This is a genomic window from Marisediminicola sp. UYEF4 (genome assembly GCF_040546025.1).
GTDB lineage: Bacteria > Actinomycetota > Actinomycetes > Actinomycetales > Microbacteriaceae > Marisediminicola.
The window spans coordinates 166,250-261,807 of the sequence record NZ_JBEPNA010000003.1 but is presented as its reverse complement, the minus strand read 5'-3'; the positions used below and the strand labels follow the sequence as shown (position 1 = coordinate 261,807).

Sequence of the window (95,558 nt, the reverse complement as noted above, 5' to 3'; positions counted from 1 at the left end):
AAACGGGATCCACACACGAGGTTTTTGGCATTTGACATTGTGCACGCTGTTGAGTTCTCAAGGATCGGACGCTCCTGCACCACACCCTCACAGGGGCAGCCTCAGGGCAACTTCACAACCTTACCACCTGGAGCGAGTCTGTCAAGCAGACCCGCCGGGTGGATTTCATCCTATGTTTCCTCGTCACGCCTGAAATCAGGGCGAAGAAGTGAACCGGATCTAGTCCCTCTTGAGGCCGTTCAGCACTGCGGCTTTGCGAACCTTTGGGGTGACAAGTGGAAACATTACGTGGAGGTTACGTGACGCGCAAGCTGGCTATCCGGCCGGGCGTGTCGGCGCTGAGGGTCACTCGACGAACACGCCGGCGAGGGTCTTCTTGCCCCGCCGGAGCACCGCGAATCCCCCCGGCAGCACGGCCCCCTCGAGGGTCGCCGTTTCGCTTTCGACGCGCGTGTTGTTCACGTAAACGCCACCCTGGGCGATCGCGCGCCGGCCCTCCCCCGCACTCGTCGTGAGCCCGGTGTCGAGCAGCAGCTGTGCAACCGGAGTCGACTCGGGGCTGGTCGTGTTGGGAAGCTCGCGCAGGGCGGACTCGAGCGTTCCGGCATCCAACACCGCCAGATCACCCTGGCCGAACAGCGCCGCGGCCGCCGCGATGACCGACTCGGTCGCCTCGGCACCGTGCACGAGTGTCGTGACCTCCCAAGCGAGGGCCCGCTGCGCCTCCCGCTTGAACGGTTCGGTCGCCACCGCCTCGGCGAGCCGTTCGATCTCGGCGCGGTCGAGGAAGGTGAATACCCGCAGCCGGAAGATGACATCGGCATCGTCGGTGTTGAGCCAGAACTGGTAGAAGGCATACGGGCTCGTCATACTCGGCTCGAGCCAGATTGCGTTGCCCTCGCTCTTGCCGAACTTCGTGCCGTCGGAGTTCGTGATGAGCGGCGTGCCGATCGCGTGCACACTCACCCCCTCCGCCTTGTGGATGAGGTCGGTGCCGCTCGTGAGGTTGCCCCACTGGTCCGACCCCCCGGTCTGCAGCACACAGCCGTGGTCGCGGTACAGCTGCAGGTAGTCCAGTCCCTGCAGCACCTGATAGCTGAACTCGGTGTAGCTGATCCCCTCGGCGGAGTTGAGTCGCGCACTCACGGCATCCTTCTTGATCATCGTGCCGATCCGAAAGTATTTGCCGATGTCGCGGAGGAAGTCGATGGCGCTGAGGCCGGCCGTCCAGTCGAGGTTGTTGACCATGCGCAGGGCGTTGTCGCCCTCCCCGCCCAGGAACCGCGACACCTGGGCCTGCAGGTAGCCCACCCACTCGGCGACCGTGTCGCGGGTGTTGAGCACGCGCTCGGCGGTCGGTCGCGGGTCGCCGATGAGCCCGGTCGATCCGCCGACGAGTCCGAGCGGGCGGTGGCCGGCGAGCTGGAGGCGCCGCATGGTGAGCAGCTGCACGAGGTTGCCGAGGTGCAGGCTCGGCGCGGTGGGGTCGAACCCGCAGTAGAAAGTGATGGGCGGTCCGGCGAGGAGCGACTTGAGGGTGGCGGCATCCGTCGACACGTGTACGAGTCCCCGCCAAGTGAGCTCCTCCCAGACGTCGTCGAAGGAGTCGTCATTGCGTTGCGACGACAGGGCGGGCTGGGGCGACGGGGTTTCAGGGTGCGACACGAACAACAGGTTAGCGGAGACCGTCGTCTCCTTTCGGGCTCGAGTCAACATCTCAGACTTGATCATACTGACATCAAGCTACTAAACTTGTCTGAACGGCAAACAGCCCGTGAGGCTTGAGGAGTAGCAATGATCGTGATCACCGCCGACCAGATCGACAGCCGTTCGACACCGGATGCCGCGGCCGGCACCCTCGAGCAGCTCAACTCCGACCCGTCGCTCGGCCTGCTCCTGCCGGCGGACCGCACTGCGGGTGACGAGATCCAGATGCTCGCGGCATCCGGTCACGATGCGCTCGCGATCATCCTGCGACTCACCCGGTCGAGGCGGTGGAGTGTCGGATGCGGCATGGGCGGGGTGCGCGAGCCGCTCCCGGCGAGCGTGCGTGAGTCGACGGGCGACGCCTTCGTCGCCGCGCGTACCGCGGTCGATCGGTCGAAGAAGCGCCCCACGCGGTTCGCTCTCGAGTCGGTTCCCGACCAGGCGCCCGGCAGCGACGCCGAGGCGATCCTCGACCTGCTGCTGGTGATTCGCGACCGGCGCAGCGACGAGGGCTGGGAATTGCACGACCTGCTCCAGGCGGGCTTGACCCAGTCGGATGCCGCGGCGCGGCTCGGCATCAGCCCGCAGGCCGCGAGCAAGCGCGCCCGCGCGGCGGAGCTCCGGGCGGAGGAGTCGGTGCTCGACCCGCTTGCCCGGCTGATCGCGAGAGCAGACACGGCGAGCGCGCGCGAAGTCGACAACCACGGCCGTGAGGTGCAATCGTGAGTGGCATGGTTCTCCTCGTCGTCTGGATTGTCGCCGTTGTGCTCGTCTGGGCCGCGGTCGCCATCGCCTTCTTCGCGGTGCGGCCCGGCCGACACTGGCTGATCGTGCCGGCGACGGTGCCCGTTGCCGCGATCGTCATTGCGGGGATGCTCGGTCCCGTCGCCACGGCGCCGCATCCGGCCCTCGCGCTCGTCGCCGGGCTCGGCCTGACCGTGCTCGGTGTGGTCGGCGGCAGCCCGATCGTCTCGGTGCTGCTGGGAGTCGCGACCCGCGGGAGCGTGCCGCTCGGCAGCCATGGCGGAATCCTCGTGCGCGACGTCCGCTCCCCCGCGCCCGCGCAACGGGAGATCCTGCGCGGCGGAACGACGATCGGCTACCTCGAGCGGTTCGCGCTCATCGGCTCGGTCGTCGCGGGCCAGCCGGGCGCGGTCGCGGTGATCGTTGCGGTGAAGGGCCTCGGCCGCTATTCGGAGCTCGAGAACGAGCTCGCGCGGGAGCGGTTCATCATCGGGTCGCTCGCGAGCCTCACCTGGGCCGGTCTGTGCACCGCCGCGATCGTCATGACGGCGGCCGCCGTCAGCTGAGGACGCGCGTCAGGCGACAGGGCGCGTGCGGCGGCCCGGCGAGTGCGCCTTGTAGGGCGACACGCTCCGCTCGCCCGGAATCCAGAACCGCCACGGGTAGTCGATGCCGCCGCCCGCGCCGGACACCCCGGTTCGCGGTCCCGACAGGTAGTCGGCCACCGGGTCGCCCACTTCGAGCGTGACCGGGCCCGCGGCGAGGTCCGTTCCGCCGTGAGCGAGAGTGATGCCGAGTGCGACCGCGAGCCGTGCCGGTCCGCGGGCCAGGTCGTGGTGCGTCTTCGAGGTCAGGCGCCTCGATCGGGCCAGCGGGATGCCGTCGATCACCTCGCCCGCGCGCAGCAGCACCCCCGACGCGGCCCCGGGAACGCCGCAGACCACATTCGCGCAGGTGTGCATGCCGTAGGTGAAGTAGGTGTAGAGGTGACCGGGCTCCCCGAACATCACGCTGTTGCGTTTGGTCTGGCCGCGGAATGCGTGCGATCCGGGGTCGTCCCCGCCGAGGTACGCCTCGACCTCGGTGAGTCGCACGGCGACGTCGCCGTGCCGCACCACCGCGCCCAGCAGCAGCGGCGCGACGCGCACCGCCGATTCCGCGAGTAGGTTGCGGTCGAAGGGATGCCCGCCGGATCCTGTGCGGCCTGACATGGCGCCCTAGAAGAGCCCGAGGCCGTTGCCGCTGAGGGCGAGCAGGGCGAAAACGAAGCCGAGGGCCAGAAGCACGCCGGCGACGACCGTCGGGATCACCCACGGTTTGAGCGGCTCGCGCTTGGGGCGCGGCCGGTCCCGCTCGAGCGTCACCGGTTCTCCTTCACCGTTTCCGGGTTGAGAACCACGGCGATCGCGCGAACCCGGGCGGTCAGCTCGGCGAGCTGCTCGGCCACCCGGTCGGGGGCGGTGCCGCCGACGCCGGTGCGACTCGCGATCGAGCCGCGAACAGAGAGCACCTCGCGCACGGCGGGTGTGAGAGCGGGCGAGATCGCGGTGAGCTCCTCGTCGGTGGGCTCGTGCAGCGCGATCCCGAGCTTCTCGCAGTGGCTCACGAGCGCGCCGCTGATCTCGTGGGCATCACGGAACGGCACACCCTCACGCACGAGCCATTCGGCCACATCGGTGGCGAGACTGAAGCCCTGGGGTGCGAGCTCGGCCATCCGCGGCGTGTTGAATTTCAGCGACGACACCATGCCGGTAAACGCCGGCAGCAGCACCTCGAGGGTCTGCACAGAGTCGAAGACCGGCTCCTTGTCCTCCTGCAGGTCGCGGTTATAGGCGAGGGGAAGACCCTTGAGCGTTGCGAGGAGCCCCGTGAGGTTGCCGATCAGCCGACCGGATTTGCCACGCGCGAGCTCGGCGATGTCGGGATTCTTCTTCTGAGGCATGATCGACGACCCGGTCGAGTAGCCGTCGTGCAGCGTGACGAAGTCGAACTCGCGGGTGTTCCAGAGGATGATCTCCTCGGAGAACCGCGACAGGTTGATGCCGATGAGCGACGTCACGAACGCGAACTCGGCCACCACGTCGCGGCTCGCGGTCGCGTCGATCGAGTTCTCGGCCGGCCTCGACAGCCCGAGCTCGTCGGCGACGAGCTGCGGGTCGAGCCCGAGAGAGCTGCCCGCGAGGGCGCCGGAGCCGTAGGGCGAGACGGATGCCCGCTGGGACCAGTCCCGCAGCCGTTCAAGGTCGCGCACCAGCGGCCACGCGTGGGCGAGGAGGTGGTGCGAGAGCAGCACCGGCTGGGCGTGCTGCAGGTGGGTGCGCCCGGGCATCGGGGCGCCGAGGTGCTGATCGGCCTGCGCGGCGATCGCGTCGATGAGCCGCACGACGTGGTGCGAGATCGCGTGCGCGTGGTGAAGCAGGTACAGCCGGATGAGCGTGGCGATCTGGTCGTTGCGGCTGCGGCCCGCGCGCAGCTTGCCGCCGAGCTCGGGGCCGGCGATGTCGATGAGGGCGCGCTCGAGGGCGCCGTGCACGTCTTCGTCGCTGTCGAGCGGCGTGACCGTGCCATCGGCGACGGCCGCACCGAGCTGGTCGAGGGCGTGGAGCATCCGGTTCAGCTCGTCCCCGGTCAGATACCCGGCGGCGGCGAGGGCCTTGGCGTGCGCCCTCGAACCGTCGAGGTCATACCCCGCGAGCTGCCAGTCGAAGTGCGTCGAGCGGCTCAGCCGGGCGAGCTCCGGGGACGGACCGGTGCTGAACCGGCCGCCCCAGAGCGCTCCCTCGTTGGTGGATGACCCCTCGCCCTCGATCGCCACGGTGCTTAGCTGCCCGCCAGGTCGCGGCGGGCCGAGATGCGGCTCGGCAGCGACCAGATCTCGATGAAGCCCTTCGACAGCGACTGGTCGAACGTGTCGCCGGTGTCGTAGGTGGCGAGGTCGAAGTCGTAGAGGCTCTGCGCGCTCTTCTGCCCGGTGACCGTCGCGCGGCCGCCCTGCAGCTTGAGGCGGATGTCGCCGCTCACATACTTCTGGGTGTCGTCGATGAACACGTCGAGCGAGCGCTTGAGGCCGGAGAACCACAGTCCGTCGTAGACGAGGTTGGACCATTCGGCCTCGACGCCGCGCTTGTAGCGGGCGAGGTCGCGCTCCAGCGTGAGCGACTCGAGCGCCTCGTGCGCGGCGATCAGGGCGACGGCGGCAGGGGCCTCGTACACCTCGCGGCTCTTGATGCCGATGAGGCGGTCCTCGACCACGTCGATGCGGCCGACGCCATGCTTGCCGGCGAGGGTGTTGAGCTGCTCGACGATTCCGAGCGGGGTGTAGCTCACGCCGTCGATCGCCGTCGGGACGCCGGCGACGAAGGTGATGGTGACCTCGTCGGCGTCGCGCGGCACGGTCGGGTCCTGGGTGTACTCGTAGAGGTCCTCGATCGGGGCGTTCCACGGGTCCTCGAGGAACCCGGTCTCGACCGCACGGCCCCAGACGTTCTTGTCGATCGAGTACGGGTTCTTCGCGCTCTGGCGAATCGGCAGGTTGTGCTTCTCCGCGTAGAGGATCGCCTTGTCGCGGGTGAGGGCGAGGTCGCGAACGGGCGCGATGCTCGTGAGATCGGGAGCGAGGGCGGCGATCGCGGCCTCGAACCGAACCTGGTCGTTGCCCTTGCCGGTGCAGCCGTGCGCGACGCTGTTGGCTCCGAGCTCCTTCGCGACCCGGGCGAGGTGCTTCGAGATGAGCGGGCGGCTGAGGGCAGAGACCAGCGGGTACGTCTTCTGGTACATCGCGTTGGCCTTGAGCGCGGGCATCAGGTAGTCGTTCGCGAACTCCTCCTTGGCGTCGACGACGAGAGACTCGACGGCGCCGCAGTCGAGGGCGCGCTGACGGATGTCATCCATGTTCTCGCCGCCCTGCCCGACGTCGATGGCGAGGGCGACGACCTCTTTGCCCGTCGCATCCTTGAGCCAGCCGATACCGACCGATGTGTCGAGTCCGCCCGAGTAAGCCAGGACAACGCGTTCCGCCATGTGGTGTTTCTCCTTGAGTGTTGTGGTTGAAAAGCTTAGGCGCGGGCCAGCAGCCAGACGAGCAGGGCCTTCTGGGCGTGCAGCCGGTTTTCGGCCTCGTCCCAGACCACGCTCTGCGGGCCGTCGATCACGTCGGCCGTGACCTCGAAGCCGCGGTCGGCGGGGAGGCAGTGCAGGAAGAGCGCGCCGGGCGACGCCGTGCCCATGAGTTCGGCGTCGACGCGGTAGGCGCCGAGGTCGTGAAGCCGCTTCGACTTCTCGTCCTCCTTGCCCATCGACACCCAGGTGTCTGTCACGACGACGTCGGCGCCGGACACGGCCGCGACGGGATCGGTGAACAGCTCGATCGAGCCGCCATTGACGCCCGCGACCCGGCGGGCGTCGTCGACGACGGATGCCGTGGGCGCGAAGGCCGCCGGGGACGCCACGCGCACGTGCATCCCGGCCACCGCACCCGCGAGCAGGTACGACTGGGCCATGTTGCTCGCGCCGTCACCGAGGAACGTGACGGTGCTGCCCGCGAGGGCGCCCCGGTGCTCGCGGATGGTGAGCAGGTCGGCGAGCAGCTGGCACGGGTGGAAGTCGTCGGAGAGACCGTTGACGACGGGAACGGTGGTGCCGGCCGCCATCTCCTCGAGGCCCGACTGGGCGAAGGTGCGCCAGACGATCGCGGCGACCTGCCGTTCGAGCACGCGCGCCGTGTCGGTCGCGGTCTCCTTGCCACCGAGCTGGCTGTTCGCGGTGCTGATGATGAGCGGCACCCCGCCGAGGTCGGCGATGCCGACGGCGAACGACACCCGCGTGCGGGTGGAGGACTTGTCGAAGATCACCGCGACGGTCTGCGGGCCGGCGAGGGGCTTCACCTGGAAGCGGTCCTTCTTGAGCTCGATCGCGAGGTCGAGGATCTCGGACTGCTCGGCCTGGGTGAGGTCGTCGTCGCGCAGGAAGTGCCGGGTCATGGCCGTGCCTTCGGGGTCGCGGCCGCGAGGGCCTGGGTGAACAGCTCACGGAACTCGGCGAGCTCGGCGTCGCCGATGATGAGCGGCGGCGCGAGGCGGATGCTCGAATCGTTGGGCGCGTTGATGATGAGGCCGAGCTCCAGCGCCTTCGCGGCGACCTGGGCGGCGACGGGTTCGGCGAGGCCGACCCCGAGGAGCAGCCCGCGACCGCGGATCTCGGTGACGAGCGGGGAGCCGACCGCGGTGATGATCTCGCGCAGTTCGTTGCCGCGGCGCGCGGCGTTCTCGATCAGCCCCGCGTTCTCGATCTCGGTGAGCACGGCGTTGCCTGCCGCGGTCGCGAGCGGGTTGCCGCCGAAGGTGCTGCCGTGCTGGCCGGCGATAAAGAGGTCGGAGGCATCGCCGAAGGTGACGAGCGCGCCGATCGGCACGCCGCCCGCGACACCCTTTGCGAGCACGATGGCGTCGGGCACGATGCCGTCCTGCTGGAAGCTGAACCAGCTGCCGGTGCGGCCGATGCCGGTCTGGATCTCGTCGAGGATCAGCAGGGCCCCGTGCTGTGTGGTGAGCTCGCGTGCACGCTGGAGGAAGCCCTCCGGCAGGTCGATGACGCCGGCCTCGCCCTTGATGGGCTCGATCACGATCGCCGCGACCGTGTCGTCGATGGCGTGCTCGAGCGCCTCGATGGTGGTGTCGATGTGCTCCACACCGCCGAGCAGCGGCTCGAAGGCCTCGCGCAGCGCCGGCTTGCCGGTGAGCGAGAGCGACCCCATGGTGCGCCCGTGGAACGAATTATGCAGCGCGAGGATGCGGCGCCGTGTGCCGTCTCCCTTGTTGAGCCGCGCGAGCTTGATCGCTGCCTCGATCGCCTCGGCGCCGGAGTTGCCGAAGAATACGCGGCCGCGGTCGCCCGCCCCGCTGATCTGGCAGAGACGCTCGGCGAGCTCGAGCTGCTGGGGCGTGGCGAAGAAGTTCGACACGTGGGCGAGGGTCGCGACCTGCGTGCTGACGGCGGCGACGAGGGCCGGATGCGCGTGGCCGAGGGTGTTGACGGCGATGCCGGCGAGGAAGTCGAGATAGCGTTTGCCGTCGACGTCCCAGACGTGGCAGCCCTCGCCACGGTCGAGCAGCAGTTGCGGGGTCGCGAGCGATCCCATCATCGAGGCCCCGAACCGGGTCTTCCAGGTCGTGTCGGTTGTGCTGGGAAGGGTGCTCACTGCGACTTCCTTTTGGAGTTGGGGATGACTTCGGTGCCGGCGCCACGCTGGGTGAAGACTTCGAGCAGAATCGCGTGGGGGATGCGCCCGTCGATGATCGTCGCGCCGCCGACGCCGCCGACCACGGCATCCAGGCAGGCTGTCATCTTGGGGATCATGCCCGACTCGAGGCTCGGGAGAAGCGCGGTGAGCTCGTCGACCGTGATGAGGTCCACGAGGGAATCGCGGTTGGGCCAGTCGCTGTAGAGGCCGGGCACGTCGGTCAGGACCACGAGCTTGGTGGCCTGCAGGGCGATCGCGAGCGCGCCGGCGGCAGCATCGGCGTTCACGTTGAGCGCCTGGCTGGGGTCGGAATTCTCCGACGCGATCGACGACACGACGGGGATGAGCCCGCGCGCGATGACGTTGAGCGCGCTCGACGGGTCGACGTGGGTGATATCGCCGACGTGGCCGAGGTCGAACCTCTCGCCGTCGACCACGACGCCCTTGCGCTCCCCCGAGAACAGCGACTTGCCGTCGCCGAACACGCCCGCGGCGAGAACCGGATGCCCGGCGTCGGCGTGCGCGTTCATCAGCTCGACGATCTCGCGGTTGACCTCGTCGGCGAGCACACGGCGCACGACGCTGATGGCCTCGGTGCTCGTGACCCGGTAGCCTCCGCGGAACTCGCTCTCGATTCCGCTCTCCTCGAGCGCCGCGGAGATCTGTGGGCCGCCGCCGTGCACGACGACGGGGTGCAGGCCCGCGTAGCGCAGGTAGACCATGTCTTCGGCGAACGCGCGCTTGAGGTCCTCGTTGATCATCGCGTTGCCGCCGAATTTCACGACCACGATCTTGCCGGAGTACTGCTTGAGCCAGGAGAGGGACTCGATGAGGATCGCGGCCTTCTCGGCGGCGAGGTCCTGCTCGATTTCGTCGTTGGTGGCCATCAGCTGGAGTACGCGCTGTTCTCGTGCACGTAATCGTGGGTGAGGTCGTTGGTCCACACGGTGGCCGTGTCGGTGCCCGACTTGAGGTCGATCAGCACGTGCACCGCCCTCGGGGCCAGGTCGACGAGGTCGCGGGACTCCCCCGGCTCGCCCGACCGGCAGACCATGACGCCGTTGATCGACACGTCGATGTCGTACGGATCGAAGGTCGCGCTCGTGGTGCCGACGGCGGCGAGAACCCGGCCCCAGTTCGGGTCGTTGCCGAACACGGCGGCCTTGAAGAGGTTGTTGCGGGCGACCGAGCGGCCGACCATGACGGCGTCGTCCTCGTTCGCGGCGTTCACCGTCTCGATCGAGATGTCGTGGCTCGATCCCTCGGCGTCGGCCTGCAGCTGCAGCGCGAGGTCGAGGCAGATCGCGGTCACAGCGGCGCGGAACTCCGCGACGCCCGGCACGATTCCGGAGGCGCCGCTCGCGAGCAGCGTCACCTGGTCGTTGGTCGACATGCAGCCGTCCGAGTCGAGGCGGTCGAAGCTCACCCGGGTGGCTGCGCGCAGCGCTGCGTCGAGGTCGGATGCGGGCACGTCGGCATCCGTCGTGAGCACCACGAGCATCGTCGCGAGCCCGGGCGCGAGCATCCCGGCCCCCTTCGCCATCCCGCCGATAGACCAGCCGGCGCCGTCGACGACGCTCGTCTTGGGGCGGCTGTCGGTCGTCATGATTGCGAGCGCGGCGTCCGCTCCCCCGTCGGCGGTGAGCTGTGCGGTCTCGATGCCGGCCAGGAGCGGCTCGAGTGGGAGCTGCTCGCCGATGAGCCCGGTCGAGCAGACGAGCACGTCGGTGGTTGAGAGGTCGAGCTTCGCGGCGACGGCCTCGGCGGTGGCGTGGGTCACCTGGAACCCGCGGGAGCCGGTGTAGCAGTTGGCGCCGCCCGAGTTGAGCACGATCGCGGTGGCGATGCCGTCGGCGATGACCTGCTGCGACCAGATGATCGGGTTGGCCTTGGCGCGGTTGCTGGTGAACACGGCGGCCGCGGCGTTGCGCGGGCCGAGGTTGTGCACGAGGGCGAGGTCTTTGCCGCCGCTGTTCTTCAGTCCGATTTCGAGGCCGACGGCGGCGAAGCCCTTGGCGTGGGTGACGCTCACGGGGCGACTCCGTTCAGGTTGAGGCCGAGCGACTCGGGAAGCCCGAGGGCGATGTTGGCCGATTGGATCGCGGCACCGGCGGTGCCCTTGACGAGATTGTCGATCGCGGTGACGGTGATCACGCGGCCGGCGGCCTCATCGACGGCGAGCCCGACGAGCGCGGTGTTCGCTCCCGTGGTGTCTCCGGTGCGCGGGAACTGCCCCTCCGGCAGCAGGTGCACGAAGGGCTCGTCCGCGTACGCGGTCGCCCACGCGGAGCGCACGTCGGCCGCGCGGATGCCGGGGGCGACCTTCGCGGTGGAGGTCGCGAGGATTCCGCGCGACATGGGCACGAGCATCGGGGTGAACGAGACGGTCACGCCGACACCGCCAGCCGCGGTGAGGTTCTGGCGGATCTCGGGTGTGTGCCGGTGGGTGCCGCCAACGGCATATGCCGAGGCCGAGCCGGTCTGCTCGCTGAAGAGCAGCTCGGTCTTGAGGCTCTTGCCTGCGCCCGAGGTGCCGACGGCGAGGACGGCGACGAGGTCGTCGGAGGAGATGACGCCCGCGCGGATGCCGGGAGCCAGGCCCAGGGTGATCGCGGTCACGTTGCATCCGGGCACGGCGATGCGGCGCGCGCCGACGAGGCGGTCGCGCTGGTGGCCGCCGCCGCCGAGCGGAAGTTCGGGCAGCCCGTAGGTCCAGGCGCCGAAGTACTCGCCGCCGTAGAACCCAGCCCAGTCGGCCTCGCTCTCGAGGCGGTGGTCGGCGCCGCAGTCGATGACGAGGGTGCCGGGGTCGAGAGCGGCCGTGATCTCGCCCGACTTGCCGTGTGGCAGGGCGAGGAAGACGATGTCGTGGCCCGCGAGGGTCTCGGGGGTCGTTTCGACGAGGGTGAGGTGCTCGAGCGAGCGCAGATGCGGCTGCACGTCGACGAGCCGTTCGCCGGCGTTCTGGAACGCGGTGACGGTCGTGACGTCGAACTCGGGGTGGGCCGCGAGAATTCTCAGCAGCTCACCGCCGGCGTAGCCGCTTGCACCTGCGACGGCGACTGACAATGACATGGGTCTACCTTATTGAGAGAGGGACGAGGGACTGGTCCGGCGACACTCCACGATGAGCCTCCTCAGCTCAACCAGGAAATGACGCCCCGAGTCGCTCGCAGGTTTCACGACGTCGCACGGAAAGGCGCGGCTGAACGCCGTCCACCTGTGCTCCGAGAAAGTTGCCCACCCCCCGAGCGTAGCGCGTCGGGCATCCGCTCGCCCAATCGCGGGGCTCCCGCAGGGTGAGCGATCCCCTGCCGGCCCGGCAGGTTGAGCAGGTCGCGTCCCGCCGCGATCTCTGCCGGCCGGGCAGGTCGCACAGCGATCATGTCGAAACCGCCCTCTCGTGCAGCCCTCCCGTGCCAAATGAAGGTGGCCGGTGTCGTCAAAGTCGGAAAGTTGCCGCCATGCGCGCCTCCAGATGCCCGACACGCCGGCGGCGCACCGTGGGTTCCGTCGTAAGCGACAGCGCGGGTTTCGACACGCGCGCTGCGGGCCGGCACCCGGTGCCGCTACTCGCGGATCGTCGCCCCGAAACGCTCTGCGGCGACGGCAGCTCCCGCGAGCTTCGCGTCGGTCGCCTCCTTCGCGGTGAGTGTGCGATCGCTCGCCCGGAACCTGAGCGCAAAGGTCAGCGACCTCGCGCCATCCGGAATCCCGGCACCGCGGTAGTCGTCTGACAGCCGGGCATCCTCGAGCAGGGGGCCGGCGCCCTCCACGATCGCCGCGAGCACCTCGCTCGCCGGGAATCCGACGGGCACCACGAGAGACAGGTCCTGCGTCGCCGCCGGAGGGGTTGCGATCGGGGTGGGTGTGATCGACAGCGGTGCGAGCCGGATGAGGGCGTCGAGGTCGACCTCCCAGACGGCGACAACCCGGGGCAGGTCGAGTTCGGCGGCGAGGGTCGGCAGCAGCTCGCCGGCGTGGCCGACGGTGTGCCCGTCGACGAGCAGCTCTGCGGTGCGACCGGGGTGCATGGCCTGGTGGCTGCCCTGGCGCACGTCGATCGTGACCGCGAGGGCGGCGGCGAGCTGGCGCACGGCGGTGAGGGCGTCGGCGACGGATGCCGGGATGGCGGCCTGCCCTGCCTGCTTGGCGACGACGTTGCCGAGGAACAGCCCGCCGGCGTGCCGGGGCTGCGGCGGGATCGACGCGTTCAGGCCTGTGAGCACGTCGACGGAGGGCCGCGCGTTGCCGACCGGCAGCGGGCCGCTGCCATACTCGACGCCCGCCTCCGGCAGGAACACGGTGCCGATCTCGAAGAGCGCGAGGTCGGTCAGCCCGCGGGACAGGTTGCGGCGCGCGACCTCGATGAGCCCGGGGGTGAGCGAGGTGCGCAGCCACGGCACTTCGCCGTCGAGCGGGTTCGCGAGCTTGACCGCGGCAACCGGGCCGGCGGATGCCGCGCCGAAGGTGTCATTGCTGAACTTCGACACGAACGGGTACGCGATGACCTCGGTCGAACCGCCGGCAGCAAGCTGCTGGGCGGCGGAGCGGCGGAGGCGCTGGGCGCGGGTGAGGCCGCGGCCGGGGGGCGCGGTCGGCAGCACGGAGGGGATGCGGTCGTACCCGACGATGCGGGCGACCTCCTCGGCGAGCGTCGCTTTGTCGGTCAGGTCGGGGCGCCAGCTCGGCGGGGTGACGACTAGCCCGGTGTCGGACGGCACGATCGCCCCGCCGATCTCGGCGAGGGAGGAGAGGATCTCCTCGTCGCTGTAGTCGACGCCGACGAGCCCGGAGACGTACCCTGATGGCAGCTCGATGCCGGTGGCGACAGCGTGGTCCGTGTGGTGCGAGCCGAGGGCGTCGGGGGTGCCGCCGGCGAGTTGCTCGAGCAGCTGCACGACCCGGGCGGCGGCCGGTGCGGCGACCGCCGGGTCGACGCCGCGCTCGAAGCGGCGGGATGCCTCGCTCGGCAGCTTGTGCCGGCGGGCGGAGCGCGCGATCGAGATGGGGTCGAAGTTCGCGGCCTCGACGAGCACGTTGACGGTGTCGGTGCCGATCTCGGTGCTCGCGCCGCCCATGACGCCGGCGATCCCGATCGGGCCGGACTCGTCGGCGATGAGCAGGTCCTCCGGGTGGAGCCCCCGCTTCTGGTCGTCGAGGGTGACGATGCTCTCCCCCGGCTCCGCGCGGCGTACGGTGATGCCACCGGTGAGCTTGTCGAGGTCGTAGCCATGGGTGGGCTGGCCGAGCTCGAGCATGACGTAGTTGGTGATGTCGACGACGAGCGAGATCGAGCGGATGCCGGCGAGGGTCAGTCGCGCGACCATCCAAGCGGGGGTGGGCCGGGTGGGGTCGACCCCACGCACGACGCGGGTGACGAACACCGTCGAGCCGATGCGCCCGCGGATGGGCGCGCGGTCGTCGATCGTGACGGGGAAGACGGCCGCGCCCTCGGCACGCTCGTGGGCGGGCACGCCGGCCGCGGGGTCGCGGAAGGCCGCGCCGGTGGCGTGGCTGTACTCGCGGGCGATGCCGCGGATCGAGAAGGCATAGCCGCGGTCGGGGGTCACGTTGACCTCGACGGCCGAGTCGTCCAGGCCGAGCAGCGCGACGGCATCCGTCCCCACCGCCGGGTCGAGCCCGAGGGTCGACAGCACCAGAATGCCGGCGTGCTCCTCGCCGAGGCCGAGCTCCTTGGCCGAGGCGATCATGCCGTCGGAGACGTGGCCATAGGTGGTGCGCGCGGCGATCGGGAACGGGCCGGGCAGCACCGCGCCGGGCAGCGACACGACGACCTTGTCGCCGGCGGCGAAGTTGTGCGCGCCGCAGACGATCCCTCGGGGCACGTTTTCGCCGACGTCGACCTGGCACCAGCGGATGGTCTTGCCGTTGGTCTGCGGCTCGTCGACGAATTCGACCACGGTGCCGACGACGATGGGGCCGCTCAGCTCGAAGCCGTGCACGCCCTCCTCCTCGAGGCCGACCCTGACGAGAGCGGCATGGATGTCGTCGGTGGTGGACCCGGGCACGAGGTCGACGAACTCGGCGAGCCAGCTCAGTGGGACGCGCATCAGAGGACCATTCCAAACTGCTTGCTGAATCGGATGTCGCCCTCGACCATGTCGCGCATGTCGGTGAGGCCGTTCTGGAACATGAGAGTGCGTTCGATGCCCATGCCGAAGGCGAAGCCCTGGTAGACGTCGGGATCGATGCCGGAGGCGAGCAGCACGTTGCGGTTGATCATGCCGCAGCCGCCCCACTCCACCCAGCGCGCGCCGCCCTTGGCGTTCGGCTGCCAGACGTCCATCTCGGCGCTCGGCTCGGTGAAGGGGAAGTAGTTCGGCCGCAGCCGGATCTTGGCCTCGTCGCCGAACATGATGCGGGCGAAGTGCTCGAGGGTGCCGCGCAGGTGCGCCATGGTGAGGCCCTTGTCGACGGCTAGGCCCTCGACCTGGTGGAACACCGGGGTGTGGGTCGCGTCGAGCTCGTCGGTGCGGAAGGTGCGGCCGGGCGCGACGACGTAGATCGGCGGGGTGCGATCGAGCATCGACCGGGTCTGCACCGGGCTCGTGTGGGTGCGCAGCACGAGGTGCTTGTCCTGCGGCTCGACAAAGAAGGTGTCTTGCATGGCGCGGGCGGGGTGGTCCTCGTCGAAGTTCATCGAGTCGAAGTTGAACCACTCGTTCTCGAGCTCCGGGCCCTCCGCGATCTCCCAGCCCATGCCGATGAAGATGTCGCCGATCTGCTCCATGAGGAGGCCCAGCGGATGCCGGGCGCCGGCCGTCCACCGGGATGCGACGGCCGTGACGTCGATGGCCTCCGCGGCGAGGCGGCCTGCCTCCTCCGCGGCCGAGACCTCGGTGACGCGCGCCTCGAAAGCCTGGCTCAGACGTGCCTTCGCCTGGCCGACGAGCTTGCCGGCGCCGGATTTCTGGTCGTTCGGCAGCGACTTGATCGACGCGTTGAACGCCGCAAGCGCTGAATGCTCACCGAGGTGCTCGGCGCGAGCGGCCTTGAGGCTCGATGAGGTCGTCGCCGAGGCGAGGGCGGCAAGGGCAGCATCCACGGCAGCGCCGACGTTCTGCTCGTTCAGGGGAAGGGACTCAGACACAAGAGTCGAGTTTAGTGCGGGCTAGAGCTTGCTGCCTTCGCCGCCGCCCTCGCCCCCCGCATCGCCGCCGAGATTCCCGGCCCCGCCGGGGCCCGCGCCTGCCTCCACCGCGCCGAGCACACCGCGGCCGGGGATCTTGGCGTCGAGCACCGCCTTGCTGCCCGTGCGGCGTGCGACGAATCGCGCGACCCAGGAGAGCGTGAGGTTGATGGCGAGGTAGATCACGAGCACCACGAAGAACAGTGTGAAGAAGTAGCGGTTGCCGTAGAAGTTGGCGAGGTTGTTGACGCCGATGCGCAGCAGCTCCGGGTACCCAACGATGTAGGCGAGCGCTGTGTCCTTGAGCAGCACCACCATCTGGGCGATGATGATCGGCAGCATCTGGCGAAACGCCTGCGGAAACTCGATGAGGAACCGCGTCTTGATCGGGGTCAGCCCGATCGCGAGCCCCGCCTCGGCCTGGCCGCGCGGAAGAGAGGCGATTCCGGCGCGGAGGATCTCGCCGATCAGGGCTCCGTTGTAGACGGCCAGGGCCGCGACGCCGGCGATGTAGGACCCCGATGCGAACACGAGCAGCACGAAGAGCATCATGAGCAGCACGGGCATGCCGCGGAAGAACTCGAGCAGCACGGCGGTGGGCACGCGGATCCAGGCGGTGCGCGCGGTGCGGCCGAAGGAGAAGAGGATGCCGATGACCATCGCGAGCACGGCGGCGACGCCGGCCATCTGCAGGGTGCCCAGCACCCCGCGCCCGATGGCGCGCCAGAAGGCGGCGTCGAGCAGGATGTCCCAGCGGCTCGGGTCGAAGAGTCCGACCTGGGTGGAGCCACCGGCGGTCTCGCGCGGCGCGGCAAGGGTGAAGATCAGCCAGGCGATGCCGAGCGCGATGAGCACGGCAGACACGACCGAGATGATCCTCGACCGGCGGATCGCGCGCGGGCCGGGGGCGTCGTAGAGAACGGACTGGCTCATCGGAGGACCGCCACTCGCTTTTCGATGGCCCCGGCGATGAGGCCGAGGGGCACGGTGATGATGAGATAGAAGGCCGCGACCGCGAGCAGGATCGCGAGCACCTCGTCGCCCCGATCGTTGATGACCCGCCGAGATTGGGCGAACAGTTCGAGGACGAAGAACCCGCCGGCGACGGAGGTGTTCTTCGTGAGGGCGATGAAGACGTTGATGAGCGGCGGGATGACCATACGGATGGCCTGAGGCATCACCACGAACCCGAGCGTCTGCCCGAAGGTGAGCCCGATGCTGCGGGCAGCCTCGGCCTGGCCGACGGAGACCCCGTTGACGCCCGATCGGAGCGCCTCGGCCACGAAAGGCGACGTGTAGACGGTGAGGCCGATGGCTGCGAGGGTGAAGTAGTCGAGCCTCACCCCAAGGTAGGGCAGCACGAAGGCGCAGCCGAACAGCACGAGAGTCAGCGGCGTATTGCGAACGAGCTCGGTGTAGGCCGTGGCGATCAGACGCAGGGACGCGACGGGAGAGATCCGCATGGCCGCGATGAAGATGCCGATGATGAGTGCGCCCACCCCGGCGACGCCGAGCAAGCTCAGCGTGCGCAGGAAGCCGTCGATGAAGAGCGGCAGCCCTTCGATGATCGCGTCCATGAACGGCCCCTGTTTTCTGTGATCGTGGCAGTCGGCCCGTCCGCGGTGCGGACGGGCCGACTCTCACTTGGTGTTAGTAGCGGTCGACGGTCGGCGGCTCGGGCGTGTCGAGCACGACGCCTGCGGTCGCCTCCCAGGCATCCACCCAACGGCCGTCTTCGAACGCTGCCTCGAGCGTGTCGTTGATGAAGTCACGGAACTCCGTGTCCTCCAGCGCGACGCCGATGCCGTAGGGCTCCTCGGTGAACGCGTTGTTCACGACCTCGAACTCGCCGTCGCTTTGGTCGGCGAGACCGGCGAGGATGACGTTGTCGGTCGTGACCGCGGCGGCAGCTCCCGTGCGCAGGGGCTCGAGGCAGTCGGAGTAGCCGTTGGCCGCGATGACGTTGTCGGTGTACTCGCGGATGTTCTTCTCCGAGGTCGAACCGCTGACGGTGCAGACGACCGCGTCGGGGTTCTCCGTGAAGTACTCCGGGCCCTCGATGCCGTCGGGGTTGTCAGCTGCGACGAGAAGGTCCTGGCCGGCGATGTAGTACGGACCGGCGAACGCGACAACTTCCTTGCGGGTGTCGTTGATCGTGTAGGTCGCGACGACGAGGTCGACCTCCCCATTCTGGATGAACGGCTCGCGGTTGGCGGAGATGGCCTCGACCCAGTTGATGTCCTCGGCGGCGATGCCCAGCTCGGCGGCGATGACCTTGCCGATCTCGACGTCGAAGCCAACGGGAACGTTGTCCGGGCCGACGAGCCCGAAGAGGGGCTGGTCGAACTTGGTGCCGATCGTGATCTCGCCGGCCTCGTTGAGCTCGGCCATGGTCGTGCCCGCCTCGAACTCGACCTCCTCCTGAACCTCTGGCTCGGCGGTGGGCGCCTCGGAATCGGTGCAGGCGCTCAGTCCGAGGACCGCGACGGCGGCCATGGCAGAGACCATCAGACCTTTTTTGAGTCTCATAATTCGCTCCTTGTGCTGTGTGTCCTACCCACTGGTTAGTGCGTAAGTATTTTGGAGAGGAAGTCCTTGGCCCGGTCGGTCTTCGGGGCCGTGAAGAACTCCTCTGGGGTGGCCTCCTCGACGATCGCACCCTCCGCCATGAACAGCACGCGGTCGGCGGCCTTGCGCGCGAAGCCCATCTCGTGGGTGACCACGATCATCGTCATTCCGTCTTTGGCGAGGCCGACCATCACGTCGAGAACCTCGTTGATCATCTCGGGGTCGAGCGCCGAGGTGGGCTCGTCGAGCAGCATGAGCTTCGGCTCCATCGCGAGGGCGCGGGCGATCGCCACTCGCTGCTGCTGGCCGCCGGAGAGCTGGGCCGGCATCTTCTTCGCCTGGTTGGCGACACCGACGCGTTCGAGCAGGGCCATGGCCTTCTTCTCGGCATCCGCTTTCGAAAGTCCACGAACCTTGATGGGGCCGAGGGTCACGTTCTCGAGCACCGTCTTGTGCGCGAAGAGGTTGAACGACTGGAATACCATGCCGACGTCGGCGCGCAGCTTTGCGAGGCCGGCGCCCTCCTTCGGCAGCTCGGTGCCGTCGATGGTGATGAGCCCGTCGTCGATGGTCTCGAGCCGGTTGATCGCCCGGCAGAGGGTGGACTTGCCCGACCCGCTGGGTCCGATGACGACGACGACCTCACCGCGGGTTACCGTCGTGGAAATGTCCTTCAGCACGTGAAGGGCACCGTAGTGCTTGTTGACGTGATCGACGACGACCAGGGGTTCACCGCTGCGTGCTTGCACCATGCCACTACCCAACCACACTGTGAGAACGCCCACTAACCCCACGGGCCAGTCGTAACAATCCCGCAATCTGCGGAAGTGACTCGAGATGCGTGGTGTAGTCAGCCGGCGGAACGTTGTGAGAAGGCGCTTTCGTACAGGCAGACGGAGGCGGCGGTGGCGAGGTTCATCGACTCGGCGTGCCCGTAGATGGGCACCGTGAGGGCGAGATCGGTCATCGCGAGGTTCTCGTCGGAGAGCCCTCGCGCCTCATTGCCGAACACCCACGCCGTCGGACGCGCGAGCACGCCATCCTGGCGGGCGGCGAGCAGGTCGTCGCCCTTGACATCAGCGGCGATCACGAACAACCCGGCCTCGTGGGCCCGCTCGAGCACGGTGTCGAAGTCGGCTCCCACCGCCACAGGCACATGGAAGATCGATCCCGTCGACGAGCGCACGACCTTCGGGTTGTAGAGGTCGACACTGCGCCCGGTGAAAATGACGCCGTCGGCCCCAGCGGCATCCGCGGCCCGGATGATCGTGCCGGCGTTGCCCGGGTCCCTCACCTCTTCGAGGATCGCGATCAGCTTGGGGCCGTTGCCCTCGGCATCCGGCTTGAGGATGTCCTTGACCGAGGTCGGGAACTGGTGGCAGACCGCGACGATGCCCTGCGGCGTGACAGTGTCAGCCATCGACTCGAGCACGAGTTCGGTGACAAACTCCACCTCGATCCCCGCGACGGACGCGGCCTGGGCGATGTCGGAATACCGCTCGATTGCCGTCGGCGTCGCGTACAGCTCCACCACGAGTTGCGGCCGGAAAGTGAGTGCTTCTGCGACGGCTTGTGGGCCCTCCAAAAGAAAGAGCCCGGTCTGCGACCGGGCGTCTCTCTTGGCGAGCTTTGCCACCGCGCGAACTCGTGGAGAACGCGGGTTATCGATCATGTCGACAGCTTATTAGTCGAACCTACGCGGCAACTCTCGGCGCGCTGGTGTCGGCCGGAAGTGCTGCCTTCGCGGTCGCAACGATCGCCGCGAAGGTCGCGGGGTCGGTGACGGCCAGGTCGGCGAGGATGCGACGGTCGACCTGGACTCCGGCCAGGTTGAGTCCCTGGATGAAGCGGTTGTAGGTCAGGCCGTTGGCACGCGATGCCGCGTTGATGCGCTGAATCCACAGGCGACGGAAGTCACCCTTGCGCTGGCGACGGTCGCGGTAGGAATAGACGAACGAGTGGATCAGCTGTTCTTTTGCCTTGCGGTACAGGCGCGAACGCTGGCCACGGTAACCCTTGGCGCGTTCGAGGATGACCCGACGCTTCTTGTGGGCGTTGACAGCCCTTTTTACTCTTGCCATGATTTGGTTCCTTGAGGTTGGTGGGTCGGGCTACTTGCCGAGGAGGCGCTTGACGAGCTTGGCGTCGGCCGGGGCCAGCACCTTTTCCTGGTTCAGACGACGAGTGACGACGCTGGACTTGACCTCCAGGTTGTGCCGCATACCGGCCTGCTGCTTCATGACCTTGCCGCTACCGGTGATCTTGAAGCGCTTCTTGGTACCCGAATGGGTCTTCATCTTGGGCATGTGTCTCTCCTCGTATCTGTCGTACTACTTGGCACCGGGCGTGCCCGGCGCTACATCTGCTGGTGCAGCTTTGGGGGGCTGCGGCATTGCCGGAGCCTTGGGAATGGCCGGGGCCTTCGGCGACGGCCTGGGAACCGCACCGCTCGGCTTCGGCGTCGCGGCGGGCTTCGCCGGTGCAGCCGCAGCCGCAGGTGCCGCAGCGGCCGGGGCTTTGGGTGCTGCGGCCGCCGGGGTGGCCTTCGCTGCGGGCTTAGCTTCCGCCGGCTTCACGTCAGCAGCCTTCGCAGCGGGCGCCGCGACCTCGGGCGCTTCCGCTTCGGCGGCCTTGGCCTCGACTGGCTTGGCCTCTGCTTGCTTTTCCTCGACGACCGGGGTCGCCTTCGGTGCGGGCGCAGACCTCGGGGCCTCGGCGGCCTTCTTCACGGCAGGAGCCGCGTCGGCGATCAGGGTCGATGCTGCGGGCGCGCTCGTGGTTCCGGGAGCGGCAGCGGGACGCTCGGCGCGAGCCGGCTTCGACGCCGCGCGCTTGGCCTCGGACTCGGCCTTGGCCTCGGACTTGTTCTTGACCGGCCCGATGACCATGACCATGTTGCGACCGTCGATCATCGGCGTCGACTCGACCGAGCCGAACTCCGCGACATCCTCGGCGAAGCGCTGCAGAAGTCGCACACCCTGCTCGGGGCGCGACTGCTCGCGACCGCGGAACAGGATCATGGCCTTGACCTTGTCGCCGGCCTTCAGGAAGCCCTCGGCGCGCTTGCGCTTGGTCTCGTAGTCGTGCGTGTCGATCTTGAGGCGGAAGCGCACCTCTTTGAGGATCGTGTTCGCCTGGTGGCGGCGTGCTTCTTTCGCCTTCTGGGCGGTTTCGTACTTGAACTTGCCGAAATCCATAATCTTGGCAACGGGAGGCTTGGAATTGGGAGCTACCTCAACCAAATCCAGGTCGGCCTCCTGAGCGAGACGAATAGCGTCTTCAATGCGCACGACACCGACCTGCTCGCCGGCTGGGCCAACGAGTCGGACCTCCGGTACGCGGATTCGGTCATTGGTACGGGGATCGCTGATGCGTTGCTCCTTGGGTTCGCTTTCGTGTGCCTGTTGGGTGCCGGCGGTGCCGGCATCAGACGAAAGGAGGAGCTTCACGCACAGCCGCAGCACTCTCCCCAGAAACGAACTCGGTGGGTTGTGATGCAAACTGGCCCGGCGCCCTGGCTACCTTCGAGCAACCTTCTGCTCGTCGGCGGGGTGCCAACAACCCGGTAACCTGAAGAAGCGGTAACCGCGGGTGGGAGAATCTCCACTTTCGTTCCGAGGCGGTGAAGCCCCGGAGCCGACAGAAGTCTAACAGAGGAACCAGTCATGAGCGATAGCGCGCACATTCACGAGTTTTCCGAAGCGGATGATGCCGAAAGCGCCGCCCGCGACATCGCCGACGTGCCCGCGATCGAGGTCATCAACACGGTCGCCGTGCACCTGCTGAGTGCCGCCGCCGTGAAGTGCGGCCTCGCCGACGACCCCGACTCCCAGCTCGACCTCGATGAGGCGCGCAAGCTCATCAACGCGCTGGCCGGGCTCGTCACCGCTGCCGCGCCCGACCTCGGCGACCAGCACGCGAGGGCTCTGCGCGACGGGCTTCGTTCGGTGCAGCTCGCCTTCCGCGAGGCATCCCCGTTTCCGGACGCACCGGGCAAGGGTGCCGGCGAAAAGTACACCGGGGCGGTCAACTGAGCCGGATCGCCTCCGCGCTGGCCTAAGTTTCCCGGTATGAACGAGTGGCAGAACAGGCATCGGCGCCTCCGGGCACGTCAACGACTCGGTATCGCCGTCGTCGTGATCGCGGTGCTGGCCGGCGGTTGGCTCTGGGCCTCGGCGCCCGGCGGCCGTGCGCTCCGACCCAGTGCGCCCGACGACGCCGTCGTCGACAGGGTGATCGACGGCGACACCGTGGACGTTCTGCTCGGCGGCGCGGTGACGCGCGTGCGGCTGCTCAACATCGACACCCCCGAGACGAAGAAGCAGGACACGCCGATCGAGTGCCTCGGGCCCGAGGCATCCGAATTTCTCACGGCTCTGCTGCCTGTCGGCTCGACCGTCAGCCTCGAGTACGACATCGAGCGCGCCGACCAGTACGGGCGCACCCTCGCAGCCGTGTTCACCTCAGACGGCCAGAACGCGAGTGTCGAACTCGCCGCCCGCGGGCTGGGCTACTCGGTAATGTTCGAGCCGAACGACCGGTACCTCGCCGACGTGGAGAGGGCGGAGATGGATGCCCGGAACGCCGGTCTCGGACTCTTCGACCCGTCGGTCCGCTGCAACTCCGGCTAGCGCCCGCGCACCAGCCGGCAGGCTAGCGCTCCGGCGCCTCGGGAGAATCCGCCGGGCGCAGCCGGACCGCGACGCTGTCGACTCGTGCCGCGATGACCTCCGAGGCGGACCAGCGTTGCTGAAGCCGCGCGACGACGGCCGAGAGCGCGGACTGGTCGAGGCCGGGCGCGAGCTCGAGCGTCACCACGAGCTCGGGTCCCGCCAGTCGCGCACCAGGGTCACCGGCGGCGAGAGAGACCGCGAGCACCTGCTGCTCCGGTCTCACCGAGTTCGCGAATTCCGCCGCAACGTCTCTGTCGAGGTAGCTCGGCACCCACGGGAGCTGCTGCGCGATCGCCCACACCGCCGGTCGCCGGATCACGAACTCGGTCTCCGACATCGGATCGAGAACGACGAGGTCGGTCTGCTCGTTCGCGGCGGCGAGGCCGACGCGCACGGCATCCGCCGGCACGGGCCTGGCCAGAGGCTTCCAGCGGCGCATGCTGTCGACCGAGCTGAAAACGGGCATGACGCCCCGCCCGTCCGGCCCCGCCACCGTGACGATCGAGAGGTCGGCGCTCTTGTCGATCCGCAGACCCGTTGGCCCGACGCCGGCCTCGGCCAGTTCCGCAACGAGCGGGATCAGCAGCCTCGACGCGCGAATGACATCGACGACCGCGCCCGCGTCGACCTCGCCCTCACGGAACCCGCGCAGGATTTCGGTCAATGCCGGCGGCGCGGAGCCGTCATCGTCGGACGGGGCGGCGTCACCGAAGCTCCTGCCCTGCCAGGGTGTGCCGGCCGAGTCGGTTGCCTCGTGTCCGGCGTGCTGCTCGAGCGGCATCAGTCGCTGGCGACGTCCAGCGCCTCGGCGAGGGTGAACGCCTTCGCGTAGAGCGCCTTGCCGACGATCGCGCCCTCGACGCCGTAGCGCACGAGCGAACGCAGGTCGGCGATGTCGTCGAGGCTGGCGATGCCACCGGAGGCGATGACGGGCTTGTCGGTGCGGTCGGCGACCTCCCGCAACAGGGAGAGGTTCGGTCCCTGCAGCGTGCCGTCCTTCGTGACGTCGGTGACGACGTAGCGGGCGCACCCGGCCTGCTCGAGACGGTCGAGCACCTGCCAGAGGTCGCCGCCCTCCTCGGTCCAGCCTCGCGCCGCGAGGGTCGTTCCGCGCACATCGAGGCCGACCGCGATGGCCTCGCCATACTCGGCGATAACGTGGGCGGCCCACTCCGGGTTCTCGAGTGCGGCGGTGCCGAGGTTGATGCGCTTGGCACCCGTCGCGAGGGCGGCCTCAAGGCTCTCGTCGTCGCGGATGCCCCCGGACAGCTCGATCATGACGTTGCCGCGCACCTGGCGAATGACCTTCTTGATCACGCTGTGGTTGTTGCCGCGACCGAATGCGGCGTCGAGGTCGACGAGGTGGATCCACTCGGCGCCCTGGCTGGCCCAGTCGGCCGCCGCGTCGACGGGGTCGCCGTAGTTGGTCTCGCTGCCTGCCGCCCCCTGCGTGAGTCGGACGGCCTTGCCGCCCGCGACATCGACCGCGGGCAAAAGGATGAGGCCGGGGGTCTTGTTGAACTCGCTCATGTGATCTCTCTGAGACTGGGGTTGGGGTGAAGTCAACGAGCCTAGTTCTTGTTGAGGCTCGTGATCCAATTGGCGAGAAGGCGGATGCCCGCGTCGCCGGACTTCTCGGGGTGAAACTGGGTGGCCGTGAGCGGCCCGTTCTCCACGGCGGCGAGGAATCGCGCTCCGTGCTCGGACCAGGTCAGGCGCGGCGGCTCGAACGGGCGGGACGTCTCGAGCGTCCAGTCCTGGGCGGCATAGGAGTGCACGAAGTAGAAGCGTTCGTCCCGGATGCCGTCGAACAGCACGGAGTCAGAAGGAGCCTCGACGGTGTTCCAGCCCATGTGCGGGAGGATCTCAGCCGGCAGCCCGGTCACGGTGCCCGGCCACTCTCCGAGTCCCTCCGATTCGATTCCTCGCTCGACGCCGCGCTCGAACATGATCTGCATGCCGACGCAGATGCCGAGCACGGGGCGTCCGCCGGCGAGCCTGCGGTCGATGAGCTCGGCGCCGTGGACGGTCCCGAGCGCATCCATGACGGCGGAGAATGCACCGACGCCGGGCACGAGCAGCCCATCGGCCTCGGCGACCTTGCGCCGATCGGCGGTCAGCTCGACCTTCGCACCGGCGCGCTCCAGCGCCTTCACCGCGGAGTGCACGTTGCCGGAACCGTAGTCGAGGACGACAACGTTCGGAGTGGTCACGGCTACAGCGCCCCCTTGGTGGAGGGGATCCCCTGCACTCGGGGATCGAGCGCGACCGCCTGGCGGAGGGCACGAGCGAAGGCCTTGAACTCGGCCTCGGCGATGTGGTGGGGGTCGCGTCCGCCCATCACGGTGATGTGCACGGTGATGGCGGCGTGGAAGGTGATGGCTTCGAACACGTGGCGCACCATCGACCCGGTGAAGTGGCCGCCGATCAGGTGGAACTCGAAGCCCGCCGGCTCGCCGGTGTGCACGAGGAACGGACGCCCGGAGACGTCGACGACCGCCTGGACCAGCGCCTCGTCGAGCGGCACGAGGGCGTCGCCGAAGCGCGCGATCCCGGCCTTGTCGCCGAGCGCCTGGCCGATCGCCTTTCCGAGCACGATCCCGATGTCTTCGACGGTGTGGTGCACGTCGATCTCGATGTCGCCCTTGGCCTTGACCGTCAAGTCGATGAGTGAGTGCTTCGCAAACGCCGTGAGCATGTGGTCGAAGAACGGAACGGATGTTGTGATGTCGGTGATTCCCGACCCGTCGAGATTGAGCGTGAGGTCGATGCTCGACTCGCTCGTCTCGCGCTGAATGTGCGCGGTGCGCTGGCTGGTCATCCGTCAATCCTACCGAGCGGGGTGCGGGCGCCCGAGCCCGGCGAGGGCGTCGAGGAACGCCGTGGTCTCGGCCTCGGTGCCCGCGGTCACCCGCAGGTGTCCGGGGATCCCGATGTCGCGGATGATGATGCTCTGGGCGAGGAGCGCCTCGAAGACAGCGTGCGGGTCGTCCACTCCGCCGAAGAGCACGAAGTTCGCGGCGCTCGGCCAGGCGTGGTAGCCCAGAGCGGGAAGCTCGACCAGCAGGCGGTCGCGCTGCCCCTTGATGTCGTCGACCATCGCGAGCATCTCGCTCGAGTGTGCGAGCGCGGCAATCGCGGCCGCCTGGGTGAGGGCCGAGAGGTGGTACGGCAGTCGCACGAGTCGTAGCGCGTCGGCGACCGCGGGGTCGGCGGCGAGGTAGCCGACTCGGGCTCCGGCGAACGCGAACGCCTTGCTCATCGTGCGGGACACGATGAGCCGCTCACGGCCGGCGAGCAGGGTCAGCGCGGTGCGGGAACCGGCCGGCGCGAACTCCGCGTAGGCCTCGTCGACCACGACGATGCCGTCGGTCGCGTCGTAGGCGGCGGCGATGGTCTCGAGCGAGACGGCGGTTCCCGTCGGGTTGTTCGGGGAGCAGAAGAACACGATGTCGGGCCGGTGGTCCCGGATGGCGCGGACAGCGGTCTCGGGGAGAATCTCGAACCCCTCGTCCCGCGTGGCGGCGATCCACCGGGTGCCGGTGCCCGCTGCGATGATCGAGTGCATCGAGTAGGTGGGCGGGAAGCCGAGCAGGCTACGCCCCGGGCCGCCGAACGCCTGAAGGATCTGCTGCAGGACCTCGTTCGATCCGTTGGCCGCCCACACGTTCCCGGCCGTCAGCCCGTGGCCAAGGTAGCGGGCAAGGCTCTCACGCAGCTCCGTGAACTCCCGATCGGGATAGCGGTTGACCGTGAGCACGGCCTCGGCCAGTGCGATGACGATATCCCGGGCGACAGCCTCGGGGATCGGATGCGTGTTCTCGTTGACATTGAGCGCGATGCGCACGCGCTCCTGGGGAGCACCGTAGGGGGTCAGGCCCCGAAGGTCGTCACGGATGGGGAGATCACTGAGCGAAGTCACCCGCCCAGTTTAAGGGTGGTCAGTTGGAGTACTTGGCGGGCAGGGCGAGCTGCTGGCCCGGGTGCACATCGGCGCTGCCGAGCTGGTTGAAGTGCAGCAGGTCGGACACGACGTCGCGCGGGTCGGCGCCGGGGGCGATGGACTCGGCCAGTTGCCAGAGGGACTGACCGCTCGACACCTGCACGTACTCGAAGGTGGTCGATGACGCCGAGTCCGACGCGACCGCCACTCCACCGTTGAGCGCGAAGGCGCCGGCGGCGACCACGAGCGGCAGGGCCGAGAGGGTGGTCAGCACGAGGCGCCCGCGGCGCGTGAGTCGCAGGTGCGAACGACCCGGTGAAGCCAGGGTGTGTGCCGTCAGTGTGTGTGAAGTCATTGCCTTGCCCTTCTGTCGACGAAAGTGATCGAGCTTTCGTATCCGGCACTCGGCCGGGAGTACCGGATACGAAGCTCTGTTCCGAACATACATTCGATTACACCTGCTTTCAAGTTAATCTTCGAATATTCGTGCCATATTTTCTGCGACACAGTCGAAGATAAGTTTGGCGGGAGCCTCAATCGTGGATACAGTTTCGATTGTCTGGACCACACACAACCAGCGGCCACTGACATTGGTGATTCGCTCGGCCCCGACGGCGCCGATACGACCCCGCAATTAGGAGCATTCGTGGACGAGAACCAGCAGGACAGACCAGCGAGCGAGTCGACTGAGCGCGCGGGAACCCGCCGTCGCAAGAGCCTCAGCGAGAAGCAGCTGGCCATCCTCGACGCGATCCAGCGATCCGTCGCCTCCCGGGGCTACCCGCCGAGCATGCGGGAGATCGGCGACGCCGTCGGCCTCTCCTCCCTTTCGAGCGTCACCCACCAGCTCAACCAGCTCGAGCTGAGCGGCTACCTGCGCCGCGACCCCAACCGGCCGCGGGCCCTCGAGGTGCTCATCGACCTCCCCCGCGCAGAGTCGGGCACCGTCTCGGACAGCCCGACCCCTGTCGGCGACGCGGCGATGGTGCCGCTCGTCGGAAGGATCGCGGCCGGCATCCCGATCACGGCGGAGCAGCAGATCGACGAGATCTTCCCGCTCCCCCGCCAGCTCGTCGGCAAGGGCGACCTGTTCATGCTGAAGGTGGCGGGCGACTCGATGATCGACGCGGCGATCTGCGACGGCGACTGGATCGTCGTGCGCCAGCAGAAGACCGCGGAGAATGGCGACATCGTCGCAGCGATGCTCGACGACGAGGCCACCGTGAAGGTATTTCAGCAGCGCGACGGGCACACCTGGCTGCTCCCGCGCAACTCCGCGTTCGCGCCGATCCTCGGCGACTTCGCCGAGGTGCTCGGCAAGGTCGTCGCGGTGCTCCGCGCGGTCTAGCTACGACCCACTGGCCGAGCTGTCCGGGGCGGTTCCGCCGAGCTCAGATGGCCGGGGCCAGCACGAACTCGGCGACGGCCGCCTGCAGCTCCTCGTCGACGAGCACGTGCATACGGGTGCCGTTCTCGTCGTAGCGAGTGTCAAGCACGCGCGCGTGGTCATGCAGCCGGGTGACGACGTCGCCGCGGCTGAACGGGATGAGCAGGTCGAGCTCAATCTGCGGAACGGGCAGCAGCTCCGAAATACGCGTCAGGATCTCGTCGACGCCCTCGCCGCTGCGCGCCGAGGCGAAAATTGCGCTCGGTTCGAGGCCCCGCAGCACGAGACGCTGGTCCTCGTCGATGAGGTCGGACTTGTTGAACACCACGATCTCGGGAAGGTGGCGCGCGTCGACCTCGCCGATCACGTCGCGCACCGTCGTGAGCTGGCTGGCGGGGTCGGGGTGGGAGCCGTCGACGACGTGGACGATGACATCGGCATCCGCGACCTCCTCAAGGGTGGACCGGAATGCCTCGACAAGCTGATGGGGAAGGTTGCGCACGAACCCCACGGTGTCGGTGAGCGTGTAGGCGCGGCCGTCGGGGGTCTCGTTCTTGCGCACGGCGGTGTCGAGGGTTGCGAAGAGGGCGTTCTCGACGAGCGCTCCCGCTCGGGTGATTCGGTTGAGCAGCGACGACTTGCCCGCGTTGGTGTAACCGGCAATCGCGACGGACGGCACCGAGTTGCGCACGCGGTTGGCCCGCTTCGCCTCACGCGACGGCTTGAAGCCCTCGATCTGCTTGCGCAGCCGGGACATGCGGGTGTGGATGCGGCGGCGGTCGAGTTCGATCTTGGTCTCACCCGGGCCTCTCGAGCCCATGCCATTGCCGGCGCCTACCTGGCCACCGGCTTGGCGGGACATCGACTCACCCCACCCGCGCAAGCGTGGGAGCAGGTACTCGAGCTGGGCGAGTTCGACCTGGGCCTTGCCCTCGCGGCTCTTGGCGTGCTGGCTGAAGATGTCGAGGATGACCGCGGTGCGGTCGATGACCTTGACCTTGACGATGTCCTCGAGCGCGCGCCGCTGGCTCGGGGCGAGCTCGCCGTCGACTATCACGGTGTCGGCGCCGGTCGCCGCGACGACGCCGCGCAGTTCCTCGGCCTTGCCCTTGCCGAAGTAGGTGCTGGGGTCGGGGTTCGGACGGCGCTGGAGCAGCCCGTCCAGGACCACGGCGCCGGCGGTCTCGGCGAGCGCGAACAGCTCGCGCATGGAGTTCTCGGCCTCGACGACGTTGCCCTGGCCGTAGATGCCGATGAGCACGACGCGTTCGATGCGCAGCTGGCGGTACTCGACCTCGGTGACGTCTTCGAGCTCGGTGGAGAGCCCGGCTACCCGCCGCAGCGCCTGGCGGTCCTCACGCTCGGACTGGTCGCCGTCGTGCGTGTTCTCGCGGTTCTCGTCGAAGGTGCGCGGCTGGAGGGCCTGTGCGCCCTGTGGCGTGAAGATGGTGTAGCCCGCTGGCTTCGCCGATGAGTTCGACAGCACTCTGTCGATGACGTCGTCGTCTTCGCCGTGCTGGGTGGAATCTGTTTCAATCATTGGGTTAACCCTAGCCTCTCCTCTTTGGGTAGGTTCTGTTAGATGACAAGCGAGCACTACTTCTCAGCGAAGCCCGAGAGTGAGCTCAAGCTTCGGCCGTTCTCGGTGACTCTCGCTGGCCGCGAGGTCGAGCTGACCACCGCCGGTGGCATCTTCAGCCCCGAGCGCATCGACGCCGGCACCCAGGTGCTGCTCGCGAGCATCCCGAAGCCGCCCCCCGGGGGTAACCTGCTCGATCTCGGCTGCGGCTGGGGGCCGATTGCACTCACCCTCGCGCTCGAGTCGCCGAACGCCACCGTGTGGGCCATCGATGTCAACGAGCGTGCTCTCGATCTGGTGCGTCGCAATGCCGCCAAACTGGGCCTGACCAACGTCAACGCCTGCCTGCCCGACGATGTTCCCGCCGACATCGCCTTCATGACAATCTGGTCGAATCCCCCGATCCGAGTCGGCAAGAACGAGCTTCACGGCTTACTCGAGCGCTGGCTGCCGCGGCTCGAGCGCGCTGCCGACGCCTGGCTCGTCGTGCAGCGCAATCTCGGCTCCGACTCGCTGCATCGCTGGCTCGAGGGCTCACTGCCGGAGGATTGCTCGGTCATCCGCTCGTCCACCAGCAAGGGCTATCGGGTGCTGCGGGTGCGGCGCCGCTAGCGTCAGCCCGATCAGCGCTACAGGCTGAGGTCGCCCTCGAAGACGAGCTCTGCTGGACCGCTCAGCGCCACATGCTCGCCGTCCTCCGTCGCGAACATCCGCACGCCGAGCGTGCCTCCGGGAACCTCGACCCTCCACTGGTTCGGTGCGCCGGCACCCGCCCAGTAACGGGTGGCCAGCGCCGCCGCTGCCGCCCCGGTGCCGCAGGAGAGCGTCTCGCCGCTGCCGCGCTCGTGCACCCGCATGCGGATGTGGCCGACTCCATCGGTGACGAGCGGGTCCATCGGAACAACGAACTCGACGTTCGCGCCCTCCGGCGCCTCCGGGTCGAGGATCGGGATGAACGACAGGTCGGCGCTGTCGAGCTCCTCCTCGCTGGCGAGGGCGACGACCACGTGCGGGTTTCCGACGTTGATGCCGAGGCCGGGGCGGGCGACCTGGAGGTTCTTGGCGCGCACGAGGGGCTCACTGCCGTCGAGCGACCAGCGACCGAGGTCGACCTGGTACCCGCTGCGGTTGCCCTGCACGTCGCGCACGCCGCCGCGGGTGCCGATGACCATCGTCTCGCCCGGGCCGAGCTCGGCCAGGCCGTTGTCGACGAGGTAGCGGGCGAACACGCGGATGCCGTTGCCGCACATCTCCGACGGTGACCCGTCGGCGTTGTGGTAGTCCATGAACCATTCCGCGGCGTCGTCCTCCGCGAGGGCGGCGGCTCCCTCCGGCAGGCTCCTCGAGCGCACGGCGCGGATGACGCCGTCGCCGCCGACGCCGAAGTGCCGGTCGGCGAGGGCGGCCAGTTGCGCCTGGCTCAGGTCGATCTGTCCGTCGGGGTCAGCGAACAGCACGAAGTCGTTGCCCGTGCCGTGGCCCTTGGTGAAGTGCAGGGTGATACTCACTCGTCAATGGTAGCCAGATCGGCGGCGGCCAGAACGCGGTCGATCGCGGCGGCGCTGACCTGCTCCCCCTCGGCAGCGACGCCCTCCGCGGCGCCGCCGGCGAACCAAGTCGTGCCCGGGTACCGTCGGAACCAGCCGACCTGGCGGCGTGCGTAGCGGCGGGTGAGCGCCTGGGTCTGCTCGATCGCCTCGGCCTGCCCGATCGTGCCGTGCAGTTGGGCGATGGCCTGCGAGTAGCCGATCGCGCGGCTGGCGGTGACCCCGCGCTCGAGGCCCTGGCCCATCAGTGCCTCGACCTCGGCGAGGAGACCGCCGCTCCACATCATCCGCACCCGCTCATCGAGCCGCTCGACGAGCTCGGCGCGCGGAACCTGCAGTCCGAGCACTGTGGTCGGTGTCCAGTAGGCGGACTCGTCCGGCAAGCCAGACCCGAAGGGCTCCCCCGTCATCTCGATCACCTCGAGGGCACGCACGATGCGCCGGCCGTTGTGTGGGCCGATCGCCGCCGCGGCCTGCGGGTCGAGCTCCGCGAGGCGGCGGGCAAGCGTGCCGGGGCCGGCCTCGAGCAGCTCGGCCTCGAGCCGGGCGCGGACGACCGGATCGGTGCCGGGAAACTGGAAGTCGTAGATGACCGACGACACGTACAGGCCGGATCCGCCGACAAGGATTGGCACGGCGCCGCGCTGGCGGATCTCGTCGATGGCCGTGCGGGCCGCGCGCTGGTAGTCCGCGACACTCGCCTCGTCGGTGACGTCGAGCATGTCGAGCAGGTGGTGCCGGATGCCGCGCCGGTCGGTAACCGGCAACTTCGCCGTGCCGATGTCCATGCCTCGGTACAGCTGCGAGGCATCCGCGTTCACGATCTCGGCCGCACGTCCGGCGTCCGCGAGCCGCGCCGCGATGTCGAGGGAGAGCCCTGACTTGCCGGTGCCGGTAGCGCCGACGACGGCGATCAACACGGGCTCTGGTCGATAGTCGATCAGCGTTCGCCATCGGACGGGTCGTAGATCGGCGCCGTCGAAATGCGCAGGGTCGGCAGTCCGAGCGAGACGCGGCCCGGTGCCGAGGGTGCCGAGCCCGCGGGAGTCGGCACGCCACAGGAAGCGGCCTCGGCGCGGTCCCACGCGTCGCCGGCACGGGTGCGGCGGATCGCGAGCGGCGAGTGGTCGAAGCTGTCGGCGATGAGATGGAACGGCTTGGCGTCGCTGACCACGACGGTGACGACATCGCCAGGGCGGGGAATGTCGCTGTGCGGTGGCACCTCGAAGTGCACGAGGCGTGAGTCCTCCGCGCGGCCGGAGAGCCGGTGGGTACTCGCGTCTTTCTTACCCTCGGCCCCGACCAGAACGTTGACGGTGTGGCCGACAAGCTTCTGGTTCTCCTCCCAGGAGATACGGTCCTGCAGCGCGGTCAGGCGCTCGTAGCGCTCCTGCACCACGGCCTTGGGAATCTGGTCGGCCATCGTCGCCGCGGGCGTTCCCTCACGGATCGAGTACTGGAAGGTGAACGCCGAGGCGAATCGGGCGAGCTCCACCACGCGGAGGGTCTCCTGGAAGTCCTCCTCGGTCTCGCCGGGGAACCCGACGATGATGTCAGTGGAGATCGCGGCGAGCGGGATCCTCGCGCGCACCCGATCGAGAATGCCGAGGAACTTCTCGGAGCGGTAGCTGCGCCGCATGGCCTTGAGAATGCGGTCGGAGCCGGACTGCAGCGGCATGTGAAGCTGCGGCATCACCACATCCGTCTCGGCCATCGCGTCGATGACGTCGTCGGTGAAGGCGGCGGGGTGCGGGCTCGTGAAGCGCACCCGTTCGAGACCCTCGATGGTTCCCGCGGCGCGCAGCAGCTTGCCGAACGCCTGGCGGTCGCCGAACTCGACGCCGTAGGAGTTGACGTTCTGGCCGAGCAGCGTCACCTCGATGGCGCCGTCCTCGACCATGGCCACAAGCTCGGCGAGGATGTCGCCGGGGCGGCGGTCCTTCTCCTTGCCGCGCAGCGCCGGCACGATGCAGAAGGTGCAGGTGTTGTTGCAGCCGACCGAGATCGACACCCAGCCGCTGTGCGTGGACTCGCGCTTGGTCGGCAGGGTGGAGGGGAAGACGTCGAGCGACTCGAGGATCTCCAGCTGCGCCTCCCCGTTGTGCCGCGCCCGCTCGAGCAGCGCCGGCAGCGACCCCATGTTGTGGGTGCCGAAGACCACGTCGACCCAGGGGGCCTTCTCGAGGATGACGTTCTTGTCCTTCTGGGCCAGGCAGCCGCCGACGGCGATCTGCATTCCCTCGTGCTCCCGCTTGACCGACGCGAGCATGCCGAGGTTGCCGTAGAGCTTGTTGTCGGCGTTCTCCCGCACGGCGCAGGTGTTGATGACCACGACATCCGCCTGCGCGCCGGCTGCGGGAAGGTAGCCGGCCGCCTCGAGCGAGCCACTCAGCCGCTCGGAGTCGTGCACGTTCATCTGGCAGCCGAAGGTGCGGACCTCGTAGGTTCGCGCTGCGGCAGCCTCGGACGCGGCGGGGGCGGATGCTGGCGCGGTGATGGTCATGATGGTAAAAGCTTAACCCGCGTTGCGCTGCGCCCCGCCTGACTGCAGCGACCGCCAGCATGGCCCGGGCAGAGCCGGCCGTCAGCGGAAGCGGACGGCCGAGCCCCCCGCGTCGAGCGCCTCGTCGACGGCGGTGCGGATGACGCTCGACGGGTACCCCTTGCGCATGAGGAACGCCGTGAGTCGGCGCTTCGCGGTGGTCTGGTCGAGCGACCGCAGCTGCGGGGCGCGCTTGTGCGCAAGCTCCTTGGCGCGCTCGAGCTCGCTGTCATCGCCGAGCTGCTCGAGCGACTCCTCGATCTGCGCCGGATCGATGTGCCTGCGGCGCATCTCAGCGACGAGGGCACTGCGCCCGAGGCCTTTGCGCTCGTGCTGGGTGCGCACGATGGTCTCGGCCAGCGCCGCGTCGTCGATGAGGCCGACTCCGGCAAGCCGGTCGAGCTCGGCCTCGACCTCGTCGGGGTCGAGATCCCGCGCCACCAGGATCTGCTCAAGCTCCCAGCGGGACATTCCGCGACGCGTGAGCGCGGTCATGCTCACATTGGCCGCACGGTCCGCCCGTCGGGCCGCGGCCTTCTCCGACGCCGTCTCGGCGACCGCCTCCGGTTCCTCCGGCAGTTCTTCGAACACGACCCTGCGGATCGGTGTCACGGTGGCGAGAGGGGGGCTCTCGCCACCGCCGGTGGGCTCGACATACCAGCCGTCGTTCGGCGGCGTCACGATCAGACCGCCTTGCGCGAGGCGAGCTTTTTCTGGATGGGCTCGACCGCCGCGGTCTTCGCCGTGTCGACCGCCTTCGCCTGGTCACCTTCCGTGACCGCGGGCGCGTTCGGGTCGGGTGCCATTCCCAGCTTGATCATGATCTTCTTCTCGATGTCGAGGGCGATCTGCGGGTTTCTCAGCAGGAAGTTGCGCGAGTTGTCCTTGCCCTGACCCAGCTGGTCGCCATCGTAGGTGTACCACGCCCCCGACTTGCGCACGATCTCGTGCTCGACACCGAAGTCGATGAGGCTTCCCTCGCGCGAGATGCCGACGCCGTAAAGGATGTCGAACTCGGCCTGCTTGAAGGGCGGCGCCATCTTGTTCTTGACGACCTTCACCCGGGTGCGGTTACCGTAGGCCTCTGTGCCGTCTTTGAGAGTCTCGATGCGGCGGATATCGAGGCGCACCGACGCGTAGAACTTCAGCGCTTTTCCTCCCGCGGTGGTCTCGGGGCTTCCGAAGAACACCCCGATCTTCTCGCGGAGCTGGTTGATGAAGATCATCGTCGTGTTGGTCTGGCTTAGGCCACCCGTGAGCTTGCGCAGCGCCTGCGACATGAGCCGCGCCTGCAGACCGACGTGCGAGTCGCCCATCTCTCCCTCGATCTCCGCGCGCGGCACGAGGGCGGCGACGGAGTCGATGACGATGAGGTCGATCGAGCCGGAACGGACAAGCATGTCGGCGATCTCGAGCGCCTGCTCACCCGTGTCGGGCTGGGAGACGAGGAGTGCATCGATGTCGACGCCGAGCTTCTGCGCGTAGTCGGGGTCGAGTGCGTGCTCCGCGTCGATGAAGGCGGCGATTCCGCCGGCCTTCTGCGCGTTCGCGATGGCGTGCAGCGTGAGGGTCGTCTTGCCGGAGGACTCCGGCCCGTAGATCTCCACGATGCGGCCGCGCGGAAGCCCGCCGATGCCGAGCGCGACATCCAGGGCGATCGATCCGGTCGGGATGACCGCGACGGGGGCGCGCTCGTCGCTGCCGAGGCGCATGACGGAGCCCTTGCCGAACTGGCGGTCGATCTGGGCGAGTGCTGTTTCGAGTGACTTTTCGCGATCTGCTGCTGATGCCATCGGAGGCTCCTTGTGACTAGAGGGTTGTGCGCCTGTAGGCTGCCGCTTCACTACCAGGCCGATGTTGCAGGGCCCGGCAGTCCGCGACAAGGCTGGTGTTACGGGTGGTGCTTGTCGTTGGTTCGTCTCCAACAACTGCGACTGTACGCTCGGCGTCCGACATTCCTGTCGACCGTCACCGGCATCAGTGCACAGACCGTCTTCGATTGCGCTTGTGCAGGAGCTTAGTAAGAACCGAACGAATGTTCGACCCCCGGGAGGCGCGTGTCGGACATTCCTCGCTGCATGCGGCGCTTTCGCGCAAACAAACTGGCGCCATCAGCCGCGAGTCGCCCACAAACGCGGCATCCACGCCCCGAAAGGGGACGTGAGCAGGCAACTCACGGACTAGTGGCTGTGGCGACCGGCAACCCGCCGCTTGCTACTTCTGCGGCAGCTGGCCTACCCCGTACCGTCGGTTCGGGGGAACATCGGTCGACGCGCAGAGGGCAACCCAGATCTCTTTCGTGTCGATGCCCGCGGCTATGGCCTGCACAGGGGTGCGGTCTCCCAGGGCACCGAGCACGAGATCGCGCGTGACGGTTCGCCCGTATCCCTCGCCGAACTCGTCGGCCACGGCCTGCCAGAACTCACTCACTCTCACCCGACAACGCTAACAAGAGCGAGCGGCAAAGCACTGCACGAATCACGTCCAGCCCGTCGGATGCCGAATCTCCCGCGGACCCGCGAGAGCGGCCCGGCACGCCCGAACCTCACCGGGCGCGGTATCCCCACACGACAAATGCCCCGGCGTTGAGGCCGGGGCATTTGATCGATTGGGTGGGTTCTAGCGGACCGCGAGGTCGGCGTCGAAATTGGCGACGAGGTCGTCGGGAACGGTGTCGGGGATCCGGTTAAGACCCTCGATGACGGCGAGGCGATCGCCGACTTCGCGCATGATGACCGAAATGGGGGTGTCGAGGGCATCCGCAACAGAGGCAAGGATCTCGGAGCTGGCCTCTTTCTGGCCCCGCTCCACCTCGCTCAGGTATCCGAGAGCAACACTGGCCTTGCTCGCGACCTGGCGAAGGGTTCGACCTTTTTGCAGGCGGAAGTCCCGGAGTACATCTCCGATTTCTTGGCGTACTAGGACCATGTGGACTCTCCTCCTTAGATGACTGACCCGTGTTGTAGATGCGTGCCAGAAGTTGCGGCTACGCAACTCCTGATGACCCAAACTCTATCGAGAACAATCTGTGTGACGCTTGTTAATCACTGCTATGTAACGAGATCGAAACGCGAAACATTCCCCGCGATAGCTAGCCGAGGTGCAGCAATTTGGCCAGTTCACTGAGTGATTCGGAGACGACGCGTTTTCGGATGTCGTCGCGGGTTCCCGATATGTGCAGGTGAAGCACTTCGGCCCTGTCGCCGATCGCGATCGCGACGTACGCCTCGCCCTCCGGGTGTCCGTCCCGAGGGCCCGGGCCGGCGACCCCGGTGGTGGCGAGGCCGATGTCGGCGGGTGTGCCGTCATTCGACAGCATCCGGCGCACACCCATCGCCATTTGCCGGGCCACCTCGGGGTGCACCGGTCCCTCGGCGGCCAGCAGCTCCGCCGACACACCCAGCAGCGAGTGCTTGAGGTCGGTGGCGTACGCGACGACTCCCCCGCGGACGACGAGGGACGCCCCGGGGATCGCGACCAGCTCGGCGACGAGGAGGCCGCCGGTGAGCGACTCCGCAACGGCGACCGACAGGTTCCGCGCGGTCAGCTCGGCGATGAGATCGGCGGCGAGGCTCACGGCTTGGCGCCGGGCCGGTTGCCTCGGTACGCCTTCCACAGGTAGTCCGCGCCGGTGACGACGGTCACGATGACAGCGAGACCCATGAGCACCGCATTGACCCAGAGGATCCAGTCGCCGACCACGAGCTGCAGCGGGAACAGGTAGAGCGAGATCGCAACGGACTGCAGCACGGTCTTGAGCTTGCCGCCGCTCGAGGCCGGGATGACGCGGGTGCGCAGCACAGCGAATCGGAAGGCGGTGATACCCAGCTCGCGCACCAGGATGATGATCGTGACCCACCACGGCAGCTCGCCGAGCATCGAGAGTCCGACCAGTGCACCGCCGATGAGCACTTTGTCCGCGATCGGGTCGAGGATCTTCCCGAGGTCGGTGACGAGGTTCTGGCGCCGGGCGAGCAGGCCGTCCACGCTGTCGGTGACGATCGCGACCACGAAGAGCACCGCCGCGATGATGCGCAGCGGGCCCAGCGCGCCGTCGTCGGCGAGCAGCAGCCAGATGAAGGCCGGCGCCATCAGGATGCGGACGACGGTGATGATATTGGCGATGTTGCCGGAGCTCGCGGGGGTATCGCCCGACCGGACGACCCGGCCGCGCATCGGGTTGGGGCGGCGCGGAGCCGGTTCCCCCGGCGAAGCGGAGGGCGGACCCGGCGGCACTCGATCAGAAGCCACGGCGTTACTCCCTGCCCGTCAGACCCCAGGCGTCCTCGTCCGAGGCGTCCACCTCATCGTAACCGGTCGTCATCTCGCGAACCGGATCGGCCAGCGGGTTCTCGAGCCGGTCTGCATCGGCCGAGCGTGCCTGCCGTTGGTCGGATGCCGCCGCTGGCGCTGCCGGTGCATCCTCGCCCCGCAGCCGCGCGAGCACTCCCGGAAGCTGTTCCGGCGTGACAAGCACGTCGCGCGCCTTCGACCCCTCGGAGGGCCCGACGATCTCGCGAGATTCGAGCAGGTCCATCAGGCGCCCCGCCTTCGCGAAGCCGACCCGCAGCTTGCGCTGCAGCATCGAGGTCGATCCGAACTGGGTACTGACGATGAGTTCGGCTGCGGCCAGCAGCACCTCGAGGTCGTCGCCTATGTCGCCGTCGATGACCTTCTTTTCGGCGACGGCGGCCACGTCCTTCCGGTACTCGGGCTGGGCCTGGCGGGTCACGTGCTTGACGACGGCATTGACCTCGCTCTCGGTGACCCAGGCGCCCTGCACCCGGATCGACTTGGAGGCGCCCATGGGCAGGAAGAGCGCGTCGCCCTGTCCGATGAGCTTCTCGGCGCCGGGCTGGTCGAGGATCACCCGGCTGTCGGTCATGCTGCTCACCGCGAAGGCGAGCCGCGAGGGCACGTTCGCCTTGATGAGGCCGGTGACGACGTCGACGCTCGGGCGCTGGGTGGCGAGCACGAGGTGGATGCCGGAGGCCCTGGCCAGCTGCGTGATGCGCACGATCGAGTCCTCGACGTCGCGCGGGGCGACCATCATGAGGTCGGCGAGCTCGTCGACGACCACGAGCAGGTACGGGTAGGGCTTGAGCTTGCGCTCGCTGCCGACGGGGAGGATGATCTCGCCCGCCGAGACCGCTCGATTGAAGTCGTCGATGTGACGGAACCCGAAGCTCTCGAGGTCGTCGTACCGCATATCCATTTCCTTCACGACCCAGCTGAGCGCCTCTGCGGCCTTCTTGGGGCTCGTGATGACGGGGGTAATGAGGTGGGGAATGCCGGCGTAGGGGGTGAGCTCGACCCGCTTCGGGTCGATCAGCACCATGCGCACCTCGGCGGGGCTGGCGTGCATGAGCAGCGAGACGATCATCGAGTTGACGAAGCTCGACTTGCCCGAGCCGGTCGAGCCGGCGACGAGCAGGTGGGGCATTTTCGCGAGGTTCGCGACGACGAAGCCGCCCTCGACGTCTTTGCCGAGGCCGACGGTGAGCGGATGCTGGCTGCTGGTCGAGGCCTTCGAGCGGAGCACGTCGCCGAGCGACACGATCTCACGGTCGGTGTTCGGGATCTCGACGCCGATCGCGGAGCGGCCGGGAATCGGCGAGAGGATGCGCACCTCATTGCTCGCGACGGCGTAGCTGAGATTCTTGTTGAGCGCCGTGACGCGCTCGACCTTCACGCCGGGGCCGAGCTCGATCTCGTATCGCGTGACGGTCGGCCCACGGCTGAAGCCGGTGACCTTGGCGTCGACGGCGAACTGCTTGAGCACCTCGGTGATGGCGCGCACGATGACCTCATTGGCCTCGGAACGCGACTTCGGCGGAGTGCCGACTGCGAGCGTCGACACGGCGGGAAGTCGGTACGGTGCCGTCGGCGGCTGCGGACCCGTCGCGGCTGCGAACTCGCCCGCCGCGCCCTTGGTCGACGCGCTGTCGGCAAAACCGGGCAGCGGATCGGCGACGCTGGGGCCGGAGTCGTCCCTGATGCCGGTCGGGTGGCCCTCGACCTCACCGGTGAACCGCTCGAGCGCCCCCTCGGCCTGCACGAGGTCGGCGAGCAGGGCGGCCTCCGCGGCGCGTTCGGCCCGCTCGGCATGCTCGGCCCTCGCGCGCTCCGCTGCGGCGTCGGCGGCGCGATCGATGACCTCGGTCTCGTCGCGTGCCCGCACGATAACCGGGGTGTCGTAGGCCGGGTCGTCTTCGCGACGTGTCTTGTTGCGTCGCCACCAGGGCAGCTCGGTCTCTTCGCCGAGCCCGAGGTCGTCGATCGACCCGAAGGAGCCGGTGTCGGACTTCGCGGCCTTTTTCGCGGCCGCGGCCTCGGCATCCGGCATCTCGGCACCGAACAGGTAGGAGTAGAGCTCGCGCAACCGGTGCAGTAGCCGGTTCGGCGGGGTCTTCGTGATGATGAACAGCGAGAGCACGAGCAGCAGGATGACCACGGCCGTCGCGCCCGCGGTCGTGAGGACGAACACCAGGGGGGCGGCGAGCACCCAGCCGAGGATGCCGCCGGCGATCGCGAGGTCGGGCATGCCCTGAGCGGGCGACGGCTGACCGCCGAAGATGTGGAAAAGTCCGCTGACGGTGGTCAGGAGCACGGCGAGGCCGATTCCGATGCGCCCGTTGTCGTGGACGGATGCCGGATGCCGGAACAGCCAGATCGCGAACAGCACCATGATCACGGGCAGCGCGTAGGCGACGTGGCCGAAGAGACCCCCGAAGGAGTAGGCGTCGAGTGCGACGGCGACGGGGTCGGCGGGGTTGAACCACTTCACGACGGCGCCGAAGACGGCGAGGATGACGATGAAGAACGGCACTCCGTCGCGGCGCTCCTCCTTGGCCAGGGTCTCCTTGCCGAGCACGCGCGCGCCGCCACCGACGATGTGCGCGAGGCCGAGCCAGGCGCGGGAGAGCAGCCCGGGGCCGCGTTCGGGTTCGAATTTGGGGGCGGGCATCTTGCGCGTGGTGCCCTTGCCGGTCGCGGCGCCGGCGCCCTTGGTGCCGGAGCGCGGCGTCGTTCGCGCGCGCGGGGTCGACCGAGTGCTCGTAGCCATGTTCCTTACGGTATCCCGGGCCGCCGTCAGCGGCCGGTTGGCCCGCGCGCGTGTCAGGCGATCGCGCTCAGTAGCGAATCGCGTCGATCACCTTCACCCGCACGGCAACGAGCGCGGGAAGCAGGCCCGCGAGAGCACCGACGACGACGGCCGCGCCAAGTCCGATGAGCGCGGCCTCGAGGGGGAACGGCGGCAGCTCGATCGCGCCCTGGGCGACGAGCTGCTGCAGGGTCGGGTTGGTGACGACGAGCACCGCGACGACGACGCCGATGACCCCTGCGGCGACGGTGCCGACGACGCTTTCCATCATCACCGCGAAGAAGACGCGTCCGGCGGTCGCACCGAAGCTGCGACGGATTCCGATCTCGCGCACACGCTGGCGCACGGTCACGAGCGAGATGTTCACGAGGCTCAGCGCACCGAGGAACAGGATGAGCAAGGCGACGCCGGTGACGACGAAGGTGATCGGCCCGAGCGGGTCCTCCCCGTAGGCGGCATAGTCCGAGCGGAACACGTCGACGGTGGCGCCGCTTCCGAGCACGCCTCGCAGGTCGCTCGTCAGGCCCGCCATGATCGGGTCGGCGAGATCGGCTGGCACCCAGAACTCGTACCCGGGCGAGACGCTCGCGAGCTGGGCGGGGTCGGCGATGCGTTCGTAGGAGGACAGCAACATCATGGCGCTTGAGGTCGGGTCGCCGGGATAGGAACTGGTGACGCCGAGGATCACCGCGGTCGCCCGGCTCGCACCGACGATCGTGACGGTCGGGTGGGTGCGCAGGTCCGGGGATCCGATCCGCTGCCAGAACGCCTCGTTGACCACGAGACCGGGGGCGAGCCGATCGGCATCCGTTTCGGTGAACCACGACCCATCGAGCACCGCGAGGCGATGCATCGTGCGGTAGTCGACGCCGACGAGTTGCGTCTGAACGTCGACAACCCCATCGGGGAACTGGATGCGCTGGTTCGAGTAGCCGGCAGGCGTGACGTGGCTGATGCCGTAGCGCTCGGTTGCCGTGGCGACGGCGTCGCCGAGCGCCGAGCTGTTCAGGGGCGCGCCCGACTGGGAGTAGGCGCTGACCACGAGTGTTGCCGCGCGACCGCCGCCCCGCTCGAAGGACTCGGTCGTGGATTGGCGGGCCATCTGGCCGAGTCCGACGACGCTCGTGAGCGCAGCGATGGCGACCGCGACACCGATCAGGCTCAGCAGCACCCTGGTGCGGTGTACCCGGAGCTCGGAGCGCGCCTCGACGACGGCTCCGACCGTGCTCGACAGGATGCGCCTCATGCGCCGACCTCCCCGAAGACGCCTGCGGTCGCAGCCGGGTCGAGGTAGCCGGGTTCGATCGGCACGAGCACGCCGTGACCGAGTCGGTAGTGCCTGCGGGCGAGCGCGGCGACGTTGGTGTCGTGGGTGATGGTGATGAGCGCTGCACCCGATGATTCGGCGACATCGTCGAGAAGCTTCATGATGACCACCCCCGTCTCGATGTCGAGGGCGCCGGTCGGCTCGTCGGCGAGGATGAGCCGGGGACCGCGCACCAGCGCGCGGGCGATCGCGACGCGCTGCTGCTCTCCTCCGGACAGCTTCTCGGGCATCGAGCTCATTCGCGCGCCGAGGCCGACGCGGTCGAGCATGTCCGCGGCGATTGCCTCGCGCCGCCAGAACTGCCGCCCGGAGGCGTACAGCAGCGGCGTCATGACGTTCTCGAGCGCCGTGCGGCCGGAGAGCAGGTTGAACTGCTGGAAGATGAAGCCGATGTCGGCCCCCCGCGCTCGGTCGCGCGCCCCGGAGGACAACTTCGAGACGAGCCGGTCCTCGAAGGTGATGGTGCCCGCCGTCGGGCTGTCGAGCAGGCCGAGGAGGTTGAGGAGCGTCGTCTTCCCCGAGCCAGAGCGGCCGACGATCGACACGTGGTCGCCGACCTCCACCTCGAGGTCGACGCCCCGGAGGATCTCGAGCATGCTCGAGTCGGGCAGGCGCACCGAGCGGGTGACCCCGGAGAGTGTCAGGAGCGGCATCTCAGGGGCCGCAGGTGACGGAGCCGTCGGGGAAGGACATGCATCCGTCGCCCATGTCGACGCCCACCTGCGGCGCGCCCGGGATGAACTGCAGAACCAAGTCACCCTCGGCGAGCCCCTCCTTGATCTCGACGTTGACGCCGTCGTTGAGCCCGATCACCACCGCAGCGCTCTCGCTCGTGCCATCCGGGAGACGGAGGTAGACGCTGCCGGCGCCGGAGGACCCCTCGACACTCGTCACCGGAACGGTGAGCACGTTCTCGGCGACGCCGCCCGCGAGGGTGAGCTCGGCTCCGAGGCCCGCGAAGACGGTGACCTCGCCCGGCACACCGCAGCGGACCGTGGCACCCGAGGCCGGAGCGCCACCGTTCGGGTCGGAAGCGGGGTCGGCCCCGGCGAGCGCCGAGGTGATCGTCAGCTGGGTGCAGATGAACGGCGCCGGGCTGCCGGTGATCGTGACCTCGGCCTCGGTCGGCCGGGTGAGCAGCCGGTACTGCTGGTCGGGGGCCAGGGTGCCACTCACGGCGAAGCTCGTCGGGGCGACCTGCCCCACGGCGTCCCCGACGGCGACGGTCTGCCCGACGATCACGGGAAGGGCCGAGAGGACGCCGGGCGAGCCGGCCAGCACCGTGACGGTCACGACCTTGGCCGGGGCCATCGTGCCATCGTCGCGGACGGCACCCGGGGTCTCGGACCTGATCGTCATCACGGGGGTGTCGGCGGCCACCGGCGCGCCGACGCCGACGAGCAGCTTGGTCACGTCGCCGTTGAGTGTGGCCTTCACGGGCAGAGCCGGGTCGGCGACAATGGTGCCCTGCACTGTGACGTCGTTCTGGATCGTGCCGACCGTCACCGCCACCTCGGGCTCGGAGATCACCCCGGTCGGGAACTCGGGCCCGTCCCCCGCTGAGGCCGCCTCGGAGAAGAACGCCATCTTCACGAGTGCACTCGCGATGGCGAGAAAGATGACGATCCGCAGGATCGGGAATATCCACGTACGCGTGACGCCCACAGCCGCTCCGATGCTCGAGAGGATTACTCAACGTCAAGCTATCGGTTGGCGACTGCCTCGCGCATCCTCCCCCACGGATGACACGTGATGTTTCTTGCGCGATCAGGCCTCGATGACGATCGGCACAATCATGGGCCGGCGGCGGTGCGAGGAGCTGACCCAACGGCCGACCGTGCGCCGCACGACCTGGCTGTAGGCGTGGGTGTCGCGTGTTCCGTTCGCCGCCGCCTCGGCGAGCGCGGCGACGATCAGCGGCTTGACGCTCGCGAACACGGCGGAGTCCTCGGCGTACCCCCGCGCGTGGATCTCCGGGCCCACGATGGCGGCACCGGTCTGCGCGTCGATCGCAACGAAGATCGACACGAAGCCCTCCTCGGCGAGGATGCGACGGTCCTTGAGGTCGGCGTCGGTGATCGTGCCGACCGACGCCCCGTCCACGTAGACGTAGCCGAGGTCGAGCTGGCCGACGACGGTCGCGACGCCGTCGCGCAGGTCGATCACGGTGCCGTCCTCGCCGATGATGGTCTTCTCCCGCGGCACGCCCGTCTGGATCGCGAGTGCCTGGTTCGCGACGAGATGGCGGTACTCGCCGTGCACCGGCAACACGTTTTTCGGGCGCACGATGTTGTAGCAGTAGAGCAGCTCTCCCGCGCTCGCGTGCCCGGAGACGTGCACCTTCGCGTTGCCCTTGTGCACCACGTTCGCGCCGAGCTTGATGAGCCCGTTGATCACGCGGTACACGGCGTTCTCGTTGCCGGGGATGAGGCTCGAGGCGAGGATGACGGTGTCGCCCGTGCCGATCTCGATCTGGTGCTCCATGTTCGCCATTCGCGCGAGCACGGCCATCGGCTCGCCCTGCGACCCCGTGCTCATGTAGACGATCTTGTCGTCGGGCAGGTCGGCGGCCTTCTTGGAGTCGATGAGCACACCCGGCGGCACCTTCAGGTAGCCGAGCTCCGCGGCGATCGACATGTTGCGCACCATCGAGCGGCCCATGAAGGCGACCCGGCGGCCGTTCGCGTTCGCGGCATCCAGCACCTGCTGCACCCGGTGCACGTGGCTGGAGAAGCTCGCGACGATGACCCGGCGGGGGGCAGAGAGGATCACGTTCTCGAGCACCGGTCCGATGTCCCGCTCCGGCGCGGTGAAACCGGGGACGTCGGCGTTGGTGGAGTCGACAAGGAACAGGTCGACGCCAGCCTCGCCGAGCCGGGCGAAGGCGCGCAGGTCGGTGATGCGATTGTCGAGCGGCAGCTGGTCCATCTTGAAGTCGCCCGTATGCAGCACGACACCTGCGCTCGTGCGGATCGCGACGGCGAGAGCATCCGGGATCGAATGGTTCACCGCGACGAACTCGAGGTTGAAGGGGCCGAGCCGCTCTTTCTGGTCTTCGCGCACCGTCAGCGTGAACGGTGTGATGCGGTGCTCCTTGAGCTTCGCCTCGATGAACGCGAGGGTCAGGCTCGACCCGATGAGCGGGATGTCGGCGCGCAGCCGGAGGAGGTACGGCACCGCGCCGATGTGGTCCTCGTGGCCGTGGGTGAGAACGATGCCGACGACGTCGTCGAGCCTGTCCCTGATGGGAGTGAAGTCGGGCAGGATCAGGTCGACGCCGGGCTGGTTCTCCTCGGGGAAGAGCACCCCGCAGTCGACGATCAGGAGCTTGCCGTCGATCTCGAAGACCGTCATGTTGCGGCCGATCTCACCGAGCCCGCCGATCGGGATGATGCGCAGCGTGCCGTTCTCGAGCGGTGGCGGACTGTAAATGGTCATCAGGTCCTGTCGTCTCGTCCGCCGGACGTTCGCTGCGGCACCGCGTCGCTGGGGTGGGCCGTCGTGCTCAGCGGGTCGTGCCGGCGATCTTCGGGAGTGCTCCGCCTGCGGCCGCATTGCGGTCCGGACGGAAGTTGCTGAGGTCCAGTCCGGGGATCGCGCCGACGATCGCGATCTCGTCCTCGATCTGCGCCGCCTCGGCATCCTCGGGGCCGACGAGCGGCAGGCGAACGCGTGGGCTTCCGATGCGGCCGAGGCCGTGCAGGATGTACTTCGCCGCGACCGTTCCGGGCACATGCGTCATGACGGCTCGCACGAGCGGCTCGAGCGCCTTGTGGGCGGCGGTCGCGGTGGCGAGGTCGCCGGCGTTCACGGCATCCACGATCACCCGGTAGGGGGCCGCGGCGATGTTCGCCGTCACGCCGATGAGACCGGACGCGCCGATCGAGAGGTGCGGCAACACGTTGGCGTCGTCGCCGGAGAAGTAGAGCAGGTCGGTCTGGTTGAGCACGCGGCTGACCTCGCTGAAGTCGCCCTTTGCATCCTTGATCGCGAGGATGTTCGGATGCTTCGCCGCGCGCAGGATCGTCTCGTACCTGATCGGGATGCCCGTGCGCCCGGGGATGTCGTAGAGGATCACGGGAAGGTCGGTCGCGTCGGCGATCATGCGGAAGTGGGTGAGCACCCCGGCCTGGGTGGGCTTGTTGTAGTACGGGGTGACGATCATGACGGCATCGGCGCCGGCCTTCTCGCTTGCCCTGTAGAGCTGCATCGCGTGGGCGGTCTCGTTGGATCCGCCGCCGGTGATGATCTTCGCGCGGCCCGCCGCGACGGACTTGCCGACCTCGACGAGGCGGATCTTCTCCGGGTCGGTGAGAGTGGAGGTCTCGCCGGTCGTGCCGGTCACGACGACTCCGTCGGCACCGGCGGTGATGACGTCGTCGATGTGCTTCTCGACGTCGGCCCAGTCGACTTCGCCGTCGGCGGTGAACGGTGTTACCAGCGCGACGAGGACTTGGCCAAAGGGATTAGGGGACGTAGACACCCCTACAGGTTATCGCGTGGCCGTTGCCGGCCACATCCGCCAGGTGTCGACCGGAGGTTGAGTGGCCCGGCGTCGCCGAAGTCGGACTCCTCCGCCGCGAGCCACTCGGGTGACGCCGGGAGACCCGGTCAACGCTGCACATGAGGGCGCCCGAACGACACAGCATCCGACCTTGGCGACACGCGTGCGAGGTGGTCGCCGCGAGCGATGACCGCCAGCACCGTCGCCTCCACAATCGCCCAGTCGTGGAGTACCTGGTGGTAGTCGAAACGGAGCGACAGGTAGTCCCGCCTCGTGAGTGCGGCGTCACGCGCAAGGTCCCGCCGACGATTGGCGCCGCCGTGATGCGCCTCGCTGTCGATCTCGATGGACAACCGGTCACCAATCACGAAGTCGACCCGGCCGACCCCCGCGATGCGCACCTGCGAGCGCATCGTCACCCCGACGCGCATCATCCGAAAACGGAACAGCGACTCTGTGCCGCTATCGGCGAGCACACCGGCCAATCGAACGACGTCGCGCTGCCGCGCCGTGACCTGGCCATCGAGCCAATCGAGTTCGCCGGGACTCAGGAGGCCCTGACGCAGCGCAGACTCGAGCATTGTGAATGCGATCTCCTCGGGCTGGCAGGCGAACACCTGACGAATGCACTCGATCAGCGGCAAGAGCCGGCGCCCGGCGGGTGAATTGTCGGCCCGGTCCCAGTGCAGCACCACCCCGTCGTGCGGCGAGAACCGACGGACTACTGCGGCTGTGTCCGGGTGCTTGATGTGACGCGCACCTCGTCCGACACTCACATGCAATGCAGCGCCCGGCGGAAGCCAGAGGCCGTACTCGGCGCATCCGGACACGCAGCCGAGCGCCCCGCCGACGCGCACGGCCCGAACCAGCTCGGCCGGCGCGCCCGCCGCGGCGTACCAGCCGCGGCGCACCCGAAAGATGACGCCCGACCGACTAGCTCGCTGCACCGCACGAGCCCCCACCCGATTGAGCTCGAACTCGTCCAGGGAGGCAATTCCACCGGCCATTTGGAGCACTTCTGCGACGCGCATCATCGGGCCACGATGACGGCCTCCCCCCAGCCCGAGGGGGCTTTGGCCGGAATGGTGGAGAGAGGCTGGTGGGATGACGTTCGGGAGGAGCGGTGGGCCGCGCTGGGGCGGCCCGGCGAGGTTGTCGTCAACGTCGGAAGTCGAACACGTTCACGGCCGGAGCGACACTCCGAGGCCCGGATTGGCTCTGCCCACAGTAGTGGGGCCGCAGGTCGACTCCGACTTTGGTGACACACAAGGTGCGACACACAATGTGTGGGTCAGGTCAGCGGCGTCGCGGGTCGCCGCGCGACCTACTCAACAAGCGATCGGGCGCCGAACGTCCTCGGCACACAGCGATCGGTCCTTCGCGTCCCCGCTGAGGTCACAGCTGTGTCGTCAAAGTCGGAGGGCACGCCATTTAACAGCCCCGGCAGGAACCAGAAACCGGGGACTCCGGTGCCCCCGACGTGGGCCGTCACGTCGACTCCGACTTTGGCGACACGAGAGGTCAGACCTGCGCGACCTGCAGTCAGACACGGTCGCCGCGCGACCTGCAGTCAGACACGGTCGCCGCGCGACCTGCTCAACCAGCAGTCAGGCACACCCGGTCGCTGCGCGAACCGGCAGGCGGGTCAGGCCCGGGCGGAGGGGCCGAGCAGCCCCGCACGGAGCAGGCCGAGGTAGATCTGGCAGCCGAGGCAGTAGGCGAAGACGGCATTGAGGAACGCAGCGATGAACGCCGCGCCGGCGGCGACGCCGATCGCGAGAGGCACCCCGAGCAGGTGAAGCACGAGCCCTGCGAGCGTAACGGCGAGTCCGACACCCTGGGCGAAGGTCGGCGGCGCCGCTCCCTCGCGCTCGGACGTCGGGGCGAGCTGCGGCCGGACGAACCGCGCGAAGAGGACGGCGTAGGGGTGGCGCCGGATGCCGGCGAAGGCGCCCCACGCGAACAGCGCGGCGATCGCGGCGAGAAGCAGCGCGGCGGAGGTCGTGTACCCCGACAGCTCAAGCCCTAGGACCCCCAGCAACAGGAGCGCGGTGATCCCGGCACCGAACCTGGGACCGCGCGGGTCAATCTGGTCGCGCCCCGACGGCTGCTGCCCAGTCGACGGCAGCCCGGTCATCGCGTGGCCGTTCCGGAGGCGTTGGCGACGGCCGCAGCATCCGTCCTCGCACCGAGGATCCCCGCGACCGCGGCGCGCACCTCGGCCGCTCTCGGGGCGCCGCCGATGCGGGCGCGGACGGCCCCGCGGGAATCGAGCACGAGCGTCGTCGGCGTCTGTAGCACCCGGAAGCGGGTGGCGAGCTCCGGCCGGTGGGTCAGGTCGATGTCGACGTGCTGCACGCCGTCGTTCTCGTCCGCGATCCTGCCGAGCAGCGCCCGGGTCGGCACGCAGGGGGCGCACACGTCGGTGGAGAACTGCAGGAGCGTGACGCGGGCATCCGGCAGCTCGGGCAGGGAGACGAGGGACTGGTCGCCCGCGCTGACGCGGCCGTTGGCGGCCCGCCAGATGAGGCCGAGCAGGGTCGCGAGCGCAACGAGACCGAACAGGATCGCGAGGGTGGCCGCCGGGTTCATGCAATCAGGCTACGTCGTGCTGCCTGAGAGCGGCGAGTGTGACAGATCATTACGCGGGGCCGCGCTATCGTGAGGCGCGTGCCCCACGACATCCAATTCCGCAGCGACGTCACAGTCGAACTCATCCGCGCGAACGCGAGCGACGCCGACGTGCTCTTCGCCGCCCGCGTCTCAACGCAGGGCGAGCAGACCCTCGACGCGGCCAAGGACGAGGAGCTCGACACGTCGCGCAGCAAGGGGCTCATCAACTACCTGATGCGCGACCGCCACGGATCGCCGTTCGAGCACAACTCGATGACCTTCTACGTGCAGGCCCCGATCTTCGTGTTTCGCGAGTTCATGCGGCACCGAATCGCCTCCTACAACGAGGAATCCGGCCGCTACCGCGAGCTCAACCCCGTCTTCTACGTACCCGGACCCGAGCGCAACCTCGTGCAGGTCGGCAAGCCCGGCGCCTACGACTTCCTCCCCGGAACGCCGGAGCAGACGGAGCTGGTGCAGTCGGAGGCCAAGCGCGTGTCGACCGCGGCGTTCGAGTCGTACCAGCGGATGCTGGACGCGGGCGTCGCTCGGGAGGTCGCGCGAATCGTGCTGCCGCTCAACATCTACTCGTCGATGTACGTGACGATGAACGCGCGCTCGCTGATGAACTTCCTGTCACTGCGCACCAAGCGTGAGGGCACGCACTTCCCGTCCTATCCGCAGCGCGAGATCGAGATGGCTGCGGAGCAGATGGAGCAGCACTTCGCCGCCTTGATGCCTCTGACGTTCGCCACGTTCAACGAGAACGGGCGAGTAGCCCCGTAGTCGCGCTCGCCCGTTGACTAGGTCGCAACACCTGCTCGCGCGCGGGTGCGTGGCCTAGGCTGAACCGCAAACGAAGGGGCTTCATCATGGCGGTAACCAGCGAATCAACCACCCTGTGGCACGGCGACCTGGCCTCGGGCAGCGGCCAGACAACACTCGACTCGTCCGGCGGCTTCGTCGACCTGCCGATGTCCTGGGCCGCACGCACCAACGGACTGGCCGGGAAGAGCAACCCCGAGGAACTTCTGGGAGCGGCACACTCGGCCTGCTTCTCGATGCAGTTCGCCCACCTCCTCGCGACCAACGGAACTCCCCCGGAGCACATTCAGGTGACCGCGGCCGTGACCTTCGAGCCCGGCCCGGGCATCACCGGCAGCCACCTGCTGGTCAGCGCCAAGGTGCCCGGAATCAGCGAGCAGGACTTCGAGCGCATTGCCGAGGAGGCGAAGGCGACCTGCCCGGTGTCCCTCGCGCTCAGCGGCACCTCGATCACCCTCGAAGCCAGCCTCGCGTAGTGGCGCAGGTCCGTCGCCCCGCGGCCTCCCGCGCGCGCAAGAAGGCCAATCTGACCGTGCTCGTGTCCGGGGCATCCGGCCTCGTCGGCACGGAACTGGTGCGCCAGCTGCGTGATGCCGGCCACGACGTGCAGAAGCTCGTCCGGCGACAGCCGAAGGGGCCCGACGAGCACAACTGGGCGCCGAGCGCCGGCATGATCGACGCGAACCTGATGGACTCGATGGATGCCGTGATCAACCTGTCCGGCGCATCGCTCGGACGCATCCCGTGGACTCCCGGCTACAAGAAGACGATTCTCGACTCACGCCTGGACACGACCAGAGCACTCGCCCAGGCGATGAGCCGGGCCTCGACGCCGCCGGCGGTGTTCCTGTCGGCGTCCGCCGTGGGAATCTACGGCGATCGCCCCGGCGAGCGTCTGGTCGACGGCTCCGACCGCGGAACCGGCTTCCTCGCCGACGTCGTCGAGGCGTGGGAGGAGGCCGCGCGCATCGGCCCGGAGAAGACGCGACTCGTCACCTTCCGCACCGGGCTCGTCATCGGCAACGGCGGCGGCATCAAGCCGCTGATGATCGCCACCAAGCTGGGTGCCGGCGCCCGGATGGGTACCGGCGGCCAGTACTGGCCGTGGATCAGCCTCTACGATGAGGCGGCCGCCATCCGGCACCTCCTCACCTCATCGCTCAGCGGTCCGGTGAACCTCGCCGGCCCCGTTCCTGCGACCTCCGACCGACTGACGAAGTACCTGGCCAGGAAGTTGCACCGGCCGTACCTGTTTGCGATCCCCGAGAGGGTCATCTCGCTCGGGATGGGCGAGGCCGGCCGCGAACTTCTGTTGAACAGCCAGAAGATGGTTCCATCGGCGCTGCTCGCCGACGGCTTCCGCTTCCGCCACGCGACCGTGGAGTCGGCGATCGACTCGCTCGTCGACGAGCGCTAATCGGGCTCAGGCGGTCGCGCGGCTGAGCGAGATCGCCCGACGGATGGACTGGCGGGCGCGGCGCCGATCGCCGCACGCGTCATAGGCGAGGCCGAGCCGGAACCAGGTCCTCCAGTTGCCCGGGTCATTCTCGACCTCGGCCTGATAGCGCGGGAAATCGACGTCGGCTGCGCTGCGATCGGGGCGACCGCTCGGCCGCAGCGGCAGCAATTCGGCCGGCAGCGGGCCCTCGCTCGCCACGATCGCGCCGAGACGCTGGCTCCTGACCCCGAAGAGCACCTCGGCGATGAGCGCCCAGAGTCCCAGCAGCGGAAGCACGAGAAGTGCGATGCCGATCCCGCGCGAGACGGGTTCGTCGACGACGATGAGCCGAACGGCAAGCTGCGTGACGACGACCAGATAGAGCAGCAGAAGGAGCGCCATGAGGGCGGCGCCGATGCGCGCGCTCAACGTGGAAGGCCCGAGGTGAGGTCGATGAGCTTGTCGAGGCCCACCGTGACCCCTCGGGCGGTGCGCGTCGCTCGCAGGGCGAGCAGGATGCCCGCCTCGTACGAACTCGGAGCGAGGGTCTCGTGGCTCAGCGTGAGCAGCTCGCCGTTTCCGCCGAAGTGCACGTCCTGACGGGCCACGACCCCCTGCATCCGCAGGCTGTGGATGGGGATGCTCGCGACCTGCTGCCCGCGGGCGCGCTGGTCGGTGTGCGGGGCAACGACGGGACCGTGCGTCACGCGCGCCGCCCCGATGAGCTCCGCGGTGCGCACCGCTGTGCCCGAGGGCGAGTCGACCTTCGAGGCGTGGTGGGTCTCGACGATCTCGATCGAATCGAAGAATCGCGCGGCCATCGCCGCGAACGTCGTCGCGAGCACCGAGCCGATGGAGAAGTTGGGGATGATGACGGCGCCGATGGCAGGGGTGTCGGCAATGCGGCTCTGCAGGGAGGTGATCCGCTCGCTCGACCAGCCGCTCGTGCCGACGAGCACGCTGATCCCGTTCGTGACGGCGAAGTCGACGACCTTCTGGCTGACGCCGGGCACGGTGACGTCCACGGCGATGTCGGCAGCCAGCATGTCGCTGAGCGGGGCGCGTGAATCGAGTTCCGCGACGAGTTCGAAGTCGTCGGATTCCCGCACGATGCGCGAGACGAGCTGGCCCAGCCTGCCGGTTGCGCCGACCACGGCGACCTTGGTTGTCATGGCCCCAATCTACCAACTCGCCCGCGAGCACCAGACGGCGCGTCCCGGGGCGACGCTTCGCCCTAGGCTGATCGACATGGTCAGCTATCGCGAGGCGTCTGTGGACGATGACGCCGCCCGCGCGCTCCTCGCCGAGTACTTCTCGAGCCGCGCGGAGTCATTCCCCGCCACGATGGGCCAGTACCGCGCGACCTTCCCTGCGGCCGGCGACTTCGGGCCTCCCCGAGGAGTGTTCCTGATCGTCGAGGGCGAGGACCTGGCCGGCGAACCTGCGGATGTCGGCTGCGGCGGCACCCGTCTGCTCGACCACTCCGCGGGGGTGACCCGGTTCGAGGTCAAGCACCTGTGGCTGCAACCCCACGTGCGCGGCCGCGGCCTCGGCCGCCAGCTGCTCGAGGAGCTCGAGGTCAGGGCGCGGGCGTTCGGCGCGAGCGAGGTTGTCCTCGACACGAACGAGGCCCAGCAGGCCGCCTCCGGCCTCTACCGCAGCAGCGGCTACGTCGAGATCCCGCCCTACAACGGCAACGCGAACGCGACGCACTGGTTCGCGAAGAATCTCACGACCGAGCTCGAGTGATGCCCGCCGGCTAGAGCGGCTGCGGCACCGGCAGGCCGGTCCGCAGCTCGACCGGCAGGTGCGCGAGATCGTTGTGCGTGATGAGTTCGGGCGACTTGACCGAGCGGACCCGGATGATCGTGAGCCCGCCGTTGGCCTGGTTGGTGCCCAGCCAGCGCCAGGCGGGGGCAGCGAACACCTCGCGCACGAACCACGCGATCACGAAGTTGTGGGTGATCAGGAGGTCGTGGCGGTCGTCGCGGCTCGGCGTGAGCCACTCCGCCGCCGCATCCGTCATCTGCGCCTGCCCGGCCTCGATCTGCGCATCGCTGACCGAGCCGAAGAACGGCTTGAACCCCTGAGGCATGTCGGGCGTCGGGCCGGAGGGGATGCAGTCGAACAGCAACGCGGACGGCTGCGGGTCGAGGCTCGGCATGCTCTGCGTCATGATGCGTGCGGTCTCCGACGGCCCCTCGAGGGGGGAGTGCCAGGCGCCCGTGAACGGCACCCCGCTCAGCCGGTCGGCGATCGCCCTTGCCTGACGCTCTCCCCTCGCCGAGAGGGGCCCGTCGGGAAGGCCGTGCTGCGCATCGCGCTGCTCGCCGTGGCGTACGAGGTAGAGGAAGTGCGACATCGGTGATTCCTAGTTGAGGGTGGAGAAGCCGGCGAGGATCGACTCGTCGATGGTTCCGACGGCGGCAATCGAGAGTGGGTGCGCGGCCAGGTCGGCGGCGAGTTCGCGCACGTCGTCGACCGTGACGAGCGCGAGTCTGCGTAGGGACTCGTCGAGGTCGGCGAACTCGCCGAGGGTGATCTCCGAACGGCCCAGCCTCGACATGCGTGTGTCGGAGTCCTCGAGGGCGAGGGCGGACGCGCCGCTCAACTGGCCGACGGCGCGCGCCAGCTCATCCTCGGTAATGCCATCCTTCGCAAGGAGCGCGAACTCCGACAACATGATGTCGCAGACCTGCTCGAGCTTGGCCGGCGAGCATCCCGCGTAGATGCCGAACAGGCCGGCGTCCGAGTAGCTCGGAGAGAAGGAGTAGACCGAGTAGGCCAGGCCGCGCTTCTCCCGCACCTCTTGGAACAGGCGGGAGGACATGCCCCCGCCGAAGGCCGAGTTGAGCACAGCCATGGTGGAGCGGCGTGGGTCGGCAGAGGGCATGCCGCCGACTCCCAGCAGCACGTTCGCCTGCTCGATCGGCCGCTGGACGACGACAAGGGGCGCTCCGCGCTCGATGGGCGTGCCGGTCGCGGCGCGCCGCTCGACCGGATCGCCTTCGATCGACAGGTCCCACTTCGCGGCGACGAGGGCGCGCTCGACGCCGGCGACGAGCTCGTCGTGGTCGACCGCTCCGGCCACCGTGACGACGAGGTCCTGGGCGCGGTAGTTCGCGCGGTAGTGGTTCCACACGGCGTCACGTGTCGCGGCACCGATCGTCTCCGCGCTCCCGCCGATCGGCCGCCCGAGTGGATGCGCACCGAAGACGGCCTCGAAGAGGCGCTCACTCGCAACGTCGGACGGGTCGTCGTCGGCCATGGCGAGCTCTTCGAGGATCACCTCGCGCTCTGTCTCGAACTCCTCGCCGTCGAGGAGAGAGGAGGTGAGCATGTCGGCGATGACCTCGACGGCCATTGGGAGGTCGCGGTCCTGCACCCGCGCGTAGTAGCAGGTGTACTCTTTCGCGGTCATCGCGTTGTGCTCCCCGCCGACGGCATCGAAGCTCACCGCGATGTCGAGGGCACTCCTCGTCGGGGTGCCCTTGAACAGGAGGTGTTCGAGAAAGTGGGTCGATCCGAAGGTGCCGGGCGCTTCGTCGCGGGAACCGACGGCGACCCAGTAGCCGACAGTGGCGCTCCGCGCGCCGGGAACCCGTTCGCTGAGAATACGCACGCCGCTCGGGAGTACCGTGCGCCGAACAAGCGCGTCACCGGATGCCGTAACGGACAAGTCGGCCAGGTCGAGGGGTAACTGCACGGCGCCATTCATCAATCTCGAGCCTACGTGAGGTTCGGCGCAGCCCTCACTGCGCCGTGCCCCTCGAACTGGGGACAGGATTCCGCAACTTTTAGAGGACAAACAGACTTGTCTGTCCTTGTGTTCTGATACTGTTTCAGATGTGCCACCGACCCGACGGTGGGGCGAACGCACCAAGCTGAGAAACCTGAATTCTCAGCGCACCACAGCCGGATCCCCCCGTCCGGTACGCTGCCTCAAGGACTTGAGGACATCTAGCCCGAGGGAGCCACGCTGTGCCGGTCGTAGATTCTTATCCGACCGCACAGCGTGCCCCGGAGTTCCACGCTCCCGGCGCCAAACAGCGCATTCTGGAGACCGCCAATCGGCTCTTCTACGCAGAGGGAATCAATTCGGTCGGCGTCGACAAGCTCATCAGCTTCTCGTCCGTCACGAAGGCGACCTTCTATAAGCACTACGGCGCGAAGGACCGGCTCATCCTCGAGTACCTCCGCGGCCAGCACCGCCTCGCCGAGGAGCGACTCGACGCGATCGTGACGACCGCGCGACGCCCCGAGGACGCCGTCCTCGGATTGATCGACGCGATCGTGGCGGAGATCCACGCGCCGGGCTTCCGCGGATGCGCGTTCATCAACGCCGCAGCGGAATTCGCCGACCCGCGCCACCCAGTGCGGGACATCGTGTCCTCCCATCGCGACTGGTACACCGGCCGGCTCACCGAGCTTCTGCGCGACGCGAAGCATCCGATGCCTGGCGACGCCGCCGACGAGCTCATGCTCGCCCGCGACGGCGCCATGAGTGGAGCGTACGCGGGCGATCCCGTCTCGGCTACGGCCGCACTGCAGAGGGTGTCCGCACGCATTGTGACCGAGGCCGGGCCATAGCCGGCCTTCCGCCCTGCCAACCAGCCCTGCCAACCCGCGGCACCTATTCCGACGCGCGGTCGAGCGCGGCAACCTGATGCCGCGTGAGCTGCACGGTCGTCGACGCAACGAGATCGAGCACCTGCTCCACGGTGGAGACCGCCGCGATGGGCGCGCAGACACCGGGCCTGGACAGAAGCCAGGCGAACGCGATCGTGGCGGGGGACACGTGGTGTTCGCTGGCAATTCGGTCGAGCGCCGCGAGAGTCCTCCGGCGGCGGCGCGCCGACGTCGGCACGGAGAACGGCACCCGTGGCAGCACCCCGAGCCCCTGGTCGGCGATCACGCTCGCAACCGAACCCTCGAACCCGTGCCGGTTCGCGAGACCGTAGTCGCACTGGGCGGCCACGAGCGGGGCGACCCCGAGCATCGCCGCGATCACCCGAGCCTCGACGAGCCGGTTGGCGTCGTGCGCGACCGCGCCCGCGTAGCGCACCTTGCCGGCGCGAACGAGGCCATCGACCGCGAGGAGCGTCTCCTCGAACGGCACCGCGGCGTCGTGCGGGCCGAGCAGGAGGAGATCGAGGTAGTCGGTCTGCAGACGCCCGAGCGAGAGGTCGACCGCCCTCGCTATCGCCGCATGCCCCAGGCCGGGGCTGTCGACTCCCGACGCCGCCGTCGCGGCGAGGATAACGCTCGATCGCGCCCCCCTCGAGCGCAACCAACGCCCGACGACGGCCTCGCTCCGGCCCTCCTTCGAGGCGTCGGTGCCGATGAAGTTGCCGCCGAGCGCGCGGTAGGTGTCAAGGATGTCGAATGCGACGTCGGTGTCGACGGTGGATTCGAACCCGAATCCGTTGAGGCCGACGGGGAATACTCGCAACTCGGATCCGCCGACCCTCCGACGGCGAAGCGGAATCGGCCCGGTCGCCGGACTCTGCTCCACCGCCACCAACCGGCTGCCACCGGTCGGCCGCTCCGCGCTCACGCTGAGACCCTGTTGAGCGTCGACAGCTGGTGTCGAGTGAGCCTCACCCGCAGTGCCGCGAGTTGGCCGTCGAGCTGGTCGATGTCACTCGCTCGCACCATCACGGCGGAGACCTCGCTCTGGCACATCACCCACGCGAGGGCGACGCAGCGCAGCGGCACGTCGTGTTCCTCCGCAACCCGGCGCACCGCTTCGCGCACCCGCGCGCTGTGCCGCCCGACGTGATCGATCGCGCCCTCGGTCGCACGGCCCTCGGTATGGATCAGGCGTCCGCGCTCCTCGCTCGCGAGCAGACCGTGCGCGAGCGGAAACCTGGCGATCCCGCCGATTCCGAGCCTGAGCAACGTGGGCGCAAGGTCCCGCTCGAACGGATTCCGCTTCAGCAGGTTGTACTCGGCGATGGCAGTCCGGAACACGGGGTAGGCGGCGGAGGCCGCGAACCCCTGCACCTGCGCGATGCGACGTCCGGTGTATCCGGATGCCGAGAGGTGGCGCACCTTGCCCGCACGCCGCAGCATGTCGACAGCCTCGAGACTCTCGTCGATGGGCATCTCCGGATGCTCACCGTCGAACGACAGGATGTCGATGTAGTCGGTCGCGAGGCGGTAGAGCGACGCCTCCGTCGCCCGCACGATCGCGCGAGCACTGAGTCCGGGCGAGTCGGGATGCCGGCCGACCTTGGTTGCGACGATCACGCTCGACCGATCCCGCAGGGTGCCGAGCCAGCGCCCGATCATCACCTCGCTGCGTCCTCCGGCGTAGTGGTCAGCGGTGCAGACGAGTCGGCCCCCGGCATCCGCGAACCGGGCGAGAACCCCGGCTGCCTCATCGGCACCCGCCGTCCAGCCGAAAGCGCTTCCATCGATCGCCATCGGGAACGATCCCGTCACATCGGCAGCCGCGACGGCGGTGGCCTCTCGGGTGGCCTCGTGCTTCGAGGCGGGGGGAATCCTCATGCTGCGCTCCTCGGTTGACCACATGGTAGGCAGCGCCGCCCGACCGGCCCAACGCCTTGACACCGTCGCCGTGCGGCACCGCCAGCGCACGCCGAGGGCGCGTGGTAGACAGGAACACCCGCTACTGAAAGGCGAACGCCGATGAACGATCCCAACTGGAATCTGCCCCAGATCCCGAGCTTCACCTTGGAGAGCCCGGACGTCGATGCGGGTGGCGTGCTGCCGGACTGGGCGCGCTCGGGCATCGCGGGCGCGGGCGGGCAGGACCGCTCACCGGCCCTGCGCTGGAGCGGGGCGCCGGAGGGCACGGGGAGTTTCGCGCTGACCGTCTACGACCCCGACGCGCCGACCGGCAGCGGCTTCTGGCACTGGGCCGTGTACAACCTCCCGGCGACCCTCACCGAGCTGCCGACCGACGCCGGAAACCCCGATGCCGACCTGCTTCCCGAGAGCGCGCACACCCTCCCCAACGAGCTGGGCCTGGCGCGATTCCTCGGTGCCGCTCCCCCGGCCGGCCACGGTCCGCACCGGTACTTCTTCACTCTGACGGCGCTCGATGTGGACCACCTCGATCTGCAGGACACGAGCACGCCCGCGGTGCTCGGCTTCAACTTCCTCGGGCACGCCCTCGCCCGGGCGCAGTTCTTCGCAACCTCGGAGACATCGGCGTAGCGCTGCCGACGCACCAAGCCGCCTTAAACGAAATCGCCGCCCCTCGATAAGGGGCGGCGATTTCCTGCGTTGGGGGAAGATCAGGTGCGGGCGTTTGCCACCGGATCGCTTCCCACCATTGCCATGACGAGCATGGCGGCTGCGACGGCAACGATCACGGAATGCAATCCGTGCTCGGCGACACGCTGTGCCCGTCCCGGAGCGCGATGTCGCGCCCTCGAAAAGGTGAGCCCCCTGTTGAACCGATGTCGCGCCATCCCCGACCCCTCCTCTGCACCCTCTGTGTGCACGATTCCGAGTCTTACCGTCAACCGAAGCTTGAATGTCGCGACACGCCGGTGGATTGCAGAGTTCGCCGTGAATTCGGCAAGCCAGGGGAACTCCGCCGTGCGCCCGTGACCACGCCGGTCACCTCGCGGGATCGCCAGCGCGTCGGACGACCTCGGCGGCCTGGGCGAGCACCGGCCCGTCGATCATCCGGCCGCGGAACCGGAACACGCCGCCATCGGCCGCGGCGATCATCTCTCGCGCGGCGGCGACCTCGTGCTCGCTCGGGCGGAACGCGGCCCGGATCGTGGACACCTGTCCGGGATGGATGCACGCGACGGCCGCGAAGCCGCTCGCGGCGGCATCCTCCGCCTCGGCCCCGAGTCCGTCGACGTCGGCAATATCGAGGTGTACGGCGTCGATCGCGGCCCGGCCAGCGGCGCCCGCGGCGAGCAGGACCGCCGAGCGGGCATGGCGGGCGACCTGCCGGTAGCGGCCGTCGGCGAACCTGCTCGAGGTGCCCCCGAGGGAGGCGACGAGGTCTTCCGCTCCCCACATCAGCGCGACGACATTCGGGTGCCCGGCTATCCGGTTCGCGGCGACGATTCCGGAGGCGGTCTCGCACAGCGCGATGATCTCGAGCGATCCGAAACCGGCGAGGTCCCGCACGCCGGCGACCTTGGGCAGCATCACGGTGCGGTATCCGCTGCGCCGGACCGCGGCGAGATCGGCGCGGAAGTCGGTCGACTGCGCGGCGTTGATCCGAACGACCGTGCGCGCGGGATCGAGCGGATGCGCCAACAGCGCCTCACGCGCGGCGGCGCGGCGCTCGGGGGCGACGGAGTCCTCGAGGTCGAGGATCACGGCATCCGCGCGATCCGCCGCCTTGGCGTACCGGTCGGGCCGGTCTGCCGGGCAGAACAGCAGCGCGGGCCCGAGCACAAAGGTCATGGCCGCGCACCCTCGCACCAGACGAGCGTGGACCGCACGGCCGTCGCGACGACCACGCCGGACTGGTTGCGTCCGGTGTGCTCGAGCCTGACGATGCCCTGCCCCGGCCTCGACCCGGAGAGCCGTTTGGCCGTGACGATGGTCTCGGAGTAGAGCGTGTCGCCGTGGAACAGCGGATGCGGGAATTCCACCTTCTCGAAGCCGAGGTTCGCCACGATGGTGCCCTGAGTGAGCTGGGCCACCGAGCTGCCGACAATCGTCGCGAGCGTGAACATCGAGTTCACGAGTCGCTGGCCGAACGGCTGCTCAGCCGCGAACGCCGCATCCAGATGCAATGCCTGCTGGTTCATCGTCATGGTCGAGAACAACACGTTGTCGGCCTCGGTGACGGTGCGCCCGGGGCGGTGCAGGTAGATCGCCCCGAGGTCGAACTCCTCGAAGAAGAGGCCCCGCTGCTCAATTCGCTCGCGTTCCGGCATCCGCTGCTCCCTCGCTCGTCTGGACTCTAGCCCGGGAACCCGATGGCGCGGGAGATGACCATGAGCTGCACCTCTGTCGTGCCCTCCCCGAGCTCGAGCACCTTGGAATCCCGGTAGTGGCGCGCGACGGGGTTCTCGTTCATGAACCCGTAGCCGCCGAAGATCTGGGTCGCGTCTCTCGCGTTGTCCATCGCGGCCTCGCTGCCGACCATCTTGGCGATCGAGGCCTGCATCTTGAACGGCTCGCCGCGCATCATCCGGGCTACGGCGTCGTAGTAGGCGAGCCGCGCGGTGTACACCCGCGCCTGCATGCGGGCGAGCTTGAACGCGATGTGCTGGTTCGAGCCGATCGGCCGGCCGAAGACGTTGCGGCTGCCGGCGTAGCTCAGCGACTCCTCGAGGCAGCCCTGGGCGGCGCCCGTGCACAGCGCGGCAAAGGCGATGCGGCCCTCGTCGAGGGTCTCGACGAAGTTGGCGAAGCCGCGGCCCCGTTCGCCGAGCAGGTTCGCCTCCGGCACGCGCACGTTCCTGAGCGTCAGCGGATGCGTGTCGGAGGTGTGCCAGCCGACCTTGTCGTAGGCGGGCTCGACGGTGAGCCCCTCGATCGGCGTCGGCACGAGGATCGCCGAGAGCTCCTTCTTGATGGAGCCGTCGGCGCGCTCCGACTCCCCCGTCACCGCCGTGATCGTCACGAGCCGCGTGATCCTCGTGCCCGAGTTGGTGATGAACTGCTTGCTTCCGTTGATGACCCACTCGCCGTTCTCGAGCACCGCGGTCGTCTTCGTGCCCGCGGCATCCGACCCCGCGTCGGCCTCGGTCAGCCCGAAGGCGGCGAGCGCCTCGCCGCTGGCCAGCCGGGGCAGCCACTCTGCCTTCTGCGCGTCGGTGCCGCTGCGGAACAGCGGCATGACGCCGAGGCCGACGCCCGCCTCGAGGGTGACCGCGATGCTCTGGTCGGCGCGCGCGAGCTCCTCGACGGCGAGGCACAGCGAAAGGTAGTCCTTGCCCTGCCCACCGTATTCCACGGGCAGCGGAAGCCCGAAAAGTCCCATCTCGCCCATCTGAGCGATGATCTCGTACGGCAGCTCGCGTTTCGTGTCGTACTTGTATGCGGCCGGCGCGACGACGGTGTCGGCGAAGTCGCGCACCGAGGCCTGAAGTGCCGTGTGCTCGGCGGTGAGTTCGTAGCTCATGCTGTCTCCTTGCTGTGCATGGCCGCGGGGTCTTGTGGACCGGCCGCGGGTTCGGTGGTGGATGCGGGAATCTCGGGGGGCGCGACGGTTGCGACGACCGCGTCGAGTCGCACGAGGTCGCCCTCGGCCACGGCGATCGTGACCGAGCCGTCGATGGGGGCGAGAAGGGTGTGCTCCATCTTCATCGCCTCCACGGTGACGAGCCTCTGCCCGGCCGTGACGTTTTGACCGGTCGCGGCATGCACCGCGACCACGGTGCCGGGCATGGGCGAGCGCACTTCGGGGCTGACCGGGCCGACGCTGCGGTCGCGGTCGGCGAGCGCCGCGGCGAGCTCGTCGCGGCGGTCGAGGGCTCCCCAGCGCCAGCACGTGCCGTCCCGGGCGATCCAGAGCTCCTGGCCGTCGCGCGCCATGGCCACGCGGCTCGCGGTGCCGTCGACGGTGACGAGGAACGAGTTCGCGGCGGTCTCGACCAGGCTCGCGGCGAGTGGGCCTCCGGCCACGACCACGACCGCGGCATCCGTCGTCCCCGTCACGAGCACGTCGACGTCGCCGGACCCGGGAACGCGGAACAGGTAGCGGGTGGGCTTCGCGGCGCCGAGCCGCCAGCCGCTCGGCGCCGACCATACCGTGTCGGCACTCCGCTCACGTTCGGCATGCAGGAGCAGGGCGGCGGCGGCGAGCGCGGCGGCATCCGGCTTCTCGAAGGCGAGAAAGGGAAGCACCCGCTCGATGAGCGACGTGTCGAGGTCGCCCGCGAGCACGGCCGGGTCGGCCAGCAGCAGCCGCAGGTATTCGATGTTGCTCTGCACACCGAGCAGCGTGGTGTGGCGCAGCGCCGTGTCGAGACGGGCGATCGCCTCGCCGCGGTCGTGTCCCCAGGCGATGACCTTGGCGAGCATGGGGTCGTAGTCGGCTGTGATCGCGCCGCCGACGCGCAGCGAGCTGTCGATCCGGATGCCGGGAAGCGCAGGTTCGGTGAGGGCGAGAACGCGTCCGGTGCCGGGAAGGAAGCCGTGCTCGGGGTCCTCGGCGTAGACCCGCGCCTCGATCGCATGCCCGCGGAGCGCGATCGCATCCTGGCGGAGTGTGAGCGGCTCGCCCGCGGCGATGCGCACCTGCCACTCGACGAGGTCGATCCCGGTGACCATCTCGGTGACGGGATGCTCGACCTGCAGCCGGGCGTTCATCTCCATGAAGAAGAACTCGTCCGGTCGCTGCGCCGACACGAGGAACTCGACCGTGCCGGCACCGACGTACCCCACGCTGCGCGCCACCTCGCAGGCCGCCTCGCCGATCCGCGCGCGCGTGAGGTCGTCGAGCAGGGGCGATGGAGCCTCCTCGATGACCTTTTGGTGCCGTCGCTGCAGCGAGCACTCCCGCTCGGCGAGGTGCACGACGGTGCCGTGGCGGTCGGCGAGCACCTGCACCTCGATGTGCCGCGGCCGGTCGATGAGACGTTCGAGCAGCAGCGTGTCGTCGCCGAACGCCGCGCGGGCGATGCGTCGGGCAGCGGCGAGGCCGGCGGGCAGCTCGGCGGGAGTGCGGACGACCTGCATCCCCTTCCCTCCTCCCCCCGCGCTGGGCTTGATCAGCAGCGGGTACCCGGTGCGCTCGGCCGCGGCGGCGAGGGCATCGTCGTCCATCGCCGGCTCGTCGGTGCCGGGGATCACGGGCACGCCGCGCCCGGACACGTGGAGCTTCGACCGGATCTTGTCGCCCATGATGTCGAGCGCACGCGCGCCCGGCCCGATGAAGACCATGCCCGCCTCCGCGCAGGCGGTGGCGAGTGCGGCATTCTCGGAGAGGAACCCGTAGCCGGGGTGGATCGCCTGGGCGCCGGCGCGGGTCGCCGCGTCAACGATCGCGGCGACGCTCAGGTAGCTGTCGGCGGCAGCCGCCGGACCGATCCGCACGGCGAGATCGGCCTCGAGCACGTGCCGGGCGCCGCGGTCCGCATCGCTGTAGACCGCGACGGAGCGGATGCCGAGGCTCCGCAGCGTGCGGATGATCCGGCAGGCGATCTCGCCGCGGTTGGCGACGAGCACGCTGTGGAAGGGCGCAGAGGTCGGGGTCGTCATGTCCTTCATGTCCGTCACATCCTGAACAGGCCGAAGGCCGTCTCGGGCAGCGGTGTTCGCGCGCACACGTCGAGCGCGAGCCCGAGCACGGTGCGGGTGTCGGCGGGGTCGATGACGCCGTCGTCCCAGAGCCGCGCGGTGGAGTAGTAGGCGCTGCCCTGGGTGTCGTACTGGTCGGCGATGGGCTTCTTGAACGCCGCCTCGTCCTCGGCAGTCCATTCCTCGCCGCGCGCGTCGAGCTGGTCGCGGCGGATCGTCGAGAGCACCGAGGCGGCCTGGGCGCCGCCCATGACAGAGATGCGGCTGCCGGGCCACATCCAGAGGAATCTCGGGCTGTAGGCGCGCCCGCACATCGAGTAGTTGCCGGCGCCGAAGGAGCCCCCGATGACCACCGTGAGCTTCGGGACGCGGGCGCTCGCGACGGCGGTGACCATCTTGGCGCCGTGCTTGGCGATGCCGCCGGCCTCGTAGTCCTTGCCGACCATGAAGCCGGAGATGTTCTGCAGGAAGACGAGCGGGATGCCGCGCTGGTCGCAGAGCTCGATGAAGTGGGCAGCCTTCAGAGCCGACTCGCTGAACAGCACCCCGTTGTTGGCGACGATGCCGACCGGGTGCCCGTGGATTCTCGCGAATCCCGTGACGAGGGTCGTGCCGTACTCGCGCTTGAACTCGTGGAGCTCGCTCGCGTCGACGAGCCTGGCGATGACCTCGTGCACGTCCCACTTGCCCTGCACGTCGAGCGGCACTGCCCCGTACAGCTCGTCGACGTCGGCCGCCGGCTCCCGCACGGGCAGGATCTCCCAGGCCGGGTCCGCGGGTCGCGGGAGCGTCTGCACGATGTCGCGCACGAGCTGCAGCGCGTGGGCGTCGTTCTCGGCGAGATGGTCGGTCACGCCGGATACCCGGGCGTGCACGTCTCCCCCGCCAAGCTCCTCCGCGGTCACGATCTCGCCAATGGCCGCCTTCACGAGCGGCGGGCCGCCGAGGAAGATCGTGCCCTGGCCGCGCACGATGACGCTCTCGTCGCTCATCGCGGGCACGTAGGCGCCGCCGGCGGTGCAGGACCCGAGAACCGCGGCGATCTGCGGGATCTTTGCCGCAGACATCCGCGCCTGATTGAAGAAGATGCGCCCGAAGTGGTCCCGGTCGGGGAACACCTCGTCCTGCATCGGGAGATAGGCGCCGCCGGAATCGACGAGGTAGATGCAGGGCAGGCGGTTCTCGGCGGCGATCTCTTGGGCGCGCAGGTGCTTCTTGACCGTCATCGGGTAGTAGGTGCCGCCCTTGACGGTCGCGTCGTTCGAGATGACGAGCACGTGCCGGCCGTGCACGAGGCCGATACCGGCAATCACGCCGGCCCCCGGGCACTCGTCGCCGTACAGGCCGTTGGCGGCGAGCGGGGCGATCTCGAGGAACGGGCTGCCCTGATCGAGCAGGGCGTCGATGCGCTCGCGGGGCAGGAGCTTGCCGCGCGCGACATGGCGCTCGCGGGAGGCGGGCGGACCGCCGAGGGCCGTTGTCGCGAGTCGCTCGCGCAGTTCGGCCGAAAGGCCGCGCTGCGCCTCGTCGTTGCTGCGGAATGCGGCATCCGCGGCGCTCAGCCTGCTCCTCAGAGTCTCCATCGACTTCTCATCTCGCGCTGGTCGGCGCCTCGTTCTCGCCTCGTGGGCAATCTCGGTTAGTGCTTCTTAACTCGAATTAGGTTAGCGTTCATTCACTGGAATTGTCCAGTGATAAGCGAGGAGGGGGAGAAACGTGGTGGACGCCGTGCCAGCACCGCTCACCGTGCGCGGGCGAGCCAAGGCCGACCGGCGCGACGCGCTGCTGTCGGCCGCCGCCCGCATGTTTGCCGCCCGCGGATTCAACGGCGTCTCGATCGAGGAGCTGGGTGCGGCGGTGGGCATCAGCGGTCCGGCCGTCTACCGGCACTTCAGCAGCAAGCAGGCCGTTCTCGCCGCGTTGCTCGTCGAGGTGAGCGAGAGCCTGTTGTCCGGCGGCGAGGCCGTGATCGCGGGGGCGGCGGATGCCCATGATGCGCTCGCCGCTCTCGTACGGTTTCATGTCGACTTCGCGCTCGGCGACCCCGACGTGATCCGGGTGCAGGACCGCGATCTCGACAGCCTCGACGACACCGACCGCCGCCAGGTTCGTGCGCTGCAGCGCCGCTACGTCGAGCTGTGGGTGAGGGTGCTGTCAGACCTGCATCCCGGCGCGGATGCTGCTGCCCTGCGCATCCGGGCCCACGCCACGTTCGGCCTGATCAACTCGACCCCGCACAGCGCGCGGATCAGCGGAGGTGCACCGCGCTCAGTCGTGCGGTCGCTGCTCGAAGAGATGGCGCTCGCGACGCTCGCGCCGTAGCCGCGCCTCAACCGCGCGAGCTCGCGCCCGCGCCCACGCCCGCGCTCACGCCTGAGCTCGCGCCGAGAGTACGCGAAGTGGTTCCTCATTGCGCCAGGGAAGAGCCGAAACCCGTACTCTCGGCTAGAGCGACAGCGTCCACCACCGACTGCTCGCGCTGGCAGGTGGCGCTGGCAGCCGCTGCCGCTGCCGTCGCCTCCGTGAGACGCTGGGGGCATGATGCGCTCTGACCCCGCAACCACCGCCGACGAGCGCACGACGCTCACGCAGTTTCTCGACTACCAGCGGGCCACGCTGCTCATGAAGGCGGCGGGTCTCGACCGGGACCAGCTGAATCAGCGCCTTCCGACCTCGAGTCTCACCCTTGCCGGCCTGCTCAAGCACCTCTCCTATGTCGAGGACAGCTGGATCCAGCAGGTCTTCCTCGGCCGCCAGCTACCCGAGCCGTGGGCCAGCGCCCCATTCGATTCCGACGAGGACTGGGAGTTCCACTCCGCAGCGCACGACGGCCCCGACACGTTGCGCGAGCTCTACGAGTCCTCCTGTGCTCGGACGCGTGCCGGGATCGAGGGCGCCGCGCTGGATGCAGTGTCGGTCGGGGCGTCGCGGAGCGGCAGCCAGTTCTCGCTGCGCTGGATCCTCGTGCACCTGATCGAGGAGACAGCGCGGCACTGCGGCCACGCCGACCTGCTCCGCGAGGCGATCGACGGCGTCGTCGGGGAGTAGCCGGAGCGCGGCACAGCATGGAGGGGCACAATCTCGCCGAGAGTGCCTCGTATCGCCGACAGTGCCCGCAGGAACAGGCACACTCGGCGATACGAGGCACACTCGGCGAGGGATGATGGGCGTGTGCGCGCCAGCGCTCCGCCCGAGCTCACACCATCGTCAGCAGCATCCCCGGATCCGAGAGGATCATGCCGATGTCGGCGAGGAACCGGGAGGCCTCGGCGCCGTCGACGAGCCGGTGATCGAACGACAGACTCAGCGTGCAGACCTGACGCAGCGCGACCTCGCCGTGGTGCTCCCACGGCGTGCGCCGCACCGCGCCGACGGCGAGGATCGCCGCCTCGCCGGGGTTGAGGATCGGAGTGCCGGCGTCGATGCCGAACACGCCGATGTTCGTGATCGACACGGTGCCGCCGGTGAGCGCGTCCTGTCCGCTGCGCCCGGCCTTCGCGGTGCCGACCAGCTCCTCGAGCGCCTCGGCGAGCGCGACGAGGTCGAGCGATTCGGCATCCTTGATGTTGGGCACCATGAGCCCCCGCGGTGTGGCCGCCGCGATGCCGAGGTTGATGTAGCCGAAGCGCACGATCTCCTGGGCCCGCTCGTCCCAGTGCGCGTTCACCGCCGGATTGCGCCCGACCGCGACGCACAGCGCCTTCGCGACGATCGTGAGCATCGTGAGCCGGCGGCCGGCGAAGGCGTGGCTCGCGCGCAGGCGCTCGAGCAGCTCGACCGACGGCGTGACGTCGATCGTGAGGAACTCGGTCGCGTGCGGCGCCGTGAACGCGCTCCGGACCATCGCCTCGGCCGTGAGCTTGCGCACCCCGTGGATCGGCGTGCGCGTCTCTCGCGCCGCGCGCTCGGCCGGCACACGCCGGGCGGGCCCTGCCGCGGCCTGCTCTGCATCCGGCCCGGCATGATTCGCGGATGCCCCGAGCACGTCCTCGCGGGTGATGAGGCCGTCCTCTCCCGTGCCCGGGAGGGTGATCAGGTCGACGCCGAGATCGTGGGCGAGTTTGCGAACCGGCGGCGTCGAGCGCCGGGGCGCGGCCGTCGCGGCGCCGGGTTCGACATCCTGCCGGGATTCCGGCGATCCGATGGCGACAGAGGCAGCCGCATCCCCGCTCGCCGGACCGGCGTGATGCGCGAGCGATGGCCGCGCCTTGCGCTGGGGACGGTCCCCGCCTTCGACCGGCGGACCGTATCCCACGAGCACAGGCTCACGCTCGACGGCCGCGGGCACGGCAGGAGCCCCAGCCCCGCCACCGGCATCCGCCACCACGCCCGCATCCGCCACCTCGAAGTCCACGATCGGCGCGCCGACACGTACCGTCGCGCCGGGGTCGACGTAGAGGCGACCGATCTCGCCCGCGAACGGCGACGGGAGCTCGACGAGCGCCTTCGCCGTCTCCACCTCGGCGATGATCTGGTTGAGCTCGACGAGGTCGCCGACGTCGACGCGCCAGGCGACGAGCTCCGATTCGGTGAGGCCCTCGCCGAGGTCGGGGAGGGCGAATGTCTTGACGGTCATCTACTCGGTCCATCCGGTCAGCGAGTTGGGGCGCCCGAGCACCCGGTCGACGGCATCGAGTATGCGGTCGAGGCCGGGCAGGAAGTGCTCCTCGAGCGACCCGGGCGGGTAGGGCACATCGAAGCCAGTGACGCGGGCCGGGGCGGCCTCGAGCCAGTTGAAACAGCGCTCGGTCACGCCCGCCGCGATCTCGGCACCCAGGCCGCCCGACAGTTGGGCCTCGTGGCTCACCACGAGCCGCCCGGTCTTGCGCACGGACGCCTCGACGGTCGGGAAGTCGATTGGGGCGAGCGAGCGCAGGTCGATGACCTCGATCGAGACGCCGTCGGATGCTGCGGCGGCGGCGGCGTCCAGCGCGGTCGCGACCAGCGGCCCGTACGTGACAAGCGTGACGTCGGTGCCATCCCGCACGACTCGCGCGCTCTCGAGCGGGATGGCGTCGGCGATCTCCTCGGTCACCTCGCCCTTGGTCCAGTAGCGGCGCTTCGGCTCGAAGAACAGCACCGGGTCGTCACACGCGATCGCCTGGCGGATGAGCACGTGCGCCTCCTGCGGGGTCGAGCACGTGACGACGCGCAGGCCGGCGGTGTGCGCGAAGTACGCCTCCGGCGACTCGGAGTGGTGCTCGACGGCGCCGATCCCTCCTCCGTAGGGAACCCGGATGGTGATCGGCATGCTCACCGCTCCCCCGGTGCGGTAGCGCATCTTCGCGAGCTGGGCGACGATCTGGTCGAAGCCGGGGTAAATGAACCCGTCGAACTGAATCTCGACCACGGGCCGGAACCCGCGGAACGCCAGTCCGATCGCGGTGCCGATGATCGCCGACTCCGCGAGGGGCATGTCCATGACACGGTCCGCGCCGAACTCCTTCTGCAGGCCGTCGGTCACGCGGAACACACCGCCGAGCGCGCCGATGTCCTCGCCCATCAGTAGCACCCGGTTGTCATCGGCGAGCGCGTGGCGCAGCCCGGAGGTGATCGCCTTGGCGAGGGTGAGCTGCGAGGTCGTAACGCTCATTCCGCGCCTCCGTCGAACATGGCGAGGTAGGCGGCGTACTGGCTGCGCTGGCGGTCGAGGCCGCGGTGCGGCGTCGCGTAGACGTTGTCGAAGATGGTGAGCGGATCCGGTGCCGTGAGCGCAAGGCATCCGGCCCGCAACTCCCTGGCCACCTCGTCGGCGCGCGCCTTGACTCGCGCGGTGAGCTCGTCGGTCAGCAGCCCCTTCGAATCGAGCAGCGCGCCGAGGCGGCTGATCGGATCTTTCGCGGCCCACTGCTCGAGTTCGTCGCGGTCGCGATACCGGGTCGGATCGTCGGAGGTCGTGTGCGGGCCCATCCGGTAGGTGACGGCCTCGATGAACGTCGGTCCGTCGCCGTTCCGGGCGCGATCGAGGGCGACCCTCGTCGCGGCCATCACGGCGAGCACGTCGTTGCCGTCGACCCGCAGGCTCGGGATGCCGAAGCCGGGCGCTCGTTCGGAGATGTGGGCCTTCGCCTGCAGGGTGACCGGCTCGGAGATCGCCCACTGGTTGTTCTGGCAGAAGAAGACCACGGGGGCCTTGAACGTCGCCGCGAACACCATCGCCTCGTTGACGTCGCCCTGGCTCGTGGCCCCATCGCCGAAGTAGGCAACGGCGACGGAGTCGACGCCGTCCTTTGCGCAGCCGAGCGCGTAGCCGGTCGCGTGCAGGGTCTGCGCGCCGATGACGACGGCGGGAACGGCCATGCCCACGTCGTAGGGGTTCCAGCCCCCGTGCGACGTTCCGCGCCATACACGCAGGAGATCGGTGATCTTGACGCCGCGGCAGTACGCGACCGCGTTCTCGCGATAGCTCGTGAAGACGAAGTCGTCGGAGCGCAGGGCCCGGGCCGAGCCGATCTGGGCGGCCTCCTGGCCGAGCAGCGGCGGCCACAGGCCGAGCTCTCCCTGGCGCTGCAGGGCGGTCGCCTCGATGTCGATGCGCCGCACGACGGAGAGGTCCTCGTAGAGGGAGGCGAGCTGTTCGTCGGTGACGTCGGCGACCCACGGGTCGAAGCCGGGGCTCGGAATCCGCTCCCCTGCGGGTGTCACGAGCTGAACGAAGTCTTCCTGGCCGAGAAACTCGGCTTGCCGGGGATCATGCCCGGCCATGGTTGAACGCATTCGTATGCCTTCCGTTGCGATCCCGGCGGGTGAGCCAGAACCACTTTCAGAGAGACGGTGGGCCCGGTAGGGCGTGGCGTCTCGGTCGCGGCGTCGTTGCCGGACCTACCCCGAGATTACGCATGCTTTCGGCGCCTCACAACTGGAAGCGCCGCAAACACCCACGGCGCGCCGCTCCACGCTGCCTCTCACTGCGGACGGCTCGTACGATGGGCGGACGCCCGCCGCGCCGCCTGACCCGTCTCCGCGACCGATGGTGATCATCTCGCTCCGAGCGGGGGTCGAGCGCGACCGGAACACACCGGGGCTGCTGGAGAGCTGGGGCGAGTCGACGGTGATTGAGGATGACACGGCCGTGCCCATCCTCGAGCAAGCCGCGTTAGACAAGCTGCACGGCTGGGCCGGCATCGCCGCCGAGTCGCTCGCGCCGGGTGATCGTGCCCCACGGGCGGTGGTAGAGCCGCTCAGGCTCGTGCGTACCGGTCGACGAATCCCGCGATGAGGCGGATGGGCTGGCTGATGGTCACCTGCCCGACGGCCGCGATCAGCTCGTCCATCGCCTCTGGTTCGAAGTACCCGTAGTGACGGTAGACCCGGATGCGCGTAATGATGCCCGCGACCGTGAGTTCGGGGTGGAACTGGGTCGCATAGACGTTGGTGCCGATACGGAAGGCCTGGACCGGACAGTTCGGGCCGGAGGCGAGCAGCACCGCGCCGGCCGGCAGCACCGCGCACGCCTCCTTGTGCCCGACGAAGGCGTCGAAGCTCTCGTCGAGGCACCCGAACAGCGGATCGGCACGTCCCTCCGGCGTGAGGCTCACGCTGGTCGGGCCGACGGCCTCCCCCCACGTGTTATCGACGACGCCGTGCTGGTGGGTGCCAAGCAGGCCGATGCCGTAGCAGGCGCCGAGGAACGGGATGTCGCGCGCGACCACGATGTCGAGGAGCGCGCCAAGCTCTCGCTCGACCCTGACCTGGGTCTCGCTCTTGGCCTCGACCGGGTCGCTCGCGTTGAAGGGGCTGCCGCCCACGATGAATCCGGAGTAGTCGTCGGGATCGATCGCGGGCAGCGACTCGGACTCGAGTCGAAATCGCACGAGCTCGTTCGGACTCAGCCCGCCCGCCTCGCGGAACGCCTCGTACTCGCCGTCGGCGGCCTCGTCCTCGGCGCGCGTGGCGAGGAGCACGAATGGCTTCATCCCCTCATGCTTTCATCATTCAGGAGTTTTGGGCGCCGGTGACTGCTGCCCCGACCACAACTGCCGGAAATCCGGGGTTCGCCGGCCGACCAGCAGACTGCCTGGTCTCACTTCTCCTGAATAATGAAAGCTAGATCGCGCGCACCCGGGCGGCGTGCTCGCCGTGCTCGAGCTCGGCAAGACCGAGCCGTTCGAGCACAGGCGGCAGGTAGACGCCGAACTGGCCACGCTGGCCGAGGCGCAGACCGAACCAGCCCCCGACAGGATTGCCGTCGCTGCGGCCGAACGCCTCGACGCTGCCCTCCGTGGCCTCGGTGTGCTCGTCGGCGCCGCCGAGCGGCACCCAGTCGCCCTGCTCGACCAGCCACTCGTGGAGGTCGTAGATCGACCTCGCGTGGTACGAGAGGGTGGCTCCGTCGAGCTCGCAGATGAGCTCGTCGCCCTCGATGAATGCACGGTAGGTGGTGTCGCCGGCCGGGGTGGTGAGTATCCACGGGTCGGGCCTGGTTCCCATTGTCATGGCCCGTACGGTATCAGCGCTGTGCTGCGCACACCACCGGCCAAAGGGCACGAAAAAGCCCGCCGTCACTCTCGTTCCGGCGGGCTTCTTGTTACGTCAGGGTGTTCAGACCTCGGCGTCGACGGGAGCGTCGGATGCCGGTGCATCCGCAGCGTCGTCCATCACCGGGGCGAGCGACAGCTTTCCGCGGTCGTCGGTCTTGGTGATCTCGACCTGGATCTTCTGGCCGACGGAGAGCACGTCCTCGACGTTCTCCACGCGCTTGCCACCGGCGAGCTTGCGCACCTCGGAGATGTGCAGGAGCCCATCCTTACCCGGGGTGAGCGACACGAAGGCGCCGAACGTGGCGATCTTGACGACGGTTCCGAGGAACCGCTCGCCGACCTCGGGGTTGAGCGGGTTCGCGATCGCGTTGACCGCGGCACGCGCAGCCTCGGCCGAGGGACCATCGACGGCACCGATGTACACGGTTCCGTCGTCCTCGATCGAGATGTCGGCTCCAGTGTCGTCCTGGATCTGGTTGATCGTCTTGCCCTTCGGCCCGATGAGCTCGCCGATCTTGTCGACGGGGATCTGCACCGAGATCACGCGGGGCGCGGTCGGGGCCATCTCGTCGGGCGAGTCGATCGCCGCGTTGATCACGTTGAGGATCGCGGTGCGAGCCTCCTTCGCCTGCTTGAGCGCACCATCGAGAACGGCGGTGGGGATGCCGTCGAGCTTGGTGTCGAGCTGGATGGCCGTGATGAACTCGGCGGTGCCGGCGACCTTGAAGTCCATGTCGCCGAGGGCGTCTTCCGCGCCGAGGATGTCGGTGAGGGCCGCGTAGCGGGTCTCGCCGTTGACCTCGTCGGAGACGAGGCCCATGGCGATGCCGGCGACCGGGGCGCGCAGCGGCACTCCGGCGTTGAGCAGCGACAGGGTCGAGGCGCAGACGGAGCCCATCGACGTCGAACCGTTGGAGCCGAGAGCCTCGGATACCTGGCGGATCGCGTAGGGGAACTCCGCGCGGTCTGGCAGCACCGGCACGAGGGCGCGCTCGGCGAGGAAGCCGTGCCCGATCTCGCGACGCTTCGGCGACCCGACGCGGCCGGTTTCACCGGTCGAGTAGGGCGGGAAGTTGTAGTGGTGCAGGTAGCGCTTCTTCGTGACGGGCGCGAGCGAGTCGATCTGCTGCTCCATCTTGAGCATGTTCAGCGTGGTGACGCCCAGGATCTGGGTCTCTCCGCGCTGGAAGATCGCGGAGCCGTGCACGCGCGGGATGACCTGAACTTCGGCATCCAGCGGGCGGATGTCGGCGAGCCCACGGCCGTCCATGCGGACACCCTCGGTGAGGATGCGTCCGCGGACGACGGTCTTGGTGACCGACTTGTAGGCGGCGCTGACCATCGCGGAGACGTCGGCGTCGAGCTGGCCGGCGTCAACCTTCTCCTGGATGGCGACCTTGACGCGGTCCTTGAGCGCGTCGTCGGCGTCCTGGCGCTCGGTCTTCGCGGCGATCTGGTAAATACCGACGAGCTGGTCGTACGCGAGCTCGGCCACCGCGTCGTACGCGGCCTGCGAGTACGGCAGGAAGACGGGGTAATCGGCGATCTCCTTGGCCGACTGTGCGGCCATCTCGGCCTGGGCCTTGATCAGCTGCAGCAGGAACGGCTTGGAGGCCTCGAGGCCCTGCGCGACGACGGCCTCGTCGGGCTTGGTCGCTCCGGCCTGGATGAGGCCCCACGCGTGCTCGGTAGCCTCGGCTTCGACCATCATGATCGCGACGTCGTCGTTGCCGTTGTTGTCGGTGATGAGGCGACCCGCGACGGTGAGGTCGAATACGGCGTTCTCAAGCTGCTCGAACTTCGGGAAAGCGACCCACTGGTCGTCGATGAGCGCCATGCGGATTCCACCGATCGGGCCGCTGAAGGGCAGTCCGGAGATCTGGGTGGATGCCGATGCGGCGTTGATCGCGAGGGCGTCGTAGAACTCGCCGGGCGCGATGCTCAGCACCGTGATGACGATCTGCACCTCGTTGCGCAGCCCGGTGACGAACGACGGGCGCAGCGGCCGGTCGATCAGGCGGCAGACGAGGATGGCTTCGGTCGACGGGCGACCTTCGCGACGGAAGAACGAGCCGGGGATCTTGCCGGCGGCGTAGGACCGCTCTTCCACGTCGACCGTCAGCGGGAAGAAGTCGAGGTTGTCCTTCGGGCGCTTGCTCGCGCTGGTCGCGCTGAGCAGCATGGTCTCTTCATCGAGGTAGGCAGCGACTGCTCCCTGGGCCTGCTGGGCGAGACGGCCGGTTTCGAACCGGACGACGCGCTTTCCGAACTTACCGTTGTCGAGAACGGCTTCGGCGAACTTGATTTCTGGACCCTCCATATGGGGGTTTCTCCTCTTTGTTTAGGCCCGCCACCCCGTGTGGGCGACGGCTCATCAAGGAGCAGGAGCGGGTTCGATGGCACGCGAACGTGCCCGTGCGAGGTCCCAAGAGTGGGGCGCATGTCTGGCCAACAGTAGAAAAACACTGACTCGAGTTCAGTAATTCACCACCGGTGACCAGTGTCTTGCCAGCCTGCTCCGCGCGCAACTCTAGCACCAAGGACCCGAGGGTGGCCCGTGAATCGCGGTGCGGGCGGGCGGAGCAGGGGCGCGCGGTGCTGCGCAAAAACCAACATTGGAGACCCCAGCCGGAGAATGACTCCTGCTGCAAGCGCTTGCACTTTTCGGTGTGCCCGCTTAGTTGCGCGAACCAGCGAGCTCGGTCTGCCGCGCCTCCCGACGCAGGCGCCTCGCCTCGCCCGTGGTGACGACGAGGGTGAACAGCACCCCGATGAGGGTTCCGGCGGAGTTCGCGATGATGTCGCTCACGTCGCTCACCCGGTCGGGGAGGAAGATCTGCACGAACTCGATCGAGAAGGTCATCGCGACGCCCGCGAATACCGCAACGAACCACATCCGTCGCCCGAAGAGGAGGAGGAAGAACATGCCGATGGGGATGAACATGCCGACGTTGGTGAGAAACTCGAGCCGCTGGTAGGTGATCCAGTCGGTGGCGTCATGGCGTTCGAAGAATCGCAGGGCTCGCCAAATCAACGCATTGTCGTTGTCGTCGAACGGTTGCGGGCCGAGCGTGATCCAGGCGACGAAGCCCAGGTAGGCGAACGTCGTCAGGCTCAGGTAGGGGTGACGGCGGAACATCGGCCCATCCTGCCATCGCGCGCCTGTGGATTCACAGGGCTATCGCGTCTGCCCGATATCGAGCTGCACGCGCAGGCCACCGCGCGTGCTGATGATCTGGGCGGGGATGCGCGGCGGCTTGCCTGCGATCGTGAGCCGTCCGAGGGCATCGTCGACCGGCGCTTCGAGTCCACGAGGCACGAGGCCGACGATCCCGCTGACCCGGCCGCCGGCGAAGATGCGCACCGGCATCGGGGCGTCGGTGCGCTCCTCCTCCGGCCCCCGCCGCGAGATCATCGCCCAGAGCTCGGACGCACCGAGGTCGATCGTGCGCTGGAGTTCGTCCTGGTTCTCACGCGACTCAGCAAGCCGGATCACCGTGCTCGCCCTCTTGGGACGGAGGTTGTAGTCGTAGTCGTCGAGCGTGCCACGTCCGGCGTCGTCCGTTCCCCGCGACGGCAGGATCGACCCCACCATTCTCGCGAATACCGACTCAGTGCGCTCTCCCATGGCTCGATTCTCACACACCACGATATGATGGTTTTATAAAGTCATGAATAGGAGAGACGCCCGACGATGAATGACGATTTCACGGATGCCCACCGCCCGCTCTACGAGGTCAAGGCAAACCTCTTCAAGGGGCTCGCGCATCCGGTGCGCATCCGAGCGCTCGAAAAGCTCGCGGAGGCCGGCGACGTCTCGGTCACCGACCTGCTCGCGGACACCGGCCTCGAAGCATCCCACCTGTCGCAGCACCTCTCGGTGCTCCGCCGCCATCATCTCGTCGTGGCCGACCGCCGCGGCAGCCAGGTCTTCTATCGACTCGCCTACCCGCAGGTCGCCGAGCTGCTCGCCGTCGCCCGGGTGCTGCTCGTCGAGGTGTTGCACACGACGCAACGGCAACTCGAGCAGACCGAGACCTTGCCGGGCGTCGTCGCTGCGCCCGACCGGTCCGGTCGATGAAACCCCTGAGGTACGCCTCGTCGCTGCTGCCCTCCATCCGTGACTACTCCCAGGTGCCACGCACCTGGAAGGGCGACTTCGTCGCCGGGGTGACCGTGGGCATCATCGCTCTCCCGCTCGCGCTCGCGTTCGGGGTCAGCTCCGGCGCGGGCGCGGCCGCCGGGCTTGTGACCGCGATCGTTGCGGGCATCGTCGCCGGCGTGTTCGGCGGGTCGAATGTGCAGGTCTCCGGGCCGACCGGCGCGATGGTGGTTGTGCTCGGGCCGATCGTGGCGCGTGAGGGCGTCGCCGCCGTCGCCATCGTCGCGGTGATGGCCGGTGTCATCGTCATCGTGGCCGGGGCGTTGAGGCTCGGCCGCACCGTCACCTACATTCCGTGGCCCGTGATCGAGGGCTTCACTCTCGGCATCGCGGTGATCATCTTCCTGCAGCAGATCCCCTCCGCGTTCGGGGTCGAGACAGGCGAGAGCGACAACGCCGCCGTCGCGGCGGCCCAGGGCCTCTCGACACTCGCGCCGGCGGCGGCCGTGTGGCCGATCGCGATGGTGCTCGTCGTCGCCGCGATCATGATCCTGGCCCCGCGCATCCACCCCCAGCTGCCGGGATCGATCGTCGCGATCATCCTCGTCACGGTCGTCGCCGAACTCGCCGAGCTTCCCGTCGCGCGGATCGGTGCCCTGCCCTCGTCGCTGCCACTGCCGTCGATGCCCGATCTGTCGTGGGAGACGGTGGCCGTGCTCATCGGCCCGGCCCTCACCGTCGCGGCACTCGCGGCAATCGAGTCGCTGCTGTCGGCGCGGGTCGCGGCGACCCTCGCCGACACCGGCCCGTACGACCCCGACAGGGAACTCGTCGGCCAGGGCCTCGCGTCGGTCGCCTCAGGGTTCTTCGGCGGGATGCCCGCTGTCGGCGCGATCGCGCGCACGGCGGTCAACGTGCGGTCGGGCGGCCGAACCCGGGTCGCCGCGATCGTGCACTCGATCGTGCTCATCGGCGTCGTCTACCTCGCCACCGGCCCCGTGTCGGCCATCCCGCTGGCCGCCCTCGCGGGAGTGCTCATGCTGACGGCCATCCGCATGGTGTCCGTCGCGACCGTGCGCAGCATCGTCGGCTCGACGAGGTCCGACACGATCGTGTTCATCGTCACCGCGATCATCACGGTCTCGGTCGACCTCATTGTCGCCGTCGAGATCGGCATCGTCGTCGCCGCGTTCTTCGCGCTGCGCACCCTCGCCCGTTCGAGCGGGGTGCACCGGGAGGAGCTGCCGGGCGTCATCGTCGCCGGCGACGAGCAGATCGCCCTTTTCCGGCTCGACGGCGCGCTGTTCTTCGGCGCGGCGGAGCGGGTGCTCGACCGCATCAGCCTCATCACGAACGTGCATGTCGTCATCATCCGGATGTCCCAACTGCAGGTTCTCGACGCGACGGGCGCCCGTGTGGTGACCGAGATCGTGCAGAACCTCGAGCGGCGCGGGATCACCGTGCTCATCAAGGGCGTGCAGGAACGCCACCTCAACCTGCTGACCCACGTCGGTGTGCTGGGCTCGCTGAGGCACCAGAACCACCTCTTCGATGATCTCGATTCCGCGGTCGAGCACGCGCGCAGCCATGTTCAGCGCGCCGTCGGCACGGACCCGAACCCGGCCTGAGCCACCCCGTGGACCTCACCGTGCGGGTCAAGCCCGGCAGCAGCAAGGGGCCGCTCGTCGAGCCCACCAGCACGGCGGAGGTCACCGTGTACCTCAACGAGCGGGCGGTCGATGGGGCGGCCAATGACGCCCTCGTCAAGGTGCTCGCGAAGCACCTCGGGGTGTCGAAGAGCCGGGTCGAGATCGTGCGCGGGCACACGTCGCGCGTCAAGCAGGTGCGGGTCGGCGACTGAGCGGGCGCGGCATCGGAAGGCTCCCGGTTCAGAGTTCGTAGTGCCGGTCGGGGTCTGCCCACCACGTGCGCCGTGTCTCGAGAAAGGAGATGGCCTCGATCTCGGCGTCGGTGAGCTCGAATCCGAGAATGTCGAGGTTGGCCGCTTGCCGTGCCGGGTTGGCGGACTTCGGGATGGCGACCGCGCCAAGCTGCAGATGCCAGCGCAGTACGACCTGGGTCGTGGTGACCGCGTGCGCCGCCGCGATGCCGACGATGATCGGCTCCGAGGCGAGGCGCCGGCGCTTCCTGCCGAGCGGGCTCCAGCTCTCGGTGACGATGCCGTGTTCCGCGTGGAACGCCCGTTGGGCGGACTGCGGGAAGTATGGGTGCAGCTCGACCTGGTTCACCGCGGGGGTGACCCCGGTCTCGACGATGAGCTGCCCGATGTGGGCCGGCGTGAAGTTGCTCACCCCGATCGAGCGGATGGCGCCCTGGTCCCGGAGCCAGATCATCGCCCGCCAGGAGTCGACGAACTTGCCGAGGCGGGGCAGGGGCCAGTGGATGAGGTAGAGGTCGACGTAGTCGAGCCCGAGGTTCGCGAGGGACTCGTCGAATCCCTCGAGAGTCTCGTAGAAGCCGTGGTTGCGGCCGCGCAGTTTGGTCGTCACCGAGATCTCGCCGCGATCGATACCCGATTCGCGCACCGCCTCCCCGACCTCCTTCTCGTTCCCGTAGCGCAGTGCCGTGTCGAGCAGTCGGTAGCCTGCTTCGAGGCCGGAGACGACGGATGCCACCCCGCTCGGCCCGCGCATGCCGAAGGTGCCGAGGCCGATCGGGGGCAGGCTCTGCCCGTCGTTGAGCGGGACGGCGGGGATGCTGGAGGCGGCCATCTCTAGAACTCCTCGCGGGTCTCCGGGTCGGCGTCCCACAGCCGTCCCGACTCGAGAGTCGAGAGCTCGCTTCGCAGCGTCGCGTCGACGTGGCGGTGGCGAGGTGGCAGCAGCGTCGTCAGAGCGACGTCGTCCCGCGGCGGGATCGGTGAGGTCATGAGTCAAGACTGCCGCACGCGCGCGTCCATCCCGTGCATGAGGGCGGCTCGACTGAAAAGATCGACCCCCTGCGCGGCGCGAGGCCCTATCGGATGCGCGGAATCCGCTCAACCCTTTGCGGCGCGTGGCGTCGACGGGTTCGATAGAAGCTCCGATGCCCATTCAAAGGAGTCACCATGTCGTCAGTCGCCCGCGTCACCACGATCACCTCGCGCTCGGACCAGAGCTTCGAAGCCGCTATCCGTGACGGCGTGAAGCGGGCGAGCGAGACCCTGCGCCATATCGAGGGCGCGTGGGTGAAGGACCAGACTGCGATCATCAGCGACGGCGAGGTCACGAGCTGGCAGGTCGTGCTCGAGGTCACGTTCGTTCTCGAGTAGCGCCCGGTGCCGTGCGCGGCGCCAATCCGGGAATGCGAAACGGGCCGCCTCCCGAGGGAGACGGCCCGTCGTCAAGTCGAAGCGTTCTAGCGACGAAGTCCGATGCGTCCGATGAGTGCACGGTAGCGATCGATGTCGATGCGCTGCAGGTAGCCCAGCAGACGACGGCGCTGGCCGACCAGGAGCAGCAGGCCACGACGCGAGTGGTGGTCGTGCTTGTGCTCCTTGAGGTGCTCCGTCAGATCGAGGATCCGGCGGCTCAGCATGGCGATCTGGACCTCGGGGGATCCGGTGTCACCTGGGTGGGTAGCGTACTCGTCGATGATCGCCTTCTTGATGTCGGCTTCAAGAGCCATAGATGGGATCCCCTTCCTTACTAGTTGCGCGGTGCCCGGCTCCGATGAGTGGGCTCTCTTTATCCGCGGCCGTTAGACGGCAACCTTGGGAGTTTAGCAGAGTCGGGGCCGACCCTGTCGTCCGGTTCGAACGGCGCCCCGGAGACGTTAGGGAGCGAATGACCTACAGTGGACGCACGACCCTCTCGGCATCCTTCACCCACCTCTCCCCGCGTGACAGGCTCGCTCTCGCACAGGTGCCGTCGGCGAGCGTGCACGACCTCGACACCGCGGTCGCCGCGGCGCGGCGAGCGTTCGACGACGGCCAGTGGCCGCGGTACGCGCCGCGGGTACGCAAGGAGCTCATGCTGCGCTGGGCCGACCTCATCGAGGAGCACCGCGACGAGCTCGCCCTCATGGTGAGCCTCGAGATGGGCAAGCCGATCGACGACGCCTGGGGCATCGAGCTGCGCGCCGTTCTCGCGACCGACCGCTGGTACGCCGAGCTCGCCGACAAGCAGCTCGACGAGACCGCCCCCGTTGGACCCGACAACCTCGCCCTCATCACCCGGGAGCCCGTCGGCGTCGTCGGGTCGTCACCCCGTGGAACTTCCCGCTCACACTGTCGGCCTGGAAGATCGCGCCAGCGCTCGCTGTCGGCTGCACCGTCGTGCACAAACCGTCCGACCTCAGCTCGCTCTCGGCACTGCGGATCGCCGAGCTGGCACTCGAGGCGGGCATCCCCCGCGGCGTGCTCAATGTCGTTCCCGGGTCAGGCTCCGTGCTCGGCAAGCACCTCGGCATGCACCAGCAGGTCGGCGCGCTCGCGTTCACCGGCTCGACCGCGGTCGGGCGCGCCTACCTCGAGTACTCGGCCACCTCGAACCTCAAGCGCACCTGGCTCGAGCTCGGCGGCAAGTCGCCGAACATCATCCTGCCGGATGCCCCCGACCTCGAGACGGCCATCTCAACCGCCGCATGGGGCATCTTCTTCAACTCCGGCCAGATGTGCACCGCGCCGTCGCGGCTCATCGTGCACCGCGATGTCGCCGAGGAGCTCATCGCGGATCCGTCTTCGAATCGGCCTCGCTGCCGGGGGCGGGCAGTTACTTCGAGCCGACGGTTCTCGCGGGGGTCTCCCCCGATTCCCGACTCGCGCAGGAGGAGGTCTTCGGCCCGGTGCTCGCCGTCGTCACCGTCGACAGCGACGACGAGGCAATCCGGGTCGCCAACAACTCCGACTACGGCCTCGCGGCCGGCCTCTGGACGTCCGACCTCTCGAAGGCGCACCGGCTCTCCCGGCGGCCGCGGGCTGGCACGGTCTGGGTCAACTGCTACGAGGAGGGCGACCTGACCGTGCCCTTCGGCGGCTACAAGCTGTCGGGCAACGGCCGCGACAAGTCGGTGCACGCGCTCGAGAAGTACACCGAGCTGAAGACGACGTTCATCCACCTGTAGAACTGCCACCGCGAACGGATGCCCGGCCCCCGAGATCTCGAGGGACGGGCATCCGTTGTTCAGCTCAGTTCTGGCTCAACTCAGCACGTCGCGCACGAGCGCCTCGTTCTCGGTCTTCTGGAACCGGGAGAGCAGGAACCCGACGAGCACGAGCACGAATGGGAGCAGCACGAGCAGCCAGCCGAGCGCGTTCAGCCCCCACGGGGTCACTGTCGGATCGACGCCCTCGGCAACCGTGCCGGCGAGCAGACCGAAGCGGGACATGAGGAGGTACTCGCCGAGGGCGAGCCCGACGACGGCGATCACCGGGGCGATGACCGTCTGGAAGGCGTTCTCCTCGCCCTTGTTCTTGGCGAAGAACACGATCACCGCGATACAGACGAGGATCTCGATGAGCACGATGGCGACGACCGCGAGTCCACTGAACCAGAAGAACAGGTTGGTGACCGGGTCGAGGGCGAAGAGCGCGAAGACGACGATGACCGCGCCGGTTATGACCGAGGTCGCGATGGATGCCGCGGCGGGGGCACCGCGTCCGTTGACGCGGCTGAACTGCTTCGGCAGCACGCCGCCACGACCGAGCGCGAAGATGTAGCGGCCGGAGGCATTCTGGAAGGCGAGCAGCCCGGCGAACAGGCTCGAGATCACGAGGATGCTCATGACGGTCGCCATCCACGGGCCGACGTAGTCCGCGGCAAGGGTGAAGAGCACCGCGGCAGGGTCGGCAAGCGGTGCGCCGTCGATCGACGAGTACTCGACGGTCCTGTCGACGACAGTGGACGCCCCCATCCCGGTGACCATTGCGAAGGCGGTCACCGCGAACAGCACGGTGATCACGCCGACCGCGAGGTAGGTCGCCCGGGGCACGATCGTCTTGGGGTCCTTCGACTCCTCGCCGTAGATGGCCGTGGCCTCGAATCCGATGAACGAGGCGAAGGCGAACGCGAAGGCGATGCCCGCCGAGCCGGCAAGCCCACCGGCGAGGATTGCGGACGGGTTGAAGGATGCCGCGAAGTCGAGGCCCTCAGGTCCCCCGTCGATGAGGATCGCGACCGCGGTCACGAGCAGTGCCGCGACCTCGAGGAGCATCAGGATGCCGAGCAGCTTGGCGCCGACATCCACGCTGAGCAGCGAGAGGGCGGTGACGATGGCCCACGCGAGCAGCGCCCACCCCCACCACGGCAGTACCCCGACCTGGCCGGCGACGACGGCGCCGAAGAAACCGTAGATGGCGAGCTGGATGGCGACGTAGGCGAGCACCGAGGTGAGCGCCGACCCGACGCCGAGGTGGGTGCCGAGGCCGCGCCCGATGTAGGCGAAGAAGGCGCCGGCGTTGGTGACGCGTTGGCTCATCGCGGCGTAACCGACGCTGAAGAACAGCAGTGTGATGCCGACGACGAGATAGGCGCCGGGGGCCGCGGCTCCCGTGCCGAGCACGATCGCGACCGGCACCGCGCCCGTCATGCCGACGAGCGGCGCCGCGGCCGCGACAACGAAGAAGACGATCCCGATGACACCGAGGCGCCCCGTGCGGAGCAGCGTTCGCGATTCGGCTTCGTTCTGGGTTACCGCCATGGCATAACTCCTCATTGAGTCGGGTAAGAGATCGTGCGTATCCGAACGACCTGGGTACAGGATGGCGAATGGCGAGGCGCAGGTCAAGAGCCTCGGGCCCGATTTGCACTTTTCGTTTGTTCACGAACAAACGGCGGTTCGGGGCTAGAATCTGGCGCTATGACTGCTCTCCACGGATTCCTGCCGCCGCTGACGCCGAAAGGCTCGAGTGCGCTCGTGCCGAACCCGCCCTGGTACTACTCGGGCACGCTGCTCACCATCGAGTACCTGACCGACCCGGCCAACGTGCGCGCGATCCTGCCGGACGACATTGACCTCGCCCCGGATCGGCCCGGCGCGGTCGCTCTCATCTGGGCCGACTGGCAGTCCTGCAGCGAGGGCGGCCTCGAACTGCTCGACCCGATCCGCTCCCAGTACCTCGAGGCCTTTGCCGTCGTGCGCTGCTCCTACCAGGGCGTCACCTACAGCCGCTGCGTCGCGATCTGGGTCACGAAGGACTTCGCGATCGGTCGCGGCTGGTTCCAGGGCTACCCGAAGAAGTTCGGCTCGATCCACGTCACGCGACTGTTCAACCGGGGCAAGGCGACCCCACGGCTCGAGAACGGAGCGCAGCTCGGCGCATCCCTCTCCGCCTACGACCACCGCCTCGCAAGCGCCGTCGTCACGCTACGCGAACCGTCGGAGGACAACGGCTTCGTCAACGGCCACAAAATGCTGCACAACCGCTTCATGCCGTCGATCGCCACCGGTGGCGGCATGTCCCTCGACCAGCTCGTGTCGATGGGAGGCATCGATCTTGACCTCGGGCCGGCCTGGCGCGGCGACGCGGAGCTCAGCCTCGCCGACTCGCAATGGGACGAGCTCGGGTCGCTGCTACCGGTCGACGAGGTGCTCGGAGGCTACTACCGCGAGGTCGGCACGACGTTCGCGGGTGGCGAGCTCGTCGCCGACCGCTCCCAGCCGGTGTAGCCCGATCGCGCGGGGCCCGGCAGGATCGGCGAAGCACGGCCGCGGGCTTCCGCGCGCACGCTGTTGACTCGCGCGGATGCGATTACTGCCGCGCGGGTGAACAACAGCCGCGGGAGGCGCTCGGGGGCGGCCGCCGCGTCAGTAGGCCTCGAGGTACTCGTCGAGCTCCCACTGGGTCACCTCGCGGGTGTCGGGGTCGTCGACCTCGTCCTCGTAGCGCGCCACCTCGTCGCGCTTGAGCAGCACAAACACGTCGACGAGCGGCGCGCCGAGTGCATCCCTCATGAACGAATCCCTCTCGAGCGCGTCGAGCGCGTGAGTGAGCGTCGTCGGCAGGATCTCCGCCGACTCGTTCTCGTACGACCAGCCCTCCGCGCTCGGCGGGGCCGGCAGTGAGCGCTCGATGCCGTCGAGGGCCGCCGCCAGCACCGACGCGATGATCAGGTAGGGGTTGGCCGCCCCGTCGCCGACCCGGATCTCGAGCCTGGTTCCCGACCCGCGCTCGGGCGGCACGCGCAGCATCGAGCTGCGGTTGTCGTGGCCCCAGTTGGCCCGATACGGCGCGAGGGTGTCGGGGCCGAGCCGCTTGTAGGCGTTCACGGTCGGATTGGTGAACGCCACGAGCGACGCGGCGTGGCCGAGGATTCCGGCGATCATGTTGTCGGCGGTGCCGGACAGCTCGCCCTCCGGCGTCACCATGAGGTTTGTGCCGGATTCGTCGGTCACCGAGAAGTGCAGGTGAAAACCGCTGCCGCCCTCGTCGGTCCACGGCTTGCCGAGGAAGGTCGCGAGCTGACCGGTGCGGGCGACGATGTCCTTGATCGCGGTTTTGAACAGGAAGGTGCGGTCGGCCGCCCTCAGCGCCTCACCGTGCCAGAGGTTGATCTCGTACTGGGACGGGCTGAACTCGTGGTTGCCGGCGAAGACGCCGATGTCCATCTGGTCCAGCATCCGCATCAGGTGCAGGAAGGTGCCCTTCGGGTCGACGCAGGCGCCCGTCGTGTACACGCGCCCGGTCGTCTCGATCACGCGACGCCAGCCGTTCTCGCCGCGCTCGGCAATGTAGAACTCCAGTTCCGGGCCGACGACCGGAACGAGGCCGAGCTTCGTGTACCGCGCGATCACCCCCTTGAGCACGGACCGGGGAGAGAGCACGCTCGCGGAGCCGTCCGGATCGAACGCATCCGCGAGGGCCAGAGCAACGCCCGGCTCCCACGGCATCAGCGTGACGGTGGACGGATCGACCCTCATGATGAGGTCGGGCAGCCCCGACGACATGATGTCGTTGCCGTCGAGCACTCCCCCGCGAGTGGTCGTGACCCAGACCCCCTGGCAGAAGGTCGCGCCCTTCGCCGCCGAGCTTTCGAGCTGGCTCACGAGAAGGTCTTTCGCCCTCGTCGTTCCCAGGATGTCGGCGTAAATGAGGCGAAGCACATCGATTCCTCGTGACTCAAGTTCCAAGCGGAGAGCAGCTACATCGGTACTCATTGATCCTCCGGAGATAAATCGTTCGGCCATGAACGATTAGTGCGATACTAGGCCAGATCCGCCGAACCGCAAGCTTGGGAGCCCACGTGAAAGCCCTCTTCGTGCAGCACGACCACGTGACCTCATCCGGGCCGATCGCCGACCGGCTGCGCCATCACGGCTTCGAGGTCGACGAGATCCTCGTCGTGGATGCCGGAAACTTCCGTACTCCCAACGTGCGCTTCGAATTCCCCGACCTGGCCGGGTACGACCTCGTCGTCCCCCTCGGCGCGCCGTGGGGCGCCTGGGACGACGAGTCCATCGGGCGATGGCTCACGCCGGAGGTCGAATGGCTCCGCCAGGCTGTGCTCGCGGATGTCCCCGTGCTCGGCGTCTGCTTCGGTGGGCAGCTTCTCTCCCGCGCACTCGGCGGCACGGTCACCCCCGCCCCGAAGGCCGAGATCGGCTGGACTCCGGTCCACAGCGATGACCAGTCGCTCATCGGCCCCGGGCCGTGGTTCCAGTTCCACTACGACCGCTGGACTCTGCCCGCCGGCGCCACTGAGCTCGCGCGCAACGCCGCGGCGTCGCAGGCTTTCAGCTTCGGCCGCAGCCTCGCGGTGCAGTTCCACCCCGAGCTCGACGCCGACACCCTGAAGGGCTGGCTGACCGAGGGCGGCGCCACCAAGGTCATCGCCGACGGCCAGGACCCCGTGGCGCTGCTCGCCCACACCCGGGCAGAGGAGGGCGCCGCGCGCGAGCGCACCTACGCTCTCGTCGACGCCTTCCTCGAGCGGATCGCGATGCTGCGGCCGGCTTCGTCACCGAGGTAGCACTGGGGCTTTCATTATTCAGGAGTGGAAGGGCGCAGTTTTTGCCGAGACCAGCATCCGGCACCCTCGCGAGGCCCAGCAGGGCCGTTCGCGCACCCGGAGGGGACCGAAACGGGCAATTCGCGGCAGGTCGGGCGAGAAAACCGTGGTGGCGGCACCGCCCCACCCCTGTCACTCCTGAATAATGAAAGCGAAACGTGCCACGTGACTCAGCGCAGCGTCTCGAGCACCTCGATCACGGCGCGCGGGTCGGTGGCGGGGTTCACGAACGCGAGGCGGAGCACGGTGCGGCCGTTCCATTTTGTCGGCACGCACAGCATCCGTCCGGTCACGGCCGCCTCATGCGACCACTCGCTGTACTGCGCGTCGGTGTAGCCGGGCCGCTCGAAGATGACGACCGACAGCTCCACCTCGCGCAGCAGTGCGAGGTGGTCGGATGCCCGGATCGCCTCGGCGACCTCGTTGGCCGTCGTGATCGAGCTCTCGATCGCGTCGCGGTAGCGGTCGGTGCCGTGGGTGGCGAGGCTGAACCAGAACGGCAGGCCGCGCGCGCGGCGGGAGAGGTGCAGGGCCAGCTCGCTCGGGTTCCACGATTCCCGGTCGACGTGGTCGAGGTAGCTCGCGTGCTGCGAGTGGGTGGCCCGGGCCAACTGCGGGTCGCGGTAGACCAGTGCGCAGCAGTCGTACGGGGCGAAGAGCCACTTGTGCGGGTCGACGATGAAGCTGTCGGCGCGCTCGATGCCGTCGAAGCGGTGCCGCACGCTCGGCGCGGCGAGTCCGGCGCCGCCATAGGCGCCGTCGACGTGCAGCCAGACGCCGAACTCCTCGCAGACATCCGCGATGGCGGCGAGGTCGTCGACGATGCCCTCGTTGGTCGTGCCGGCGGAGGCGACGACCGCGAAGACGTCAGGCGACCGCTCGAGGGCGGCGCGCAGGGCGGGTCCGGTGAGGTGACCGCGCTCGTCGACGGGGACGTCGAGAATGTCGACGTCGAGCGCCCGCGCGGCGGTCTGGATCGACGAGTGCGCATTGGCGGAGCAGGCGAGCTTCCAGCCGCCGGGCGGGCGGGCGCCCCGGCGGGAGAGCGCGGTCTCGCGTGCGGTCAGCAGAGCGGAGAGGTTGCCAGAGGTGCCGCCGGAGACGAAGCATCCGCCCGCCCCCTCCGGCCAGCCGAGCAGCCCCACCAGCCAGGCGATGGCCTCATTCTCGGCGTAGATCGCGCCGGCGCCAGCCTCCCAGAGCCCGCCGAAGATGTTCGCCGAGCTCGTCACGAAGTCGAAGGCGATCGCGGCGCGCGTCGGCGCAGCCGCAATGTAGGCGAGGTTGAGCGGATCGTCCTGCGATCGGGTCGCCGGCTCGAGCACGCGGTCGAAGACGTCGAGGGCCGCCGCTCCCCCGATACCGGATGCCGTGATCGTCGGCCCCGCATCCGCCGCGAGCTCCGAGGCGGAGCGCGCTGTCGAGAGGGGGTCGGTGTGCCGCACGACACGCTTCGCGGACCAGTCGAGGGCGAGGTCGACGACGTCGGACTCGTCCCCCCAGATCGGATGCGGGAAGGTCGCGTGCGGGTCGGCGGGTGCGGCCCCGGGGCCGCCGGCCGCAGCCGGTTCTGTCGTCGTCATGCCGTTCCTTACTTGAGCTCCACCTTCACCGGGAAGCGCTTGATGCCGTTGATGAAATTGCTGCGCAGCCGGGAGACCTCGCCCATCTGCTGCACGCTCGTGATGCGCGGCAGCAGGTCTTCGAACATGATCTTGATCTCGAGCCGGGCGAGCGCGTTGCCCATGCACATGTGCGGGCCGCCGCGACCGAAGGCCATGTGCTCATTCGGGTTGCGGGTCACGTCCATGCGGTACGGGTCGTCGAACACCTGCGGGTCGCGGTTGCCGGCGGCGAACCAGGTGACGACCTTGTCGCCCTCCTTGATCGCCTGGCCGCGGATCTCGGTGTCTCGGGTCGCCGTGCGGCGGAAGTGGTAAACGGGGCTCGCCATCCGCAGGAACTCCTCCACCGCCCATGGGATCAGCTCGGGGCGCTCCTGGAGCAGTTCGAGCTGGTCGGGGTTCTGCATGAGGTAGTTCATCGAGTGGGTGATCGTGTGCCGGGTCGTCTCATTGCCGGCGACGACGAGCAGCAGGAAGTAGCTGTTGAAATCCCGTTCGGAGAGCGGGATGCCGTCCATCGGCTCTTGGTTGACCAGGCGCGACACAAGGTCGACGCCGTTGCGGCCGCGGCGGCGGTCGGCGAGCGCCCGCCCGTAGTCGAAGACCTCCTGGGCGGCGGGTGAGCGGAACGGGAGCAGCCGGTACTTCTCGCTCTCCTCGGAGTCGGCCAGCACGTCGGCGTGCTCGGGGTCGGTGTTGCCGACCATGCGGTTGCCCCAGTCGATGAGCTTGTGGATGTCGGCATCCGGCACATCGAGCATCCGCGCGAGCACCCGGATCGGGAAGTCGGCGGCGACCTGCGCCACGAAGTCGAACTCGCCGAGCGCGAAGGCCTCGTCGAGCGTGGTCGCGGTGAGCCCGCGCAGGAATGTCTCGTAGCCGGCGACGGCCTTAGGGGTGAACTCGCCCTGCATCAGCCGGCGCAGCGCGCGGTGGCGCGCCCCGTCGGTCTCGAGCATCGACTTGCGCGCCTCGATCTGGTCGGCGTCGAGCTCCTCGAGGTTGACGGTGCCCTTCTCGCTCGAGAAGGTCTCGGTGTCGCGCAGCACATGCACGATGTCGTGGTACCCGGTGAGCGACCAGAACCCGTGGTTCGGTGCCTCTTCCTCGTCCCAGTGCACGGGCGCCTTCGCCCGCAGCTCGTCGAACAGCTCCCACGGGGGCGCCTGCTCGAACAGGTCCAGGTCGGCCAGCGTGACGTTCGTCATTGAAGTCATGTCATCTCCTCGGTGATTGTTCGGGGACGAACAATCACTATCAGAACCATAATCGATCGTGGGCGGGGTCGGGCACGATTTTCTTGCCGGAACCGTCCAATAGAGTACGTGCGTCACCATTCGACGAGGAGCACCCCATGGCCGGACCGTTCACGCTTGCCGAGACGGAGCGCCAGGTGAGCGAACGCCTCGGCGGTCTCCCCCTCGACTACGCCGCCATGGCCGTCACCTCGAACCTGTTCCGTGCCGCGAACGCCGTGCGCAACCACCTCGAGCGCTCGGTGCTGGCCCAGCACAACCTCTCCTGGACCGGTTTCGTCGTGCTGTGGGTCACCTGGATCTGGGAGCCCATCGAGACCCGCCAGATTGCGCTCGAGGGCGGATTCTCCAAGGCAACGCTCACCGGCGTGCTCACGACCCTTCAGGATCGCGGCTGGGTCACCCGCGAGCGCAGCCAGGCCGACGGGCGGCTCGTGCTCGTGCGCCTGACCGACGACGGCCGCGCCATGATGACCGAGCTGTTCCCCGAGTTCAATCTCGAGGAGCAGCACATCTCGGGCCCCATCGACGTCGCCCGCCGCGAGGAACTCGCCGAGATGCTGCGGCTGATCACGGTCAACGTTGAAAAGGCCGACTCCACGATTCCGCCTGCCTGACGAGCTCGGCGAACAGCGCGGCCTGATCGGGGTCGCTCGTCGCGGTGTCCTCCGGATGCCACTGCACGCCGATCGCCCAGCCCGGGGCGTCGATCAGCACGGCCTCCGGCACCCCGTCGGTCGCCCGCGCGACGACGGCGAGACCCTCGCCGAGCCGGTCGAGGGCCTGGTGGTGGTAGCACGATGCCCGCACCGACGGCCCTGCGAAGCCGAAGCGCTCGTGCGCTCGGTCGAAGAGCAGGTCGTGTTCGTGGTGCCGGTGGTGCACGGGCAGATTCTGCACGAGAGATCCCCCACGCACGACGTTGACGATGTGCAGTCCGCGGCAGATCGCGAGGAGCGGGATGCCGGCCGCGAGGGCGACCCAGGCGAGCTCGAGGTCGACGGGATCCTGCACCGCGTCAACGTCGTAGACGCTCTCGTGCCGGCTCGGCTCTCCGTAGGTCGCCGGGTCGAGGTCGCCGCCACCCGGCAGCTCGCGATCCGGGGGCGAAAGCTGCTCATGGCGTCCTCTCACGTCTCCCATCGAAAACAAGTTGTAGATGGGCGGGCTATTGCGTAGTGTATTTCATTAGCATCCGAATGACTTAACGACGAGCCTGCGGATCAGGGAGCAGCATGACGAGCATTGACCTAGCTGACGTGACCGTGGCCGGAGTGTCGGTCGACCCGCGGCACTTCATCGGTGGCCGCCGGGTGGCATCCAAGACCACCTTCGCCAACACCTCCCCCATCGACGGGTCCGAGCTCGGCAACATCGCGCGCGGCGGGGCGCACGAGATCGACCTCGCCGTCGCCGCCGCTCGTGAGGCCTTCCCCGCCTGGGCCGCGATGCCGACAGCGGAGCGGGCGGCGATCCTGAACCGCATCGCCGACCTGGTCGAGGAGCGCCTGCCCGAGCTCGCGAATGTCGAGACCATGGACAACGGCGGCCTGCTGCGCAGCAACCTGCGCGGCGTCATGCCGCGCGTCGCGCACAACTTCCGCTTCTTCGCCGATTGGGCCGTCAATCACCTGACGCACGATGACTTCGAGACCCGCGGCCACACGAACCACGTGTCCTGGGACCCCTCGGGAGTCGCCGGCCTCATCACGCCGTGGAACGCCCCGCTCATGCTCGCCACGTGGAAGATCGCGCCCGCGCTCGCGGCAGGCGACACGGTCGTGCTGAAGCCCGCCGAATGGACGCCGCTCACGGCATCCCTGCTCGCCGACATCTGCACCGAGGCCGGACTGCCCGACGGGGTCTTCAACCTCGTGCAGGGATTCGGCCGGGAGGCGGGAGCCGCACTCGTCGCGCATCCGGGACTCAGCCGCATCTCGTTCACCGGGTCTGTGCCCACCGCGAAGTCGATCGCCCGCGCCGCCGCCGACAACCTCACCCCGTGCAGCTTCGAACTCGGCGGCAAGAGCCCGTGCATCGTGCTCGCGGATGCCGACATCGAACTCGCCGCCGCGCTCGCCGTCGAGCAGTACGACAACGCCGGGCAGGTCTGCCTCTCCGGCACGAGGCTGCTCGTGCACGAGAGCATCGCGGACGACTTCGCCACGGCCTTCCAGGCCAAGGCCGCGTCACTTCGCCAGGGCGACCCGCGCGACCCCGACACCGACATCGGCCCCCAGGTGCACGCCGTGCACTTCGAACGCATCAAGGGATTCGTCGACCGTGCCGAGGCCGACGGTGCGAGAATCCTCATGGGCGGCACACCCAACGCCGACCTCGGCGGCCTGTACTTCACGCCGACCCTCGTAGGCGATGCCGCGCGCGGCAGCGAGATCCTCACGCAGGAGGTTTTCGGGCCCGTGCTCACGATGCAGAAATTCGCCACCGACGAGGAGGCCCTCGAGCTCGCGAACGGCACCGAGTTCGGGCTCGCCGCCGTCGTCGTGTCCGGCGACCGGGCGCACGCCGCCGCGATCACCGAGAGGCTCGTCGCCGGCACGATCTGGGTCAACTGCTTCTTCGTGCGCGACCTGCGCGCGCCCTTCGGCGGATCGAAGAAGTCGGGCGTCGGCCGCGAGGGCGGCACGTGGTCCTTTGATTTTTACGCGGACGTGAAGAACACGGTCGTTGCACCTCACGGATGGAAGGAATAGCACATGGGTGAAATCGTAGGCGTCGGCCTCATCGCACACGTCCCGACGATCATGCTTCCCGAGGATGTCCGCCTGGACATCAACGAGGGACACGAGATCAGTCTTGTTCCCGGCCTCGAAAAGCTGCGCAAGGACGTCTTCGAGACGGCCGACTACGACACCGTCGTCGTCGTCGACAGCCACTGGGCCACGACCGTCGAGTTCGTCATCAACTCGCACGAGCGCCGCAGCGGCAAGTTCACCTCGGAGGAGCTCCCCCGCGGCATGCACGGGGTTCCGTTCGACTACCGCGGCGACCCGGAGCTGGCCCGGCTGGCCGAGAGCTTCGCGGAGAAGAACGGCACCTGGATCACGCCGATCGACGACCCGGACCTGCCGGTCATGTACGCCACGATCAACCTGTGGAAGTTCCTCGGCGAGGGACTCGACAAGCGCTGGCTGAGCATCAGCATCTGCCAGACCGCAACCGACGAGGACATGCTCCGCGCCGGACGTGCCCTCGGAGAGGCGATCGCCGCGAGCGACCGCAAGGTCATCATCCTCGCATCCGGCGCCCTGTCCCACACCTTCTACAAGCTGCGCGAGCTGCGGGGGCACGAGGCGAGCGACCCGTCGCACATCTTCACCCCCGCCGCCCGCGCCGCCGACGAGGACCGCCTCGAGTGGTTCAAAGCCGGCGACCACGCCCGCGTGCTCGAGACGATGCCCGAGTTCCACAAGTTCCGCCCCGAGGCGATGTTCGGGCACTGGCTCGTCACCGCTGGCGCGATCGGGGAGGACCGCTGCACCGCCCCCGGCGTGATGTACAGCGAGTACGAGAACTCCATCGGCACCGGCCAAGTGCACGTGTGGTTCCCGCGCCCGGCAGGCGGATTCCCCGCCCCGAAGAACCTGACGCTGTCGCGTGACTGAGCCCGTGCGCGAATTCCGGCGCATCCTGCTCGACGGCTACCCGGTCGACGTCGAGCGGCACGGCGACACCCTCGTGGCCGGCGACGGCCGCGAGGTCGGCGTCGACGACGCGGTGCACCTGCCGCCGACGGTACCGAGCAAGATCATCGCGGTGCACCTCAACTACGCGAGCCGCACCGAGGAGTTCATGACCAAGCTCCCCTCCGCGCCGACGTACTTCCACAAGCCCGTCACGGCGCTCAACTCGCACAAGGCCGCGGTGGTGCGCCCGCAGGGCTGCAAGTGGCTGAACTTCGAGGGCGAGATCGTGATCGTGATCGGGCGCACCTGCCGCAACGTGTCACCGCAGCAGGCGGGTGACTTCATCGCCGGCTACACGGTCGGCAACGACTACGGCCTGCACGACTTCCGCGACACCGATGCCGGGTCGATGCTTCGGGTCAAGGGCAGCGACACCCTCGCGCCGGTGGGTCCCGGGCTGGTCACCGGCTGGGACTTTAGGGGCAAGCAGATCCAGACGATCGTCAACGGGGTCGTCAAGCAGAGCGACTCCACGGCGAACATGGAGTGGGACATGAACTACCTCGTCGCCGACATCGCGCGGACCATTACGTTGAGCCCCGGTGACCTGCTGTTCAGCGGCACGCCGGCGTTCTCGCGCCCGGTCGAGCCGGGCGATGTCGTCGAGGTCGAGGTCGAGGGCCTCGGCCGCCTGACCAACCACATCGTCACCGGCCCGACCCCGATCCGCACCGACGTCGGCGCCCAGCCGACCGAGAGCGAGGAGGTGCGCTCGACCGCGCTGGGCGGAGACTGGGAGTTCCGCGGCATCCGCACCCCGTCCAAAGACCTCTACCCGTCGACCGTGAAGGACACGCAATGATCAAGATCGAAGTCGACATGGCGCTGTGCCAGCACTACGGGCAGTGCGTGTTCGAGGCGCCGAGCATCTTCAAGCTCAACGACGACGACAAGCTCGAGTACCTGGCCTCGGCGGACGACTCCGAGCGTGACAACGTGGAGTCGGCCGTGGACGTGTGCCCGATGCAGGCCATCCGAATCGTCGAATAGTGGATGCCGTGGCGCCGGGTCCCGTCATCATCGTCGGCGCGGCGATGGGCGGGCTGCGCACGGCGGAGGCGCTGCGCAAGGCGGGCTACGCCGGGCCGCTCACCGTCATCGGCGAGGAGCTGCACGCCCCCTACAACCGTCCGCCACTCTCGAAGGACGTGCTCGCGGGGGTCGTGACCCACGAGTCGGTCGCCTTCCCCCAGCGCGCGTCGACGGCGGACGTCGAGTGGATGCTGGGCTCGCGCGTCGTCTCGGCCGACCTCGCGGCGCGCACCGTGACGACCGGTGACGGCGTGGCGCATCCCTACGCCGCGCTCGTGATCGCGACGGGGCTGAGGCCCAGGCGGCTCGCCCTGCGCGAGCTCCCCGGCCGCCACACCGTGCGCACCCTCGACGACGCAATGGCCCTGCGCGACGAGCTCGTGCCGGGCGCGCGCGTGGTGATCGTGGGATCCGGGTTCATCGGATGCGAGGTGGCCGCCACCGCCCGCAAGCTCGGCTGCGAGGTGACCGTGGTCTCGCCCAGCGCGCTGCCGATCGTGCGCCCGCTCGGGCCACTCCTCGCCGCGGAAATCCTGTCGCGGCAGGAGGCGCACGGCGTCGCATTCCGGCTGGGGCATACGATCACCGGGCTGGTCGGGGCGCCCCGGCTGGAGGCGGTCGAGCTCAATGACGGCGCTGTCATCCCCGCCGCTCTGCTGATCGAGGCGATCGGCTCGGACTGCAACAGCGAGTGGCTCACGGGCACCGGCATCGACTGCACCGACGGGGTGCTCGCGGATGCCGCCATGCGGGCCGTCTCGGCCGATGGCACGGTTCATGACGATGTCTACGTGGTCGGCGACATCGCCCGCTTCCCGAACGCGATGTTCGACGACGTGGCGAGGCGGGTGGAGCATTGGAATATCCCGACCGATACGGGCAAGCGGGCCGGTGCCGTGCTCGCGGCCTGGCTGGCCTCGCCGGAGGCGTTCGCGGAGGCGGTCAGCACTCCGTTCGAGCCGATGCCCGCGTTCTGGTCGAACCAGTTCGAGATGGCACTCCAGGCCTACGGGCTGCCGGGACTCGCCGATGACATCCGCCTGCTCGGGGGGTCGCTCGCCTCGGAGGCCGTCGTGGGCTATTACCGCGGCGATCGGATGGTCGGCGTCGTCGGGCTCGGGATGAAGGCGGCGCTGCTGCCGTACCGCAAGGTCATTGCAGAGGGCGGCCTGGCCGTCTCGCCTGCAACGTAGGCGGCCCACACAGCGGGACCCTCGGCATCCGCGACGATGAACAGACCCGCAGTAGTTGTGGTTGCCTCGATAGAAGTGGATGCGCCGCAGTCCAGAGACGTCGAGGCGAGGCCGGTCTCAGCATCGAT

The 95,558-nt window shown here is 68.7% G+C and carries 100 protein-coding genes and 1 pseudogene (1 of these 101 cut by a window edge); 28 read left to right on the top strand and 73 right to left on the bottom strand.

Annotation, left to right across the window (positions count from 1 at the left end; translation table 11 throughout):
* Nucleotides 1–345: 345 nt before the first annotated feature.
* Nucleotides 346–1,665: a tyrosine--tRNA ligase gene (gene tyrS, locus ABIB15_RS05680; protein WP_354475983.1), complete on the bottom strand. Its 1,320-nt coding sequence runs from the start codon at nt 1,663–1,665 to the stop codon at nt 346–348.
* Nucleotides 1,666–1,794: 129 nt separating this feature from the next.
* Here tyrS and ABIB15_RS05675 point away from each other — a divergent pair, with 129 nt between their 5' ends.
* Together ABIB15_RS05675 and ABIB15_RS05670 are read left to right on the top strand one after the other, a co-directional pair.
* The gene (locus ABIB15_RS05675) at nt 1,795–2,433 is read left to right on the top strand and encodes a DNA-binding protein (protein ID WP_354475981.1); all 639 of its coding nucleotides are present in this window, start codon (nt 1,795–1,797) and stop codon (nt 2,431–2,433) included.
* Between the two features lie 5 nt (nt 2,434–2,438).
* Nucleotides 2,439–3,017 (top strand): hypothetical protein, encoded by a 579-nt coding sequence (locus tag ABIB15_RS05670; protein WP_354475979.1) that lies wholly within the window; start codon nt 2,439–2,441, stop codon nt 3,015–3,017.
* Between the two features lie 9 nt (nt 3,018–3,026).
* On the opposite strand, the gene ABIB15_RS05665 is transcribed toward ABIB15_RS05670, so the two are convergent.
* From ABIB15_RS05665 to infC, 19 genes are all read right to left on the bottom strand, one after another.
* On the bottom strand, nt 3,027–3,662 hold the full coding sequence (locus ABIB15_RS05665) for a DNA-3-methyladenine glycosylase (protein ID WP_354475977.1): 636 nt from the start codon (nt 3,660–3,662) through the stop codon (nt 3,027–3,029).
* Nucleotides 3,663–3,668: 6 nt separating this feature from the next.
* Nucleotides 3,669–3,815: a hypothetical protein gene (locus tag ABIB15_RS05660; RefSeq protein ID WP_354475975.1), complete on the bottom strand. Its 147-nt coding sequence runs from the start codon at nt 3,813–3,815 to the stop codon at nt 3,669–3,671.
* Nucleotides 3,812–5,266 carry an argininosuccinate lyase gene (argH, locus tag ABIB15_RS05655; RefSeq protein WP_354475974.1) on the bottom strand — a complete coding sequence of 485 codons (1,455 nt, stop codon included), beginning with the start codon at nt 5,264–5,266 and terminating at the stop codon, nt 3,812–3,814. Before argH ends, ABIB15_RS05660 begins: the two co-directional genes overlap by 4 nt.
* A 5-nt stretch (nt 5,267–5,271) precedes the next feature.
* Nucleotides 5,272–6,471 (bottom strand): argininosuccinate synthase, encoded by a 1,200-nt coding sequence (locus tag ABIB15_RS05650; RefSeq protein ID WP_354475972.1) that lies wholly within the window; start codon nt 6,469–6,471, stop codon nt 5,272–5,274.
* A gap of 35 nt (nt 6,472–6,506) precedes the next feature.
* Nucleotides 6,507–7,430, bottom strand: a complete 924-nt coding sequence (gene argF / locus ABIB15_RS05645; RefSeq protein WP_354475971.1) for an ornithine carbamoyltransferase — start codon at nt 7,428–7,430, stop codon at nt 6,507–6,509.
* On the bottom strand, nt 7,427–8,647 hold the full coding sequence (locus ABIB15_RS05640; protein ID WP_354475969.1) for an acetylornithine transaminase: 1,221 nt from the start codon (nt 8,645–8,647) through the stop codon (nt 7,427–7,429). Before ABIB15_RS05640 ends, argF begins: the two co-directional genes overlap by 4 nt.
* Complete coding sequence (gene argB / locus ABIB15_RS05635; RefSeq protein ID WP_354475967.1) at nt 8,644–9,576, bottom strand: acetylglutamate kinase; 933 nt, start codon at nt 9,574–9,576, stop codon at nt 8,644–8,646. Before argB ends, ABIB15_RS05640 begins: the two co-directional genes overlap by 4 nt.
* Nucleotides 9,576–10,721 (bottom strand): bifunctional glutamate N-acetyltransferase/amino-acid acetyltransferase ArgJ, encoded by a 1,146-nt coding sequence (gene argJ, locus ABIB15_RS05630; protein WP_354475965.1) that lies wholly within the window; start codon nt 10,719–10,721, stop codon nt 9,576–9,578. Before argJ ends, argB begins: the two co-directional genes overlap by 1 nt.
* The gene (gene argC / locus ABIB15_RS05625; protein WP_354475963.1) at nt 10,718–11,764 is read right to left on the bottom strand and encodes an N-acetyl-gamma-glutamyl-phosphate reductase; all 1,047 of its coding nucleotides are present in this window, start codon (nt 11,762–11,764) and stop codon (nt 10,718–10,720) included. The genes argJ and argC overlap by 4 nt, the downstream gene beginning before the upstream one ends.
* Nucleotides 11,765–12,258: 494 nt before the next feature.
* Nucleotides 12,259–14,763 carry a phenylalanine--tRNA ligase subunit beta gene (gene pheT, locus ABIB15_RS05620; RefSeq protein ID WP_354475962.1) on the bottom strand — a complete coding sequence of 835 codons (2,505 nt, stop codon included), beginning with the start codon at nt 14,761–14,763 and terminating at the stop codon, nt 12,259–12,261.
* Nucleotides 14,763–15,803, bottom strand: coding sequence for a phenylalanine--tRNA ligase subunit alpha (pheS, locus tag ABIB15_RS05615; protein WP_354475960.1), 1,041 nt, complete (start codon nt 15,801–15,803; stop codon nt 14,763–14,765). The genes pheT and pheS overlap by 1 nt, the downstream gene beginning before the upstream one ends.
* Nucleotides 15,804–15,824: 21 nt before the next feature.
* Complete coding sequence (locus ABIB15_RS05610) at nt 15,825–16,775, bottom strand: amino acid ABC transporter permease (protein WP_354475958.1); 951 nt, start codon at nt 16,773–16,775, stop codon at nt 15,825–15,827.
* Entirely contained in the window at nt 16,772–17,419 is a 648-nt protein-coding gene (locus tag ABIB15_RS05605) for an amino acid ABC transporter permease (RefSeq protein ID WP_354475956.1), read from the bottom strand. The genes ABIB15_RS05610 and ABIB15_RS05605 overlap by 4 nt, the downstream gene beginning before the upstream one ends.
* Before the next feature lie 73 nt (nt 17,420–17,492).
* Nucleotides 17,493–18,371: a glutamate ABC transporter substrate-binding protein gene (locus ABIB15_RS05600; protein WP_354475954.1), complete on the bottom strand. Its 879-nt coding sequence runs from the start codon at nt 18,369–18,371 to the stop codon at nt 17,493–17,495.
* Nucleotides 18,372–18,406: 35 nt separating this feature from the next.
* Nucleotides 18,407–19,162 carry an amino acid ABC transporter ATP-binding protein gene (locus ABIB15_RS05595; RefSeq protein ID WP_502908911.1) on the bottom strand — a complete coding sequence of 252 codons (756 nt, stop codon included), beginning with the start codon at nt 19,160–19,162 and terminating at the stop codon, nt 18,407–18,409.
* A 98-nt stretch (nt 19,163–19,260) separates the two neighbouring features.
* Entirely contained in the window at nt 19,261–20,082 is an 822-nt protein-coding gene (locus tag ABIB15_RS05590) for a TrmH family RNA methyltransferase (protein ID WP_354475952.1), read from the bottom strand.
* A 22-nt stretch (nt 20,083–20,104) separates the two neighbouring features.
* Complete coding sequence (gene rplT / locus ABIB15_RS05585) at nt 20,105–20,491, bottom strand: 50S ribosomal protein L20 (protein WP_354475950.1); 387 nt, start codon at nt 20,489–20,491, stop codon at nt 20,105–20,107.
* A 30-nt stretch (nt 20,492–20,521) separates the two neighbouring features.
* Nucleotides 20,522–20,716, bottom strand: a complete 195-nt coding sequence (rpmI, locus tag ABIB15_RS05580; RefSeq protein ID WP_354475948.1) for a 50S ribosomal protein L35 — start codon at nt 20,714–20,716, stop codon at nt 20,522–20,524.
* 24 nt (nt 20,717–20,740) lie between these two features.
* Nucleotides 20,741–21,859 carry a translation initiation factor IF-3 gene (infC, locus tag ABIB15_RS05575; RefSeq protein WP_354475946.1) on the bottom strand — a complete coding sequence of 373 codons (1,119 nt, stop codon included), beginning with the start codon at nt 21,857–21,859 and terminating at the stop codon, nt 20,741–20,743.
* 216 nt (nt 21,860–22,075) lie between these two features.
* Between infC and ABIB15_RS05570 the strand changes: the two genes are divergently transcribed.
* A complete protein-coding gene (locus ABIB15_RS05570; RefSeq protein ID WP_354475944.1) occupies nt 22,076–22,444 on the top strand; it encodes a DUF1844 domain-containing protein in 369 nt (122 codons plus the stop codon).
* A gap of 36 nt (nt 22,445–22,480) precedes the next feature.
* Nucleotides 22,481–23,041 (top strand): thermonuclease family protein, encoded by a 561-nt coding sequence (locus ABIB15_RS05565; protein ID WP_354475943.1) that lies wholly within the window; start codon nt 22,481–22,483, stop codon nt 23,039–23,041.
* Between the two features lie 22 nt (nt 23,042–23,063).
* Here the strand turns inward: ABIB15_RS05565 and ABIB15_RS05560 are convergent, their stop codons facing one another.
* Genes ABIB15_RS05560 through ABIB15_RS05535 form a run of 6 tightly spaced genes read right to left on the bottom strand, consistent with a single transcriptional unit; the run spans nt 23,064 to nt 27,381 of the window.
* On the bottom strand, nt 23,064–23,864 hold the full coding sequence (locus ABIB15_RS05560) for an SseB family protein (RefSeq protein WP_354475942.1): 801 nt from the start codon (nt 23,862–23,864) through the stop codon (nt 23,064–23,066).
* Entirely contained in the window at nt 23,864–24,613 is a 750-nt protein-coding gene (gene priA / locus ABIB15_RS05555; RefSeq protein WP_354475941.1) for a bifunctional 1-(5-phosphoribosyl)-5-((5-phosphoribosylamino)methylideneamino)imidazole-4-carboxamide isomerase/phosphoribosylanthranilate isomerase PriA, read from the bottom strand. Before priA ends, ABIB15_RS05560 begins: the two co-directional genes overlap by 1 nt.
* 41 nt (nt 24,614–24,654) lie before the next feature.
* Nucleotides 24,655–25,296, bottom strand: coding sequence for an imidazole glycerol phosphate synthase subunit HisH (gene hisH, locus ABIB15_RS05550; protein WP_354475939.1), 642 nt, complete (start codon nt 25,294–25,296; stop codon nt 24,655–24,657).
* 2 nt (nt 25,297–25,298) lie between these two features.
* The gene (hisB, locus tag ABIB15_RS05545) at nt 25,299–25,904 is read right to left on the bottom strand and encodes an imidazoleglycerol-phosphate dehydratase HisB (protein ID WP_354475938.1); all 606 of its coding nucleotides are present in this window, start codon (nt 25,902–25,904) and stop codon (nt 25,299–25,301) included.
* A 9-nt stretch (nt 25,905–25,913) separates the two neighbouring features.
* Nucleotides 25,914–27,005, bottom strand: a complete 1,092-nt coding sequence (locus ABIB15_RS05540) for a histidinol-phosphate transaminase (RefSeq protein WP_354475936.1) — start codon at nt 27,003–27,005, stop codon at nt 25,914–25,916.
* A gap of 19 nt (nt 27,006–27,024) precedes the next feature.
* Complete coding sequence (locus ABIB15_RS05535; protein ID WP_354475934.1) at nt 27,025–27,381, bottom strand: LysM peptidoglycan-binding domain-containing protein; 357 nt, start codon at nt 27,379–27,381, stop codon at nt 27,025–27,027.
* Nucleotides 27,382–27,672: 291 nt separating this feature from the next.
* Between ABIB15_RS05535 and lexA the strand changes: the two genes are divergently transcribed.
* Nucleotides 27,673–28,374: a transcriptional repressor LexA gene (lexA, locus tag ABIB15_RS05530; protein WP_354475933.1), complete on the top strand. Its 702-nt coding sequence runs from the start codon at nt 27,673–27,675 to the stop codon at nt 28,372–28,374.
* Nucleotides 28,375–28,417: 43 nt separating this feature from the next.
* Here lexA and hflX read toward each other — a convergent pair whose 3' ends face one another.
* Nucleotides 28,418–29,953 carry a GTPase HflX gene (hflX, locus tag ABIB15_RS05525; RefSeq protein WP_354475932.1) on the bottom strand — a complete coding sequence of 512 codons (1,536 nt, stop codon included), beginning with the start codon at nt 29,951–29,953 and terminating at the stop codon, nt 28,418–28,420.
* A gap of 42 nt (nt 29,954–29,995) precedes the next feature.
* Between hflX and ABIB15_RS05520 the strand changes: the two genes are divergently transcribed.
* Nucleotides 29,996–30,604 carry a class I SAM-dependent methyltransferase gene (locus ABIB15_RS05520; protein WP_354475931.1) on the top strand — a complete coding sequence of 203 codons (609 nt, stop codon included), beginning with the start codon at nt 29,996–29,998 and terminating at the stop codon, nt 30,602–30,604.
* A gap of 17 nt (nt 30,605–30,621) precedes the next feature.
* On the opposite strand, the gene dapF is transcribed toward ABIB15_RS05520, so the two are convergent.
* From dapF to ABIB15_RS05430, 18 genes are all read right to left on the bottom strand, one after another.
* Nucleotides 30,622–31,494: a diaminopimelate epimerase gene (dapF, locus tag ABIB15_RS05515; protein ID WP_354476001.1), complete on the bottom strand. Its 873-nt coding sequence runs from the start codon at nt 31,492–31,494 to the stop codon at nt 30,622–30,624.
* Between the two features lie 2 nt (nt 31,495–31,496).
* On the bottom strand, nt 31,497–32,459 hold the full coding sequence (gene miaA / locus ABIB15_RS05510; RefSeq protein WP_354475930.1) for a tRNA (adenosine(37)-N6)-dimethylallyltransferase MiaA: 963 nt from the start codon (nt 32,457–32,459) through the stop codon (nt 31,497–31,499).
* A gap of 20 nt (nt 32,460–32,479) precedes the next feature.
* The gene (gene miaB, locus ABIB15_RS05505) at nt 32,480–34,042 is read right to left on the bottom strand and encodes a tRNA (N6-isopentenyl adenosine(37)-C2)-methylthiotransferase MiaB (protein WP_354475928.1); all 1,563 of its coding nucleotides are present in this window, start codon (nt 34,040–34,042) and stop codon (nt 32,480–32,482) included.
* 81 nt (nt 34,043–34,123) lie between these two features.
* Entirely contained in the window at nt 34,124–34,762 is a 639-nt protein-coding gene (locus ABIB15_RS05500) for a regulatory protein RecX (protein WP_354475927.1), read from the bottom strand.
* 2 nt (nt 34,763–34,764) lie between these two features.
* Entirely contained in the window at nt 34,765–35,874 is a 1,110-nt protein-coding gene (recA, locus tag ABIB15_RS05495; RefSeq protein ID WP_354475926.1) for a recombinase RecA, read from the bottom strand.
* A gap of 421 nt (nt 35,875–36,295) precedes the next feature.
* A complete protein-coding gene (locus ABIB15_RS05490; protein ID WP_354475924.1) occupies nt 36,296–36,517 on the bottom strand; it encodes a DUF3046 domain-containing protein in 222 nt (73 codons plus the stop codon).
* Nucleotides 36,518–36,700: 183 nt separating this feature from the next.
* Complete coding sequence (locus ABIB15_RS05485) at nt 36,701–37,009, bottom strand: helix-turn-helix domain-containing protein (RefSeq protein WP_161886823.1); 309 nt, start codon at nt 37,007–37,009, stop codon at nt 36,701–36,703.
* Between the two features lie 163 nt (nt 37,010–37,172).
* On the bottom strand, nt 37,173–37,658 hold the full coding sequence (locus ABIB15_RS05480) for a CinA family protein (RefSeq protein ID WP_354475921.1): 486 nt from the start codon (nt 37,656–37,658) through the stop codon (nt 37,173–37,175).
* Complete coding sequence (gene pgsA, locus ABIB15_RS05475; protein ID WP_354475999.1) at nt 37,655–38,257, bottom strand: CDP-diacylglycerol--glycerol-3-phosphate 3-phosphatidyltransferase; 603 nt, start codon at nt 38,255–38,257, stop codon at nt 37,655–37,657. Before pgsA ends, ABIB15_RS05480 begins: the two co-directional genes overlap by 4 nt.
* 79 nt (nt 38,258–38,336) lie before the next feature.
* Entirely contained in the window at nt 38,337–41,147 is a 2,811-nt protein-coding gene (locus ABIB15_RS05470; RefSeq protein ID WP_354475919.1) for an FtsK/SpoIIIE family DNA translocase, read from the bottom strand.
* A gap of 67 nt (nt 41,148–41,214) precedes the next feature.
* Entirely contained in the window at nt 41,215–42,432 is a 1,218-nt protein-coding gene (locus ABIB15_RS05465) for an ABC transporter permease (protein WP_354475917.1), read from the bottom strand.
* Entirely contained in the window at nt 42,429–43,166 is a 738-nt protein-coding gene (locus ABIB15_RS05460) for an ABC transporter ATP-binding protein (RefSeq protein WP_354475915.1), read from the bottom strand. Before ABIB15_RS05460 ends, ABIB15_RS05465 begins: the two co-directional genes overlap by 4 nt.
* 1 nt (nt 43,167) lies before the next feature.
* Complete coding sequence (locus ABIB15_RS05455) at nt 43,168–44,178, bottom strand: efflux RND transporter periplasmic adaptor subunit (protein WP_354475913.1); 1,011 nt, start codon at nt 44,176–44,178, stop codon at nt 43,168–43,170.
* A 102-nt stretch (nt 44,179–44,280) separates the two neighbouring features.
* A complete protein-coding gene (locus ABIB15_RS05450) occupies nt 44,281–45,951 on the bottom strand; it encodes a ribonuclease J (RefSeq protein WP_354475912.1) in 1,671 nt (556 codons plus the stop codon).
* 67 nt (nt 45,952–46,018) lie between these two features.
* Nucleotides 46,019–46,996 carry a 4-hydroxy-tetrahydrodipicolinate synthase gene (dapA, locus tag ABIB15_RS05445; RefSeq protein WP_354475910.1) on the bottom strand — a complete coding sequence of 326 codons (978 nt, stop codon included), beginning with the start codon at nt 46,994–46,996 and terminating at the stop codon, nt 46,019–46,021.
* A gap of 128 nt (nt 46,997–47,124) precedes the next feature.
* Nucleotides 47,125–48,051: a DUF559 domain-containing protein gene (locus tag ABIB15_RS05440; RefSeq protein WP_354475908.1), complete on the bottom strand. Its 927-nt coding sequence runs from the start codon at nt 48,049–48,051 to the stop codon at nt 47,125–47,127.
* Nucleotides 48,052–48,662: 611 nt separating this feature from the next.
* Nucleotides 48,663–49,154, bottom strand: a complete 492-nt coding sequence (locus ABIB15_RS05435; RefSeq protein WP_354475906.1) for a DUF4395 domain-containing protein — start codon at nt 49,152–49,154, stop codon at nt 48,663–48,665.
* Complete coding sequence (locus ABIB15_RS05430) at nt 49,151–49,609, bottom strand: TlpA family protein disulfide reductase (RefSeq protein ID WP_354475904.1); 459 nt, start codon at nt 49,607–49,609, stop codon at nt 49,151–49,153. The genes ABIB15_RS05435 and ABIB15_RS05430 overlap by 4 nt, the downstream gene beginning before the upstream one ends.
* 69 nt (nt 49,610–49,678) lie before the next feature.
* Between ABIB15_RS05430 and thyX the strand changes: the two genes are divergently transcribed.
* The 3 genes from thyX (at nt 49,679) to ABIB15_RS05415 (ending at nt 51,872) form a co-directional block, all read left to right on the top strand.
* Nucleotides 49,679–50,416: an FAD-dependent thymidylate synthase gene (thyX, locus tag ABIB15_RS05425; RefSeq protein ID WP_354475902.1), complete on the top strand. Its 738-nt coding sequence runs from the start codon at nt 49,679–49,681 to the stop codon at nt 50,414–50,416.
* Between the two features lie 86 nt (nt 50,417–50,502).
* Nucleotides 50,503–50,931, top strand: coding sequence for an OsmC family peroxiredoxin (locus ABIB15_RS05420; protein ID WP_354475901.1), 429 nt, complete (start codon nt 50,503–50,505; stop codon nt 50,929–50,931).
* A complete protein-coding gene (locus ABIB15_RS05415) occupies nt 50,931–51,872 on the top strand; it encodes a TIGR01777 family oxidoreductase (RefSeq protein WP_354475900.1) in 942 nt (313 codons plus the stop codon). The genes ABIB15_RS05420 and ABIB15_RS05415 overlap by 1 nt, the downstream gene beginning before the upstream one ends.
* 6 nt (nt 51,873–51,878) lie before the next feature.
* Here ABIB15_RS05415 and ABIB15_RS05410 read toward each other — a convergent pair whose 3' ends face one another.
* Together ABIB15_RS05410 and dapB are read right to left on the bottom strand one after the other, a co-directional pair.
* On the bottom strand, nt 51,879–52,322 hold the full coding sequence (locus tag ABIB15_RS05410) for a hypothetical protein (protein ID WP_354475898.1): 444 nt from the start codon (nt 52,320–52,322) through the stop codon (nt 51,879–51,881).
* A complete protein-coding gene (gene dapB / locus ABIB15_RS05405; RefSeq protein WP_354475896.1) occupies nt 52,319–53,065 on the bottom strand; it encodes a 4-hydroxy-tetrahydrodipicolinate reductase in 747 nt (248 codons plus the stop codon). The genes ABIB15_RS05410 and dapB overlap by 4 nt, the downstream gene beginning before the upstream one ends.
* Here dapB and ABIB15_RS05400 point away from each other — a divergent pair.
* Complete coding sequence (locus ABIB15_RS05400) at nt 53,064–53,642, top strand: GNAT family N-acetyltransferase (RefSeq protein ID WP_354475894.1); 579 nt, start codon at nt 53,064–53,066, stop codon at nt 53,640–53,642. The genes dapB and ABIB15_RS05400 overlap by 2 nt on opposite strands.
* Nucleotides 53,643–53,652: 10 nt before the next feature.
* On the opposite strand, the gene ABIB15_RS05395 is transcribed toward ABIB15_RS05400, so the two are convergent.
* Together ABIB15_RS05395 and ABIB15_RS05390 are read right to left on the bottom strand one after the other, a co-directional pair.
* Complete coding sequence (locus ABIB15_RS05395; protein WP_354475892.1) at nt 53,653–54,255, bottom strand: histidine phosphatase family protein; 603 nt, start codon at nt 54,253–54,255, stop codon at nt 53,653–53,655.
* Between the two features lie 9 nt (nt 54,256–54,264).
* Entirely contained in the window at nt 54,265–55,611 is a 1,347-nt protein-coding gene (locus ABIB15_RS05390) for a M16 family metallopeptidase (protein WP_354475890.1), read from the bottom strand.
* Between the two features lie 263 nt (nt 55,612–55,874).
* Between ABIB15_RS05390 and ABIB15_RS05385 the strand changes: the two genes are divergently transcribed.
* The gene (locus tag ABIB15_RS05385) at nt 55,875–56,483 is read left to right on the top strand and encodes a TetR/AcrR family transcriptional regulator (RefSeq protein ID WP_354475888.1); all 609 of its coding nucleotides are present in this window, start codon (nt 55,875–55,877) and stop codon (nt 56,481–56,483) included.
* Nucleotides 56,484–56,526: 43 nt separating this feature from the next.
* Here the strand turns inward: ABIB15_RS05385 and ABIB15_RS05380 are convergent, their stop codons facing one another.
* Nucleotides 56,527–57,450, bottom strand: a complete 924-nt coding sequence (locus ABIB15_RS05380; protein WP_354475886.1) for an aldo/keto reductase — start codon at nt 57,448–57,450, stop codon at nt 56,527–56,529.
* On the bottom strand, nt 57,447–58,406 hold the full coding sequence (locus ABIB15_RS05375; RefSeq protein WP_354475884.1) for an aldo/keto reductase: 960 nt from the start codon (nt 58,404–58,406) through the stop codon (nt 57,447–57,449). The genes ABIB15_RS05380 and ABIB15_RS05375 overlap by 4 nt, the downstream gene beginning before the upstream one ends.
* 141 nt (nt 58,407–58,547) lie before the next feature.
* On the opposite strand from ABIB15_RS05375, the gene ABIB15_RS05370 reads away from it, so the two are divergent.
* Entirely contained in the window at nt 58,548–59,078 is a 531-nt protein-coding gene (locus ABIB15_RS05370) for a YbhB/YbcL family Raf kinase inhibitor-like protein (RefSeq protein ID WP_354475882.1), read from the top strand.
* A gap of 408 nt (nt 59,079–59,486) precedes the next feature.
* Here the strand turns inward: ABIB15_RS05370 and ABIB15_RS05365 are convergent, their stop codons facing one another.
* From ABIB15_RS05365 to ABIB15_RS05345, 5 genes are read right to left on the bottom strand one after another with little or no spacing between them, the layout of a single operon-like run.
* Nucleotides 59,487–60,296 carry an HpcH/HpaI aldolase/citrate lyase family protein gene (locus ABIB15_RS05365; protein WP_354475880.1) on the bottom strand — a complete coding sequence of 270 codons (810 nt, stop codon included), beginning with the start codon at nt 60,294–60,296 and terminating at the stop codon, nt 59,487–59,489.
* Complete coding sequence (locus ABIB15_RS05360) at nt 60,293–60,775, bottom strand: MaoC family dehydratase (protein ID WP_354475878.1); 483 nt, start codon at nt 60,773–60,775, stop codon at nt 60,293–60,295. Before ABIB15_RS05360 ends, ABIB15_RS05365 begins: the two co-directional genes overlap by 4 nt.
* 26 nt (nt 60,776–60,801) lie before the next feature.
* Nucleotides 60,802–61,968 (bottom strand): acyl-CoA dehydrogenase family protein, encoded by a 1,167-nt coding sequence (locus ABIB15_RS05355; RefSeq protein WP_354475876.1) that lies wholly within the window; start codon nt 61,966–61,968, stop codon nt 60,802–60,804.
* Nucleotides 61,965–64,058, bottom strand: coding sequence for an ATP-binding protein (locus tag ABIB15_RS05350; RefSeq protein WP_354475874.1), 2,094 nt, complete (start codon nt 64,056–64,058; stop codon nt 61,965–61,967). The genes ABIB15_RS05355 and ABIB15_RS05350 overlap by 4 nt, the downstream gene beginning before the upstream one ends.
* Nucleotides 64,059–64,063: 5 nt before the next feature.
* Nucleotides 64,064–65,671 (bottom strand): carboxyl transferase domain-containing protein, encoded by a 1,608-nt coding sequence (locus ABIB15_RS05345; RefSeq protein WP_354475872.1) that lies wholly within the window; start codon nt 65,669–65,671, stop codon nt 64,064–64,066.
* Nucleotides 65,672–65,804: 133 nt separating this feature from the next.
* Between ABIB15_RS05345 and ABIB15_RS05340 the strand changes: the two genes are divergently transcribed.
* Both ABIB15_RS05340 and ABIB15_RS05335 read left to right on the top strand, forming a co-directional pair.
* Nucleotides 65,805–66,410 (top strand): SACE_7040 family transcriptional regulator, encoded by a 606-nt coding sequence (locus ABIB15_RS05340; protein WP_354475870.1) that lies wholly within the window; start codon nt 65,805–65,807, stop codon nt 66,408–66,410.
* A 216-nt stretch (nt 66,411–66,626) separates the two neighbouring features.
* Complete coding sequence (locus ABIB15_RS05335) at nt 66,627–67,136, top strand: DinB family protein (RefSeq protein ID WP_354475868.1); 510 nt, start codon at nt 66,627–66,629, stop codon at nt 67,134–67,136.
* A 148-nt stretch (nt 67,137–67,284) separates the two neighbouring features.
* Here ABIB15_RS05335 and ABIB15_RS05330 read toward each other — a convergent pair whose 3' ends face one another.
* The 8 genes from ABIB15_RS05330 to ABIB15_RS05295 form a co-directional block, all read right to left on the bottom strand.
* Nucleotides 67,285–68,664 carry a dihydrolipoamide acetyltransferase family protein gene (locus ABIB15_RS05330; protein ID WP_354475866.1) on the bottom strand — a complete coding sequence of 460 codons (1,380 nt, stop codon included), beginning with the start codon at nt 68,662–68,664 and terminating at the stop codon, nt 67,285–67,287.
* Nucleotides 68,665–69,681 carry an alpha-ketoacid dehydrogenase subunit beta gene (locus tag ABIB15_RS05325; RefSeq protein WP_354475864.1) on the bottom strand — a complete coding sequence of 339 codons (1,017 nt, stop codon included), beginning with the start codon at nt 69,679–69,681 and terminating at the stop codon, nt 68,665–68,667.
* Nucleotides 69,678–70,805 (bottom strand): pyruvate dehydrogenase (acetyl-transferring) E1 component subunit alpha, encoded by a 1,128-nt coding sequence (gene pdhA / locus ABIB15_RS05320; RefSeq protein WP_502908910.1) that lies wholly within the window; start codon nt 70,803–70,805, stop codon nt 69,678–69,680. Before pdhA ends, ABIB15_RS05325 begins: the two co-directional genes overlap by 4 nt.
* 464 nt (nt 70,806–71,269) lie before the next feature.
* A complete protein-coding gene (locus tag ABIB15_RS05315; protein WP_354475863.1) occupies nt 71,270–72,004 on the bottom strand; it encodes a glutamine amidotransferase in 735 nt (244 codons plus the stop codon).
* Between the two features lie 130 nt (nt 72,005–72,134).
* Entirely contained in the window at nt 72,135–72,524 is a 390-nt protein-coding gene (locus ABIB15_RS05310; protein ID WP_354475862.1) for a DUF6855 family protein, read from the bottom strand.
* A 105-nt stretch (nt 72,525–72,629) separates the two neighbouring features.
* Entirely contained in the window at nt 72,630–74,888 is a 2,259-nt protein-coding gene (locus ABIB15_RS05305; protein ID WP_354475861.1) for a polyribonucleotide nucleotidyltransferase, read from the bottom strand.
* 357 nt (nt 74,889–75,245) lie between these two features.
* On the bottom strand, nt 75,246–75,707 hold the full coding sequence (locus ABIB15_RS05300) for a VanZ family protein (RefSeq protein WP_354475859.1): 462 nt from the start codon (nt 75,705–75,707) through the stop codon (nt 75,246–75,248).
* A 39-nt stretch (nt 75,708–75,746) separates the two neighbouring features.
* Nucleotides 75,747–76,196, bottom strand: a complete 450-nt coding sequence (locus ABIB15_RS05295) for a hypothetical protein (protein ID WP_354475858.1) — start codon at nt 76,194–76,196, stop codon at nt 75,747–75,749.
* A 66-nt stretch (nt 76,197–76,262) separates the two neighbouring features.
* Between ABIB15_RS05295 and ABIB15_RS05290 the strand changes: the two genes are divergently transcribed.
* From ABIB15_RS05290 to ABIB15_RS05280, 3 genes are read left to right on the top strand one after another with little or no spacing between them, the layout of a single operon-like run.
* The gene (locus ABIB15_RS05290; RefSeq protein WP_354475856.1) at nt 76,263–76,649 is read left to right on the top strand and encodes an ArsR/SmtB family transcription factor; all 387 of its coding nucleotides are present in this window, start codon (nt 76,263–76,265) and stop codon (nt 76,647–76,649) included.
* Nucleotides 76,646–78,298: a SulP family inorganic anion transporter gene (locus ABIB15_RS05285; protein ID WP_354475855.1), complete on the top strand. Its 1,653-nt coding sequence runs from the start codon at nt 76,646–76,648 to the stop codon at nt 78,296–78,298. Before ABIB15_RS05290 ends, ABIB15_RS05285 begins: the two co-directional genes overlap by 4 nt.
* Before the next feature lie 8 nt (nt 78,299–78,306).
* A complete protein-coding gene (locus ABIB15_RS05280) occupies nt 78,307–78,531 on the top strand; it encodes a DUF167 domain-containing protein (RefSeq protein WP_354475854.1) in 225 nt (74 codons plus the stop codon).
* A gap of 28 nt (nt 78,532–78,559) precedes the next feature.
* Here ABIB15_RS05280 and ABIB15_RS05275 read toward each other — a convergent pair whose 3' ends face one another.
* Nucleotides 78,560–79,402 (bottom strand): aldo/keto reductase, encoded by an 843-nt coding sequence (locus ABIB15_RS05275; RefSeq protein ID WP_354475853.1) that lies wholly within the window; start codon nt 79,400–79,402, stop codon nt 78,560–78,562.
* Between the two features lie 2 nt (nt 79,403–79,404).
* Complete coding sequence (locus ABIB15_RS05270) at nt 79,405–79,560, bottom strand: hypothetical protein (RefSeq protein ID WP_354475852.1); 156 nt, start codon at nt 79,558–79,560, stop codon at nt 79,405–79,407.
* Nucleotides 79,561–79,737: 177 nt separating this feature from the next.
* On the opposite strand from ABIB15_RS05270, the gene ABIB15_RS05265 reads away from it, so the two are divergent.
* The gene (locus ABIB15_RS05265; protein WP_354475851.1) at nt 79,738–79,941 is read left to right on the top strand and encodes a dodecin family protein; all 204 of its coding nucleotides are present in this window, start codon (nt 79,738–79,740) and stop codon (nt 79,939–79,941) included.
* A gap of 86 nt (nt 79,942–80,027) precedes the next feature.
* On the opposite strand, the gene rpsO is transcribed toward ABIB15_RS05265, so the two are convergent.
* A complete protein-coding gene (gene rpsO / locus ABIB15_RS05260) occupies nt 80,028–80,297 on the bottom strand; it encodes a 30S ribosomal protein S15 (protein ID WP_161886862.1) in 270 nt (89 codons plus the stop codon).
* A 2-nt stretch (nt 80,298–80,299) separates the two neighbouring features.
* On the opposite strand from rpsO, the pseudogene ABIB15_RS05255 reads away from it, so the two are divergent.
* Together ABIB15_RS05255 and ABIB15_RS05250 are read left to right on the top strand one after the other, a co-directional pair.
* Nucleotides 80,300–81,282: pseudogene (locus ABIB15_RS05255) on the top strand (aldehyde dehydrogenase family protein); the annotation flags it as partial.
* The gene (locus ABIB15_RS05250) at nt 81,255–81,734 is read left to right on the top strand and encodes an aldehyde dehydrogenase family protein (protein ID WP_354475995.1); all 480 of its coding nucleotides are present in this window, start codon (nt 81,255–81,257) and stop codon (nt 81,732–81,734) included. The pseudogene ABIB15_RS05255 and the gene ABIB15_RS05250, both read left to right, overlap by 28 nt.
* A gap of 75 nt (nt 81,735–81,809) precedes the next feature.
* Here ABIB15_RS05250 and ABIB15_RS05245 read toward each other — a convergent pair whose 3' ends face one another.
* Nucleotides 81,810–83,309, bottom strand: a complete 1,500-nt coding sequence (locus ABIB15_RS05245; protein WP_354475850.1) for an APC family permease — start codon at nt 83,307–83,309, stop codon at nt 81,810–81,812.
* Between the two features lie 159 nt (nt 83,310–83,468).
* Between ABIB15_RS05245 and ABIB15_RS05240 the strand changes: the two genes are divergently transcribed.
* Complete coding sequence (locus ABIB15_RS05240) at nt 83,469–84,278, top strand: acetoacetate decarboxylase family protein (RefSeq protein WP_354475848.1); 810 nt, start codon at nt 83,469–83,471, stop codon at nt 84,276–84,278.
* 138 nt (nt 84,279–84,416) lie between these two features.
* Here the strand turns inward: ABIB15_RS05240 and ABIB15_RS05235 are convergent, their stop codons facing one another.
* Nucleotides 84,417–85,712: a glutamine synthetase family protein gene (locus ABIB15_RS05235; protein ID WP_354475847.1), complete on the bottom strand. Its 1,296-nt coding sequence runs from the start codon at nt 85,710–85,712 to the stop codon at nt 84,417–84,419.
* A gap of 140 nt (nt 85,713–85,852) precedes the next feature.
* Here ABIB15_RS05235 and ABIB15_RS05230 point away from each other — a divergent pair, with 140 nt between their 5' ends.
* Entirely contained in the window at nt 85,853–86,578 is a 726-nt protein-coding gene (locus tag ABIB15_RS05230; protein WP_354475845.1) for a type 1 glutamine amidotransferase, read from the top strand.
* A 209-nt stretch (nt 86,579–86,787) separates the two neighbouring features.
* Here the strand turns inward: ABIB15_RS05230 and ABIB15_RS05225 are convergent, their stop codons facing one another.
* Both ABIB15_RS05225 and ABIB15_RS05220 read right to left on the bottom strand, forming a co-directional pair.
* Nucleotides 86,788–88,200, bottom strand: coding sequence for a pyridoxal phosphate-dependent decarboxylase family protein (locus ABIB15_RS05225; RefSeq protein ID WP_354475843.1), 1,413 nt, complete (start codon nt 88,198–88,200; stop codon nt 86,788–86,790).
* Nucleotides 88,201–88,208: 8 nt separating this feature from the next.
* Entirely contained in the window at nt 88,209–89,459 is a 1,251-nt protein-coding gene (locus ABIB15_RS05220) for a cytochrome P450 (RefSeq protein ID WP_354475841.1), read from the bottom strand.
* 137 nt (nt 89,460–89,596) lie between these two features.
* Here ABIB15_RS05220 and ABIB15_RS05215 point away from each other — a divergent pair, with 137 nt between their 5' ends.
* The gene (locus tag ABIB15_RS05215; RefSeq protein ID WP_354475839.1) at nt 89,597–90,115 is read left to right on the top strand and encodes a MarR family winged helix-turn-helix transcriptional regulator; all 519 of its coding nucleotides are present in this window, start codon (nt 89,597–89,599) and stop codon (nt 90,113–90,115) included.
* On the opposite strand, the gene ABIB15_RS05210 is transcribed toward ABIB15_RS05215, so the two are convergent.
* Nucleotides 90,075–90,641, bottom strand: coding sequence for a gamma-glutamyl-gamma-aminobutyrate hydrolase family protein (locus tag ABIB15_RS05210; RefSeq protein ID WP_354475837.1), 567 nt, complete (start codon nt 90,639–90,641; stop codon nt 90,075–90,077). The two genes, ABIB15_RS05215 and ABIB15_RS05210, sit on opposite strands and share 41 nt — an antisense overlap.
* Before the next feature lie 92 nt (nt 90,642–90,733).
* On the opposite strand from ABIB15_RS05210, the gene ABIB15_RS05205 reads away from it, so the two are divergent.
* The 5 genes from ABIB15_RS05205 to ABIB15_RS05185 are packed head-to-tail and all read left to right on the top strand — an operon-like array spanning nt 90,734 to nt 95,430.
* The gene (locus tag ABIB15_RS05205) at nt 90,734–92,212 is read left to right on the top strand and encodes an aldehyde dehydrogenase (RefSeq protein ID WP_354475836.1); all 1,479 of its coding nucleotides are present in this window, start codon (nt 90,734–90,736) and stop codon (nt 92,210–92,212) included.
* Nucleotides 92,213–92,215: 3 nt separating this feature from the next.
* Nucleotides 92,216–93,124 (top strand): DODA-type extradiol aromatic ring-opening family dioxygenase, encoded by a 909-nt coding sequence (locus ABIB15_RS05200; RefSeq protein WP_354475835.1) that lies wholly within the window; start codon nt 92,216–92,218, stop codon nt 93,122–93,124.
* Nucleotides 93,117–94,007: a fumarylacetoacetate hydrolase family protein gene (locus ABIB15_RS05195; protein WP_354475834.1), complete on the top strand. Its 891-nt coding sequence runs from the start codon at nt 93,117–93,119 to the stop codon at nt 94,005–94,007. Before ABIB15_RS05200 ends, ABIB15_RS05195 begins: the two co-directional genes overlap by 8 nt.
* Nucleotides 94,004–94,195, top strand: coding sequence for a ferredoxin (locus ABIB15_RS05190; protein ID WP_354475832.1), 192 nt, complete (start codon nt 94,004–94,006; stop codon nt 94,193–94,195). The genes ABIB15_RS05195 and ABIB15_RS05190 overlap by 4 nt, the downstream gene beginning before the upstream one ends.
* Before the next feature lie 8 nt (nt 94,196–94,203).
* Nucleotides 94,204–95,430 carry an NAD(P)/FAD-dependent oxidoreductase gene (locus ABIB15_RS05185; protein WP_354475830.1) on the top strand — a complete coding sequence of 409 codons (1,227 nt, stop codon included), beginning with the start codon at nt 94,204–94,206 and terminating at the stop codon, nt 95,428–95,430.
* On the opposite strand, the gene ABIB15_RS05180 is transcribed toward ABIB15_RS05185, so the two are convergent.
* Nucleotides 95,319–95,558 carry the final stretch of a DUF6023 family protein gene (locus ABIB15_RS05180; RefSeq protein WP_354475828.1) on the bottom strand. It continues 312 nt past the right edge of the window, so 240 of the gene's 552 nt are visible here — the last part of the coding sequence; the start codon falls outside the window, past its right edge; it ends in the stop codon at nt 95,319–95,321. The two genes, ABIB15_RS05185 and ABIB15_RS05180, sit on opposite strands and share 112 nt — an antisense overlap.

Bases quoted from the DNA above. Each gene is read 5' to 3' on its own strand.
- argB (WP_354475967.1), bottom strand. From the start codon at position 9,576: ATGGCCACCAACGACGAAATCGAGCAGGACCTCGCCGCCGAGAAGGCC.
- ABIB15_RS05420 (WP_354475901.1), top strand. From the start codon at position 50,503: ATGGCGGTAACCAGCGAATCAACCACCCTGTGGCACGGCGACCTGGCC.
- ABIB15_RS05275 (WP_354475853.1), bottom strand. From the start codon at position 79,402: ATGGCCGCCTCCAGCATCCCCGCCGTCCCGCTCAACGACGGGCAGAGC.
- ABIB15_RS05485 (WP_161886823.1), bottom strand. From the start codon at position 37,009: ATGGTCCTAGTACGCCAAGAAATCGGAGATGTACTCCGGGACTTCCGC.
- ABIB15_RS05470 (WP_354475919.1), bottom strand. From the start codon at position 41,147: ATGGCTACGAGCACTCGGTCGACCCCGCGCGCGCGAACGACGCCGCGC.
- ABIB15_RS05295 (WP_354475858.1), bottom strand. From the start codon at position 76,196: ATGGGAGAGCGCACTGAGTCGGTATTCGCGAGAATGGTGGGGTCGATC.
- dapB (WP_354475896.1), bottom strand. From the start codon at position 53,065: ATGACAACCAAGGTCGCCGTGGTCGGCGCAACCGGCAGGCTGGGCCAG.
- ABIB15_RS05360 (WP_354475878.1), bottom strand. From the start codon at position 60,775: ATGCCGGAACGCGAGCGAATTGAGCAGCGGGGCCTCTTCTTCGAGGAG.
- ABIB15_RS05675 (WP_354475981.1), top strand. From the start codon at position 1,795: ATGATCGTGATCACCGCCGACCAGATCGACAGCCGTTCGACACCGGAT.
- ABIB15_RS05435 (WP_354475906.1), bottom strand. From the start codon at position 49,154: ATGACCGGGCTGCCGTCGACTGGGCAGCAGCCGTCGGGGCGCGACCAG.
- ABIB15_RS05240 (WP_354475848.1), top strand. From the start codon at position 83,469: ATGACTGCTCTCCACGGATTCCTGCCGCCGCTGACGCCGAAAGGCTCG.
- ABIB15_RS05395 (WP_354475892.1), bottom strand. From the start codon at position 54,255: ATGTCGCACTTCCTCTACCTCGTACGCCACGGCGAGCAGCGCGATGCG.
- ABIB15_RS05610 (WP_354475958.1), bottom strand. From the start codon at position 16,775: ATGAGCCAGTCCGTTCTCTACGACGCCCCCGGCCCGCGCGCGATCCGC.
- pdhA (WP_502908910.1), bottom strand. From the start codon at position 70,805: ATGCGTTCAACCATGGCCGGGCATGATCCCCGGCAAGCCGAGTTTCTC.
- miaB (WP_354475928.1), bottom strand. From the start codon at position 34,042: ATGACCATCACCGCGCCAGCATCCGCCCCCGCCGCGTCCGAGGCTGCC.
- ABIB15_RS05450 (WP_354475912.1), bottom strand. From the start codon at position 45,951: ATGACCATTTACAGTCCGCCACCGCTCGAGAACGGCACGCTGCGCATC.
- ABIB15_RS05565 (WP_354475943.1), top strand. From the start codon at position 22,481: ATGAACGAGTGGCAGAACAGGCATCGGCGCCTCCGGGCACGTCAACGA.
- ABIB15_RS05460 (WP_354475915.1), bottom strand. From the start codon at position 43,166: ATGCCGCTCCTGACACTCTCCGGGGTCACCCGCTCGGTGCGCCTGCCC.
- rpmI (WP_354475948.1), bottom strand. From the start codon at position 20,716: ATGCCCAAGATGAAGACCCATTCGGGTACCAAGAAGCGCTTCAAGATC.
- ABIB15_RS05245 (WP_354475850.1), bottom strand. From the start codon at position 83,309: ATGGCGGTAACCCAGAACGAAGCCGAATCGCGAACGCTGCTCCGCACG.
- ABIB15_RS05315 (WP_354475863.1), bottom strand. From the start codon at position 72,004: ATGAAGCCATTCGTGCTCCTCGCCACGCGCGCCGAGGACGAGGCCGCC.
- ABIB15_RS05400 (WP_354475894.1), top strand. From the start codon at position 53,064: ATGGCCCCAATCTACCAACTCGCCCGCGAGCACCAGACGGCGCGTCCC.
- ABIB15_RS05330 (WP_354475866.1), bottom strand. From the start codon at position 68,664: ATGACCGTCAAGACATTCGCCCTCCCCGACCTCGGCGAGGGCCTCACC.
- ABIB15_RS05535 (WP_354475934.1), bottom strand. From the start codon at position 27,381: ATGACTTCACACACACTGACGGCACACACCCTGGCTTCACCGGGTCGT.
- ABIB15_RS05215 (WP_354475839.1), top strand. From the start codon at position 89,597: ATGGCCGGACCGTTCACGCTTGCCGAGACGGAGCGCCAGGTGAGCGAA.
- ABIB15_RS05335 (WP_354475868.1), top strand. From the start codon at position 66,627: ATGATGCGCTCTGACCCCGCAACCACCGCCGACGAGCGCACGACGCTC.
- rplT (WP_354475950.1), bottom strand. From the start codon at position 20,491: ATGGCAAGAGTAAAAAGGGCTGTCAACGCCCACAAGAAGCGTCGGGTC.
- ABIB15_RS05325 (WP_354475864.1), bottom strand. From the start codon at position 69,681: ATGAGCGTTACGACCTCGCAGCTCACCCTCGCCAAGGCGATCACCTCC.
- ABIB15_RS05465 (WP_354475917.1), bottom strand. From the start codon at position 42,432: ATGAGGCGCATCCTGTCGAGCACGGTCGGAGCCGTCGTCGAGGCGCGC.
- ABIB15_RS05570 (WP_354475944.1), top strand. From the start codon at position 22,076: ATGAGCGATAGCGCGCACATTCACGAGTTTTCCGAAGCGGATGATGCC.
- ABIB15_RS05250 (WP_354475995.1), top strand. From the start codon at position 81,255: ATGGGGCATCTTCTTCAACTCCGGCCAGATGTGCACCGCGCCGTCGCG.
- ABIB15_RS05590 (WP_354475952.1), bottom strand. From the start codon at position 20,082: ATGATCGATAACCCGCGTTCTCCACGAGTTCGCGCGGTGGCAAAGCTC.
- pheT (WP_354475962.1), bottom strand. From the start codon at position 14,763: ATGCGCGTCCCACTGAGCTGGCTCGCCGAGTTCGTCGACCTCGTGCCC.
- ABIB15_RS05300 (WP_354475859.1), bottom strand. From the start codon at position 75,707: ATGTTCCGCCGTCACCCCTACCTGAGCCTGACGACGTTCGCCTACCTG.
- ABIB15_RS05350 (WP_354475874.1), bottom strand. From the start codon at position 64,058: ATGAAGGACATGACGACCCCGACCTCTGCGCCCTTCCACAGCGTGCTC.
- ABIB15_RS05310 (WP_354475862.1), bottom strand. From the start codon at position 72,524: ATGACAATGGGAACCAGGCCCGACCCGTGGATACTCACCACCCCGGCC.
- ABIB15_RS05600 (WP_354475954.1), bottom strand. From the start codon at position 18,371: ATGAGACTCAAAAAAGGTCTGATGGTCTCTGCCATGGCCGCCGTCGCG.
- ABIB15_RS05375 (WP_354475884.1), bottom strand. From the start codon at position 58,406: ATGAGGATTCCCCCCGCCTCGAAGCACGAGGCCACCCGAGAGGCCACC.
- ABIB15_RS05270 (WP_354475852.1), bottom strand. From the start codon at position 79,560: ATGACCTCACCGATCCCGCCGCGGGACGACGTCGCTCTGACGACGCTG.
- hisB (WP_354475938.1), bottom strand. From the start codon at position 25,904: ATGACCAGCCAGCGCACCGCGCACATTCAGCGCGAGACGAGCGAGTCG.
- ABIB15_RS05595 (WP_502908911.1), bottom strand. From the start codon at position 19,162: ATGGTGCAAGCACGCAGCGGTGAACCCCTGGTCGTCGTCGATCACGTC.
- ABIB15_RS05560 (WP_354475942.1), bottom strand. From the start codon at position 23,864: ATGCCGCTCGAGCAGCACGCCGGACACGAGGCAACCGACTCGGCCGGC.
- ABIB15_RS05305 (WP_354475861.1), bottom strand. From the start codon at position 74,888: ATGGAGGGTCCAGAAATCAAGTTCGCCGAAGCCGTTCTCGACAACGGT.
- ABIB15_RS05220 (WP_354475841.1), bottom strand. From the start codon at position 89,459: ATGACTTCAATGACGAACGTCACGCTGGCCGACCTGGACCTGTTCGAG.
- ABIB15_RS05265 (WP_354475851.1), top strand. From the start codon at position 79,738: ATGTCGTCAGTCGCCCGCGTCACCACGATCACCTCGCGCTCGGACCAG.
- ABIB15_RS05430 (WP_354475904.1), bottom strand. From the start codon at position 49,609: ATGAACCCGGCGGCCACCCTCGCGATCCTGTTCGGTCTCGTTGCGCTC.
- ABIB15_RS05440 (WP_354475908.1), bottom strand. From the start codon at position 48,051: ATGATGCGCGTCGCAGAAGTGCTCCAAATGGCCGGTGGAATTGCCTCC.
- ABIB15_RS05345 (WP_354475872.1), bottom strand. From the start codon at position 65,671: ATGGAGACTCTGAGGAGCAGGCTGAGCGCCGCGGATGCCGCATTCCGC.
- argF (WP_354475971.1), bottom strand. From the start codon at position 7,430: ATGACCCGGCACTTCCTGCGCGACGACGACCTCACCCAGGCCGAGCAG.
- hflX (WP_354475932.1), bottom strand. From the start codon at position 29,953: ATGATTGAAACAGATTCCACCCAGCACGGCGAAGACGACGACGTCATC.
- ABIB15_RS05225 (WP_354475843.1), bottom strand. From the start codon at position 88,200: ATGACGACGACAGAACCGGCTGCGGCCGGCGGCCCCGGGGCCGCACCC.
- ABIB15_RS05520 (WP_354475931.1), top strand. From the start codon at position 29,996: ATGACAAGCGAGCACTACTTCTCAGCGAAGCCCGAGAGTGAGCTCAAG.
- recA (WP_354475926.1), bottom strand. From the start codon at position 35,874: ATGGCATCAGCAGCAGATCGCGAAAAGTCACTCGAAACAGCACTCGCC.
- ABIB15_RS05665 (WP_354475977.1), bottom strand. From the start codon at position 3,662: ATGTCAGGCCGCACAGGATCCGGCGGGCATCCCTTCGACCGCAACCTA.
- ABIB15_RS05390 (WP_354475890.1), bottom strand. From the start codon at position 55,611: ATGAATGGCGCCGTGCAGTTACCCCTCGACCTGGCCGACTTGTCCGTT.
- ABIB15_RS05370 (WP_354475882.1), top strand. From the start codon at position 58,548: ATGAACGATCCCAACTGGAATCTGCCCCAGATCCCGAGCTTCACCTTG.
- ABIB15_RS05650 (WP_354475972.1), bottom strand. From the start codon at position 6,471: ATGGCGGAACGCGTTGTCCTGGCTTACTCGGGCGGACTCGACACATCG.
- ABIB15_RS05355 (WP_354475876.1), bottom strand. From the start codon at position 61,968: ATGAGCTACGAACTCACCGCCGAGCACACGGCACTTCAGGCCTCGGTG.
- ABIB15_RS05205 (WP_354475836.1), top strand. From the start codon at position 90,734: ATGACGAGCATTGACCTAGCTGACGTGACCGTGGCCGGAGTGTCGGTC.
- pgsA (WP_354475999.1), bottom strand. From the start codon at position 38,257: ATGCGCGGCCGGGTCGTCCGGTCGGGCGATACCCCCGCGAGCTCCGGC.
- ABIB15_RS05605 (WP_354475956.1), bottom strand. From the start codon at position 17,419: ATGGACGCGATCATCGAAGGGCTGCCGCTCTTCATCGACGGCTTCCTG.
- priA (WP_354475941.1), bottom strand. From the start codon at position 24,613: ATGAGCGAGTTCAACAAGACCCCCGGCCTCATCCTTTTGCCCGCGGTC.
- ABIB15_RS05290 (WP_354475856.1), top strand. From the start codon at position 76,263: ATGAATGACGATTTCACGGATGCCCACCGCCCGCTCTACGAGGTCAAG.
- ABIB15_RS05285 (WP_354475855.1), top strand. From the start codon at position 76,646: ATGAAACCCCTGAGGTACGCCTCGTCGCTGCTGCCCTCCATCCGTGAC.
- ABIB15_RS05365 (WP_354475880.1), bottom strand. From the start codon at position 60,296: ATGACCTTTGTGCTCGGGCCCGCGCTGCTGTTCTGCCCGGCAGACCGG.
- argC (WP_354475963.1), bottom strand. From the start codon at position 11,764: ATGTCATTGTCAGTCGCCGTCGCAGGTGCAAGCGGCTACGCCGGCGGT.
- rpsO (WP_161886862.1), bottom strand. From the start codon at position 80,297: ATGGCTCTTGAAGCCGACATCAAGAAGGCGATCATCGACGAGTACGCT.
- ABIB15_RS05210 (WP_354475837.1), bottom strand. From the start codon at position 90,641: ATGGGAGACGTGAGAGGACGCCATGAGCAGCTTTCGCCCCCGGATCGC.
- ABIB15_RS05670 (WP_354475979.1), top strand. From the start codon at position 2,439: ATGGTTCTCCTCGTCGTCTGGATTGTCGCCGTTGTGCTCGTCTGGGCC.
- ABIB15_RS05200 (WP_354475835.1), top strand. From the start codon at position 92,216: ATGGGTGAAATCGTAGGCGTCGGCCTCATCGCACACGTCCCGACGATC.
- ABIB15_RS05190 (WP_354475832.1), top strand. From the start codon at position 94,004: ATGATCAAGATCGAAGTCGACATGGCGCTGTGCCAGCACTACGGGCAG.